The sequence below is a fragment of the Pseudomonas sp. KU26590 genome (genome assembly GCF_026153515.1).
Classification (GTDB): domain Bacteria; phylum Pseudomonadota; class Gammaproteobacteria; order Pseudomonadales; family Pseudomonadaceae; genus Aquipseudomonas.
The window spans coordinates 5,641,069-5,756,411 of sequence record NZ_CP110644.1 but is presented as its reverse complement, the minus strand read 5'-3'; the positions used below and the strand labels follow the sequence as shown (position 1 = coordinate 5,756,411).

Genomic DNA, 115,343 nt, shown 5'->3' with positions numbered 1-115,343 from the left:
GACGTCAACCCTGACGAAGCCGTCGCCATGGGTGCAGCCATCCAGGGTGCGGTACTGGCCGGCGACGTGAAAGACGTTCTGCTGCTGGACGTCAGCCCGCTGACGCTGGGTATCGAAACCATGGGCGGCGTGATGACAGCGCTGATCGAGAAAAACACCACGATTCCTACCAAGAAATCGCAAGTGTTCTCGACTGCCGATGACAACCAGGGCGCAGTGACCATTCACGTGCTGCAGGGCGAGCGTAAGCAAGCCGCTCAGAACAAGTCCCTGGGCAAGTTCGACCTGGCCGAGATTCCACCTGCACCACGCGGCGTGCCTCAGATCGAAGTGACCTTCGACATCGACGCCAACGGCATTCTGCACGTCGGCGCGAAAGACAAGGCGACTGGCAAGACTCAGTCGATCGTGATCAAGGCCAATTCCGGTCTGTCGGATGAAGAAATCCAGCAGATGATTCGCGACGCTGAAGCGAACTCGGACGAAGACCGCAAGTTCGAAGAGCTGGCATCCGCCCGCAATCAGGGCGATGCGCTGGTTCACTCGACTCGCAAAATGATCTCCGACGCTGGCGATAAAGTCAGCGCCGAAGAGAAGACCGCTATCGAGGCCGCACTGGTTGCACTTGAAGCCGCTGTGAAAGGCGACGACAAGGCTGCCATCGACGCGAAAGTTGAAGAGCTGTCGAAGCTGTCGGCTCCTGTTGCTCAGAAAATGTACGCTGAGCAAGCTGAAAAACCTGAGGGTGGCGCTCAGGCAGCTCAGGAAGACAGCAAGCCAAAGGATGACGTCGTCGACGCCGAGTTCGAAGAAGTCAAAGACCACAAGTAAGCGCAGGCTCACTTGATCGCCGGTTGACCGCTTTCTAGCGGTCGCTGGTAGGATGTCGCCGCGCGGGAGCTTGCTCCCGCGTTGGCGTGTCTGGAACACCCAAATTTTTTCAAGCACGCGAAGCTGTATCGCGGGCTTTGTGGCAAAGCCGGATGCTCCTGCACTCCGGCTTGTTCAGCCGCTTTTCACGGTCGATCAAAGGCCGTTGAACCAAGACCAGGATCGTTTAATTGACGTGAGTTGGGTCCGGGCCTGAAAGGGGCTCAACGAGTTCGGCAGGCTCAGGAGGGTCATGCCGGACGTCCTCAAGAGTGCGGAAAATTTATGTCAAAGCGTGATTATTACGAAGTATTGGGAGTGGAGCGTGGCTCCAGCGAAGCTGACCTGAAAAAGGCGTATCGCCGTCTCGCAATGAAATTTCACCCTGACCGCAACCCGGGTGACAAGGCTTCGGAAGACGCCTTCAAAGAAGCCAACGAAGCGTACGAAGTGCTTTCCGATGCCAGCAAGCGCGCAGCGTATGACCAATACGGCCATGCCGGTGTCGATCAAGGCATGGGCGGCGGCGGTTTCGGCGGCGGTGGCGCCAATTTCTCCGACATCTTCGGCGATGTCTTCAGCGACTTCTTCGGCGGCGGTCGGGCGGGTGGTGGCGGTCGTGGTGGTGCCCAGCGTGGCAGCGACCTGCGCTACACCCTCGAATTGAACCTTGAAGAAGCGGTGCGCGGCACGACTGTCAGCATCCGTGTGCCGACGCTGGTCAACTGCAAACCGTGTGACGGCAGCGGCGCCAAGAAGGGCTCGTCCCCGGTGACCTGCCCGACATGCGGTGGTATTGGCCAGGTACGCATGCAGCAGGGCTTCTTCTCTGTTCAGCAGACCTGCCCGCGTTGCCACGGCAACGGCAAGATCATTTCCGATCCTTGCGATTCCTGCCATGGCGAAGGCCGTGTCGAAGAGTCGAAGACGCTGTCGGTCAAGGTGCCGCCAGGCGTGGATACCGGCGACCGCATTCGTCTGTCAGGCGAAGGCGAAGCGGGGACGCAGGGCGGTCCAGCGGGCGACCTGTATGTTGTGATCAATGTGCGTGAACACGCGATCTTCCAGCGCGACGGCAAGCACCTGTACTGCGAAGTGCCGATCAGCTTCACCGACGCTGCGCTGGGTGGTGAACTGGAAGTGCCGACGCTGGACGGTCGCGTCAAGCTGAAGATCCCGGAAGGCACGCAAACCGGTAAGCAGTTCCGTCTGCGCGGGAAGGGTGTTGCCCCTGTTCGTGGTGGCGGCGCGGGCGACCTGATGTGCCGTGTCGCCGTCGAGACCCCGGTCAACCTGGGGCGTCGTCAGCGCGAGTTACTTGAAGAGCTTCGCGCATCCCTTGACGGCGACAGCTCCCATTCGCCCAAGGCCAGCGGCTGGTTCGAAGGCGTGAAGCGCTTCTTCGGCGATCTCTAAGGGGCAGGGCATGCGACGTATTGCTGTGATGGGCGCCGCCGGGCGCATGGGCAAGAACCTCATCGACGCGGTGCAGGATCGTGCGCCGCTCACCGGACTGACTGCGGCAATCGTTCGTCCCGGCAGCACGATGATCGGTGCCGACGCCGGTGAACTCGCGTCGCTGGGGCGTATCGGTGTTCAGTTGACCAGTAGCCTGGAGCAGGTTGCCGACGAGTTCGACGTGCTGATCGACTTTACATTGCCGGACGTCATGCTGAAAAACCTGGCGTTCTGCCGTCAGGCTGGCAAAGCAATGGTCATTGGTACCACCGGCTTGAGCGTCGAGCAAAAACACCTGCTGGTGGAGGCGAGCCGGGATATTCCTGTCGTCTTCGCGTCCAATTTCAGTGTGGGGGTGAACCTGTCGTTCAAGCTGCTGGATCTGGCGGCGCGAGTGATGGGTGAAGATGCGGACATCGAAATCATCGAAGCTCATCACCGCAACAAGGTTGACGCGCCGTCGGGTACGGCGGTCAGCATGGGTGAGGTCGTTGCCAATGCTCTGGGGCGTGATTTGAGCAAAGTCGCCGTCTACGGTCGTGAGGGTTACACGGGCGTTCGTGAGCGCGAGGCCATCGGCTTCGCCACGGTCCGTGGCGGTGACGTCGTAGGGGATCACACTGTGCTTTTCGCCGCCGAGGGTGAGCGTCTGGAGATTACGCACAAGGCGTCGAGTCGCATGACATTCGCCAAGGGTGCAGTGCGTGCCGCGCTGTGGCTCGATGGCAAGGCGCCGGGTCTTTACGACATGCAGGACGTCCTCGATCTGCGCTGAGTCTTGCGGCGCTCGAGACGCGACAGGTAACAATGCGGGCAGGATAAGGGCTTTCCCTGTATCCTGCCGGCAGTTCCAAGCCATTACACACCCGCTACGCGATGTTCCGTCGCACTCCCCAGCCCTCAGGGCAATTTTAGCGGTGGATTAAAAAGACCTCTTTCTGTAAGCTACAGCTTTAGTGTGTCCACTAAAAGCGCGCAGATAATTCTATGAAAAAAGCGGGGTGACGTGTCTATACGTCATTCCGCTTTTTTACAACCTGCGATCGCCCTTTCAGGCTTTATTACGGGAGGTCTTCTTGACTAAGCCAGCCATACTCGCCCTTGCTGATGGCAGCATTTTTCGCGGCGAAGCCATTGGTGCCGACGGTCAAACCGTTGGTGAAGTGGTGTTTAACACCGCAATGACCGGCTATCAGGAAATTCTTACCGATCCTTCCTATGCCCAGCAAATCGTCACCCTGACTTACCCGCACATCGGCAACACCGGCACCACGCCGGAAGATGCCGAATCTGACCGCGTCTGGGCGGCGGGTCTGGTGATTCGCGACCTGCCACTGGTTGCGAGCAACTGGCGTAACAAGATGCCGCTGGACGAGTATCTGAAAGCCAACAAAACCGTTGCGATTGCGGGTATCGACACGCGCCGCCTGACGCGCATCCTTCGCGAGAAGGGCGCACAGAACGGCTGCATCATGGCTGGCGACAACATTTCCGAAGAAGCAGCCATCGCGGCAGCACGAGGTTTCCCGGGCCTGAAAGGCATGGACCTCGCCAAGGACGTCAGCACCAAAGAGACTTACGAGTGGCGCTCCACGGTCTGGAACCTGCAGTCCGACAGCAGCCCCGAAGTCGCCGCAGCCGACTTGAAGTACCACGTGGTCGCCTGGGACTACGGCGTCAAGCTCAATATCCTGCGCATGCTGGTCGAGCGCGGTTGCCGTGTGACGGTCGTACCTGCGCAAACCCCGGCCAGTGAAGTGCTTGCACTCAAGCCGGACGGCATTTTCCTGTCCAACGGCCCTGGCGATCCGGAGCCTTGCGACTACGCCATTCAGGCGATCAAGGATGTGCTGGAGACCGACATTCCGGTGTTCGGTATCTGCCTGGGTCACCAGCTGTTGGCGCTCGCTTCCGGCGCTCGGACCATCAAGATGGACCTGGGCCACCATGGCGCCAACCACCCTGTTCAGGACCTCGACACCGGTGTGGTCATGATTACCAGCCAGAACCACGGTTTTGCGGTGGACGAGGCAACCTTGCCGAGCAACGTTCGCGCGATTCACAAGTCGCTGTTCGATGGCAGTCTTCAAGGCATCGAGCGCACCGACAAGGACGCGTTCAGCTTCCAGGGTCACCCTGAAGCGAGCCCGGGCCCGACCGACGTCGCGCCACTGTTCGATCGCTTCATCACAGCCATGGACAAGCGCCGCTAAGGCTGCCTTGCGACTGTAGCGAGCAGGTGACCGCGGCGGACCGGACCCGATCCGACAGCCCGCCCGGCACCTGAGATGTTCAAGACGGCTTGCCGACTGACACAGGATTCGAGTGACAACCCATGCCAAAACGTACAGACATTAAAAGCATCCTGATTCTTGGTGCTGGCCCGATCGTGATCGGCCAGGCCTGCGAATTCGACTACTCCGGCGCCCAGGCCTGCAAGGCCCTGCGCGAAGAGGGTTACCGCGTCATTCTGGTCAACTCGAACCCGGCCACCATCATGACCGACCCGGACATGGCGGATGCGACCTACATCGAGCCGATCAAATGGGCGACTGTCGCCAAGATCATCGAGAAAGAACGCCCTGACGCGCTGCTGCCAACCATGGGCGGCCAGACCGCGCTGAACTGTGCACTGGATCTGGAGCGCGAAGGCGTTCTGGAGAAGTTCGGCGTTGAAATGATCGGCGCCAATGCCGACACCATCGATAAGGCTGAAGACCGCTCGCGTTTCGACAAGGCCATGAAGTCCATCGGCCTGGCGTGTCCGCGTTCCGGTATCGCCCACAGCATGGAAGAGGCCAATGTGGTCCTCGAAAAGCTGGGCTTCCCGTGCATCATTCGTCCGTCCTTCACCATGGGCGGCACCGGTGGCGGCATCGCGTACAACCGTGAAGAATTCGAAGAAATCTGCGCCCGCGGTCTCGACCTGTCGCCGACCAAAGAACTGCTGATCGACGAATCGCTGATCGGCTGGAAAGAATACGAAATGGAAGTTGTCCGCGACAAAAAGGACAACTGCATCATCGTCTGCTCCATCGAAAACTTCGACCCGATGGGCGTCCACACCGGCGACTCCATCACCGTCGCGCCGGCACAGACGCTCACGGACAAGGAATATCAGATCCTGCGCAACGCCTCGCTGGCGGTCCTGCGTGAGATCGGCGTCGAAACAGGCGGCTCGAACGTTCAGTTCGGTATCTGCCCGGACACCGGCCGTATGGTCGTGATCGAGATGAACCCACGGGTCTCTCGCTCTTCTGCGCTGGCGTCCAAGGCCACCGGCTTCCCGATCGCGCGAGTTGCGGCCAAGCTGGCTGTCGGCTACACGCTGGACGAGTTGCAGAACGAAATCACCGGCGGCAAGACCCCTGCGTCGTTCGAGCCATCGATCGACTACGTCGTCACCAAGCTGCCACGTTTTGCCTTCGAGAAATTCCCCAAGGCCGACGCCCGCCTGACCACTCAGATGAAATCGGTTGGCGAAGTCATGGCCATCGGCCGGACCTTTCAGGAATCCCTGCAGAAAGCCCTGCGCGGCCTTGAAGTGGGTGTCAGCGGTCTCGATCCGAAGCTGGATCTGAGCAATCCGGAAAGCATGAGCATTCTCAAGCGCGAGCTGACGGTTCCAGGTGCCGAGCGCATCTGGTACGTCGCCGACGCTTTCCGTGCCGGCATGACGGTTGAACAGATTTTCGGCATGAACATGATCGACCCCTGGTTCCTTGTGCAGATCGAAGATCTGATCAAGGACGAAGAGAAGGTCAAGACGCTTGGCCTGTCGGCTATTGATCGCGACCTGATGTATCGCCTCAAGCGCAAGGGCTTCTCCGATGCACGCCTGGCCAAGCTGCTGGGTGTGACCGAGAAAAACCTGCGCACGCACCGTCACAAGCTAGACGTGCTGCCTGTCTACAAGCGCGTTGACACGTGCGCCGCCGAGTTCGCCACCGACACTGCGTACATGTACTCCACGTATGAGGAAGAGTGCGAAGCTAACCCGACGAATCGCGACAAGATCATGATCCTGGGCGGCGGTCCGAACCGCATTGGCCAGGGCATCGAGTTTGACTACTGCTGCGTGCACGCTGCACTGGCGCTGCGTGAAGACGGGTACGAGACCATCATGGTCAACTGCAACCCGGAAACCGTATCGACCGACTACGACACGTCCGACCGCCTGTACTTCGAGCCAGTGACCCTGGAGGACGTGCTGGAAATCGTCCGCGTCGAGAAGCCGAAAGGCGTGATCGTCCAGTACGGCGGCCAGACCCCGCTGAAACTGGCGCGCGCACTGGAAGCCGCAGGCGTGCCGATCATCGGCACCAGCCCGGATGCCATTGACCGTGCAGAAGACCGCGAGCGCTTCCAGCAAATGGTCGAGCGACTGAACCTGCGTCAGCCGCCAAACGCTACCGTGCGCAGCGAAGACGAAGCCATTCGGGCTGCTGCGAAGATCGGCTACCCGCTGGTGGTGCGTCCGTCCTATGTACTGGGCGGCCGTGCGATGGAGATCGTCTACGAAGAAGACGAACTCAAGCGCTACCTGCGTGAAGCGGTTCAAGTGTCCAACGACAGCCCGGTGCTGCTTGACCACTTCCTGAACTGCGCCATCGAAATGGACGTTGATGCGGTCTGCGACGGTACCGACGTGGTGATCGGCGCAATCATGCAGCACATCGAACAGGCCGGCGTTCACTCAGGTGACTCGGCATGCTCGCTGCCACCGTATTCGCTGCCTGCGCATATCCAGGACGAAATGCGTGAGCAGGTCAAGAAAATGGCCCTGGAGCTGGGCGTTGTCGGTCTGATGAACGTGCAACTGGCATTGCAGGGTGAAGACATCTACGTCATCGAAGTGAATCCGCGCGCATCGCGTACGGTGCCGTTCGTTTCGAAGTGCATCGGTGTGTCACTGGCGATGATTGCGGCTCGCGTCATGGCCGGCAAAACGCTGAAAGAACTCGGCTTCACCAAAGAAATCATTCCGAACTTCTACAGCGTGAAAGAGGCGGTGTTCCCCTTCGCCAAGTTCCCGGGCGTTGATCCGATCCTCGGCCCAGAGATGAAGTCGACCGGCGAAGTCATGGGTGTCGGTGACACCTTCGGCGAAGCCTTCGCGAAAGCCCAGATGGGCGCCAGTGAAGTGCTGCCGACTGGCGGTACTGCATTCATCAGCGTGCGTGACGACGACAAGCCACTGGTGGCAGGTGTCGCGCGCAGCTTGATTGAACTGGGTTTCGACATCGTCGCAACCGCCGGCACCGCACGCCTGATCGAAGAGGCCGGCCTGAAAGTCCGGCGCGTCAACAAGGTGACCGAGGGCCGTCCACACGTGGTCGACATGATCAAGAATGACGAAGTCACGCTGATCATCAATACCACCGAAGGGCGCCAGTCGATCGCGGATTCCTACTCCATTCGCCGCAATGCCCTGCAGCACAAGATCTACTGCACCACGACCATCGCTGCGGGCGAGGCCATCTGTGAAGCGCTGAAGTTCGGCCCTGAAAAAACCGTACGCCGCTTGCAGGATCTACACGCAGGACTGAAAGCATGATCAAGTACCCAATGACCGTTCAGGGCGCTCGCGCCCTGGAAGAGGAACACGCACACCTGACCAAGGTCGTTCGTCCCAAGCTCAGCCAGGACATCGGGACTGCGCGCGAGCTGGGCGATCTCAAGGAAAACGCCGAGTACCATGCGGCCCGCGAACAGCAGGGCATGGTCGAAGCGCGCATCCGCGATATCGAAGGCCGGATCCAGAATCAGGTGATCATCGACGTCACTACCATTGCCCACACCGGCAAGGTGATCTTCGGCACCACCGTCGAAATCGCTAACGTGGAGACGGACGAGCGCGTCACCTACCATATCGTGGGTGAAGACGAAGCCGACTTCAAACTGGGCAAGATTTCGGTGGGTTCGCCGCTTGCACGCGCGTTGATTGGCAAGGAAGAGGGCGATGTCGTCTCTGTGAAAACACCGAGCGGTGTGATCGAGTACGAAATCGTGGAAGTGCGTCACGTTTGATGATCGACACCCGCATTGCGCGGGTGTTGATTCAGCCAGCGGGTTCGATGGTCAACGACTGACCTTTCGAGCCTGCGGTCCATGTCCGGTCTGACCGGTTCGGCGCTCATCTTTAAAGGTGGACGCCGAAGCGGCAGGTCAGCGCGTGTTCGCCGCTGACCCGACAGAATCAGTTGAAGCGGTGGACGTTGGACAGCTGCTTGTTTACCTTCAAGTTTTTGCGGTAAATCAGCGCCATTTTGCCGATAACCTGCACCAGATCGGCTTTGCCGACTTTGCACAGTTCAGCGATGGCTGCCAGGCGGCTTTCGCGGTCGAGGATGTTGAGTTTGATCTTGATCAACTCGTGATCGCCCAGCGCGCGCTCCAGTTCGGCCAACACACCTTCAGTCAGACCATTGTCCGCCACCATCAACACCGGTTTCAGATGGTGACCAATGGATTTGTATTGTTTCTTCTGCTCTTGAGTGAGCGGCATAATCTGACCTCTGCGTCTGATCTTGTAAAAAGCGGCGGCCAGTTTACCCGAGCGAGTCCGGGACCGCCCGGTTAATCGCGACTCGTCCTAATTTTTTGAGGTGCTCCGTGGCACGTTCCAAAACCAGCCATAACTGGCTTAAAGAACACTTCGACGACAAGTACGTCAAAATGGCGCAGCGGGACGGCTACCGTTCCCGCGCCAGTTACAAGCTTCTCGAGATTCAGGAGAAGGACAAAATCATCCGTCCCGGCATGACGGTGATCGACCTGGGCGCAGCGCCCGGTGGCTGGTCGCAGGTGACCAGTCGTCTGATTGGTGGTCAAGGCCGGTTGATCGCTTCCGACATCCTGGAAATGGACAGCATCCCCGACGTGACCTTCATCCAGGGGGATTTCACCCAGGATGAAGTGCTTGCGCAGATCCTCGAGGCCGTCGGTAATACACAGGTGGACCTTGTGATTTCCGATATGGCCCCCAATATGAGTGGATTGAGCGCTGTGGACATGCCGCGCGCAATGTTCCTTTGTGAGCTGGCGCTTGATCTGGCCGGCCGTGTGCTGCGCCCTGGTGGAGATTTTCTGATTAAAGTCTTCCAGGGTGAGGGCTTTGATGTGTACCACAAGGACATCCGCAAGCTGTTCGACAAGGTGCAGATGCGCAAGCCGTTGTCGTCGCGAGATCGTTCCAGAGAGCAGTATTTGTTGGGTCGCGGGTTCCGCGGCATAGAGGGATCAGCGAGCGATGAGCGCCTTTGATCAAGCGATAGCTTTTTTCAAATGGCTTTATCAAGGGAGCGTAACCAACATCGCGTAGTCAAAGTTTCACAAAGGGTTACAGACGCCGCCTGCCACGCCTGTAGGATCTGTAGTACGTTAGGCCGGTAAATATCATGCGAGGCACGCTCCAGCATGGAGCTTGCTTCAGAGGGTAGCTAATTGAACGATATGGCAAAGAATTTGATCCTGTGGTTGATCATCGCGGCGGTTCTCGTGACCGTGATGAACAACTTCTCCAGTCCTAACGAGCCGCAGACCCTCAACTATTCCGAATTCATCCAACAGGTGAAAGACGGCAAGGTCGAGAAAGTTGCCGTTGACGGTTACGTCATCACCGGAAAGCGCAGCGACGGTGACTCCTTCAAGACTATTCGCCCGGCCATTCAGGACAACGGCCTGATCGGTGATTTGGTCGACAACAAGGTTGTGATCGAGGGCAAGCAGCCAGAGCAGCAAAGCATCTGGACTCAGCTTCTCGTCGCCAGCTTCCCTATCCTCGTCATTATTGCTGTCTTCATGTTCTTCATGCGCCAGATGCAAGGTGGTGCAGGGGGCAAAGGCGGACCGATGAGCTTTGGTAAAAGCAAGGCGCGTCTGCTGTCTGAGGATCAGGTCAAAACAACATTGGCTGACGTGGCCGGTTGTGATGAAGCCAAAGAGGAAGTGGGCGAGCTCGTCGAGTTTCTTCGCGACCCGGGCAAGTTCCAGCGCCTGGGTGGTCGCATCCCTCGTGGCGTCCTGATGGTAGGCCCTCCAGGTACAGGTAAAACCCTGATCGCGAAGGCTATCGCGGGTGAGGCCAAGGTACCGTTCTTCACAATCTCCGGTTCCGACTTCGTCGAAATGTTCGTTGGCGTGGGTGCGAGCCGTGTTCGCGACATGTTTGAACAGGCCAAGAAACACGCGCCTTGCATCATCTTCATCGACGAAATCGATGCCGTAGGCCGCCACCGTGGCGGCGGCATGGGCGGCGGTCATGATGAACGTGAGCAGACGCTCAACCAGTTGCTGGTTGAGATGGACGGCTTTGAAATGAACGACGGCATCATCGTGATCGCGGCTACTAACCGTCCAGACGTCCTCGACCCTGCGCTCCTGCGTCCGGGCCGTTTCGACCGTCAGGTGGTCGTTGGCTTGCCTGACATCCGCGGTCGTGAGCAGATTCTTAAAGTACACATGCGCAAAGTGCCGATGGGTGACGATGTTCAGCCAGGCGTTATCGCTCGCGGTACCCCGGGTTTCTCCGGTGCCGATCTGGCCAACCTGGTGAACGAGGCGTCGCTGTTCGCCGCGCGTACCGGTAAGCGTATCGTCGAGATGAAGGAATTCGAATTGGCGAAAGACAAGATCATGATGGGCGCTGAGCGCAAATCGATGGTCATGTCCGACAAAGAGAAGCGCAATACGGCTTATCACGAGGCGGGTCATGCCATCGTTGGCCGCGTCGTGCCAGAGCATGATCCTGTCTACAAAGTGTCTATCATCCCGCGCGGTCGTGCGTTGGGTGTGACGATGTTCCTTCCCGAGGAAGATCGCTACAGCCTGTCCAAGCGTGCGCTGATCAGCCAGATCTGCTCGCTGTACGGCGGTCGCATCGCAGAAGAAATGACGCTGGGCTTCGATGGCGTGACCACGGGTGCCTCCAATGACATCATGCGGGCCAGCCAGATCGCTCGAAACATGGTCACCAAGTGGGGCCTGTCTGAGAAACTCGGTCCGTTGATGTATTCGGATGAGGAAGAAGGTGGTTATCTGGGTCGCGGCGGTGGCGGTCAGAACGCCAGCCTCTCCGGCGACACGGCGCGTCTTATCGACTCCGAAGTGCGCAGCATCATTGATCAGTGCTACGGCACCGCAAGACAGATCCTCACGGACAACCGTGACAAGCTGGAAGCGATGGCTGATGCGCTCATGAAATACGAGACCATCGACGCCGAGCAGATCGATGACATCATGGCAGGCCGCACACCACGCGAGCCTCGTGATTGGGAAGGTGGCTCCGGAGATTCCGGCACTCCGATCGCACCTGTAGGTCCGCGTCCGGAATCGCCGATTGGCGGCCCTGCTGCTGAACTCTAAGGTCTGACATGACTTCTGCGCTTCACCCGACCCGGTTGCCTTGCGGCAACCGGGTTCTTGATTTATCCCACACGCACGTGATGGGAATCCTTAATATCACTCCTGATTCGTTCTCGGATGGTGGCCGTTTTGCGCAGCGTGACCTGGCGCTGCGTCATGCCGAAGCGATGATGCTGGCGGGCGCGACCCTGATCGATGTGGGGGGTGAGTCAACGCGCCCTGGTGCGCGATCTGTTTCTCCCGTCGAAGAGCTGGAGCGCGTTGCGCCTGTTGTTGAGGCAATCAGCGCCGAACTGGATGTGATCATTTCAGTGGACACTTCCACGCCAGCCGTCATTCGCGAGACGGCGCGCTTGGGAGCAGGACTCATCAACGATGTCCGGTCGCTTCGCCGTGACGGGGCGCTGGATGCCGCGGTGGCGACGGGTTTGCCCGTATGCCTCATGCACATGCGTGGAGAGCCGACGGACATGCAGAATGACCCTCACTACACGGACTTGGTTGGAGAGGTCATCGCGTTCTTGCGCGAGCGCGTGGAGCAGTGCGTCGCGGCAGGCATCCCCGCCCAGAGGATTATCCTTGATCCGGGGTTCGGCTTCGCCAAGACGCTTGAGCATAACCTGAGCCTGTTCAAGCACATGGAAGCACTCCATGCGCTGGGCCGCCCGCTGTTGGTCGGCGTGTCTCGCAAGAGCATGATCGGCAAGGTGCTCGACAAGCCTGTTGATCAGCGTCTGCATGGCGCGCTGGCGCTTGCCGCCATGGCGATGGTCAAAGGCGCAAAAATTCTACGTGTGCACGACGTCCCCGAGACGGTGGACGTGGTGCGTATGATTGCTGCTGTTGAATCAGCAAAATAAGAAATCTGGAGCACCCATGAGCACTAAAAAATACTTCGGTACCGACGGTATCCGCGGACGTGTCGGCCAATTCCCGATCACCCCTGACTTCATGCTGAAGTTGGGATGGGCAGCAGGGATGGCCTTCCGCAAAATGGGCGCATGTCGGATTCTGGTCGGCAAGGACACGCGTATTTCGGGCTACATGTTCGAGTCCGCGCTCGAGGCGGGTCTGTCTGCCGCCGGTGCGGATGTGATGCTGCTGGGGCCCATGCCGACGCCTGCGATCGCCTATCTGACGCGTACGTTTCATGCCGAAGCCGGCATTGTGATCAGTGCGTCGCATAACCCGCATTATGACAACGGCATCAAATTTTTCTCAGGGCAGGGCACGAAGCTGCCTGATGAAATCGAACTGATGATCGAAGAGCTGCTCGATTCACCGATGACCGTTGAGGACTCCGAGAAACTCGGCAAGGTCTCGCGTATCAACGACGCTGCGGGCCGTTACATCGAATTCTGCAAGAGCAGCGTTCCCACCAGCACTGATTTCGAAGGGCTGAAGCTCGTTGTCGATTGCGCCCATGGTGCGACATACAAAGTGGCGCCGAACGTGTTCCGTGAGCTTGGCGCCGATGTCACCGTGCTTTCAGCGGCCCCAAACGGGCTCAACATCAATGACAACTGCGGTTCCACCCACATGGGCGCCCTGCAGGCCGCCGTTGTCGAGCATGGCGCTGATCTGGGCATCGGTTTCGACGGTGACGGCGACCGCGTGCTGATGGTCGACCATACCGGCGCGATCGTCGATGGTGATGAGCTGCTTTACATCATTGCACGGGACCTTCAAGAGCGCGGCCAGTTGCAGGGAGGTGTCGTTGGCACGCTGATGAGCAACCTTGGGCTGGAGCTGGCACTTGCGGATCTCGACATCCCTTTCGTGCGCGCGAACGTCGGCGACCGTTATGTCATCGCCGAGCTGCTTGAGCGCGATTGGCAGGTGGGTGGCGAGAACTCGGGCCATGTCGTGTGCTTCCGGCATACCACCACGGGGGATGCGATCATCGCTGCATTGCAGGTACTGCTGTCGATGAAACGTACCGGGCAGAGCCTCGCCAAATCTCGCGAAGGCCTGAAGAAATGCCCCCAGGTATTGATCAATGTGCGCTTTGAGGGAGGAGGCGTTGATCCGGTCAGGCATCCCGCCGTTATTGAGGCCTGTGACCGCGTGACCGCCGCCATGGGCGGGCGTGGACGTGTGCTTCTGCGCAAGTCCGGGACCGAGCCGCTGGTGCGTGTCATGGTCGAGGGCGAGGACGAAATCCTGGTTCGCGGGTATGCCGATGAACTGGCAAAACTGGTTGCTGAAGTTTGCGCCTGATTTCGGCTTGCCAGTGTTGAAACTGTTGGGTAACATCTGCGCCCACTTTGACCGACGAGGTACAGCATGCGTCGCCCTATGGTAGCTGGTAACTGGAAGATGCACGGTACCCGCGCCAGCGTCGCTGAGCTGATCGAGGACCTTGCAAATCTCGCCCTTCCGGGTGGCGTAGATGTGGCGGTCTTCCCGCCGAGCCTGCACGTGAGTTTTGTGGTTGATTGCCTGGAAGGGCAGTCGATCGCTGTCGGTGCGCAGAATTGCGCCCATCAGGCAGGTCAGGGCGCGTTGACTGGCGAAGTGTCGTCGACTCAGTTGGCGGATGCAGGTTGCAAGTTTGTGCTCGTCGGGCACTCTGAGCGTCGCCAGATAATGGGCGAAAGCAATGAGGTCCTGAATCGCAAGTTCGAGGCTGCCCAGGCAGCGGGTCTGACTCCGATACTTTGCATCGGTGAGACACTCGATGAGCGAGAAGCCGGCAAGACACTTGAAGTTGTCGGGCAGCAGCTGGACAGCATCATTGAAGAGCTTGGCATCGGTGCTTTCGTTAATTCGGTCATTGCGTATGAGCCAGTCTGGGCCATTGGTACCGGATTGACCGCCTCGCCGGAACAGGCGCAGGAAGTGCACGCAGCGATTCGTGCACAGCTGCAAAAAGAGAATTCTGAAGTCGCACAAGGTGTGCGTCTTCTATATGGCGGCAGCGTGAAGGCGGCCAATGCGGCCGAACTGTTCGGCATGCCGGATATCGATGGAGGCCTCATTGGTGGCGCCTCCCTGAATGCAGATGAGTTCGGTGCGATCATTCGCGCCGCGGGAAACTGAAAAAATGCTGGAAACAGTCGTAGTCGTTCTTCATCTGCTGGGTGCTCTGGGCGTAGTTGCCCTGGTTTTGCTGCAGCAGGGTAAAGGTGCCGACGCTGGCGCATCATTTGGAGCAGGCGCATCAAATACTGTGTTCGGTGGACAAGGTTCCTCTACCTTTCTCAGTAAACTTACTGCTATACTTGCCGCCTGTTTCTTCATGACTAGCTTAGGGTTAGGTTACTTTGCTAAAGAGAAAGCTCATCAGCTGACTCAAGTAGGTTTGCCAAATCCAGCGGTATTGGAAGTGAAGCAAAAGCCGGCAGCAGATGATGTTCCGGTTTTGGAAGGGCAACAGAAACCAGTTGCTGCACCTGCTGACGTTCCTGTCACTCCAGAACAAAAGTAACACCGGATTCGCAGCTGTTTTTGGGGCTGCAAAAGAGTTGTAATGCCGAGGTGGTGGAATTGGTAGACACGCAACCTTGAGGTGGTTGTGCCCATAGGGTGTAGGGGTTCGAGTCCCCTTCTCGGTACCAATTAACAAGAAAGCCCGCAATAGCGGGCTTTCTTGTAGGTGGATGTGTCGGATTGACCCAAATTTGGATCGGTCGTATACTTCCGCCCCAGCTTTGTCGCGGGGTGGAGCAGTCTGGTAGCTCGTCGGGCTCATAACCCGAAGGTCGTTGGTTCAAATCCAGCCCCCGCAACCAGTTTTAGCGGAGCCCCTTTTCAGGGGCTTTTTGTTAGCTGGACACTTTATGACGCCGCTTTTCGCAGGCGTTTTTCATGATTGGGCTTTTGCCCATTTTTTATTTGCAGCATGCACAAGGGGGTTCAGGTGTCGAGCAAGCTAGAAGAGTTGCAGGCCTTGTTGGCCCCGGTGGTCGTGGCCCTAGGCTATGAATGCTGGGGTATCGAGTATTCGTCTCAGGGGCGTCACTCGATGTTGCGCGTCTATATCGATAAAGAAGGCGGCGTGTTGGTGGACGATTGCGCGATCGTCAGCCGTCAGATCAGCGGTATTCTGGATGTAGAAGATCCGATCAGCTCCGAATACACGCTCGAAGTTTCCTCTCCAGGCATGGAACGCCCACTGTTTACCATTGAGCAGTTTGCGGAATTTGCCGGGGCACAAGTGAAGATAAAGCTGCGTTCGCCGTTTGAAGGTCGACGCAACTTTCAAGGCCTTCTCCGCGGGGTGGAGGAGCAGGACGTCGTGGTCCAGGTTGAAGATCACGAGTTTCTGTTGCCGATCGATCTGATCGACAAAGCCAACATTATTCCCACGTTTGACTAAGACGTGCCAGATACAGCGGATCCCGCGGATCCAATGGCTTGCGAAAGGCGAGGCGTACGATGAGCAAAGAAGTACTGCTGGTTGTTGAATCGGTATCCAATGAAAAAGGCGTACCGGCCGATGTGATTTTTGAAGCGCTTGAGATAGCTCTGGCTACGGCCACCAAGAAGCGTTTTGAAGACGAAGTAGACCTGCGTGTCGAGATCAATCGTCAAACAGGTGCCTATGAGACTTTCCGTCGCTGGACCGTCGTCGAAGAAGACGATCTCGACGACCCGGCGATCGAAACGTGGCCGAGCAAAGTTGCACTGACTCATCCGGGTGCCAACGTTGGCGACGTAGTAGAAGAAAAGATCGATTCCATCGAGTTCGGCCGCATCGCTGCGCAGACTGCCAAGCAAGTCATTGTGCAGAAAGTTCGCGAAGCCGAGCGAGCTCAAGTCGTGGACGCCTACCGTGAGCGTCTGGGCGAAATCATTTCCGGCACTGTTAAGAAAGTTACACGTGACAATGTCATCGTCGACCTTGGCAACAATGCCGAAGCTCTGCTGGCGCGTGAAGACATCATTTCGCGGGAGACTTTCCGCGTTGGTGTCCGCGTCCGTGCACTGCTCAAAGAGATCCGCACCGAAAACCGCGGCCCTCAGCTGATCCTGTCGCGTACCGCGCCGGAAATGCTGATCGAGCTGTTCCGGATTGAAGTTCCGGAAATTGCTGAAGGACTCATCGAGGTGATGGCTGCCTCTCGTGATCCTGGTTCGCGTGCAAAGATCGCAGTTCGCTCCAAGGATAAACGCATTGACCCGCAAGGCGCGTGCATCGGCATGCGTGGTTCGCGCGTGCAGGCTGTTTCCGGCGAGTTGGGCGGCGAGCGTGTGGATATCGTGCTTTGGGACGATAACCCGGCGCAGTTCGTCATCAACGCCATGTCGCCTGCCGAAGTGGCAGCGATCATCGTTGATGAAGATGCCCACGCCATGGACATCGCTGTAGGCGCAGACAACCTCGCCCAGGCGATTGGCCGCGGTGGCCAGAACGTGCGGTTGGCCAGTCAGTTGACTGGCTGGACCCTTAACGTGATGACCGAATCGGACATCCAGGCCAAGCAGCAAGCGGAAACCGGTGACATCCTGCGCAACTTTATCGACGAGCTGGAAGTCGATGAGGATCTTGCTCAGGTTCTGGTAGACGAAGGCTTCACCAGCCTGGAAGAGATTGCCTACGTACCGTTGGAAGAAATGCTCAACATCGACGGCTTTGACGAAGATACCGTCAACGAGCTTCGCGCTCGTGCCAAGGATCGTTTGTTGACTAAAGCCATCGCTACTGAGGAAAAGCTGGCAGACGCCCATCCGGCCGAAGACCTGCTCTCGCTTGAGGGTATGGACAAGGATTTGGCGATGGAACTGGCGGTGCGCGGCGTAATTACCCGCGAAGACCTGGCCGAGCAGTCTATTGACGATCTGCTCGACATCGACGGCATTGACGATGATCGTGCCGGCAAGTTGATCATGGCCGCCCGAGCCCATTGGTTCGAGTAAGTAGATGCGGCCTGAGGAGAGAAGTGCATGACGCAAGTCACGGTGAAAGAACTGGCCAAGACGGTCGACACACCGGTAGAGCGCCTGTTACAGCAGATGCGTGAGGCAGGTTTGCCGCACGACGCCGCCGAGCAAGTTGTGACCGATATTGAAAAACAAGCCCTGTTGACGCACTTGAAAAGCGGTCACAAGGCCAAGGTGGAAGAGCCGCGCAAGATCACTTTGCAGCGCAAGACCACCAGTACCCTGCGCGTTGCTGGCAGCAAAAGCATCAGCGTTGAAGTACGCAAAAAGAAAGTCTTTGTTCAGCGCAGCCCGGAAGAAATCGAAGCCGAACGCAAGCGCGAGCTGGATGAACGTCGTGCGGTAGAAAATGCCGCTCGTCAAAAGGCTGAAGAAGAATCCCGTCAGCGTGCTGAAGAAGCGCGCAGTCAGCCTTCGTCTGGTGCGCAGGCTACTGACGCCGTTGCGGCGCCGGCACCTGCACCGCAAGCTGCCGAGCCAGCTCGGGAAACTCCGGCTGCGGCACCTGCTGCGCCAGTCGCCGATCGCAAGAAAGACGAACAGCGTCGCCCTGACAAGCCACGCAACGATGACAACAATCGTCGCAGCGGCGGCGGTGGTGACGGCGATCGCAAGAACGCCCCGCATCGTGCATCGGTCAAGGAAAAGGCACCAACGCCACGCGTTGCTCCTCGTACTACCGACGAAGAAAGCGATGGCTTCCGTCGTGGTGGTCGCGGCAAGGCCAAGCTGAAAAAACGCAACGCCCACGGTTTCCAGAGCCCAACCGGTCCTGTCGTGCGTGATGTGCAAATCGGCGAGACCATCTCTGTTGGCGACCTCGCCAATCAGATGTCGGTCAAGGCGGCTGAAATCATCAAGTTCATGTTCAAACTGGGTACTCCAGCGACCATCAACCAGGTGCTTGATCAGGAAACTGCTCAACTGGTAGCCGAAGAACTGGGCCACAAAGTGACCCTGGTCAGCGACACTGCCCTGGAAGATTCCCTGGCCGAGTCCCTGAAGTTTGAAGGTGAGACGTTCTCCCGTGCGCCAGTTGTGACCGTAATGGGCCACGTTGACCATGGTAAGACATCGCTGCTCGACTACATCCGTCGTGCCAAGGTAGCTGCTGGCGAAGCCGGCGGTATCACCCAGCACATCGGTGCTTACCACGTTGAAACCGAACGCGGCATGGTCACCTTCCTCGATACCCCGGGTCATGCTGCGTTTACCGCAATGCGTGCTCGTGGTGCCAAGGCTACCGACATCGTGATTCTGGTTGTCGCTGCAGACGACGGCGTCATGCCGCAGACCATCGAAGCCGTGCAACACGCCAAGGCTGCCGGTGTTCCGCTGGTTGTTGCCGTTAACAAGATCGACAAGCCGGGCGCTGATCTGGACCGTATCCGCAGTGAACTGTCCGTTCACGGCGTGACGTCCGAAGAGTGGGGCGGTGAAACGCCTTTCGTCTCGGTCTCCGCGAAGATGGGTACTGGTGTTGACGAGCTGCTCGAAGCCGTTCTGCTGCAGGCCGAAGTTCTGGAATTGATGGCAACGCCGTCGGCTCCGGGTCGTGGTGTTGTTGTTGAATCGCGTCTGGACAAGGGCCGTGGCCCGGTTGCTACTGTTCTGGTTCAGGACGGTACGCTGCGTCAGGGCGACATGGTTCTGGTTGGCTCTAACTACGGTCGCGTTCGGGCAATGCTCGACGAGAACGGCAAGCCAATCAAGGAAGCCGGTCCTTCGATCCCTGTCGAGATTCTCGGCCTGGACGGTACGCCGGATGCCGGCGATGAGATGAGCGTGGTTGCCGACGAGAAGAAAGCCCGTGAAGTGGCTCTGTTCCGTCAAGGTAAGTTCCGCGAAGTCAAACTGGCTCGTGCTCACGCCGGCAAGCTGGAAAACATCTTCGAGAACATGGGCCAGGCAGAGAAGAAGACGCTCAACATCGTCCTCAAATCTGACGTCCGTGGTTCTCTCGAAGCGTTGAACGGCGCCTTGAACGGCCTGGGTAACGACGAAGTGCAAGTGCGCGTAGTGGGCGGCGGTGTCGGTGGTATCACCGAAAGCGACGCCAACCTGGCACTGGCCTCCAACGCTGTACTGTTCGGCTTCAACGTGCGTGCCGATGCTGGCGCGCGCAAGATCGTCGAGCAGGAAGGTCTGGATATGCGTTACTACAACGTCATCTACGACATCATCGAAGACGTCAAGAAGGCCCTCACCGGCATGCTTGGCAGCGACGTTCGGGAGAACATCCTGGGTATCGCTGAAGTCCGCGACGTGTTCCGCTCGCCGAAATTCGGCGCGATCGCAGGTTGCATGGTCATCGAAGGCGTTGTCTTCCGTAACCGTCCAATCCGTGTACTGCGTGAAGACATCGTTATCTTCGAAGGCGAGCTGGAATCTCTGCGTCGCTTCAAGGATGACGCTTCCGAAGTACGTGCTGGCATGGAATGCGGTATCGGCGTCAAGAGCTACAACGACGTCAAGGTCGGTGACAAGATCGAAGTCTTCGAGAAGGTCCAAGTGGCTCGCAGCCTCTAAATCGCGAGCTTCAGGAGTCATGGCTTTCGCCGCATGAAAATGCCAGGCGTCGGTCATGGACTCTAAACGCAACGCCCGGTCCGGCTCTCGCCAGGCCGGGCGTTTGCCGCTTTCAGACCGCATGGCTTTTGCCGTGGGTCAGCAGTGACAGGTAACAAGACATGGCAAAAGAATACAGCCGTACCCAACGTATCGGCGATCAGATGCAGCGTGAGCTGGCACAGCTGATCCGTCGTGAAATCAAAGATCCCCGCGTGGGGCTGGTCACCATCACCGCCGTCGATGTCAGCCGTGACGTCGGCCACGCGAAAATCTTCATGACCGTGATGGGTCAGGACAGCGCCGAAGAAATCGCGCAGTCGATCAAGGTGCTCAATGCTGCTGCAGGCTTCCTGCGCATGCAGCTGGCGCGTGAGATGAAGCTGCGCAGCGTTCCGCAACTGCATTTCCATTACGATGAAAGCGTTGCCCGTGGCGCGCATTTGTCGGCATTGATTGAGCGTGCAGTGGCTGAAGATGGTCAGCACCAAACCGCACCCAAGCAAGACGGTCCGGAGGAATAAGGCGTGGCTCAGGTCAAGCGTATTCGCCGTAATGTCAGCGGGATCATCCTGCTCGACAAGCCGCTGGGCTTCACGTCCAACGCCGCGCTGCAAAAAGTGCGCTGGTTGCTCAACGCAGAAAAAGCCGGCCATACGGGCAGTCTCGATCCGCTGGCAACCGGCGTGCTGCCGTTGTGCTTCGGTGAGGCGACAAAGTTTTCCCAGTACCTGCTCGATTCCGACAAGGGTTATGAAACCCTGATGCAGCTCGGCAAGACCACCACCACGGCCGACGCCGAGGGTGATGTTCTGCAGACGCGGCCTGTGACCGTTGGTCGCTCTGATATCGAAGCGGTGCTTCCGGCATTTCGCGGGAATATCAGTCAGATACCGCCAATGTACTCCGCCCTCAAGCGGGACGGTCAGCCGTTGTACAAGCTGGCCCGGGCTGGGGAAGTGGTGGAGCGCGAACCGCGTTCTGTTACTATTGCGCGCCTGGAATTATTGGCGTGTGAAGGTGAGACCGCTCGTTTGGCTGTCGACTGTACCAAAGGCACCTATATTCGTACCCTCGTGGAAGATATCGGTGAAAAGCTGGGCTGCGGTGCTTACGTTGCTCAGCTGCGTCGCACCCAGGCGGGCCCTTTCACTCTGGCCCAGACGGTAACGCTGGAAGAACTGGAAGCGGTGCATGCCGAAGGCGGGAACGAAGCGGTTGATCGCTTCCTGATGCCATCGGACAGTGGGCTGCTGGATTGGCCGCTGCTGCAGTTCTCCGAGCACAGTTCGTTTTACTGGCTGCATGGCCAGCCAGTGAGAGCCCCCGATGCGCCGAAGTTTGGCATGGTGCGGGTGCAGGATCATGAAGGACGCTTCATCGGGATCGGTGAAGTGAGTGAAGACGGGCGCATTGCGCCGCGTCGACTGATTCGGTCAGAGTGACCGGACCCGTCGCGGCAGGGTTTCCTGGCACGGCGGTACGAGGGTGGCTGTTAACAGGCATGGTCACTCCTCACATTTAAATACGAGAGTCAGCTCTCGGCCTGTTGAAGCCGTCTCCCCGGAGCGGTTTCTTGATAAAAGGAATGCCCACATGGCACTCAGCGTTGAAGATAAAGCTCAGATCGTAACCGACTACCAGCAAGCTGTTGGTGATACTGGTTCGCCAGAAGTGCAAGTTGCACTGCTGACCGCCAACATCAACAAACTGCAAGGCCACTTCAAGGCCAACGGTAAGGATCACCACTCCCGTCGTGGTCTGATCCGTATGGTAAACCAGCGTCGCAAGCTGCTGGATTACCTGAAAGGTAAGGACGTTAGCCGTTACAGCGCCCTGATCGGTCGTCTGGGTCTGCGTCGCTAATAACGACTCGGATAGAGGTTGGTTGGTCGTCATGTTCCGCTGGTTTTACCAGTGGGCTGGCGGGCTCCCAGCCTCTAGTTGTATCTGGACTGCCGAAGGGTCCGATTCCCCTCGCTGCCCAAGAATTCGCAAGAAACCAGTTCCCCAAGAGCCACAAAGAAGGTAGGAAACCGTGAACCCGGTAATCAAGAAATTTCAATTCGGTCAATCGACCGTAACCCTCGAGACTGGCCGTATCGCCCGTCAAGCCTCTGGTGCTGTATTGGTCACCGTTGACGACGACGTCACCGTTCTCGTGACTGTGGTCGGCGCCAAGCATGCAGACGCAAGCAAAGGCTTTTTCCCTCTTTCCGTTCACTACCAGGAAAAGACCTACGCCGCAGGCAAGATCCCTGGTGGTTTCTTCAAGCGTGAAGGCCGTCCTTCCGAAAAAGAAACACTGACCTCGCGTTTGATCGACCGTCCGATCCGCCCACTGTTTCCAGAAGGCTTCATGAACGAAGTGCAGGTTGTCTGCACTGTCGTCTCCACCAGCAAGAAAACCGATCCGGACGTCGCTGCGATGATCGGTACTTCGGCTGCCCTGGCCATCTCCGGCATTCCATTCGACGGCCCGATCGGTGCCGCGCGCGTTGCGTTCCACGAGAGCACCGGCTACCTGCTGAACCCGACTTACGAGCAACTGAAAGCATCGAGCCTGGACATGGTCGTTGCCGGTACCGAAGAAGCGGTACTGATGGTTGAATCGGAAGCCAAAGAACTGACTGAAGACCAGATGCTGGGCGCCGTGCTGTTCGCCCATGACGAATTCCAGTCGGTCATCAAGGCCGTCAAAGAGCTGGCGGCCGAAGCTGCCAAGCCAACCTGGAACTGGGCGCCGAAAGCTGAAGCCGCTGAACTGCTGGGCGCTATCCGCTCCGAGTTCGGCGCAGCGATCTCCGAGGCCTATACCATCACCGTCAAGGCCGATCGCTACGCTCGCCTGGGTGAACTGAAGGATCAGGTTGTTGCCAAGCTGGCTGCTGAAGACGGCAGCCCGTCCGCCAGCGAAGTCAAAGCGGCATTCGGCGAAATCGAATACCGCACCGTTCGCGAAAACATCGTCAACGGCAAGCCGCGTATCGACGGTCGCGACACCAAGACTGTTCGTCCGCTAAACATCGAAGTCGGCGTTCTGCCGAAGACTCACGGTTCGGCGCTGTTCACCCGTGGCGAAACTCAGGCGCTGGTCGTGGCCACTCTGGGTACCGCGCGTGACGCTCAGCTGCTCGACACCCTCGAAGGCGAGAAAAAAGACCCGTTCATGCTGCACTACAACTTCCCTCCGTTCTCGGTGGGCGAGTGTGGTCGCATGGGTGGCGCAGGTCGTCGTGAAATCGGTCATGGTCGTCTGGCCCGCCGTTCGGTTCAGGCCATGCTGCCTGCTGCCGACGTGTTCCCGTACACCATCCGCGTCGTATCGGAAATCACCGAATCCAACGGCTCCAGCTCCATGGCTTCGGTCTGTGGTGCTTCGCTGGCCCTGATGGACGCTGGTGTTCCAATGAAGGCGCCGGTTGCCGGTATCGCCATGGGTCTGGTTAAAGAAGGCGAGAAGTTCGCCATCCTGACCGACATCCTGGGTGACGAAGACCACTTGGGCGACATGGACTTCAAAGTGGCCGGTACCGCCAAAGGTGTGACCGCGCTGCAGATGGACATCAAGATCAAGGGCATCACCGAAGAGATCATGGAGATCGCTTTGGGTCAGGCGCTGGAAGCGCGTCTGAACATCCTGGGTCAGATGAACACCATCATTGGTCAGTCGCGCACCGAGCTGTCGGAAAACGCACCGACCATGATCGCGATGAAGATCGACACCGACAAGATCCGCGACGTGATCGGCAAAGGCGGCGCGACCATCCGTGCCATCTGCGAAGAGACCAAGGCGTCGATCGACATCGAAGACGACGGCTCGATCAAGATCTTTGGCGAAACCAAGGAAGCGGCTGAAGCTGCACGTCAGCGCGTTCTGGGTATCACCGCTGAAGCCGAGATCGGCAAGATCTACATCGGCAAGGTTGAGCGCATCGTCGACTTCGGCGCGTTCGTCAACATCCTGCCGGGCAAAGACGGTCTGGTGCACATCTCCATGCTGAGCGACGCTCGCGTTGAGAAAGTCACCGACATATTGAAAGAAGGTCAGGAAGTCGAAGTGCTGGTATTGGACGTGGATAACCGCGGCCGCATCAAGCTGTCGATCAAAGACGTCGCAGCTGCCAAGGCATCCGAGGCTTAATCCTCGTCTTAGCCGCTGTTAAAAGAGCCCCTCGGGGCTCTTTTTTTTGAATGCAATTAATGGCTTAGGACTGACAATCGTTGTTCGGCGGCTCGTCAGAACATGCATCTTGCAAGCGGAACTTTCCCAAAGCGGGCAATCTGCACGACACCCGTGGATCCACTAAAATATAACTCATTGATTTGTAAGGATTATATATCTGCGGGCGGGTTGGCACAGCGCTTGCGACATATAGGTAACCCTGCAGCCAATCAGATTGGCGCAGATTCTGAGAAAAACAGGAGTTACCCGTATGAAGAAGTTCGCTATCGCTGCTGCTACCGCCACTGCTCTGACTCTGACTATGGCCAACGTAGCCATGGCTCAGACCTCTGCTCAAGCTCCAATGACTGTAGCTGCAAACGAAGTCGCCAAAACCAAAGAAGCTGGTTCCGACACCTGGATCACCACCAAGGTCAAATCTGACCTGCTGACCGAGAAAGGCATCCCAGGCTCCGACATCAAGGTTGAGACCAACAAAGGTGTGGTTTCCCTGTCGTCGACTGTCGCTATCACTGATGCACAGAAAACTACCGCTGTAGCGATCACCAAGAAAATCAAAGGCGTGAAAGCTGTTTCGGCTGACGGCCTGAAAGCTGAGTAATTTCACTCGGTAGAACCTACTGGATGACCGGCTGGCAGCGTGAATGTCGTCAGCCGACTTATTCAGGGTTCATGTGAAAAGCCACAGTAATGTGGCCATCAAAAAGCCCCGGCGTTCGCGTCGGGGTTTTTTTATGCCCTGATTTATGCACATCTTCCAGCCTGTCTCACCCAGGAGAGCTGCATTTGACATATTCTCGCCACACGCACTGCGTTACCCTGCTGCCCGCGTTACCATCCAAATGGAAGGATAAAACCCACTCGTTCAGGATGAACCGGATGAGCTGTGTACAGTAATTGCATATCAGCAGCCCATTGTTGAATGGGTGGATAATCTACCCACAGGCTTAACGCTTTAATGATCTTCATCAGCTACAGTCTTGCGTGAGTCTTTGCTCACCCATTGTTACGCTGCTTTACACCGGGCCAGGCCTGAAACTCTTTTGCTGTGAGAAGTAGATGCCCACGATTCCCTTACTGATTTGTGACGACTCCAACATGGCGCGCAAGCAGCTGATCAAGGCCCTGCCGCCCGAGTGGGATGTGTCAGTGACCACGGCGACCAATGGCCGTGAAGGAATCGAGGCGATTCGTCAGGGGCTGGGCCGCGTGGTGTTGCTGGACCTGACCATGCCGGAGATGGACGGCTACCAGACGCTGGCCGCCATCCGCTCGGAAAGCCTGCAGACCAGCGTCATTGTCGTCTCTGGCGACGTTCAGGAAGAGGCGGTGCGCCGTACCCTCGAACTGGGCGCTCTGGCTTTTCTGAAAAAGCCGGCTGATCCAGACCAGCTGCAGCAGACTCTTGAGCGGCTAGGCCTGTTGGGGAAGAGTCCCCATCATTCGCTTGCCCCGGCATCGAGCGTCGACCAGACCACCGTCAGTTTTAATGACGCATTCCGCGAGACCGTGAACGTCGCAATGGGCAGCGCGGCCGCTTTGCTGGCGCGGGTGTTGGGCGTATTCGTGCAATTGCCGGTGCCCAACGTCAATATGCTGGAGGTGGGCGAGTTGCACATGGCATTGGCTGATGCACAGGCCAATGACCGACTCACGGCGGTGTGTCAGGGCTATATCGGTGGCGGCATCGCCGGCGAAGCGCTGCTGTTGTTTCATGATTCGGAAATCGCCGACATGGCGCAGCTGATGAAGGTCGATGATGCAGACTATTCCGACATGGAGATGTTGCTGGACTTGTCTTCCATCCTGATCGGTGCCTGCCTGGGCGGCATTGCGGAGCAGCTCGACATCGCCTTTTCCCAGAGCCACCCCCAAGTGCTGGGTTTGCACAGCGGCATTGAAGAGCTGATCCGTCTCAACGAGCGGCACTGGAAGACTACCCTGGCTGTAGAGATCAGTTACAGCCTGGAAGGCCATAACATCCATTTCGATCTGTTGATGTTGTTCACCGAAGACTCGGTCGAGCTGCTGTCGCGGAAACTCGCCCACTTGATGAGCTGATTCATGAACGATCGTATCGATTTCAAGGAATTGCACTGGCTGCTCACCGTGACGCAGAACATCGACGTCGGCGTGGTGGTGCTGGATCAGGAATACCAGGTGCAGGTCTGGAACACCTTCATGGAGAACCGTTCCGGGATACTGTCGTACGAGGCGGCGACCCGTTCGTTCTTTTCGTTGTTCCCGGAGATCAACGAACGCTGGCTGAAAAACAAGATCGACAGCGTGATTACCCTTGGCACGCCAGCGTTCACGATCTGGGAGCAGCGCCCTTTTCTGGTTCGTTTCAAGAGCTATCAGCCCATCACCGGGCAAGAAGAATTCATGTACCAGAACACCACAATGTATCCGCTGCGGTCGACGACCGGGGTGGTGACCCATGTGTGCCTGGTGATCTACGACGTCACTGATGTGGCGACGAACCGGCTGCAGTTGCAGGCGGCCAACCGCGAGCTGCAGAAGCTATCGAGCACAGACCGCCTGACCAGCCTGTACAACCGCGGCCACTGGGAAGAAGCGTTGCGCCTGGAGCATGCGCGGCATGTGCGTTACGGCACCACGGCGTCACTGGTGATGTTCGACATCGATCACTTCAAACGCGTTAACGACACCTACGGGCATCAATGCGGCGACCGGGTGATCCAGCGGGTGGCGGACGTCGTGCGTGAGCACATCCGCGACGCTGATATCGCCGGTCGTTACGGCGGCGAAGAGTTCGCGGTGCTCCTGCCCGACACCGACAAGCAAGGCGGCGCCATGTTTGCCGAGCGTCTACGCGCCGCCGTCGAGGGGCTGGACGTCATGCAGGAAGGCGAAGCCATTCATTGCACGATCAGCCTGGGCGTTGCTGACATGGCCTCGCCCATGGACGACTACAAGATGCTCATCGAACGCGCGGATCAGGCGCTGTACGAGTCCAAAAAGAACGGTCGCAACCTCGTGTCGGTGGATGCCTCGGATTGAAGGCCTCCATGAAGTCTGACCATCAAAACTTTGCGCGCAAACGTCGGCGGAAAGTTTGGTGCCGCTCACCCCGGCACCGATTCTCCCCGCGAAGGCGTTCTGTCAGTGACATCGCTGCCAAATGACACACCGCAATCGCGGGAAAGCGCGCTCCTACAGATGAATCTGTGTCAGACGACGAAGCATGATCTCCTCACATCTGCGGCGCGTCTTCTTGCAGCCCCTGGTCTTTCCAGGCGCCCAGTGATCGACGCAACCGGCTGGCCAGCGAGCTGCTGCCGTGGACGTTGTGGTAGTGAAACACCGCCGTCGCGCGCAGGGCGTCTTCGGCCACGGGCATGTTGGTGTGCAGTGAGCGATAACCCCAGAACAGGTACAGATACCCGGGTTGCATGGCGATGCGGGTAAAGGGGCTGTCATCCTTCGTGACTTTGCTCCTGAGGCGGCGCTGCACCCAGCGGTTGTCCACTCGCACCTTGTCGAGGAGGTTGGCGAAGTAGGAGCGGCGTATCGGCCGACGGTTCGGCACCATCAGCAGGTCGCCGCGTTCTCCGCTGGTGGGCATGCAGACCGGCAGGATGGTGGTCAGCACGAACGAGTCGTAGTGGAAAATCAGGGATTCGCGGCGCCCGCCGCTGCCGGTCAGGCAGCGCAACGTCTGGGTGATGCCAGTGTCGCTTGAGCGCTCACCAGTGACGCCTTCCACGATGCGTCGGCATAAATCGATGAAGTCCGGCGACGTGCCCCATTCATGCAGCGGCGTTCCTTGCACGGCCTGTTGACCCGAGAGGGCCACGTAATCGTTGCCGCAATCGGCCACCGTCCGGGCGACCAGTGCTTGCAGTGATTGGAGTTGGGATGGGCTGGCCCAGTTTGGCAGGACAGCATATCCGCGACTGTCGATGGCCTGGATCAAGTCCTGGACCTGAGCTTGCGTAAAAGTCGTGTAAGGCATGTGTCGGTAACCTCATAGCGTAGACCGAGGAACGAAGGAGCCCATCGGACCTACTGCTTGAGATGTGCCGTTTCAGCCGGGCGAGGCCAGAGCCTAGCACCTAGCACAACGTTATCCATGCGCAAGGAAGGAATATTTCCAGATGTTTATCGTCATGCAAAAAAGTGCTGTTTTCTGTCCGTTTATGAAACAGATAGACGCAGAACCCTCGAAATAGAGGGGTCACCAGGCGTAACGAGTTTGTGTCACTGAATATGTCTCAGCCTGTTTCGGGGGTGAGACAGTAAAGGGCGCACAAGGGGGACAAAATGCAAAACGCCCTCGGAAAGAGGGCGTTTTTTCAGCGCTTTCAGCTCACGTGATTTACAGCACCACGCTTGGCAGCCACAGCGAGATCGCAGGGATGTACGTCACTGCCATCAGCACCAGGAGCAGCGCGACATAAAACGGCAGCAGCGCTTTCACCGTTGCCTCGATCGTGACCTTGCCCACTGCGGCGCCGACGAAGAGCACGGCTCCCACCGGCGGAGTGATCAAGCCGATGCCCAGGTTGACCAGCATGATCATGCCGAAGTGCACCGGATCGACGCCGATGCCGACGATCACCGGCAGCAGGATCGGGGTGAGGATGAGGATCAGCGGCGCCATGTCCATTACCGTGCCCAGCAGCAACAGCATGACGTTGATGCACATCAGGATCACGTAGCGGTTGTCCGACAGCGTCAGAAACGCTGTGGTGATCTTCATCGGGATTTCCATCAGCGTCAGGATGTAGCCGAAGCTGGCGGCGAAACCGATCAGGATCATTACGATGGAAACCGTGCGCACGGCCCGATGCATCAGCTTGGGCAGGTCGCGCCATTTGTAATCGCGGTAGATGAACATGGTCACGAAGAACGCCCACAGCACAGCGATCGCTGCGGACTCGGTTGCGGTGAACACGCCCGACAGGATACCGCCGAGGATGATCACCATCGCCATCATCCCCCACAGGGCTTCACCGGCAATTTTCAGTGCCTTGCGCAGCGGGATCACTTCGCCCTTCGGGTAATTACGCTTACGGGCGAAGATCATGCACAGCACCATCATCACGGCGCTGAGCAACAGGCCCGGCATGATTCCGGCCATGAACAGCGAGGCAATCGACACCGTGCCACCTGCGGCCAACGAATACAGCACCGAGTTGTGGCTGGGGGGCGTCAGCAACGCTTGCACCGAACCACTCACCGTCACTGCCGTGGAGAAGTCCCGGGGATAGCCGTTGCGCTCCATCTCCGGAATCAGCACCGAACCCACCGACGCGGTGTCGGCCACCGACGAGCCGGAAATGGCGCCGAAGAAGGTCGAGGCGACGATGTTCACCAACGACAGGCCGCCGCGTACGAAACCCACCAGCACGCCGGCAAACGCCACGAGCCGACGGGACATGCCGCCCTCGGCCATGATCGCGCCGGCCAGCACGAAGAACGGGATCGCCAGCAGCGAGAACTTGTTCACGCCACCCGCGACCTGAATCATCAGTGCGTCGAAAGGGATCTCGATCCACCACGCACCGATCAGCGCAGACAGGCCAAGGGCGTACGCCACCGGCATGCCGATCAGGATCAGTGCGATGAAGCTGCCCAACAGAATAAATGCGTCCATCATGCTGCCTCTTCGCTGGATTCGACCACGTCGTAACTCACCACCCGACGGTGACGCTGGTCACCCAGGAACAGCTTCTCCAGAACGAAGATCAGCGTCAGCACGCCACCGATGGGAATCGGCAGATAGGAGATGCCAACGCGCAGCCCCGGCATCTCGCCGAGAAACTGGTTCCAGGTGTTCACGCACAGCTTCATGCCCTTGACCGCCATGAACACGCAGACCACGGCCATTAGGATTTGCACCAGCACAGCGGCGGCGTTACGTGCGTTTTCCGGCAGGCGGTCAGTGGCCATATTCACAGCCATGTGCGCGCCGGCCCGATAACTTGCGGCGGCGCCAAAGAAGGTGAACACCACCATCAGCAGAATGGCGGTCGGTTCCGGCCAGCTAGAGCCTGTGCCCAGGACGTAGCGGGCGAAGATGCCCCACGGGATGATCAGCGCCATCGTCAGCATCGACAGGCCCGCGACCCCGATGCAGAGGCGATACAGTGCGTCATTGAAGCGCAGAATCGTGTTTTTCATAGGCTCACCACAACGACGGTGAGCGGCCAGGGCCGCCACCGCAGTGCTATCGGGCTGAAGGGCTTATTGAACCGCTTCGATGCGCTTGATCAGGTCAGCGTAGGGCGCGCCGTATTGGGCTCGCACGCTCGCTGTTGCGTCGTAGAAGGCTTTCTTCTGGTCAGGCGTCAGCGTGATGAACTCGACGCCCGCCGCCTTCAGCTTGGTTTCGCTTTCGGCAGACTTCTTGTCCCACAGAACGCGCTCTTCAGCCTGGGCCTCGACGGCCAGTTTCTTCACCAGCGCCTGCTGTTCCGGGTTCAGTTTTTCCCAGGCGGCTTTGGACATCACCACGGGCTCCGGCAGGATCAAATGCTCGGTGAGGGTGTAGAACTTGGCGTTCTGATAGTGGTTGTGCTCGAGCAGGGTAGGCATGTTGTTTTCAGCACCGTCGATGACGCCGGTCTGCAGCGCGCTGAAAATCTCACCCGTCGCCATGGCAATGCCGTTGCCGCCCATCGCATTGATGGTGTCGATGAACACCGGGTTGCCCTGCACGCGAATCTTCATGCCCTTGAGGTCGGCTACGTCGCGTACCGGTTTCTTGGTGTAGAGGTTGCGGGTGCCGCCGTCCATCCAGGCCAGCGCGACCAGTTTGGCTTCGGAGTTAGTGATTTTGTCGAGGATCTCCTGGCCGATCGGGCCATCGATCACGTGACGCATGTGGGCGTGATCACGGAACACGAACGGCAGGTTGAACACGTTTACGTCCGGCACCACCGGCCCGACGATGCCGAGGCTGATGCGGGTCATCTGGACGGCGTTGGCCTGGACCTGCTCGACCACTTCCTTCTCGGAACCGAGCACGCCGCCGGCAAACATCTTGAAGCTGATCTCGCCTTTGCTTTGCTCCTCCAGTTTCTTGCCCATGTTCTGTTCAGCGACAACGGGTGGGTAACCTGCGGGGTGTACTTCAGCGAACTTGATTTTGATTTCCGCCAGCGCTGTGTTTGAAAGGCACAGCGCGAGAGGAAGTGCGGCGAGGAGCAACGTGCGTTTGAAGTCCATGGATGTTCTCCGGTGTTGTTATTGTTTTTTCAGATAGGACGAGGAAGCGGTACTGCGGTGCAGCGCTGGCCGAGAGTGCGGCTCAGCCGTTGAACAGGGGTTCTTCGATGCCCTTGACTCCGGGGTTTAAGGCGAACACGCCGCCGGCCAGCGGCTGGTCGCTGATGTCGCCGCCGGGGCGTATCGAGGTGACGTAAAGGGTGTCCAGATTCGAGCCGCCGAAGGCGCACATGGCGGGTTTTTTAACCGGCACCGTGAGCGAGCGATCCAGCTTGCCGGCGGGGGTGAAGCGATGGATCACGCTCTCGTCATTGCCGCAGATCCAGTAGCAGCCATCGGCGTCGACCGCGGCGCCGTCGGGGCGACCGGCGTGGTGATTCATGTCCACGAACAGTCGGCGATTGTGCGGCGTGCCGGTGTCGGTGTCGTAATCGAAGGCCCAGATCTTCTGCACGGAGGGGTGGGAATCGGAGAGGTACATGATGCGGCCGTCCGGGCTGAACCCCAGGCCGTTGGGCACGATCATGTCGGTGAGCTGCGCAGTCAGCGGCTCGGCCTGGCCTGCGCTGTAGCGATACACCGAACCCACGGCCAACGCCTTCGCCATGTCCATGAACATGGTGCCGGCCCAGAAGCGGCCCTGGCGATCGCAGCGACCGTCGTTGAAACGCATGTTGTCGGTGGCGTGCTCGACGTTGCTGAGCAGTTGCGTCGTGACAGTGCCATCGTCTTGGGGATGAAGGTGGAAAAGGCCGCTTTCCATGCCGGCCAGCCAGCTGCCGTCGCTGTAGCGTGCGATGCAAGCGAGCATTTCCGGCGCTTCCCAGCGTGTGGTGAGACCGTCTTGGGAACTCCAGCGATGGAGGTGACGGGCCGGAATGTCGACCCAGTAGAGGGCTTGTTCCTGAGCGTTCCAGACCGGCGATTCACCGGTGGCGTTGCGTGCATCGAGAATCAGCTCTGCGTCCATGACGATCATTCCCTGATTATTATGGTGAGAGGCCGACATCGCAGTCGGCTTCGTCGTCGTTGAGTCTTACTCGTCGCCGAACGGCCCGTTCGCTACGAACGCCCCGCCCTGATAAACCATGGCGGGGTCATCGGACGCCGGCATCGGCTGCGCTTCGACCTTGGCGCGGAACTGCTCGGAGCTGTCTTTTGGCTGATAGCCCAAGTGATTGGCCAGGCGGTTGTCCCACCAGACCTTGCTGTTGTCGGACGCGCCGTAAACGATGGTGTGGCCGACGTTCGGGGTGAACAGGCCGCGTTCGATCAATTGGGTCAGGTCGTCGTAGCTCAGCCAGCTGGCGAGCATGCGGCGGTTCTGTGCTTCAGGGAATGAGGAGCCGATGCGGATGCTCACGGTCTCGATGCCGTAGCGATCGAAGTAGAAGCTGGCCATGTCTTCGCCGTAGGATTTCGACAGGCCGTAATAGCTGTCCGGACGACGCATGGCGCTGGCGTCGATGACTTCATCCTGACGGTGGAACCCGATGACGTGGTTGGAGCTGGCGAAGATCACCCGCTTCACGCCATGCCGGCGCGCCGCTTCGTAGATGTGAAAGATGCCGCAGATGTTCGGGCCGAGGATCTCTTCGAAGGACCGCTCCACCGAGACGCCGCCAAAGTGAACGATGGCGTCGACGCCCTCGACCAACTGATGAACTGCGTTTTTGTCGGCCAGGTCGCAGAGCTGGATTTCTTCGTGGGGGCCGGCCGCCGGTGCCATGTCGGCAATATCGGAAAGACGCAGGATGTTGGCAAACGGACGCAGGCTTTCGCGCAGGACTTTACCGAGGCCGCCAGCGGCGCCCGTCAGCAAAATGCGGTTGAGCGGGGCCTGGGCATTGAATTCAGTCATCGTGGGAAACCCTGATTCTGATGTTGTTTTTATGGTGTCATCGGTTGTCGTATGACGTGTGCGGGATTATCAACAGGGCTCGCAAATTTTGTCAACGCGACGAAGGTGTAAGCCCTTTGACGCCTGTCTGAAATTGCCTCGCAGATGCCGGGAGAATGCCGTGCCTTCACTTTGCAGTGCAGCTCCCGACCCTTTCCCGGCTAAAGCCGGTCCCACTGACTGCACGCGATTGCTTGGTAGGACCGGCTTCAGCCGGGAAGAGGCCAGTTTGATCAGCATCACTTTTGCGGTGTGACACCCGACGCCTTCCCGGCTAAAGCCGGTCCTACTAGGGTATGCATTCCTATAGTGGGACCGGCTTCAGCCGGGAAGAGGCCAGTTTGAGCAGCATCACTTTTGCAGTGTGACGCCCGACGCTTTCCCGGCTAAAGCCGGTCCCACTGACTGCACGCGATTGCTTGGTAGGACCGGCTTCAGCCGGGAAAAGGCCAGTTTGATCAGCATCACTTTTGCAGTGTGACACCCGACGCCTTCCCGGCTAAAGCCGGTCCCACTGACTGCACGCGATTGCTTGGTAGGACCGGCTTCAGCCGGGAAAAGGCCAGTTTGAGCAGCATCACTTTTGCGGTGTGACGCCTGACCCTTTCCCGGCTAAAGCCGGTCCCACTGACTGTATGCGACGGCGTTTGCCCCTTACATCAGCGTGATCGGGTAGCTGATAAACACCCGGTTTTCGTCGAACTCGTTAGTGCTGTAATCCCGCCGCATCGAGGAGTTGCGCCACCGGACATTGAGGCTTTTGAACGTGCCGCTCTGCACCGTATACGCCAGCTCGGATTCGCGTCCCCACTCCTTGCCATCGGTCACGGTGCCGGTGTGCACGTTATCGCCGCTGATGTAGCGGTTCATCATCGTCAGGCCGGGGACGCCGAATATCGCGAAGTCCAGGTCGTGGCGCAGTTGCCAGGAACGCTCCTTGGCGTTGTCGTAGCTGGAGTTGTAACTGTCGTTGGCCAGCGTGCCGCCGCTGGTGCCGTTGACGCGCATCCACTGGTCATCGCCATAGACCTTCTGCAGGCCGAGGTAGACGGTGTTGCCTTTGTAGTTGGCGGACAGCATCGCGTAGGCCGTCTTGTTATCCAGCTCGCCGGCCAGCTTGTTGCCGTCCTCTTTGCCGAGGAAGTAGCCCAGGTTGGCGCCCAGGGTCCAGTCGCCGATGGGTTGCTTGTGGATAACGTTGAGGAACTCTTGCTGGTAGATGTCTTCCAGCTGCGCGTACCAGAGACCGACCTGGGTGCGCTTCTCATTGAAAGTGTATTCGCCGCCGCCAAAGTTGAAGCGGTCCGACTTGAACGCAGCGGATTTACCGTTCATGAACATGTCTTCCATGCTCGCGTCGTTACGTGGGCTGTTGCCGCGGAACTGGCCGCCGTAGAGCGTGAGCCCGGCGATTTCCTTGGAGGTGATCTGCCCGCCGCGGAAGGTTTGCGGCAGCGACCGGCCGTCATCGGAACGCAGAATCGGCAGCACCGGCATCCATTCGCCGATCTTCAATTCCGTGTTGGAAAGCCGTGCCTTCGCCGCCACGCCCAGGCGGCCGAAGTTGTCGGCGGGGCGCCCGTCGTCATGGATCGGTAACAGCTGAGTGCCGCCCGTGCCCTTGCCGCCATCTAGCTTTTGCGAGTACAGACCCAGCACGTCGAGGCCGAAGCCGACCGTGCCCGGGGTGAAGCCCGATTTCACATCGAGAATGAAGTTTTGCGTCCACTCTTCGGCGTAGTTCTGAGGGTTCGCCGCGTTGGTGAAGTTGCGGTTGAAGTAGGCATTGCGCAGGTTGAGCGTGGCTTTGGTGTCATCGACAAAGCCTTCAGCGAGGCTCATCAACGGCATGCTCAACGCGACACTGCCAGCGCCAAGCAACAGCCACGAACGGTTGGTCTGGATCTTCATTTCTTATTGTTCTCCCTTTCTGCTGACAAAACGGTCCCGCACCGAAGTCGCCGCACAGGCGCCGAAGGAGTGGACATGGGTGCTCAAGTCACCGGTTTTGAATGAGGCTCACTGCCTGATCGAAACGGTCGTCGTCGATCAATCGCTCGCGGGCGCGTTCGCAGACACAGGCGCATGCACGGGCACAGGCGACGCGGGGGAAGCAGAAACAGAAGGGGAGATGGGGCGGATTTCTTGGGGCAACAGGCGCCGATTGACTGTCATCGTCATGAAAGCATTCCTTTTTATTTTTGTTATCAGTTATGCGTTGTCGTACAACGCAGTCTGGAGTATCGGCAGAGATCTTCAGGCTGTCAACGCGCGTGCCCGGGAAACTCGCCAACGGTCGTCATGCCGGGCTTACCAACGGTCGCCGGCGGATATTGCGGACCCCCTGTTTCTCTGCTAATTTCGAAAATGTTAACGATGACATTTCCGCTTTAAAAATAAAAACAACGGGATCTTTCGCTATGACAACTCGCCTCAAGAAGGGCTTTTCCGCCGCTCTCTGTTCCCTCGCCGTGGCTGTCGCCTGTGGCAGCGCCATCAATGTCCAGGCCGCCGACGCCGCCAAGACCGGCCCGCTGAAAATCGGTGCCTCGTTCCAAGAGATCAACAACCCCTACTTCGTGACCATGAAGGACGCCCTTCAGGACGCCACTGCCAGCATCGGTGCGACGCTGCTGGTCACTGACGCGCGCCACGATGTGTCCAAGCAGATCAGCGACATCGAAGACATGCTGCAGAAAGGCATCGACATCCTGATCATCAACCCGACCGATTCGGTTGGCGTTCAGTCCGCCGTCAAACAGGCCCACGACAAAGGCGTGGTGGTGGTTGCAGTGGACGCTCAGGCCAATGGCCCGCTGGACTCGTTCGTCGGCTCGAAGAACTTCGACGCGGGCGTGCAGGCTTGCGACTACCTGGCCAAGAACATCGGCGAAAAGGGCGACGTCGGGATTCTCGACGGCATCGCCGTGGTGCCGATTCTCGAGCGCGTGCGCGGCTGCAAGGAAGCCCTGGGCAAGTACAAAGACATCAAGATTGTCAGCATTCAGAACGGCAAACAGGAGCGTGATCAAGCGCTGACCGTGACTGAAAACATGCTCCAGGCGCAGCCCAATCTCAAAGGCCTGTTCAGCGTCAACGACAACGGTTCGCTTGGCGCCCTGGCCGCCATCGAGTCCAGCGGCATGGACGTCAAGCTGACCAGCGTCGACGGCGCGCCCGAAGCCATCAAGGAAATCCAGAAGCCCAACAGCAAGTTCATCGCCACTTCCGCTCAATACCCACGCGATCAGGTCCGTCTGGCCCTGGGGTTGGCCCTCGCCAAAAAGTGGGGCTCACAAGTCCCGGCGACCATCCCGGTCGACATCCTGCTGGTGGATCAGGCCAAGGCCAAGACCTTCAGCTGGTAACGGGCGTGGCGCCGCTCGCCTGAGGTTTTTTGGCCCAGGCCGGCGCCACGGATTGATGTGAGTTGCGCAGCGATATTCTGCTGCGACGAGGTGCCCATGAGCTGCCTTCTGCAATTGGAAAACATCTGTAAAAGCTACCCCGGCGTGCAGGCGCTCAAGTCGATCAACCTGCAGGTCGAGCGCGGCGAAATTCACGCCCTGCTCGGTGAAAACGGTGCGGGCAAGTCGACCCTGATGAAGATCCTCGCCGGCGTCGAGCATCAGGACAAAGGCAGCATTCTCATTGACGGCGCGGAGCAGCATTTCGCGACCTACAACGAGGCCATTGCCGCCGGCATCGGCATTGTCTTTCAGGAATTCAGCCTGATCCCCTATCTCAATGCCGTGGAGAACATTTTCCTCGGTCACGAGATCGTCAACGGCTTCGGCTTGCTGCGTAAGGGCGAGATGCGCGAGAAAGCCATCGCGCTGTTCGACCGGCTGGGCGTGAAGATCAATCTGGATTGCTCGGTGCAACACTTGAGCGTGGCCGAGCAGCAATTTGTCGAGATCGCCAAGGCACTGGCCCTTGAAGCGCGTTTGCTGATTCTCGACGAACCCACCGCCACCCTGACACCGTCCGAGGCCGAGCTGCTGTTCGACATCATGCGTGAGCTGAAAAGCCAGGGCGTGGCGGTGATCTTCATCTCCCACCATCTGGAGGAGATTTTTCAGGTCTGCGACCGCATCAGCGTGCTGCGCGATGGCGCCAACGTTGGCGCTCTGACCGTCGCCAACAGCGACATCGACACGCTGGTGGAGATGATGGTGGGGCGTCGTCTGGAAGCAAGCTTTCCGCCCAAGCAGTCCCGCGCTCAGGGCGAAGTGGTGCTGCAAGTGCGTGATATCCAGCTGACCCGCAACGGTCCGCACAACAGCTTCAATCTGCACAAGGGCGAGATTCTCGGCTTTGCCGGGCTGGTCGGGTCCGGGCGAACGGAATTGGCGCTGGGCGTGATCGGCGCGTTGCCTGTGGTCAGCAAGGATGTGCTGCTGCGCGGTCAGCCGGCGCACCTCAATGACCCGGCGCAAGCGCTGGCCAGTGGCATCGGCCTGTTGCCGGAAAGCCGCAAGAGCGAAGGGCTGATCGTGGATTTCAGCATTCGCGAGAATATCTCCCTGAACAATCTGGGCAAGTACGAAGGCGCGGCGCACCTGCTCGACCGGCACAAGGAAGACACCACCACCGCCGAGCTGATGAAGCAGCTTTCGATCAAGGCGCCGAGCGGTGAAAGCCGGGTCGTCAACCTGAGCGGCGGCAATCAGCAGAAGGTGGTGATCGCGCGCTGGATCAATCACCACTGCGACATCCTGATCTTCGACGAGCCGACCCGAGGCATCGACGTCGGCGCGAAAGCGGAGATCTACACCCTGATGCGCACACTCACCGAACAAGGCTTCGCGATCATCATGATCTCTTCGGAACTGCCGGAAATCATCGGTATGTGCGACCGCGTGGCCGTCTTCAACAAAGGCGCCATCGTCAACGTGCTGGAGGCTTCGGCCATCAATCCGCAGGAAGTGATGCGCCACGCCACCGGGAGCCTGAACAGTGAACACCTCCATTAAATCCATGGCCGCGCAGCCCAACCGGATGAAGCTCAACTTCGCTCGATTGATACGCTCGCCCGCCTTCTATCCCTTCGTGGGGCTGGTGGTGGTGACGGTCTTCATGATTTTCGCCAGCGACAAGTTTCTCACCGGCGCGAACCTGGAAAACATCGCCCGCCAAGTGTCGATCAACGCCATCATCGCGGTCGGCATGACCTGCGTGATCCTCACCGGCGGTATCGATTTGTCGGTGGGTCCAGTGATGGCATTGTCCGGCACGCTGACCACCGGGCTGATGGTGGCAGGCGTGCCGGCGCCGATTGCGATCCTCATCGGTTTGCTGATTGGCGTGGGCTTCGGTGTGGGCAACGGCATCTTCGTGGCGTACCTGAAAATGCCGCCGATCATCGTCACCCTGGCGACCATGGGCATCGCGCGCGGGCTGGGCCTGATGTACACAGACGGCTACCCGATTGCGGGCATGCCGGACTGGTTCGCCTGGTTCGGACGCGGCACGCTGTTCGGCATTCAGGTGCCGATCCTGATCATGCTGGCGACGTACTTTTTCGCCTGGGTGCTGCTGCAACACACGCGCGTCGGTCGCTACGTTTATGCCATCGGTGGCAACGAAGAAGCCGTGCGTCTGTCCGGCGTGCGCGCCTCGCGGTTCAAGCTGCTGGTGTACTCGATCAGCGGGCTGACGGCGGCGATCGCCGGGCTGGTGTTGTCGTCGCGGCTGATGAGCGGGCAACCGAACGCGGGCGTCGGTTTCGAACTGGACGCTATTGCGGCCGTGGTACTGGGCGGCGCGTCGATTGCCGGCGGGCGAGGCGTGATCATCGGCACGCTGGTGGGCGCGATGCTGTTGGGCGTGCTGAACAACGGCCTGAACATGCTGGGCGTGTCGCCTTACGTGCAGAGCGTAATCAAGGGCGGAATCATTTTGCTGGCGATTTTTATCAGTCGGCAGCGGCATAAATAAACCGACATCGAACCCTCACCTGTAGGAGCGCGCTTGCCCGCGATGGCGTCGTGTCAGACGACGATAATGCAACGGGTCCGCCGCCATCGCGGGCAAGCGCGCTCCTACAGGTCATCAAACAAACCCAAACAGGTGAACCGACATGGAACAAAACACAACAAACACCATGCAAGCCGTCGTCTGCCATGCCCCGAAAGACTACCGTCTGGAGCAGATCAGCAAGCCCGTGGCGCGTGCCAATGAACTGGTGATCCGCATCGGTGCCTGCGGCATCTGCGCCAGTGACTGCAAATGCCATTCGGGCGCGGCGATGTTCTGGGGCGGCGAGAGCCCGTGGGTCAAGGCGCCTGTTGTGCCGGGCCACGAGTTCTTCGGCTACGTCGATTCGGTGGGCGAGGGCGCGGAAGAACACTTCGGCGTGAAGGTCGGTGACAAGGTCATCGCCGAGCAAATCGTCCCGTGCGAGAAGTGCAAGTTCTGCAAATCCGGCAAGTACTGGATGTGCGAAGTGCACAACATCTTCGGCTTCCAGAAGGACGTCGCCGAGGGCGGCATGGCGCAGTACATGCGCATCCCGAAGACCGCCATCGTGCATCACATTCCCGAGTCGGTTTCGCTGGAAGACTCGGCGCTGATCGAGCCGATGGCCTGTTCGATTCACACGGTGAACCGCGGTGATGTTCAGCTCGACGACGTGCTGGTGATTGCCGGCGCCGGCACGCTTGGCCTTTGCATGGTGCAGGTCGCCGCGCTGAAGACGCCGAAGAAGCTAGTGGTCATCGACATGGTCGACGAGCGTCTGGAACTGGCGAAAAAATTCGGCGCCGACGTGGTGATCAACCCGAGCCGCGACAACGCGAAAGAGATCATCAACGGCCTCACCGACGGCTACGGCTGCGACGTTTACATCGAGACCACAGGCGTGCCGATCGGCGTCACTCAGGGCCTTGATCTGATCCGCAAATTGGGCCGCTTTGTGGAGTTCAGCGTGTTCGGCGCCGAGACCAGCGCTGACTGGTCAATCATTGGCGATCGTAAAGAACTCGACGTGCGCGGGGCTCACCTGGGGCCGTATTGCTACCCGATTGCCATCGACCTGTTCGAGCGCGGGCTAGTGACATCGGAAGGCATCGTCACCCACGACTTCGGTCTGGACGACTACGCCGAAGCGTTTGCACTGGCGGACTCGACCAAGTCGATCAAGGTGCTGCTCAAGCCTGTGAATCAGTGACCACCTGTAGGAGCGACCGGGGTGGCGCTCCACCTTGCCCGCGATGGCGGTGTATCAGAATCGTCATTACCGTCTGACACAACGCTTTCGCGGGCAAGGTGGAGCGCCACCCCGGTCGCTCCTACAGGTCTTGCGTACCAACCCAATAACAACAAGAGCGCACCCGGATGGATTACGTCATCGGTGTCGACATCGGCACCCAAAGCACCAAAGCATTGCTGGTCGATAGCCAAGGCCGAATCATCGCGCAGCACAGCCACAGTTATAAGGTCGACACGCCCAAACCGCGCTGGGCCGAGCAATGGCCGCAGGTCTGGCTCGACGCCGTGGAAATCTGTGTCGCCGCTTGCATGCGCAAAAGCGCCGTGCCCAAAGACAGCGTCAAAGCCCTGTGTGTCAGCAGCCTGTATGGGGGCTCGGGCATTGCGGTTGATGCGCAGATCAAACCCTTGTACCCGTGCCTGATCTGGATGGACCGCCGCGCGGAAGAACAGGTTGAGTGGGTCAATCAGCATGTCGATCTCGAGCGGCTTTACACGATCACCGGCAACTCGGTGGACAGCTATTACGGCTTCACCAAAATGCTCTGGCTCAAGGACAAACAGCCGCTGATCTGGGCTGACACGCGCTACCTGTTGCCGCCCAACAGCTACATCAACTATTGCCTGACCGGTGAGGTCGCTGTGGATCACAGTTCTGCCGGCAACATCGGCGGCGTCTACGACGTCGAGGCGCGGGGCTGGTCGGCTGAGATGCTTGACGCGCTGGGCATTCCGGCGTCGATGATGCCCGAGCGGCTGGTTCACTCCGGTGATGTGGTCGGCGGCCTCTTACCCGAATGGGCCGATCGCCTTGGGCTTACCCCTGACATTCCGCTGCTCGGTGGCGGTGTCGATGCCGCCATGGCGACCTTCGCCGCGGGCGTGACCCAAGCCGGCAACCATGTGGCGATGATCGGCACCAGCATGTGCTGGGGCTACCTCAACCAGCAGGTCGATGCCCGGCACGGTCTGGTCAGTTTTCCCCACGTCTTCAATGGCGCGAAGGACCTGTACATCTTCGGCGGCGCGATCACCGCCGGCGCCTCGGTCAGCTGGTTTCGCGAGCAGTTCTGCCAAGCCGAAGAGCAGCAGGGCCGCGAGAGCGGCGAAGACAGCCACGTGATACTCGAACGCGCGGCGATGAAGATCCCGGCCGGCAGCGACGGCGTGCTGTTTCAGCCGTATTTGATGGGCGAGCGCAGCCCGGTGTGGGACGCCAAAGCCAGCGGCAGTTTTGTCGGGCTGAGCCTCTATCACAGCCGGATTCACCTCTACCGCGCAGTGCTCGAAGGGGTCACTTTCGCGCTGCGGCACAACATCGAAGCGGGCACCAAAGGGGCGCAGTCTCTGGACCCGCGGCTGATCGTCGTCGGCGGTGCCAGCCACTCGGACCTGTGGATGCAGATCATCGCCGACGTCACTAACTTCCCGGTCTACACCATCGTCCAGGAAGTCGAAGCGGCGCTCGGTGCCGCGCTGCTCGCTGCTCATGCGGTCGGTCTGGTGGATGAGGCGCAGGTTCACAAAGGCTGGGTTCAACTGCAGCTTCGGGCCGAGCCTCAAGCGGAGAACGTCGCGCTGTATTCCCGACTGTTCGCCGATTACGTGGCGCTGTACCCGGCGCTGAAACCGATCATGCATCGCTTGCAGGGAGCGGGACTGTGAACACGGCTCAATTTGATTTCAGCGGCCAGCGCATTCTGGTCACCGGCGCCAGCAGCGGCATTGGCTGGGAGGTCACGCAGCAACTGCTGAACAGTGGCGCTGAGGTGTATGCCATGGGCCGCGATGCAGTCGCTCTGGAGAAACTGGCCGTGCAGGGCTGCCAGCCGCTGCGCGTGGACGTGGCCGATCAACAGTCATTGGCCGCAGTGCTGGCGGACCTGCCGGTGATGCACGGCCTGGTCAATTGCGCCGGGATTTCCATACTGGAGTCCGCGACCGAGGTCAGCGCGGCGGCATTCGATCAGGTCATGGCGGTCAACGTGCGTGCAGCGGCGATGATCGCGGGTGCGGTGGCGAAGAAGATGATCGCTGAAGGCGTGGCGGGGAGCATCGTTAATGTGTCGAGCCAGGCCTCGTTGGTGGCGCTGGACGACCACTTGAGCTATTGCGCGTCAAAGGGCGCGATGGATGCCATGACCCGTGTGCAGTGTGGCGAATGGGGCCGGCACGGGATTCGCGTCAACAGCGTCAACCCCACCGTGACACTGACGCCCATGGCGCAGATGGCCTGGGGCGAGCCAAGCAAACGCGACCCCGCGCTGGCGGCAATTCCCCTCGGCCGCTTCGCCGAAACCGCAGAAGTCGCTGCGCCGATCCTGTTCCTGCTGAGCAGCGCGGCGTCGATGATCAGTGGTGTGTCGCTGCCGATTGATGGGGGGTATACGAGCCGTTAAAGGGGCGGTTTTGCCACAGACGTGGCTGACAAACGCAAATCCCCCGACAACGCGAATTTGCGGACTAACGCGAATTTGCCGACGAACGCAAAACATTGTAGGAGCGCGCTTGCCCGCGATTGCGGTGTGTCAGTGAAAACTTTTTATCTGACACACCGCGTTCGCGGGCAAGCGCGCTCCTACAGGAGACGGCGTAAGCTCGGAGGCGGCTTAGGTTTCACGGCTAAGGTCGCGGCTGAGTCGCCGATGAAAAATCACCCGCCAACGCCATTCTCCAGCTCCCCGACAATCACCACCTGCGCCTTCGGCAAATGCCGGTCTTCGATCCGCTCCATCAGCATTTTCACCGCGCTGCTTCCGGCCAGCGAGGCGTCGTGGGCGATGCAGGCGATGGGGATGCCGAAGATGTCGGCGAAGGGCAGCCGGTCGATGCCGCAGATGGCCACGGTGTTGTGGGCGATATCGCGGTCGCGCAGAGCCTTCATGGCGCCCAGGGTAATGAGCTGGTTGAAGCCGAAAATCGCGTCCGGCAGCGGGTGGTCGCGCAGGTAATCCAGCGTGCTCTGGTGCGACGGTTCCAGCGTGTAATCCCCGGCAAACACATCCAGCTGCACCGGTTTGCCACTCTCGGCAATCGCAGCCTTCACGCCCTTCAGGCGTTCCTCGGAAATCCGCGAATGCGCGGGGCCGGTCAGCACCAGCATGCGTCGCATCGCCGGGCTTTGCGCCAGCAGGTAACGCGCGCCTTTCAGGCCGCTGTGATAGTTGTCGAGCACCACATGACTGAACGGGCTGGCAGGCAGCGCGCGGTCCAGTTGCACCACGGGAATGTCGCCGTTGCTCAGCCGGCTCAGGTAGACCGGCTGGTACGCTGGCTCGTCGGACACCGGCGACAGCACGATGCCGGCCACGCGATAACTGAGGAGGGTGTCGACTGCCTTGGCTTCGAGTTCTTCGGAGCCGTCGGTGTCCACCAGCATGATGGTGTAACCGCGGGCTTTCGCCTCGCGGGAGATCGCCTTGATCATCTCACTGTAGAAGGGGTTGTCCACCGACGCGGTAATGACGCCGATGATCATGCTCTCGCTGCGCTTGAGGCTGCGGGCGAATGCATTGGGGACGTAATCGAGTTCTTGCGCCACTTCCAGAATGCGCGCCAGGGTGGCGGGCTTGACCAGATCGGGTTTGTTCAGCGCCCGGGAAACAGTGACAGGGGTCATGTTCACGCGGCGGGCGATGTCGGAAATGGTGACGGGGGTTTTCTTGCTCATGGGCGATTGGCTGCCTGAAATCCGGGACAACCTGCGGGGCAGTCGCATCCCTCCAAAGAGTGCCAAGGCTAGCACGATGGAGGGCGCGAAAGGGATGCCGATGTCGGGCTGGACAGGCAAACAGACGCTTTATTGTCGGGCGCTGGCTGAGTGTCTGATGACGCTTGGCCTATATGAAGGCGCCGGGTTTAGACGCTGGTTTCCAATGCCTCGGCGACAGCGCGACGTCTGGCTTTGACGGGCACGGAAATCTGCAGTTGGGTGAGTTCGTCAAAGCGCGAAAGATCGCGGCGCAGCTCCAGAAAGTAGTCCAGCGCGCCGCCCAGGCAAATGCTGTAAGCCAGCAGTTCGACGCCTTCTTCAACGGTGGTTTTCGCCAGACGCGCGTAGCCGCCCTGGAGGATGCCATGCCACAGCGAGCCCATGCCGAAGAGTCGCGAAAAGATCAGCACCAACAGCCCCGCCATGATGAAACCGAACGCCGGGCGAATGGAAAAACGGGCGAGCCCCGAGACCACGTCGCGCCACGCTTTTTTATAACCCAACGCCTTGTAGAGGCAGGTGCCAGCAGTGAGCAGGGCGGGCCATAGCCAGAAGCTGTGACTGATCGGGTCGAACAGCCCGTCCAGCTCACGAATCAGCATGCAGGCGAAAAAGCCGCCAATCAGGATGCCGACGCCACGTTGCCCCGGCTGGCGCGCCGAGAGCCAAAACAAACCGGCGATGATCGCCAGCATGACTTCCTGGCTGACCTCGGTGAACGAGGTTTCGAGGATGTCCGTTTTGGCGATAAAGATGTCGATGAACACCATGCCGATGCTGAAGAGCGTAAGCGCCAGCATGACGCCGAATCGCGTCAGTGCTGATTTAACAAGTTGTAGATCGTTATTCACACGTTTTTCACTGCTGAGCGGGTATCAAGGGCGCGGACTCTAAAGAACTTTCCCGGGTTAGCCAAACAGCGGATGAGTTCACTCTTTTAGTTCTTCTTCCCTTCAGTAAAAGTCTTTTGTGATATCCGGTGTTGCGATTTTTTAAGTCTGCGATTTTTGTCGGATAATCGCGTCAATCATGTTGTGTTCAGCCTTTGACCCGCGCTGTCGGGCATGAAGCACGCAAAGTCAAAGTGTTTAACCTGATGATGAATATGTTCACGCATACTTCAAAATCGCCTGCTCATGCATCCTCGATAACCTCGCAGGTCTACCTTGCTCGGTCTGTATCAGCGACACTGCGTACCTTGTTTATACCGGTGCCCGGAGCGCTCATGTCCTTGCCTGCCTCTACCTCAACGCGCGACTTCATCTTCGCCGCCTGCGCGTTACTTATCGCCATGGTCGGCACCACGCTACCCACGCCGCTGTATGCGCTCTATCAACAGCGGCTCGGCTTCGACGCAAGCTGGCTGACAATCATTTTCTCGATCTATGCGGCGGGCGTCATCGCAGCGCTGCTGGCGGTCGGCAGTTGGTCCGATCAACTGGGGCGCAAGCCGTTGTTGCAGGCAGGGCTGGCGATGGGGGCGATCAGCGCGGTCATCTTTCTGTTCAGCGACTCCATTGGCGGCCTGCTGATCGGGCGGCTGTTTTCCGGGTTCAGCGCGGGCATCATGACCGGCACGGCAACCGTCGCCGTCATCGAACTGGCCCCCAAGACCTGGAAGAACGCCACGCTGGTGGCCACGGCCGCCAATATGTTCGGCCTCGGCATCGGGCCTTTGCTCGCCGGATTTACTTCGCAGTTTCTGCCGGCCCCGTTGCACCTGGTGTTCTACGTGCACGTGGCGATGCTCGTGCTGGCGACCCTCGGAATCGCGCTGATTCGTGAGACCGTGCAGCGTCCGGCGACCCTGAAACTGGGTATTCAGAAGCCTTCGGTTCCGGCCTCGGTGCGCAGCGTGTTCATCTCTGCGTCCATTGCCGGGCTGGCCGGTTTCAGCGTCGCGGGCCTGTTCACCAGCATGGTGCCGTCGGTGATGATCCACGTCATGCACGAACAAGGCGGACTGTTGATCGGCGCGGTGATTGGCTTGTTTTTCGTCGCCTCGATCATCGGCCAGGCGTTGCTGCAGGTGCTGCCGAAGGACCGGCACATGACGCTTGGCTGCATCGGGCTGATCATCGGCATGATCTGTCTGGGGCTGAGCATTGCCACGTCGCAGCTGGGGCTGTTGATCGCGGCGGGTCTGGTGGCAGGCATCGGTCAGGGCATGATCCTGCGCGCCGGCATGGGCGCGGTTACCGCCAGCAGCCCGGCGGATCAGAAGGCTGCTGTGACGTCCGCCTTCTTCGTGGTGCTTTACGTGTCGATCTCGGTGCCGGTGGTGGCGGTGGGTTTCAGCGTGCGGGTGTTCGGTCTGGAGCATGTGGGCGAGTTCTTCACCGCGCTGGTGGCGGTAGTGGCCTTGCTGGCGATGATCAGCATGAAGCGTGTGCAGTCAAAACAGGCCGCCCTGTCGGCGTCCGGGAGCTGAACAGTGAGCGTAAAAGTCGGCTTGATCTCGGACACCCACGGCCTGCTGCGCCCTCAGGCACTGGAAGCGTTGCAGGGCTGCGATTACCTGATTCACGGCGGCGACATCGGCAAGCCGGAAATCCTCGACGCGTTGAAGGCCATCGCGCCACTCACGGTGGTACGTGGCAACAACGACACCGACGATGGCTGGGCTTGCGACGTGCCCTATGAAGCGGTTTTGCGGATCGGTGATGTGGCGATTTACACCACCCACATACTGGCCGAGGTGCCGCAATCGCTGCCGGACGGGGTGCGCGTCGTGGTCACCGGCCACTCCCACCGGCCCTTGCAGCAGATGCGCGACGGCGTGCTGTTCATCAACCCGGGCAGCGCCGGACCGCGTCGCTTCAAATTACCGATCACGGTCGGCCTGCTGCACATCGAGGGTGATGACGTGCGCGGTGAGTTGATCGAACTGGCGCTTAAGTAAGCTCGGCGTGCCTTGGCTCCGCTTCTGCCGAAAGGCGGAGGAGCGCGCTTGCCCGCGAACGCGATCTGTCAGTCACGAATCGATTGCCTGACACGCCGCCTTCGCGAGCAAGCGCGCTCCTACAATTGACTGCGGTCGCCGGCTGACCCAATCAGTTACTTCGCGATCGGGTCCAGGCCGCTGGCTTTGATGGCCGGGGCGGCTGCCGTTGAGCTCAAGAATTCCAGAAACTGTTTGGCCTGTTCCGGGTGTTTGCTCTGGGTTACGACGCCTGCGGAGTAGAGGGTCATCTGCTGCGCCTGGTCGGGGATCAGGCCGATGATGTCGATGCCGTCCACCGGCTTGAGCTCGCTCAGCTGCTGAAAGCCAATTTCGGCGTCTCCTCGTGCAACGACTTCGCCGACGGGCTCGGCGGGGATCATGCGGCTTTTGCTCTGAATGCGGTCAGCGATGTGCATCTGGCTGAACAGCACGCGGGACAGGTACACGCCGCTGGCGCTGTCCGAATAGGCGATGCTTTTGGCGTCCAGCAGGGTCTGCTTGAAGGCTTCCATGGTGCTGATGTCAGGGTGCGGCGAGCCGTGACGCACGGCCATGGCGATGTAGGATTTGCCTAGATCGACGCGGGTTTTCGGATCGACCTTGCCGTCCTTGATCAACTTGTCCAGCGCCGAACCGACCATCAACACCACGTCGGCCGGCTCATGGCGGGCGAGTCGGTTGGGAATGGCCTGGGGCGTCGCGCCCATTGAAGGCGCCACTTCGCCCTGCAGCTTCACGCCGGCGCGCTGTTCGTAATCGGGGGCTACAGCCTTGAACGCGCCCATGATCCCGCCCGAACTCAGGACGATCAGTTGGACAGGTGCAGGGGCCGTGGCGGCGTGGGAAAAAGCGACTGGAACGAGGTAGAGGGCGGCACTGAGGAGATAAGGCAAAATTCTTGTCATGGAGATAAACCCGGCGTTGGAGATGAATATGACGAAATAAAACTGCGCGGGCAGTATGTGGCAATTGTGGGATCAGTAAATCCCTTTCTTGCCAGTGCACCCGCACTGTTCGTCTTCAAACCCTTACACCGCCTGCGCCGAGCGGCTTTTCGCCCGACGCAGATAAAGCCGGTTTATACCTTGAAGTGGCTGACCAGCATTTGCAGCTGATTGCCCAATCGAGCGAGTTCGACGCTGGAGGCGGCGGTTTCGTCGCTGGCAGCGGCCGTCTGTTCGGACACGTCGCGCACGTTGACGATGCTGCGGCTGATTTCTTCAGCCACCGAGCTTTGCTGCTCGGCAGCGGCGGCGATCTGCTGGTTCATGGCCTGAATGTTCGACACCGTCTGGGTAATGCTTTCCAGCGACGTACCGGCCTTGCGGGTCAGGGCAACGGAGCTGTCAGTCAGGTTGCGGCTGCTGAGCATGATCTCCGAGACCTGGCGCGTGCCGTTCTGCAGCGCCGCGACGAGGCCTTCGATCTCTTCGGTGGATTGCTGAGTGCGTTGCGCCAGGCCACGGACCTCATCGGCGACCACGGCAAAACCGCGACCGGCTTCACCGGCACGCGCGGCCTCAATGGCAGCGTTGAGGGCCAGCAGGTTGGTCTGCTCGGCGACGGCCTTGATCACGTCCATGACCTTGCCGATCTTGTTGCTTTCCTGTTCCAGCACGGACATCGCGTCGGTGGAACGGACCACTTCGCTGGCCAGTTTCTCAATCTGCACGATGGCTTCACCGACCACTTTGTCGCCCTCGCGTGCCTGCTTGTCAGCGGCAGAAGCGGCGACCGATGCCTGCTCGGCGTTGCGCGCCACTTCGTGAACAGTGGCCGACATTTCATGCATCGCGGTGGCGACCTGGTCGGTTTCCACTTTCTGGCTGTTGACCCCGGCGCTGGTCTGTTCGGTCACGGCCGACAGCTCTTCGGCGGCGCTGGCAATCTGCGTGACGCTGTCACGGATGCCGCCAATCAACTCGCGCAGCGTAGTGCCCATGCGCTGGATGCCCATTTGCAGAACGCCCAGTTCATCTTTGCGGGTCACGACCATGTTGTGGGACAAATCGCCAGAAGCGATGCGATCGACCACTGCCAGTGTTTGTTGAAGCGGACGGGTGATCTGACGGGTAATGATGATCGCCGCCAGCGTGCCGAGAATCAGCGCCAGGAGCGTGCCGGCCAATTGCAGCGTGCGAGCTTGCTGGCTGTCGGCCTGGCCCAAGGTGTTCTGCAGATCAGTGAGCTGTTGCGCCAGCTTGACGATGACACTCTGTTCCTCGGTCATCTCCGTGCGCGCAGCATTGATATTGCCGGTAGCGAGCTTGAAACCCTGCACCGAGTTGCGATAGCCGATCAGCGCTGCCTCCAGTTGCTTCAGGCGTTCGGCCTGAGTGCCGCCGAACATGGCGTTGAGCGGGGCGAGGCCGTCAATGGCGGTGGTCAGCTGACCCATCGCCGTGTCTTCGGTCTTGGCCGAGACGTTGGCGGTGTAGCCGCGCACTTCGTAGCGCACCAGCATCACGTCTTCGCGGGCTTTAATGGCGGCCTGATACTGCTCGAAACGGCGTTCGTCAGTTGGGTCGAGCTTCATCACATCATCGTTGATCGCGGCAATCAGGTCGGCTGCTTTTACCGCGTCGACGCCCATGCTATCGCGCACTCCGGCGCTGGCCTGGTAGGCCTCGCGCATTTTTTTCAACGAGGCCTCATAAGCGCTGATCTGCTCGCCCATCGTTTTGATGAGCGGAACATTCTGTGGGTTAGTGAAGGTTTTTTGCAGAAATTGCTGCTGCGCCTTGAAGGCGTCGAGCGCGGTCTGAACGCTTTGCGCGGCCACTTCGTCGCCGTTGCTGAGCATGTATTGCAGGCGCGTCACCCGAAGGTCGGTGAGCTTTTGGCTGAGCTTGGTGATATCACCCACCCATTTGCTGCGTGCGCTCATCTGGCCCAGGCTGTTCCAGCCTACCAGGGCCAGCAGTGCTGTTAATACAAGTACAACGCCGAAGCCGAGGGCCAGCTTCATGTTGACGCTGATGTTCGCAAACCAGCTGTTCATGGCATTTCTCCAGAATCCGTAAATATTTGAAATCGTCAGCTGGAGGGTTTTTGTTATGGAGCCAGCAAAACATTCATGTGTACGAATGCATCGGCAGGCTCGGGAGAATCTGAAACGAATGTCAGAATCGTCCGACGGTCGTGCAGCCAGGCGGTAACTTGAATGGAGACAAAACATTGGCGGACGGCGCCATTGATGCAGCCCTGGGATCTTCAACGTGGCGATTGGTCAGCCTCGTTAAACCCTGGCGTCAATCTTTGCGCCGTCGTTTTTATCGGAGATGAAATCTTTCAACTGTTGATAAGTCGGCCAACCCCCTACCGTGTAAAAGCCGCGAGCCTTCGCTGCCGCCAGGGGCGTTTTCTCGATCAGGACAGGACGTTGGGCCATGGGATCAGTTCAGCGATTTACCACGCTAGACAGCTTCAGGGGCGTCTTCGCACTGTTGGTGGTGTTCCATCACCTGCATGTCGTCGGTGCTTTCATTGAGCTGCCGTTTTTTCGCAGAGCAGAAATTTTACTCAACTTCTTCTTCGTGCTCAGCGGCTTTGTCCTGGCCCACTCTTATGGCCTGAAGTCGCAGTTCGGCTTCAAGCGTTTCGTCATCTCGCGCCTGTTCCGCCTGTACCCGCTGCACATCGTGATGCTGCTGGTGTTTATCCTTTTCGAAGGGGTGCGTTGGGCGGCCTACGAGAAAGGCTTCACTCTGAACAACGTGCCGTTCACCGGGCTGTTCGACCCCTCAGAGATCCTGCCCAATCTGCTGCTGGTGCAAGCCTGGACACCGCTCACTGAAACCATGTCGTTCAACTACCCGTCGTGGAGCATCAGCATCGAGTTCTACATCTACATGCTGTTCGGCGCGCTGTGCCTGCTTTCGTTGAGAAGCCGCTTTCTGATGTTTGCCTGCGTGACCGTCGTCGCATTCACGATGATCTTCAGCGAAAACGAACCGCTGGTCTGGCGGGCGATGCTGGGTTTGTCCTGCTTCTTTGCCGGCAATATCACGTACCTGGCTTACCTGCTGATTCGCGACCGATTCGTGCCGGTGCGCTGGCTAATGACGGTGCTCGAAGTGGCGCTGACGGGCACAACGTACTGGATGGTGATGAACGACTACAGCCATCGCTCGCCCATTGCCAGTCTGATGTTCTGCGTACTGGTGCTGGTGTTTGCGTTCGAGGCCGGGCTGGTATCGACGTTCCTGAAAACCGGCGTGTTCAGGCTGCTGGGCAGGTTGTCGTATTCCATCTACATGACCCACGCCGCGCTGCTGTTTTGCCTGTCGACGGTGTTCATCGTGGCGCAGAAGCTCACGGGCCGCGACCTGGCGCCCATGATCAACGGCCAGCGTTTCATGGACACCGGTTCAGGACTGGGCAACACCGCGCTGGTGGTTGCCGTGACCCTCGTGGCGATTGGCCTCGCTGCCCTGGCTCACACGTACATCGAGGTGAAGGGCGTCGAGTTGGGCAAGCGGACGGCCGGGCGATCCCAGGGCAAGGCGCTGGACAATCAGGGCATTGGCGGAGGCTTGGAGCCGCAGGTTGATCGCGCAGCGTGAATCCCCAATCGTTGCGCCTAGCCTTAGTTGCGGCGCAACCAGTCAACCATCCCCAGCCCTGCCGCGCGGCCGCTGGCGAAACAGGCAGTGAGCAAATAGCCGCCGGTGGGCGCTTCCCAGTCGAGCATCTCGCCAGCGCAGAACACGCCGGACATCGACGGAATCATCAGTTGCTCGTTCAGCGCTTCGAACCTCACCCCGCCCGCCGTGCTGATGGCTTCATCCAGCGGGCGCGGCGTGATCAGTGTCAGCGGCAGGGCCTTGATCGAGAGGGCGAGCTGGGCTGGCTCATTAAAGGTCGCAGCGGGCGTGAGCTCACGCAACAGCGCTGCCTTCACGCCATCGAGGCCCAATTGGCTATGCAGGTGCTTGGACATCGAGCGTGAACCGCGCGGCTTGCTCAGGGCCTTGTGCACCTCGGCGGCGGTTTTGCCAGGCAGCAAATCGATCTCGACGGTGGCCGAGCCCAAATGATTGATCGCTTCACGGATCTGCGCAGACAGGGCGTAAACGAGGCTGCCCTCCACGCCGGTCTGGGTGATCACGCATTCGCCCAGTCGCAGGGTTTGCCCTTGCAGGCCCATCGCGATGTTCTTCAGTGGCGCGCCGGCGAACTTGCTGCGCAACAGTTCGCTCCAGGCCGACACTTCGAACCCGCAATTGGCGGCCTGTAGCGGCGCGATCTTGACGCCGTGTTGTTCCAGCAGCGGCACCCACGCACCGTCCGAACCCAGCCGCGACCAGCTCGCTCCGCCCAACGCCAACAGCGTGGCGGCAGGGTTCAGCGCCAGTTCGCCATCGGGACCGGCGATCCTTAACGTGTTGTCGGCATTCCAGCCCAGCCACCGATGGCGGGTGTGGATAACGACGCCGGACTCACGCAGGCGCTTGAGCCAGGCGCGCAGCAGTGGCGCGGCTTTCATGTCGGTGGGGAACACGCGGCCCGAGCTGCCGACGAAGGTCTGGATACCCAAGCCGTGAATCCATTCACACAGCGCCTGGGCGCCGAAGCTGCGCAGCATTGGTGCGATCACCGGGGCGCGTTCGGCGTAGCGGGAAACGAACGCAGGCGACGGTTCGGAGTGGGTGATGTTCATGCCGCCCACCCCTGCCAGCAAAAACTTGCGCCCCACCGAAGGCATGGCGTCGTAGAGATCCACCTTGAACCCCGCCTGGCTCAGCACTTCAGCGGCCATAAGGCCGGTAGGCCCTCCGCCAATGATGGCGACTGTCTGGGTGCTTGAGGGGGGTTGTGATGTCATGGCTAAGCGGACACAGGTTGGATGAGGGGCGCGCATTCTACGCGAGCTTCGTGAAACGCGGCCAGCCTGTGGAAAACTTTTTGGTCAAAAAACGTACAGTGCGCGCCAAGCCCAGTGTAATCAGGGGTTCGTGCCCTTGCACTCAGGTTATCCACAGGCCGTTCCACAGGGGATGTGGGTAAGTCTGCGGGAGCGAGCCTGCTCGCGAATGAGTATCAGTGGCCACTCATAGCCCGCGCTCCACCCACACCCGTTGCGCGCTGTGGTGAAGAATCCCGTGCCGCCGGGCAAGCGCCTCTCGATCCTTGCTATAGCCACCGCCAATCACGCCCATCACCGGAATGTCCCGGCCCAGGCAATGACGCATCACTGCTTCGTCGCGGCGGGCAACCCCCGCATCGGTCAGCTGCAAATACCCCAGCGCATCGTCCTTGTGTACATCCACGCCAGCGTCGTACAGCACCAGATCGGGTTGATACAGCGGCAGCAGGTAATTGAGCGTGTCGTCGACCACCTTCAGATAATCGTCATCGCCCATGCCCATCGGCAGCGGAATGTCCCAGTCACTTTGGGCCTTGCGCGCGGGGAAGTTCTTTTCACAGTGCAGCGAGACGGTGATTGCGTCTTCGGTGTGTTCGAGAATCCGCGCGGTGCCGTCGCCCTGATGCACGTCGCAATCGAAAATCAGCACCCGGTCGACCCGGCCGCTTTGCAGCAGGTACTGACTGATGATCGCCAGGTCATTGAAGATGCAGAACCCGGCCGGGTAATCGTAATGCGCATGGTGGGTGCCGCCGGCGAGGTGACAGGCCAGGCCGTGTTGCAGCGCGAGTTCCGCTGTCAGCAAAGAGCCACCTACTGCGCGTACCGTACGTCGGGCCAGATCCTCGGTCCAGGGCAGGCCAAGGCGCCGCTGATCTTCCCGCGACAGCGCGCCGTCCATATAGCGGCTGATGTAACCAGGGTCATGGGCCAGCGCGAGGATGTCCGTTGGGCAGACCTGCGGGCGAAACAATTGAGCATCTGTTGTCAGGCCGCTGTCGATAAGGTGGTCGCGCAGAAGCCGGAACTTGTCCATCGGGAAGCGATGGTCGGGCGGAAAGTCCGGGCTGTAGTCTTCGTGGTAAATGAGGGGCAGGGGCATGGTGGGCACGCGTCTGGTTCGAAGGGGAATCTTGCCAGTTCTGGCGTTCACCGCACAGCGATTTGCCTGAGCGGGAAGGTCGCCAGTCGGCGGGCAATTTGAAAGGCGAGGCAAAAGGGAGACGATCGATGGAGCCGATTCTTGAGCTCAACAGCGCACGCTTGTTGATGCGTCAATGGCGAGATGATGATTTGCCGGCCTTCGCGCAGATGTGCGCCGATCCACAAGTGATGCGCTACTTCCCGCAGCCGTTGAGCCGCATGGAAAGCGCCAAGCTGATCGGCCGCGTGCGCGGACATTTTGCCGAGTACGGCTTTGGATTCTGGGCCCTCGAACGCAAGGACACCGGCGAATTCATCGGCTTTACCGGCTTGAGCGTGGTGGGCTTCGAGGCAGGATTTACGCCTGCGGTGGAGATCGGCTGGCGCCTGGCCCGCGAGCACTGGGGCCTTGGTTACGCCAGCGAAGCCGCCTGGACGGTGCTCGGCTGCGGCTTCGAGCACCTGGATCTGGATGAAATTGTGGCATTCGCGGCGGTCAACAATCTGCCCTCGCAAAAGGTCATGCAGGCCATCGGCATGCGCAACGACCCGGGGGACAACTTCGATCATCTGAAATTGCCCGACGGCCACCCGCTCAGGCCCCACGTGTTGTACCGCATCAACCGGGCGGGCTGGCTGGCGACCCTGTAAACAGCTGCGGGAATCGGGCTACAAACCTCTGTATCATTTCGCCTAACTTCCATGGGCGCCGACCTTCGGCGCCCATGGCCTGACTGATGTGATGACGGTGTGCAAGAAGACCGTGTAAGGAACCCTGAATGAGTCACGTGCTGGATGATCTGGTGTCGCTGTTGAGCCTGGAGCCGATCGAAGAAAATCTCTTTCGCGGACGCAGCCAGGACCTTGGCTTTCGCCAGCTGTTTGGCGGTCAGGTGCTGGGGCAGTCGCTGTCGGCGGCGAGCAAGACAGTCGAAGACGCGCGCCATGTGCATTCGCTGCATGGCTATTTCCTGCGCCCCGGCGACGCGCACTTGCCCGTGGTGTATCAGGTCGACCGGGTCCGCGACGGCGGCAGCTTCAGCACGCGCCGGGTGACGGCCATTCAGAAGGGGCAGCCGATCTTCACCTGCAGCGCGTCGTTCCAATACGACGAAGAAGGCTTCGAGCACCAGACGCAGATGCCACAAGTAGTCGGTCCTGAAAGCCTGCCGTCCGAGCTCGAATTGATGCGTCAACGCGAGCACCTGATTCCCGAGCACATGAAGGACAAACTGCTGTGCCCCAAGCCTATCGAGTTCCGGCCGGTCACTGAGTCTGATCCCTACAACCCCAAGCCTGCGGACCCGGTCAAATACATCTGGTTTCGCGCCGACGGCACGCTGCCTGACATCCCTGCCTTGCACCGCTACATGCTCGCTTATGCCTCGGATTTCAATCTGCTGACCACGTCCCTGCTGCCCCATGGCAAAACGGTCTGGCAGAAGGACATGCAGATCGCCAGCCTCGATCACTCGCTGTGGTTCCACGGGGAACTGCGCGCCGATGACTGGCTGCTCTATGCCATGGACAGCCCATGGGCCGGCAACTCCCGCGGGTTTTCCCGTGGCAGCGTCTTCAACCGCGCGGGCAAACTCGTGGCTTCGGTCAGTCAGGAAGGTTTGATTCGCCACCGCAAGGATTGGTCATGAGCCTCACACAGGTACGCCACTGGGTATTCGACATGGACGGCACGCTGACCGTCGCCGCCCATGATTTTCCGGCCATCAAGCGCGCGCTGGATATCCCCCAGGAGGATGACATCCTCGGGCATCTCGCCGCGCTGCCTGCCGATGTTGCGGCGGCGAAACATGCCTGGCTGCTGGAGCACGAGCGCGCGGTGGCGATAGAGTCCAAACCCGCGACGGGCGCGGTCGAGTTGGTGAGGGAGCTGGCGGCGCGGGGTTATCGTCTCGGCATTCTGACCCGCAACGCCCGGGAGCTCGCGCACATTACGCTGGACGCCATCGGCATCGCAGACTGCTTTGCCACAGATGATGTGCTCGGTCGGGACGAAGCCGCACCCAAACCTGATCCGGGTGGTTTGCTGAAACTCGCGCACGCGTGGAATGTGCAGCCTGCGGACATGGTGATGGTCGGCGATTACCAGTTTGACCTGGCCTGCGGTCGGGCGGCAGGCACTCAGACCGTGTTGGTCAACCTGCCGGAAAACCCGTGGCCGGAATTGACTGACTGGCATGCAGCGGATTGCGTGGGGTTAATGAAGATGATTGGAGTGAAATAGGCCGCGCGTTTGAATAGTAGGACCGGCTTCAGCCGGGAAGGCGTCCGTCAATTCACCACAAATTGATGCTGTTCCCACTGGCCTCTTCCCGGCTAAAGCCGGTCCTACTGACGGATTGCGTTTAAATCGTGGGACCGGCTTTAGCCGGGAAGGCGTATGGCGTTACACCGCAAAATTGGTGGTGTTCACACCGGCCTCTTCCCCGCTGAAGCGAGCCCTACGTCGTGCCGCGTCTAGACCGTGGGACCGGCTTCAGCCGGGAATGAGCCGGGACCCACCGCAGCTGTTAACCGATATCAATTTGCCTTGAACAACGCCGTCTGCCCTTCAGGTGACGTGAAGATCGCGTCGCCGTTGTGCCCGACGTTTTTCACTTCCACCAGGCGTTGATTCAAGCCTTCCGGATGACGCTTGGTCAGGTAATCGAAATAGTTGTGACCACGGGCCAGACGATGCGGCCCCTGCGCTTCGGCGCCGCAATCCTTGTCCAGCGCCGGATGCTCGGGATCGGTGTCCAGTTCGCCCAGCAGATAAGTAATGTCCCGCTTCACGTACGCAGCCTCAAGCTCGGCCGGTGTTTCCTTGCCGGCATACGCGGGCAGCTTGTTCATGCCGTATTTCCAGGTGTCGAAGGTCGGGCAGCTCGCCGCATCAACCGGCATCGGCCGAGTCGCGTCGAAATACGCATACGAAGACGGATTGGCGATCACGTACCGCAACTTGATGCCTTCCTTCTTCAACAACGCGTCTTCCTTGCCGCCGATCATCGCGTAACGCTGCACAACCTGAGCACCGCCCGAGTGGCCTGCGATCACGATCTCCTTGAGGTTGGGAAACAGCTTGCTGTCGCTCAGACGCTTGAGGATGTGATCGATGACCACGAACGAGCTGACCGGCTTTGGCCCCAGCGACTTGTCGCCCGCCATCCAGTCATTGGCGTGCCAGCGCAGCACCGACTCGGGCAGGCGGTGCTCTGCGATGTCTTTTTCATCGAGAAACTGCGGCGCGATCAGCAGCGTTTTCGAGCGCTGCCGTGACTGGTTGGCTGCGCGCTCGACACTGCGCAGGTAGGTTTGCGCGTTGCGCAGACGACCGTGAAAAACGATGACCACCCGCTGGACCTGCGGGCTGGGACGTACCCAGCTCTGGCTCAGGCCAAGCGTGGCCTGGGTCGTCCCGTTGATCTGTAGCCGGTCGGGGCTGATGGATTTAACCGCCTGATCCGCCGCATGAGCATTGAGGCTCATCAGGGTGCCCAACAACAGGATCGAAAGCGGTTTCATCATGTGATCAGAGGCTCTTGGCGGCGAACGTATCGCATTGGTTGATTTGTCCCTGGGCAAAACCTGTCTTGAACCAGCGGACCCGCTGGGCAGATGTGCCGTGGGTAAACGAGTCTGGCACGACCCGGCCCTGACCCTGTTGCTGCAAGCGGTCGTCGCCAATGGCGTTGGCGGCGTTCAGCGCTTCTTCAATATCACCCGGCTCCAGCCAGTTCAAACGCTTTTGTGCGTTGTTGGCCCAAACACCTGCCAGGCAGTCAGCTTGCAGCTCCTGACGCACCAGCAAACCGTTGTCACCTTCCATTTTCATGCCGCGTTGGCGGGCGGCGTCAACTTTAGCCGAAACCCCCAGCAAGGTCTGCACATGATGGCCAACTTCGTGAGCAATCACGTACGCCTGAGCGAAATCTCCCGCCGCCTTGAAGCGCTGACTCATCTCACGGAAAAACTCCATGTCCAGATACACGCGCTGGTCAGCCGGGCAATAGAACGGGCCGCTCGCCGAAGAAGCCGAGCCACAGGCCGATTGCACCCGGCCGCTGAACAGAATCAGGGTCGGCGCCTTGTACTGGCTCCCCATTTGCTGGAAGACCTGCTGCCACGTGTCCTCAGTGTCGCCCAGGATCGCGCGCACAAAATCGGCCTGTTCGTCATTGGCTGGCGGCGCCTGGCGCGTTTGCGGGTTGACCGCTGCGGTCTGCTCCGAACCCATCTGCCCGGTGATCTCGCCCAGAATCCGCATCGGATCCTGTCCGGTCAGCAGGCCAATCGCGACGATGATCACGATCCCGCCAATCCCCAGCCCCTTGCCGCCGATGCGCATCCCGCCACCACCGCCACCCCCGGAATCGCCACGTGCGTCCACGACGTTGTCACTGCGACGTCCTTTTTTCCATAGCATGGGGGAATCCTCTTTTGGTCGTGTGGGAAGTGTAGACGGCGGGCGTGCGCCGTCTGGTCTGCTGGACTAAGAGAGGAGAGGAGGGGGAATAGTTCGCGAATCGGTTCTTCAGAGGTATCGCTGACCTGCAAAGCTTGATGATGGAGGTTGGCAGCTCAGTACCTTAATTTTCGTTTTTCAATCTGCGGAGAAGTAGACCCATGCCAAGGTAGCGCCCTTTGAGTGCACTAATGAGGCGCACGAAAATAATAGAGCAGTCCGCTACTCACACTGATGAGAATCATCGACCCATAAATTATCCGCACTCCCCACAGCAGTCGGGGAGGTAATTTGAGCAGTTTTTGCCTGGGAATGCGCTCCTGCCGCCAGAAGATCTCTGGGGCGACGGCAATCAGCATTACGAAGGTTTCCCTCATCCTGCGTCCGAAACAACTGTCTCCGCAGACCGCTCTGTTCAATGAAAAAATCTCGATATCACATAGGTAGTCTTCGATCTTTTCCAGGTATATGTAGAAGAATATATGGGAGCCCACAATGTGGGCGGCGATCATCGGTAGCATGATGAATGAGAGCAGCCCGGTTGAGATGTTGTCACTCATGGCGTCCATTTTCCCCATGGCTAACTTATTTAGCTGGAAATAAATCATCATGATGAGATTGAGGGATATGCTTCCAAATACCGCCATCACCCACCAGACTTTCTCGGGCATAATTATTTTATTAGCCAGGCCAATATAGCCAAGCAGGTACAGTTAACGAAAAGCCAGCTGTAAATTCCCCAGATCCTCAATTTAAGCTGGAGAGGCACAGAGTGGTGAGCATTTTTTGTGATGCGGCCTCGCCGATACATCGCTTTGGGCAGCGTAATGACTGTAACTACCATGTTCAACCGCATTTGCCTGCCTATTAATCCTCCTTGCCAAAGGGCTTTGGTGTCACTGATGCACTTGCAGTTAGATAGTCGGTTTTCAAGATGGTTAATGTTTCGATAGGTGAACCATGCCATGACGAGGATATTGATCCACATTGATATTATTAAAGTCAGCCCGAGCAGGCCAGTAGTCGTAGGGTAAGTCATGTGTTTAACCTTAAGGGAAGTTACGACCGCTCAGAAATTTTTATTAAGCACGCCAGCGCCATTGAGACGATGAAGTTGGTAAGAAGCGCAATGTGGATTCCCCACATCCATCGTCTCAAAGGGCGGGGGATACTCCGGTGGGCATCTTTCTCGGCATGACCCCTGACGTACATGAGTCTTGGCATGGACATAACGATAAATACCATGCCGAGTCGCATAAGCCTGCCAATCATCCCTCCTGTCCATAAATTTCTCGTCTCGGTGATGCATTTACTCCCTGACAAGCGATGCTCGAGAAGGTCCAGGTGCTTGTACGCAAACCACAGCAAAAGCAGAAGGTTGGTCCATATCGAAATGGTTAGGATTAATCCTAGTAGCCCGTAAGATAATGCAGGCATCAGGGTTTCCACTCGTAAATTGCCTCACCCATCTGCTCACCAAGCATTTCACCTCCAATGCCTCCCGCGTAGCCAACAGCCACACCTCCAACTATGGCGCATCCGAGAGCAGCGACCCCGCCTGTGGGGATGCCAAAGACGACGATGCACAGTGGGACCGCTCCAACCCCTCCAACGTAGCCACCTGCCAATCCCAAGGCGACGCCTGTGACAAGTTTCCCGCTTTCTACATATTTTGCTTTCGTACACATTTCCGTTCGGCCTACCGAACAAGCCTCTCTTATCTCCAAGTAAGAGGATAATGTGTTCAGCCCAATCCCCACAGGCGTTCCCAATTTCAGCAACTTCGCCACTCTAGCGATCCTCCCAACCCGCTCCGCATACCCCTGTATTTCCCCTGTGTGCAGATAACTCTTGGTCGACAACCCCAGCATCTTCTTAAGCGGGCCCTTTTTCCGTAGCCCGGTACCCCAGCGGGCAATGCCTTCCAATTGCTTATCAAGTACGGCAAACAGCGCTCGCCGCTGGTTGATGAATTCCTGCCGGGCGATGGGTGTTCCGCGCGCCAGCGACAGTTTGTAAAGCCGCTCGATCTCTTCGAGAGTTTTCTTCACACCCTCCAGGTGCTTTCCCCAGCTCCCGGTAGCCGCGCCAATACCCAGCGATCCATAACTGAGCATGTTCTGCAGCAGGTCATAGTTCTCGATGAGCTGGCTGCCCGCGCCTTTCACTTGACGATGGACGTTTCGCGCCAGGTTCATCAGCTCGGTTTCTTCGGCTGTGAGAGTGCCGTTTGAACCGTCGCTTACAATCACCAGTTGGCCTGGCATCACCACAACGTTTCGGATATGCGCGTTAAGCACATCGAACTTCGCACCGCCCCCCACCCGGTTCTTGAGTGTGAAGTAGGTTTGTATGCGGTCATTGATAAACGCGTAGGGCTTGGACATGGACGATCCTCAGCTAAAGCGCTTGTTGGCGATGCGGTCCCAGCCGCCAACTACATTGCCGGCCGCCGCGCCGTCGCTGCGTTTTTGCTGGGTGTACAGAATGCGGACGCGGCCGAAGTTGATTTGCACGTGTTCCAGCGGCTCGCCGCTTTCACCGCTTTGGCTGAAGTCAGAAATGATGACTTCTTCGAGGCGCACTTCGTAGTACTTGAGTTTGTCTCCACCGGCGCGGTAGAGGCACAAGGTCAGGTCCTTGATGTGCGTGCCCGCGCAACTGGCTTCAAACAGTGCAGCGCTGGATTTGTCCAGACGTTTGCTGAAGCTGAAGTCGCTGAGGCTGGCCCGTCCCGAACCTGCGCCGCCGTTCGAGCTGGCGGTTGCCGATGTGCTTTGGCTGACGCCGAAGTCGTAGGCGACGATTTCGATCCAGCCCTTGTTTCGCTCGTCCAGCGACTCGCCGTCGATCCCGTTCACCTTGATGAATCCGTCAAATGCCATGCTGCGTGTCCTTGCTGAGTTCAGATCCAGCAAGGATAGGGAGGGGGCATTGGGCTTTGAAGCGCGGCGAGGGGGGCAGAAAGTGATTTTCAGAACGGTCCTACGCTGGCCCCATGGCCCGTCTTACGGAAGATTCCGTAACGGGTAATGTTCGACGCAGTAGGCGTTCAAACGTGATGGGGAAGTGTCCGCATTCGCGTGGCGCGCAGAGAGTGCGTGCCAACAGCGAATCCAATCTTGGGTTATACCCAGGCATTCTGTTTCTTTTGGTTTCGACCAGCGAGGCGTCTTCGTCAATGAATTTACCGATTAGGCCACCACTGATCCCAACCGATTTCAGCTCCGTGTTAGTCAAGTCGGTCCTTCCCGTGACGCCTTTATCAGATAAGCCAACAGGGCGAGGCAGAAACCATTGAGATAGAGCCAGATGTAAATGCCCCAGATCCACCGCTTGAGACGGAAAGGAATGCGATGGTGAGCATCTTTAGTGGTATCGCCTCGTCTGTACATTACGTTCGGAAATGTGACCACCATCATCACCATATTAAAGCGCATGTGTCTGCCTATTATCCCTCCTTGCCAGATCGCTCTAAAGTGATTGATGCAGCTGCAGTCAGATAGCATGTCTTCAAGGTGTTCGATATTTCTGTAGGTGAAACACATTAAGATAATTAGGTTGCACCACATTGAAAACGTCAAAATCAGGCTCGATATCCCTAAAGCTAAAGAATGCATTAAGGACGCCACTCATAGATTAACTCGCCCATTGACTCTCCGACATTCTCACCGATGAGCCCACCGCCGTATCCCCCCACCGCCGCAGTAACGATGGCGCATCCGAGCGCGGCGGGTCCTCCGGAAACGGCCCCAAGTACCGCTACACATATCGGAGCAAGTGCAGATGCGCCGAGAGTGCCGCCTATCATCCCAGCGCCCACCCCGCTGACAAGTTTTCCGCTTTGTACATATTTTGCTCGTGTACACGTTTCCTCCCGGCCTAAGGAGCACGCCTCTCTTATCTCTAGGTAAGAGGAGAACGTATTTAGCCCAATCCCCACAGGCGTTCCCAATTTCAGCAACTTCGCCACTCTAGCGATCCGCCCAACCCGCTCCGCATATCCCTGAATCTCCCCAGTCCGCAAATAACTCTTGGTCGATAACCCCAGCATCTTCTTCAGCGGCCCCTTTTTCCGTAGCCCGGTGCCCCAGCGGGCAATTCCCTCCAGTTGCTTATCAAGCGTGGCAAACAGCACTCGCCGCTGGTTGATGAATTCCTGTCGGGCGATGGGCGTTCCGCGCGCAAGCGACAGTTCGTAAAGCCGCTCAATGTCTTCGAGGGTTTTCTGCACGCTGTTGAGGTGCTTGTTCCAACTGCCGGTGGCAGCGCCAATACCCAGCGATCCGTAACTGAGCATGTTCTGAAGCAGGTCATAGTTCTCGATGAGCTGGCTGCCCGCGCCTTTCACTTGACGATGGACGTTACGCGCCAGGTTCATCAGCTCGGTTTCTTCCGCCGTCAGAGTGCCGGGTGAACCGTCGCTGACAATCACCAGTTGGCCCGGCATCACCACAACGTTTCTGATATGCGCGTTAAGCACGTCGAACTTCGCACCTCCGGCGTTTTTCAAGGTAGTTGTCGCGTCACCGTCTAACTATGCTGCTCTTTTCTCGACCTGTTGCTCTCGATCCGGATTCAGCAGCACGGTGCCGATCGGTTCCCAGTTACGCGTCCGGCCTGACCACCGTTCCGGTCTTTTTTCCTTGGCTCGTTCGTACAGCTCATGTCGCTGGGCCAAGACTTTATGATCCAGTCCTCGATGCCGCTCAGCCGGTGTGACGAACCGGATACGGCTATGTCGGTGCTCGTTGTTGTACCACCGTATGAAGTCCCTCACCCAGCTGCGTGCGGCGTCCAAACTGGCAAAACCATCCTGCGGCCATTGCGGGCAGTATTTCAGTGTTCTAAACAACGACTCCGAGTACGGATTGTCGTTGCTGACACGCGGTCGGCCACGTGACGGGGTGATACCCAGGTCGTACATTTTGCTCAGCAGTGTCACCGATTTCATCGGCGCGCCGTTATCCGAGTGCAGCACCAGCGGGTCTTGTAAACACTGCTCACCGATCACGCTGCGTTGCAGCAGCGCAGCGGCTTTCTCGCCACTTTCCGCCTCATAGACTTCCCAGCCCACGGCCTTGCGGCTGTAAATATCCTCGATCAGATAGAGGTAATAAAACTGGCCGCGTATCGGCGACGGCAGGTACGTGATGTCCCACGACCACACTTGGTTCGGCGCTTTGGCCGCATGCGTCGTTGGTGCGGCGTACCGTCTGGGGCGCTGACTACGGCCTCGATGTTGCTGTTGCCCCGTCGCTCGCAAGACACGATAGATCGTCGCCTCCGACGCCAGATAGCGCCCTTGATCGGCCAGGCGCGGCACGATCTGGCTTGGCGGCAAGTGGGCATACTGCGGGCTGTTACACAGCGTCACAATGGCCTGTCGCTCTGCCTCGGTCAGCGCATTTCGTGGCGTTGGCCGTGTGACCGTCGTACGGGCGTCGGTCTGGATAGCGTCTGTTTGAGTCCACCGTTGCAAGGTGCGCAGCGACAGACCAACTTCCCGACAGGCCCTGATTTTTCTGGCTCCCGCCGCGACCGCTTCGCCCAGCCAGGCCACGAGTAACTGCCGCTCTGGCAGAGACGTTAGTTGGCCTCGTCGTCGGTCGTTCCCCAGTAGTCGTTGAGCTTTTTTCGCAGCACCAATAACGCGGCTGTTTCAGCGAGCGCCTTGTCTTTGCGGCGCAGTTCGCGCTCAAGTTCCTGGATGCGTTTCTTGTCTTTGCGCGCCTGGTCTCGTTCTTCTTTTTGCAGGGCCTTTTCCGATTTCTGGCCGGTGATGAAGGCTTGTCGCCAGGCCGTGATTTGCTCGGGGTAAAGGCCTTTGCGGCGGCAGTATTCACCCAGGTCGATCTCGGACAAACCGGCGGCTTCAAGCACGACAGCAAACTTGGTTTCGGCTGACCAGTTCTCGGTCAGCGGCTTGTTTTCGGACACTGCACTTCCTTCAGAACTGAGCTGTTTGCGCCAGTTGGACAAAGACATTTCGCTGACCCCTTCGCGCCGGGAAACCTCGGCCATCGACAGGTTCAGCGGGGGAAGCAGCATTTTGAGTAATGCGGCTCTGCGTTCAGGTGAATAGTACGGCACGACCAGTCTCTTTCCGCCCCCGATATACTTTTTTAGGAAAAACCGGAGAGGCGACAACTATCCTGACACCGGGGGCCTCCGCCCACCCGAGCCTTGAGTGTGAAATACGTTTGTATGCGGTCATTGATAAACACATAGGGCTTGGACATTTGCAGTCCTCAGCTAAAGCGCTTGTTGGCGATGCGGTCCCAGCCGCCAACTACATTGCCGGCCGCCACGCCATCGCTGCGTTTTTGCTGGGTGTACAGAATGCGGACGCGGCCGAAGTTGATTTGCACGTGTTCCAGCGGCTCGCCGCTTTCCCCGCTTTGGCTGAAGTCAGAAATGATGACTTCTTCGAGGCGCACTTCGTAGTATTTGAGCTTCTCGCCGCCAGCCCGGTACAGGCACAACGTGAGGTCCTTAATGTGCGTGCCGGCGCAACTGGCCTCAAACAACGCAGCGCTGGATTTGTCCAGGCGCTTGCTGAAGCTGAAGTCGCTGAGGCTGGCCCGACCCGAGCCTGCGCCGCCGTTCGAGCTGGCGGTGGCCGATGTGCTTTGGCTGACGCCGAAGTCGTAGGCGACGATTTCCATCCAGCCCTTGTGTCGCTCGTCCAGCGACTCGCCTTCGATCCCGTTCACCTTGATGAATCCGTCAAACGCCATGTGTTTCGTCCTTGCTGAGTTCAGGTCCAGCAAGGATAGGGAGAGGGCATTGGGCTTTGAAGCGCGGCGAGGGGGGCTGAAAGTGATTTTCAGAACGGTCCTACACTGGTCCCGTGGCACGTCTTACGGAAGATTCCGTAACGGGTAATGTTCGCCGCAGTAGTCGTTCAAAAGTGATGGGGAAGTGGCCGCATTCCCGTGGCGCGCAGAGGGTACGCGCCAACAGCACATACCCATGAGGGCTTACATCAAACCCGCGCCGTCTGCTTCTCGGTGGTCTCGGCCGGCGAGGCGTCGGCGAAGTGGTTGACTTGGCGCAAGGCCTTGAAACCGACCATCCAGGCGCCCACGACACTCAGTGTGCAGAGGCCGCCGATGATCGCTGCCGGCACGGCGCCCCAGAGCGCTGCGCTGCTGCCGGCGCGAAATTCGCCCAGCTCGTTGGACGAACCGATGAATAGCATATTCACGGCGTTGACCCGCCCGCGCATGTCGTCCGGCGTCGAGAATTGCACCAGCGTGGAGCGAATGTAGACGCTGACCATGTCTGCTGCACCGGCGATCATCAAGGCCAGCAGCGACAGCCAGAACAGCGTCGACAGGGCGAACACCAGATTGGCGACACCGAACACCGCGACGGCGATGAACATGACCAGACCGACGTGTCGATCAAAAGGCCGGAAGCTCAGGTAGAGACCGGTGCTGACCTCGCCCAGGCTCATCGCACTGCGCAGCGCGCCCAGCCCTTGGGGCCCCAGGTGCAGCACTTCGTGAGCATAAATTGGCAGCAGCGCTACCACGCCGCCGAGCAGCACGGCGAACAGGTCCAGGGAAATGGTGCCCAGGATGATGGGCCGCGAGCGGATGAACGCGATGCCTGCGGTGAAGCGCTTCCAGGCCGTGGACTCGAGAATTTGCTTCTTGCCGGCGTACAGCACCGGCACGCGGATCAGCAACAGCACGCCGGCGATAAAGCTGGCCATGCACACGGAATAAGTCAGCCCGCCGCCGCCCGCGGCGTACAGACCGCCGCCGACCAGAGGCCCGGCGATGGTGGCGATGCGCATGATCATGCTGTTGGTGGCGATGGCCGAGGCGAGTTTTTCGCGCGGGACGACTTGCGGCAGCAGGCTCTGCAGCGCCGGCCCGGTGAACGCCCGTGCGCAACCGAATAACGCCAAGGTGGCGTAGATCAGTCGCGTGTCTTGATGGTGCGTGACCGAGAACAGCATCAGCATCAGGCTGCACACCGCTTGCACCGACCAACTGATGCTCAGGATCAACTTGCGGTCGTAGCGGTCGATCAGGTCGCCGGCCGGCATCAACAGCAGCAGCATGGGAATGAACTGCGCCAGGCCCACATAGGCCAGCGAAATCGGGCTGCGGGTCATGTCGTAGACCTGCCAGGCAACCACGACCGCCTGAATCTGCATGGCGAAAACAGCGGCAAGGCGCGCGGTCAGGAAGGCGAAAAAGCCGGGCAGCCGCAGGGCGCTTTTAGCGGAGGATTCAGAGGACGGGGCGGGCGATTCGGGGCTCAAGGCTAGGCATCCATCGAAGCGAAAGACGGCCGAGAGTTATACACCGGTCTGGTGCCGTTCGCCGCTAGCTGTCAGGAATTTAATGATGGATGGTGCGGGATATGCTGCGTGCGCATGCAGGTCATGGGGGGCAGTTTTATGAAGTGACTGACGGCTCTTCCCGGCTAAAGCCGGTCCTACTGGCACACCAATTTCCGGATGAAACCGGTCTTGCTGACACACCAATTTCCGAATGAAACCGGTCCTGCTGACACACCGCTCTGTAGGAGCCGGCTTGCTGGCGAACGCGGAGTGTCAGACACATTCATGTCGATAGACGCCCTTTGTTCGCCAGCGAGCGGGCCCCTACGCAGCGGGTTTACGCGAAGGGTTGGCCCCAATCGCGCTGTCAGCGGCGAACCAGCAAAACCCCCGACTCCATGTGATGGGTATACGGGAACTGATCAAACAGCGCGCACCGCTCGACCCGGTGGGTGTCGTGCAGCTGTGCGATGTTGGCGGCCAGGGTTTCCGGGTTGCACGAGATGTACAGGATGCGCTCGAAACGTCGCGTCAGTTCACAGGTGTCCGGGTCCATGCCGGCGCGGGGCGGGTCGACGAACACGCTGCCGAAGTCGTAGCTTTTCAGATCGATACCGGCCAGACGACGGAACGGGCGCACCTCATTCAGGGCTTCGGTCAGCTCTTCAGCCGACAGGCGCACCAGCGACACGTTATCCACACCGTTGTCCGCCAGGTTACTCAGCGCCGCATTGACCGACGTCTTGCTGATCTCGGTCGCCAGCACCTTGCGCACGCGGGTCGCCAACGGCAGCGTGAAGTTGCCGTTGCCGCAATACAGCTCCAGCAAATCGTCGTCGCGGTCGCCCAGCGCGTCATACGCCCAGCTCAGCATTTTCTGGTTCACCGTGCCATTGGGCTGGGTGAACGCGCCCTCCGGCTGGCGATAGCTAAAGGTGCGACCGGCGACTTCCAGCTCCTCGGTCACGTAATCGCGACCGATCACCAGACGCTGACCTTTCGAACGGCCGATCACGCTGACCTTCAGATCAGCCGCCAATTGCTCGGCCTCGACCTGCCAGGCGTCATCCAGCGGGCGGTGATAGCACAGGGTGATCATGCCCTCGCCGGCCAGCGTGGTCAGAAAGTCCACCTGAAACAGCTTGTGATTGAGCGTCTTGCTCGCCTCCCAACGATCCCGCAGCACCGGCATCAGCGCGTTGATCTGCTGGCTGGCGATGGGGAAGTCATTGATCAGGATCGGCGTGTGCTTGTCGCCCGGCGTGAACATGGCGTAGTGACGCTTGCCGTCGTCGCGCCACAGGCGGAACTCGGCGCGCAGGCGGTAATGCTCGCGCGGCGAATCGAAGACCTGAGGTTCCGGCGCCTCGAAAGGCGCCAGCAACTCGCGCAGGCGCGCGGCCTTCGCATCGAGCTGAGCGGTATAGCTTGCAGGGTCGAACGTAGAACTCATGGATAAAAGCCCAGCTTGATCACGAACAGGATCGACAGCACGACCAGCGCCGAATTCAGCTCGCGGGCCCGGCCTGACAACAGCTTGATCACGGTCCAGGAAATGAAGCCAAAAGCGATGCCGTTGGCGATCGAATAGGTGAATGGCATGGCCAGCGCGGTGATCACCACCGGTGCCGCTTCAGTGATGTCGTCCCAGTTGATTTCGGCCAGGCCCGAGGTCATCAACACGGCCACGAACAGCAGGGCAGGGGCAGTGGCGAATGCCGGAACGCTGCCGGCCAGTGGTGCGAAAAACAACGCCAGCAAGAACAACACCGCCACCACGATGGCCGTCAGACCGGTTCGCCCACCGGCGCTCACGCCCGCCGCCGATTCGATGTAACTGGTGGTGGTCGAGGTGCCCAGCAGAGAGCCGGCCATTGCCGCGGTGCTGTCGGCGATCAGCGCACGGCCCATCTTCGGCATGTGGCCGTCCTTGCCCATCAGGCCCGCGCGCTTGGCGACGCCGATCAGGGTGCCGGAGTTATCGAATAGGTCGACAAACAGGAAAGAGAAAATCACGCTGACCAGACCGATGTTCAGTGCGCCGGGAATGTCCAGTTGCAGGAAGGTCGGTGCCAGCGAAGGCGGCATCGATACCACGCCGCCAAACGGCGAGAAGCCCATCACAATAGAGATGATGGTGACGGCCAGAATGCCGATCAGCACGGCGCCGCGCACTTTCAGGGCTTCCAGGGCGACGATCAGCGCGAACCCCAGGGCCGCAAGAATCGGTGCCGGTTTGGCCAGATCGCCCAGGCCGACCATCGTTGCCGGGTTAGTGACCACGATGCCGGCGTTGTGCAGGGCAATCAGCGCCAGGAACAGGCCGATACCGGCAGCGATGGCCGAGCGCAGCGGCAGCGGGATGCTGTTGATGATCCATTCGCGGATGCGGAAGATCGACAGCAGGAAAAACATCACCGCCGAAATGAACACCGCGCCCAGCGCCACTTGCCAGGTGTGGCCCATGTGCAGCACGACGGTGTAGGTGAAGAAGGCGTTCAGGCCCATGCCCGGCGCGAGGGCAATCGGGTAGTTGGCGATCAGGCCCATCACGGTCGAACCAATGGCCGCGGCCAGACAGGTGGCGACAAAGATCGCGCCCTTGTCCATGCCGGTTTCGCCAAGGATGCTCGGGTTCACGAACAGGATGTAGGCCATGGCCAGAAAGGTCGTGACCCCGGCCAGAATTTCGGTGCGCACATTGGTGTTATGTGCATTGAGTTGAAACAACCGCTCCAGCATTTAAGGCTCCCCGGTGACGCTCCGCGTCATTTATTTAGTCGACTGAAACAGCAAAGCACAGCTCACCTAAACGGCTTGCACAAATTCTGCCAGTTGCAAAAAGCCGCGCATCATACCAGCAGCTCCGGGCGATGGGGCCTGGCGCTTGTCGCCGGATTGCAATTGTCCGGATTGACCTCGCCCCGCCGTTTGCTTCACGGCTTCAAAACGCCCGTCATAAACCCTGAACGTTTCCGAAAGCCCGCAAGTCGTACCCCTTAAGACGCAGATCACTGCGCTGATCGAGTACCTACCGTGAGGCTTCCCCATGAGTGCAAACAACGAACAGGCGTTCGCAGGGCATTCCATCGCTCTGACGTTGAACGGCCAGACCCGACAAGTGGACGTACAGCCCTGGACCACGCTGCTGGATATGCTGCGCGAGCAGCTCGATCTGGTCGGCACCAAAAAGGGCTGTGACCACGGCCAATGCGGTGCATGCACCGTGCTGCGCGACGGCAAACGCATCAATGCATGCCTGACCCTGGCGATCATGTGTGACGGCGCCGAGCTGACCACGATCGAAGGGCTTGCCGATGGCGATACGCTGCACCCGATGCAGCAAGCATTCATCAAACACGACGCTTTCCAGTGCGGCTACTGCACGCCCGGGCAGATCTGCTCGGCGGTAGGCCTGGCCAACGAAGGCCGCGCCAGCACCGATGACGAAGTGAAAGAGCTGATGAGCGGCAATCTGTGCCGTTGCGGCGCCTACAGCAACATCCGCGCGGCGGTGGTGGAAGTCTTGCCATCCATGAATGCCGCGGCGGATCAGGGAGGGCGCGGCCAATGAATCCCTTCAGCTACAGCAAGCCGTCCGACATCGCTCAGGCGGTCAATCTCGCCGGTCCTGCCAGCCGTTTCATCGCTGGCGGTACGAACCTGCTGGATTTGATGAAAGAAAACATCGCGCGCCCCGAGCACCTGATCGACATCACCGGCCTTCCGCTCAAAGACGTGCGTGCAACCGACAGCGGCGGCCTGATGATCGGCGCGTTGGTGAGCAACGCCGACCTGGCGTGGCACCCGCTGATCGAGCGCGACTATCCGCTGTTGTCCCAAGCCATCCTGGCCGGCGCATCGCCGCAGCTGCGCAACATGGCGAGCACCGGTGGCAACCTGTTGCAGCGCACCCGCTGCTACTACTTTTACGATTCGACCGTGCCGTGCAACAAGCGCGAGCCCGGCACCGGCTGCCCGGCAAAAGAAGGCCTGAACCGCATTCACGCGATTCTCGGTGCCAGCGATGCCTGCGTCGCGACGCACCCGTCGGACATGTGTGTGGCCCTGGCTGCCCTAGAAGCCCGCGTTCACGTTCAGGGTCGCGCCGGTGCCCGGGTTATCGAGTTTGCTGACTTCCACCGCTTGCCGGGGGATGCGCCGCAGCGCGATAACCAGCTCGCCGACGATGAACTGATCACCGCCGTCGAATTGCCCGCGCCACGTTTTCAGCAGCACAGCCACTATTTGAAGATCCGTGACCGCGCGTCTTATGCCTTTGCGCTGATCTCGGTGGCGGCGGCTGTTGAACTGGATGGCGACGTGATTCGTGATGTGCGCATCGCCCTCGGCGGCGTGGCCCACAAACCATGGCGTGACACGGCCGTCGAGCAGTCGCTCAAGGGGCAGCCGGTCTCGCGGGAAAACTTTGTTGCCGCTGCCGACGCGATGCTGCGCGACGCTCAGCCGCTGGCGCACAACGCTTTCAAGATCAAGCTGGCCCGCCGCGCGATCGTTCGCGCCCTGAGCGACGCCACCTTGGGAGGGACTGTTTAATGAACGCCAACACACCAATCCCGGGAAGCTCCCCGCTGGGCCAACCGATGGACCGCGTCGACGGTCGCCTGAAAGTTACCGGTCAGGCCCGCTACGCCGGCGAGTACCCGGAGGCCGGCTTGCTGCATGCCAGCGTGGTCTCCAGCACCATCGCCTCGGGCCGCGTCGTGCGCATTGATACCTCGCAAGCGCTGGCAGTTCCCGGCGTGGTGGCGGTCATCGACCACACCAACCGCCCGCACATCGCCAGTTATGACGAGGACTATCAGGACGCCGATTCGGCTGAAGGTTCGCCGTTCCGTCCCTTCTATAACGACCACGTGCTTTACAGCGGCCAGCCGCTGGCGCTGGTGGTGGCGGACACTCTTGAACTGGCGCGGCATGCCGGCTCCCTGGTGCGCATCGAGTACGAAACCAAGCCGCACCAGACCGACCTCAGCGTCGGCCAGAGTGATGCCCACACCGCACCGGCGGAAACGCCGAAGCCGCGGGGAGATTTTCCGGGGGCATTCGCTCAATCTGCGGTGACGGTCGACACCCACTACAGCACGCCGAACGAACACCACAACCCGATGGAGCCGCATGCTTCCACGGTGTTCTACAAGGCTGACGGCAGCCTGGAAATTCACGATAAAACCCAGGGCACGCAGAACTGTCAGGACTACCTGCACAGCGTGTTCGGTCTGGAGAAAGAGAAGATTCGCGTCCTTGCTGCCTTCGTCGGTGGCGCATTCGGGTCCGGGCTGCGCCCGCAGTACCAGCTGCCGCTGGCCGTCATGGCGGCGCTGAAACTCCAGCGCTCGGTCCGCCTGACGCTGACCCGCCAGCAGATGTTCACCTTCGGCTACCGTCCACAAACCCTGCAGCACATGCGCCTCGGCGCTTCCAAAGACGGCAAGCTGATGGCGATCGCCCATGACGTCATCGGCCAGACCTCGCGTTTCGAAGACTTCACCGAGCACGTCGTTGAATGGAGCGGCATGCTCTATCAGTGCGACAACGTGCAGTTAAATTACGAGCTGGCGCCGCTGGACGTTTACACGCCGCTGGACATGCGCGCACCAGGCGCCGCGTCCGGCATGGTCGCGCTGGAATGTGCGATGGACGAGCTGGCCATTGCGGCGGGCATCGACCCGGTGCAGTTGCGGATTGCCAACTTTGCCGAGAGTAACGGCAACGAAGGCAAGCCGTATTCCAGCAAAGAACTCCTGGCCTGTTACGAACAAGGCGCCGAGCGCTTTGGCTGGAGCAGGCGCAACCCCGAGCCGCGCAGCATGCGTCAGGGCCGGCAGCTGGTGGGTTGGGGCATGGCCGGCGGTGTATGGGAGGCCATGCAAATGCCGGCCAGCGCCAAGGCCAGTATCGACAGCAGCGGCAAGATCACCGTGAGCAGCGCCACCACTGACATCGGCACCGGCACCTACACGGTCATGACTCAGATCGCTGCCGAGGCTGCCGGTGTGAGTCCGCAAGATGTCACGTTCGTGCTGGGTGATTCTTCGCTGCCAACGTCGCCGTTGCAGGGTGGCTCGTTCACCGTATCGTCCGTGGGCACGGCGGTGCAGCAGGCCTGCCGTGCGTTGCGCGCCAAGTTGCTCGACGCTGTGCGCATGGCGCATCCGCAATACGCGGTGGTCGACATGGCCGATGTCGGTTACGGCGACGGTTATCTGCTCATCGATGATCAGCGTTTTGCGTATGCCGACATCGTGCGCGAGTCGTCCCACGAGACGCTGGAAGTGCAGATAGACGCCAAACCTGACGACAAACGCGAGGGTTATTCGACGGCGACGCACTCGGCGGTGTTTGTCGAAGTGTTGGTGGACGAAGACCTGGGCACCATCCGCGTTAACCGTGTGGTGGACGCTGTTGCGGCGGGCCGCGTGGTGAACTCGAAAACCGCGCGCAGCCAGATTCTCGGTGGCGTGGTCTGGGGCATTGGTCAGGCGTTGCAGGAAGAGAGCCAGACCGACCACACCCTCGGGCGCTTCATGAACCACAGCCTGGCCGAGTACCACATTCCGGTGAACGCGGACATCGGCGAGATCGACGTGTTGTTCGTGGAAGAGAACGACAGCATCGTCAATGACCTGGGCTCCAAGGGTGTGGGCGAGATCGGCATCGTCGGCGTGGCATCGGCCATCGCCAATGCCATCTATCACGCCACGGGCAAGCGGGTTCGGGAATTCCCGATTACGCTGGATAAAGTGCTGTAACCCACGCCCTACCTCGTACCTTGATCGTTCCCACGCTCTGCGTGGGAACGATCAGACGCTGTACCTTGTAGGAGCGCGCTTGCCCGCGATGGCGGTGTGTCAGAGAACGATTACGTCACTGACACACCGCGTTCGCGGGCAAGCGCGCTCCTACAGTCCTTCTGCTGTGCCTTCCACCCCCCCTCATTCAATGTCGCCCCAGTGCAAGCACAGGTCGCGCTGGTGCGCTTGTTGCTCAGGCCTGCTGCGTACTTTGCATCAACGTGGCAGCCACCGAATTGCCGTGGGTCTTCAAGCATTGAAAAACTGCCGAAAAGAGCTGAATAAAATAACGAGCCGACCCGAGGAGCACCCATGAAGTCATTTATTCGTCCTATCAGTTGCGCTGTGTTGATTTTGAGCAGCACCGCGCTGCTGGCGGCGGAGCCCGCCAAATGCCAGAACGTGCGCATGGGTGTGGTCAACTGGACAGACGTCGTCGCCACCAGCGCTGTCGCTGAAGTGCTGTTGCAGAACATGGGGTACGAGGTCAAACAGACCAGCGCCGCCCAGCAAATCGTCTTCGGCGGTTTGCGTGACGACCGGCTCGATGTGTTCATGGGCTACTGGAAGCCGGCGATGGACAAGAACATCGCGCCCTTTGTAGCGGCCAATCAGGTCAAGGTGCTCGACGTGCCGAGCATGAGTGATGCCCAGGCAACCCTCGCTGTACCGGATTACGTGGCGTCAGGCGGGCTGAAAACCTTCGGCGACATCGCTAAATTCAAGGACAAGCTGGGTGGCAAGATCTACGGCATCGAGCCCGGCACCGGTGCCAATGCCAACATCAAAGGCATGATCGAGAAAAACCAGTTCGGGCTCGGTGGCTTCCAATTGGTCGAGTCCGGCGAGGCTGGCATGCTTGCGGCGGTGCAGCGTGCGATCAAGCGTAATGAATGGGTGGTATTCGTTGGCTGGACCCCGCACCCGATGAACATCAACATGAAGATCGCTTACCTGACCGGCAGCGAAGACGTGTTCGGTCCGGGCGAAGGCGCGGCGACCGTTTCCGTGGTCACCGCGCCGGATTACGCGGCTCGCTGCCCGAACGTCAGCAAGCTGATGAGCAACCTGAAGTTCACCGCCGCGCAGGAAAGCCAGATGATGGTGCCGATCATGGACCGCAAGGCGCCGACCGACGTTGCTCGCCAGTGGCTCAAGGATCATCCTGAAGACATGAAGCGCTGGCTGGATGGCGTGACGACCTTTGATGGCAAAGACGCAGCGTCCGCCGTGCAAGTGGCGGTGAACAAGTAACCAAGCAGGCCTGGCCAAGGGCTCGGGCTGGAGCCGCCAATGTCCACGTCTTACCCGCTGTCCCCCGAAATGTCGGCGTTCGTGACCAAAACGCTGAGCTTCAGCAGCGCGTCCGAGGACATTGCCGAGCAGCGCCGCGCGTATTCGCGGATGAGTGAAGCGTTCACGCCCACCCGTCCGGCCCACCTTGATGTCATGGATTTCAGCCTCGGCGGCGTGGCGGTGCGCAGTTACCGGCCTCAGCGGCTTTCCCTCGAACATCCGGCGCCGTGCGTGATGTACATCCACGGCGGCGGCTGGGTGGTGGGCGATCTCGATTCCCATGATTTTCTGACCGCCGCCCTGGCGGCCGACCTCAACGCCGTCGTCGTCGCCGTGGATTACCGGCTGGCGCCCGAACACCCTTTTCCCGCGGGTTTCGGCGACTGTCTGGCGGTCTGGCATGGCTTGCAGATTCAGGCGCAGCGGCTGGACATCGACCCGCGCCGCATCGCCATCGCCGGGGACAGCGCCGGTGGCAATCTCGCCGCTGCGGTGTGTCTGGCATTGCGTGATTCCGGTGATCGTCAGCCGGCCGGGCAAGCGTTGATTTACCCGGAGCTGGGGGGCGCCGTTGATCTGCCCTCGCGCCGTGAATGCGCGGACGCACCGCTTCTTTCCACCGATGAACTGGCTTATTACCGGCAGCTGTACATGACCGCGGACGAACAATCGGCCTACGCCCGGCCACTCAACGCGGTGGACTTCCACGATCTGGCGCCTGCATTCATCGCCGTCGCGCAGTTCGATCCTTTGCGTGATGACGGCATCGCCTACGAGCGTGCGTTGCGTGAAGCGGGCGTACGCACCCAGTTCGATCCCGGGCTCGGGCTGCTGCATGGCAGCCTCAGGGCCAAAGGCCGTGTGCTGGAAGTCGACGCGCTTTATCAGCGCCTGGTCTCTGCGCTGTTGGGCTTTATTCGCGATCCGTTGTAGGGCCTTCCGCTTAGGCGTTGTAAGTGCTGCGCTGCAAATTCGCCCACTCTGTTCTGCTTCCCGCCAACTGCACCTTCCTGACAGGTGAGTCAACTCGCCACGCGACAAAAGACCACGCAGAGCAAGTGCCGAAATGGGACTACTCTTTGAATGTCAGCTGACCTGGATCAATACCTTGGCGTGTATTGGTCGAACTGGCCGCCTGACGCATCTCCCCGGTCGCCGACCTGAGCACGAATCCAGAGAACAAACGCCACACCTCGTACTCAATACACCGTGGGGGCAGTCGCTGCAGGCCCCGAGTCTGAAGCCAGTTCCACCTGATAGAGGAAGACCTATGTTCGGCTTAGAGGCGCTCGATCTCGCCCGAATCCAGTTTGCGTTTACCGTTTCATTTCACATTCTTTTCCCTGCCATCACCATTGGTCTGGCGAGCTTCCTTGCGGTGCTCGAAGGCTTGTGGCTGAAAACCCATGACAACACCTACCGCGACCTTTATCACTTCTGGTCGAAGATCTTTGCCGTCAACTTCGGCATGGGTGTGGTCTCGGGGTTGGTCATGGCCTACGAGTTCGGCACCAACTGGAGTCGCTTCTCCGACTTCGCCGGCGCTGTCACCGGTCCCTTGCTGACCTACGAGGTGCTCACGGCGTTCTTCCTCGAAGCGGGCTTCCTCGGCGTCATGCTGTTCGGCTGGAACCGCGTCGGCCGCGGCCTGCACTTCTTCGCCACCTCCATGGTGGCCGTCGGCACACTGATTTCGACCTTCTGGATTCTGGCCTCCAACAGCTGGATGCAGACGCCGCAGGGCTTCGAGATCGTCGATGGCCGCGTCATCCCGGTGGACTGGTTCGCGGTGATCTTCAACCCGTCCTTCCCTTATCGTCTGATGCACATGGCGATTGCCGCCTTCGTCGCCACGGCGTTTTTCGTCGGCGCATCGGCGGCCTGGCATCTGCTGCGTGGTCGCGACAACCCGGCGATCCGCAGAATGCTGTCCATGGCCATGTGGATGGCGCTGATCGTTGCGCCGATTCAGGCGATGGTGGGCGATGCTCACGGCTTGAACACCCTTGAGCACCAACCGGCCAAGATCGCAGCCATCGAAGGTCACTGGGAAAACGTCGGAGACGAGCCGACCCCGCTGATTCTGTTCGGCATCCCGGACATGAAAGAAGAGCGCACCAAGTACGCGGTCGAGATTCCGTACCTGGGCAGCCTGATTCTGACCCACAGCCTGGACAAGCAGATCCCGGCGCTTAAATCCTTCCCACCGGAAGATCGCCCGAATTCGCTGATCGTGTTCTGGTCGTTCCGCGTCATGGTGCTGCTGGGCATGCTGATGATCGCGGTCGGTCTGTGGAGCGCCTGGCTGCGCTGGCGCGGCGGGCTGTACACCAATCGCTGGTTCCTGCGTCTGGTGATGTGCATGGGGCCGGCCGGTCTCATCGCGATGCTGGCGGGCTGGTTCACCACCGAAATCGGGCGTCAGCCGTGGGTGGTTTACGGGCTGATGCGTACGACGAATGCAGTGTCCCGGCATAGCGTTGAACAGTTGAGCATTACCCTGGTGCTATTCGTCGTGGTGTATTTCATGCTGTTCGGCACGGGCTTCGGCTACATGATGCGTCTGGTACGCAAAGGGCCCAAAACCCATGAAGGTGACACTCCGGCAAACGGCGGACCAGGGCAGAAACGCACCCCGGCGCGTCCTCTCTCTGCTGCTGATGAAAGCAGCACGGACCACCGCAAAGACAGTCTGACTGAGGGGAACTGAGCCATGGATATCGATCTTCCACTGATCTGGGCCGTGATCATCATCTTCGGCGTCATGATGTACGTCATCATGGACGGCTTCGATCTGGGCATCGGGATACTGTTCCCGTTCATGAAGGACAAGACCGACCGCGACGTGATGATGAACACCGTCGCGCCGGTCTGGGATGGCAACGAGACCTGGCTGGTGCTGGGCGGGGCCGGCTTGTTCGGCGCCTTCCCGCTGGCCTACTCGGTTGTGCTTGAAGCGCTGTACCTGCCGTTGATCTTCATGCTGTTCGGGCTGATCTTTCGCGGCGTGGCCTTCGAGTTTCGCTTCAAGGCCACTGATCTCAAGCGCCACCTGTGGGACAAGGCGTTCATCGGCGGTTCGCTGGTGGCGACGTTCTTCCAGGGCGTGGCACTGGGCGCGTACATCGACGGCATTCCCGTGGTCGACCGTGCCTATGCCGGCGGTGGGCTGGACTGGCTGACGCCGTTCTCGGTCTTCTGCGGTCTGGCGCTGATCGTGGCGTACGCCTTGCTCGGTTGCACCTGGCTGATCATGAAGACCGAAGGGCCGTTGCAGAAAGCCATGCATGATCTGGCACGCCCCTTGGCGCTCGCGACATTGGTCGTCATGGCAATCGTCAGTCTGTGGACGCCACTGGCCCATCAGGCCATCGCCGATCGTTGGTTCAGCCTGCCAAACCTGCTGTGGTTCATGCCGGTGCCGGCACTGGTCATGCTGACGATGTACGGTCTGTTCAAAGCGGTGGCGCGCAACGCCAACTACGCGCCGTTCCTGTTGACGCTGGTGCTGATCTTCCTCGGCTACAGCGGTCTGGGCATCAGCCTGTGGCCGAACATCATCCCGCCAACAGTGTCCATCTGGGCCGCTGCCTCGCCGCCACAGAGTCAGGGTTTCATGCTGATCGGTACGCTGTTCATCATTCCGCTGATCCTGGGTTACACGTTCTGGAGCTACTACGTATTCCGCGGAAAAGTCACCCACGAACACGGCTATCACTAGCAGAAAGAGGCCCCGATTTATCGTCGGGGCCTGACTGCGCGATAAGAGGGTTTAGCGATGTCGGTTAAAGAATCTGTTCGGTACGAGGCTCCTCCCAAGCCACAGCGAGAGGTGGATCCCGCTCAAGGCAAGCCCCTTTGGCAGCGCATCGGCTGGCTGTTGATCATCTGGACCGGCAGCGTGCTGGCGTTGTTTGTGGTCGCCATGCTGCTGCGCATGTTCATGACTGCGGCAGGTATGAAGTCGCACTGAGTGTTTTTGACTCGATAAAAAACCCGCTTCGGCGGGTTTTTTTGAGCCTCACCTATGGAGGCCGCACGGAGAGCGCGACGAGCGCTATTTGCGGGCTTTAAGGACCACGAACTTCGGCGTCGCCGCCACTTGTTCCACGCCCCGGAACAACCGCGCCAGCTTGCTGTGATAGCCCAGATGCCGGTTGCCGACGATGTACATCGCGCCGCCGGTTACCAGCGCCGAGCGCGCCTGCTGGAACATCCGCCAGGCGAGGAAATCGCCGACCACTTGTTGCTGGTGAAACGGCGGATTGCAAAGGACGACGTCCAGCGAATCGGGTTCCTGCGCCGCCAGCCCGTCCCCGGCGTGTATCAGTGCCGGGCGCTCGCCGAGGGCCAGTCTCCAGTTCTCCTGCGCCGACTGCACCGCCATGAACGACTCGTCCACCAGCGTGTAATGCGCGTCGGGGTTGTCCAGCGCGCTGGCGATGGCGAGCACACCATTGCCGCAACCCAGATCGGCGACCCGCGCCGAGCCCAGGCCCTTGGGCAGATACGGCAGGAAAGCCCGCGTGCCGATGTCCAGACCGTCACGGCAGAACACGTTGGCGTGGTTGATCAACTCGACTTTCGGCTCGTCCAGGGTGTAACGGGTGGGGTAGGGCGAGGGCTGGACGGTTTTGGCTTCAGGGGTGCACAGCAGCAGTCGGGCCTTCTTCACCGCAAGCGATGCCTGCACCGGGCCGATGTACTCTTCCATCAGCTCGCCAGCCGAGCGCGGCAGGTGCTTGATCATGCCGGCAGCGACGACTTTGGCGTTCGGTGCCAGTTGGCCCTGCAAACGAATCAGTTGTTCTTCCAGCAAGGCGAGGGTCTTCGGCACGCGAATCAGCACCCAGTCAAAGGGGCCGTTCAACGGTGCACTGGCGGGGATCACCGGCACGGCGTCATAGGTCAGGCCGTTGCGCACCAGGTTCTTTTCCAGCGCCTGAGCGCCGAGATACGAATCTGTGCTGCTGACCACCGTGGCGTGGGGCGCGAGACTCGCCGCCAGTGCGCCGAAACTGTCATTGAGCACCAGCACCCGCGTTTGTAGCGTCACGCCCTGCTCAGCGACGTGGTGAAGCAGGTATTCGTCGGCGGCATCGAAGGCCTGCAAGGGCTCATCCGATTGTTCCGGCTGGCGGATCAGGTCGAGCTGGGCAAACGGGGTGGTAAGCAGGGGCATGGGCAGAGCAGTTCCAGTCGTTGATGGCGCGATCGGCGTGTTGGCGCAAGTTGCACCAGCGCCGGCATGTCCAGGTTCGCGAAGCCGGAGATTTTACGTGTTTTCTGCCCGCCCGCACCGGGCTTTTCGTCTTGGCTTCGCCCCAGCTTCGTCTTGCGCCTAAATCACACCGTCTTTCGTCGCCTGGACCACCGCCGACATCTTGTTGCAGGCGCCGATCTTCTGGATGGCCTTGCCGACGTGGAAATTAACGGTGCGCGCAGTGACATCAAGGATCAACGCGACTTCTGCCGCTGTCTTGCCCGTAGCAGACCACTTCAATACCTCCACCTCTCTCATCGTCAGGCCCTTGTAGGTCAGGTTCTCCTCGCTCGTTGTGCACTTGTCTCCCAGCCTCCGGATTTTCACAGCGTGCCTCCTTGCCTAGTTTTGATCGTCCTGATCGAAGTCTAGGAAACAATCACGGCCTCAAAGGGAGTGTGGATCGGGGGCGCGCCCGAGCAACACCTGATGAGCCGCCGTCATGATTCCTAAAGGTTATTAAAATCAATTGGTTAGAGAGAAATCATGTCTCGAGGCCAACCAGTTCGCGATAACGCCGATAGCGAAATACTCTAAAAATCGCGCGGTCCGTCGCGGATATCACTACAAACCGACGGTGTTTATCGCGCCGGGTTTGCGGGACACTGTTCACCCTTTTTCACGAGACAGGAGCCAGGAGCGCCCCATGACTGCCAGTGCAGAAAAATTCACCCGGCAAACGCTGCTGGACGTTACCCCGCTGACTCCCAGTCTCTTTACCTTTCGCACCACCCGCGATCCCGGTTTCCGCTTCACGGCGGGACAATTTGCACGTCTGGGCGTGACCAAACCCGACGGCACGACGGTGTGGCGGGCGTACTCGGTGGTGTCCTCGCCCTTCGATGAATTTCTCGAATTTTTCTCCATCGTGGTGCCCGACGGCGAATTTACCAGCGAGCTGAGCCGGCTTCGTCAGGGCGACACGCTGATGGTGGAAAAACAGGCGGTGGGTTACCTGACCCTTGATCGCTTCACTGATGGTCGCGACCTCTGGATGTTTTCCACAGGCACCGGCGTAGCGCCGTTCCTGTCGATCTTGCAGGACTTCGAGGTCTGGGAAAAATTCGAGCGCATCATCCTGGTGTACAGCGTCCGCGAGTCCCGGGAACTGGCGTACCAGCAGCTCATTGCCGAGCTGACCCAGCGCGAGTACCTGGCCGAGTACGCGCACAAGTTCACGTTCATCGCCACGGTGACGCGGGAACCGCATCCCGGTGCACTCAACGGAAGAATTACTACGCTGATCGAGAACGGTGAGCTGGAGAAGGCGGCCGGCGTTGCGCTGACGCCCGAGCACTCAAGGGTGATGATCTGCGGCAACCCGCAGATGATCGAAGACACCCGTGCAGTGCTGAAGACCCGCGACATGCGCCTGGCGCTGACGCGCAAGCCGGGTCAGATTGCGGTGGAGAATTACTGGTAGGTCGGTCCCGCTGAAGACACCGCAAAATCACTGTAGGAGCGCGCTTGCCCGCGAATGCGATCTGTCAGTGATTTCTGCCTCGTCTGACACACTTTGTTCGCGGTCAAGCTCGCTCCTACCCATGTCTCTGGCGGCAAAGTTGTGGCCGCTGCTACCGTCAGTGTCCTTAAACGAACCGGTCAGGCGTCACCGGCAGTGGCGCAGCTGGCTTGTTGTTCTGCTCTTTCAGCAGATCGCGGATTTCGCCCAGCAGCAGCTCTTCCTTGGTCGGCGTTGGCGGCAGGGTCGGTGCCTTGGCCTCTTCGCGTTTCAGGCGGTTGATCGCCTTGACGCCCATGAAGATGGCGAATGCCACGATGATGAAGTCGATTACCGTTTGAATGAATTTGCCGTAGGCCAGCAACACTGCAGGGGCGGTTCCTTCTGCGGGGCGCAGCGTTACTGCCAGATCACTGAAGTCCACGCCGCCGATCAGCAACCCCAGGGGCGGCATGACTACATCGCCGACGAACGACGAAACGATCTTGCCGAATGCCGCGCCGATGATGATACCGACGGCCATGTCGACGACGTTTCCTTTTACGGCAAAGGCTTTGAACTCGCTTAGTACGCTCATGGGTGTATTCCTTTGTTACAGATGACAGTGGTAAGTGCAGTGTAAGTCAGCTAGCTGCATCTCGGTTAATCCATGCAATCGACCGGGTACGTCCCGGTAAGTTTTATTTAATCCTCCAAAAGCATGCATGCCCGCTAGCGTTGCGCCCGACAGTTTGACGCATCGGGTATGATTGCCCCCTTTTTACATCGGGGGTGTCATGGCCAAGGCCAAACGCATGTACGGCTGCACCGAGTGCGGCTCGACGTTTCCCAAATGGGCCGGCCAGTGCAGCGAATGCGGCGCCTGGAACACCCTCGTTGAAACCGTGATCGACAACAGCACGGCGGCGGCGCCCAGCGGTCGTTCCGGCTGGACCGGCCAACAGGCACAGATCAAAACCCTGGCCGAAGTCAGTGTCGAAGAAATCCCGCGTTTCTCCACCAACTCCACTGAACTTGACCGCGTCCTCGGCGGCGGCCTTGTGGATGGCTCGGTGGTGTTGATCGGCGGCGACCCCGGCATCGGTAAGTCGACCATTCTGTTGCAGACCCTCTGCGCCATCGCCGAGCGCATGCCGGCGCTGTACGTCACCGGCGAAGAGTCGCAGCAGCAGGTTGCGATGCGTGCCCGTCGGCTCGGCTTGCCCCAGGACAAACTGCGGGTCATGACCGAGACCTGCATCGAAACCATCATTGCCACGGCGCGCATCGAGCAACCGAAGGTCATGGTGATCGACTCGATCCAGACCATCTTTACCGAACAGCTGCAGTCAGCGCCCGGCGGCGTCTCCCAAGTCCGAGAGAGTGCTGCGTTGCTGGTGCGCTACGCCAAGCAGAGCGGCACCGCGATCTTTCTGGTAGGCCACGTCACCAAAGAAGGCGCGCTGGCCGGGCCTCGCGTGCTGGAGCACATGGTCGACACCGTGTTGTATTTCGAGGGCGAGTCCGACGGCCGCCTGCGTTTGCTGCGCGCAGTGAAAAACCGCTTCGGTGCCGTCAACGAGCTGGGCGTCTTCGGCATGACCGACAAGGGCCTGAAAGAAGTCTCGAACCCTTCGGCGATTTTTCTCACACGAGCGCAGGAAGAAGTCGCGGGTAGCGTGGTCATGGCTACATGGGAGGGCACCCGGCCGATGCTGGTCGAGGTGCAGGCATTGGTCGATGACAGCCATCTGTCCAACCCGCGTCGCGTCACCTTGGGGCTGGATCAGAATCGGTTGGCCATGCTGCTGGCCGTGCTGCATCGCCACGGCGGCATCCCCACCCATGACCAAGACGTGTTTCTCAACGTCGTCGGCGGGGTGAAAGTGCTGGAAACCGCTTCCGACCTGGCCCTGATGGCCGCCGTCATGTCCAGCCTGCGCAACCGTGCGCTGCCAGGCGACTTGCTGGTATTCGGCGAAGTGGGCTTGTCGGGCGAAGTACGGCCCGTGCCCAGTGGTCAGGAGCGACTCAAGGAAGCGGCCAAGCACGGCTTCAAACGCGCCATCGTGCCCAAAGGCAACGCCCCGAAAGAGTCGCCGCCGGGCTTGACGGTGATTGGCGTGACGCGCCTCGATCAAGCGCTGGACGCGTTGTTCGAATAACGCGGCACGGCCTATAGATGTATCAGTGCCCCGAGCTCGCGCTCCAGTTCATCGTGATCGGCAAGATTGAGTTCGATCAGTCGACGCAGGTGCGTCACTGAATCGAGCTCGATGTGCTTGCACACAAATCCCAGGTGATTGTGATCATCGTGGGTCAGCTGCACTTCCATCACCACGTCAATACCGTCCTGCAACTCGATGTCGACCATGAAGCGCTTGTTGGGATCGCCCTCCCAAGGCGAGGGTTTCTCGATCAGCAGCCCCTTGAGCGACAGGTCGATCAGCTGAACCGTCCAGGTCTGGCCGCTCTGGCTGAGTTTGGTTTTCGCGTCGAATGCAACGCGTTTGAAACGACGACGTTCGTTGTGGTTATCGGTCATTACGCAGCTACTCCTTCAGCGCCTGAAGCGCCCACTGCGTTGACTATAGGACAAATATCGCGCTAGACCATCGTGGGGGTAGCCTTTCGCTCCGGCGGCGCTAAACTCCGCTTGCCGAACAAAAATAAGTCCACTCAGTTGGAAACAAAAAAATGAAGAATAATAATGGTCTGCTGCGCCACGTGCCCTGGCTGATGGTTGCGATCCTTGGGGCCTGGGCGCTGGGAGTGGTTGCATTGCGTCGCGGGGAGGCGATCAACGCACTCTGGATTGTGGTCGCCGCAGTGGCCATTTATCTGGTCGCTTATCGCTATTACAGCCTGTTCATCGCAACCAAAGTCATGCAACTCGACCCGACCCGGGCCACCCCCGCGGTGCTCAAGAACGATGGGCTCGATTACGTTCCTACCAACAAACACATTCTCTTCGGTCACCACTTCGCTGCCATTGCCGGTGCTGGCCCGCTGGTCGGTCCGGTGCTCGCCGCGCAGATGGGCTATCTGCCCGGTACGCTGTGGCTGATCGCCGGTGTCGTGCTGGCGGGTGCGGTTCAGGACTTCATGATCCTGTTCCTGTCCACGCGCCGTAACGGTCGCTCTCTGGGCGACATGGTCCGCGAAGAAATGGGCCGCATTCCCGGCACCATCGCGTTGTTCGGCTGTTTCCTGATCATGATCATTATCCTCGCGGTGCTGGCGCTGATCGTCGTCAAGGCACTGGCCGAGAGCCCATGGGGCATGTTCACGGTCATGGCGACGATTCCGATCGCGATGTTCATGGGTATCTACATGCGCTTCATCCGCCCGGGCCGTATTGGCGAGATCTCGGTGGTGGGCGTGGTGCTGCTGCTGCTGTCAATCTGGGTCGGTGGTCTTGTGGCAGCGAGTCCTGAGTGGGCGCCGATGTTCACGTTCACTGGCATACAGATCACCTGGATGCTGGTCGGCTACGGGTTTGTCGCGGCCATGCTGCCGGTCTGGCTGGTGTTGGCGCCTCGCGATTACCTGTCCACGTTCCTGAAGATCGGCACCATCATCGCGCTGGCGATCGGCATTCTGATTCTTGCGCCTGAGCTGAAAATGCCTGCGCTGACCCAGTTCACCGACGGCACCGGTCCGGTCTGGAAAGGCACCCTGTTCCCGTTCCTGTTCATCACCATTGCCTGTGGCGCGGTGTCCGGTTTCCACGCGCTGATTGCTTCGGGCACTACGCCGAAGCTGCTGGATAACGAAGTCAACGCCCGTTACATCGGTTACGGCGGCATGCTGATGGAGTCGTTCGTGGCGATCATGGCCATGGTCGCGGCTTCGGTCATCGAGCCAGGCGTGTACTTCGCGATGAACAGCCCTGCGGCCATCGTCGGCTCGGACGTCGCTTCGGTCGCGCAAATGGTCAGCAGCTGGGGCTTCCTCATCACGCCGGATCAATTGACCGCTGTGGCGAAGGACATCGGCGAAAATACCGTGCTGGCCCGTGCCGGCGGCGCACCGACGCTGGCAGTGGGTATCGCGCAGATCCTGCACCAAGCGTTCCCGGGTCAGAACACCATGGCATTCTGGTACCACTTCGCGATTCTGTTTGAAGCGCTGTTCATCCTGACGGCAGTCGATGCCGGTACCCGTGCCGGCCGTTTCATGCTGCAGGACCTGCTGGGCAGTTTCGTGCCTGCGCTGAAACGCACCGAGTCCTGGACCGCCAACGCCATCGGCACCGGTGGTTGCGTCGCGCTGTGGGGGTATCTGCTGTATCAGGGCGTGATCGATCCGCTGGGCGGGATCAACACCTTGTGGCCGCTGTTCGGTATCTCCAACCAAATGCTCGCGGGTATCGCGCTGATGCTGGCGACGGTTGTGCTGATCAAAATGAAGCGTCAGCAGTACGTCTGGGTGACCATTCTGCCGGCTTCGTGGCTGCTGATCTGCACCGTGACGGCGGGCTTCATCAAGCTGTTCGACCCGAGCCCTGCGATTGGCTTCCTGGCGCTGGCTAAGAAATACAGCGCGGCGGCAGACGCCGGTCAGGTGCTGGCCCCGGCCAAGACCATGGACCAGATGCAGCACGTGATCTTTAACGCTTACACCAACGCTACCCTGACCACGCTGTTCCTGTTCGTTGTCTTGAGCATTCTGTTCTATGCGCTGAAGGTCGGTCGTCAAGCGTGGGTCAAGAAAGAGCGTACCGACAAGGAATCGCCCTTCCAGGCCTTCCCGGAAACCCATTGAGTGCGCTGTAACGCGAGGAGCTGTCTATGTTCAACGATCTGAGTCGTTTGGGTAAGTATCTCGGTCAGGCTGCTCGCCTCATGGTGGGCATGCCCGATTACGACAACTACGTTGAGCATATGCAGAAGACTCACCCGGACAAGCCGGTGATGTCCTACGAGGCGTTCTTCCGGGAGCGTCAGGACGCACGTTACGGCGGGAAGGGCGGGCCCAAGTGCTGTTAATGGATTGATTCCTGCAACGCCGTTTCAACAACGCGCCACGCCAGTCGTGGCGCGTTCGCCTCTGCCACTTCCACCGGCAGCCGTTCCACCGTGTAGGAGCGCGCTTGCCCGCGAAGGCATTTCAACTGTTTCCGAAGAGGGTGCAGACAGATCGCATTCGCGGGCAAGCGCGCTCCCACAGTCTGAGCAGTGACATGTCAGGAGAACCCATGACCGCTTCGTACCCAATCCCCGTCACAATCCTCAGCGGCTTTCTCGGCGCCGGCAAAACCACCTTGCTGCGCCATCTGCTCAAGGAAGAGCACGGTCTGAAGATTGCCGTGATCGAAAACGAATTCAGTGACGCCGGCGTCGACACCCAACTGCTGGGCGATGAGCCCGTACAGGTCATGACCCTGTCCAACGGCTGCGTCTGCTGCACCATCCACACCGACCTGACCAAAGCGCTGTATCTGCTGCTGGAACGCCTCGACAGTGGCGAGATCGCGTTTGATCGGCTGGTGATCGAATGCACCGGCCTGGCAGACCCTGCACCGGTGGCGCAGACCTTCTTCATCGACGAGGAACTGCGCGAGCGCTACATCCTTGACGGCATCATCACCCTGGTCGACGCCGCCCATGCCGACACGCACCTGGAGCAGACCATCGCCCAGGCGCAGATCGGCTTCGCGGACCGTCTGCTGGTGAGCAAGACCGATCTGGTGGATGAGGCGACCTTCAACGCATTGAGCGAGCGCTTGACCCGCATCAACCGTCGCGCACCGATCCGCGTGGTCGAGCACGGCAAGATCGATCTGGCCGAGTTGCTGGATGTGCGCGGCTTCAACCTCAATGCAGACATCGGCGGGATGACCCTGCGCCCGGCAGCGCCGGCAGGCCGCTCCATCGACCGGATCAGCAGCCTCGTCATGCGCAGTGAACAGCCGCTGGATATCGACAAGCTCAGCACGTTCATGAACGAGTTGCTGGAAGAGCACGGCAAACAACTGCTGCGCTACAAAGGCGTGCTAAGCATCGCCGGCGAGGATCGCAAGCTGGTATTCCAAGGCGTGTTGAAGTTGTACGGCTTTGATTTCGACGTAGAGTGGACGCAAGGCGAAAAGCGCGAAAGCGTGATCGTGTTCATTGCCGATGAACTGCCGGAGGAGAAGATCCGGGCGGGGTTTTCGAAGGTGGCGGCGGGTTGAGTCCGCGCCACGCTGCCGATCAACTGTAGGAGCGCGCTTGCCCGCGAACGCGTCATATCAGATATGTCTATGGTGACTGACACGCCGCCTTCGCGGGCAAGCGCGCTCCTACAATGAAACGCGGCGCATGAAAAAGCCCGGCTCAAGAGCCGGGCTTTTTCATGCAACTGCTACTGCGTCAGATCAAGCGCCGTAAACCGGCAGCTTGGCGCAGATGGCCTGGACCTTCTCACGAACGGCGTTGATCACCGCTTCGTTGTTCAGGTCGTCCAGGATGTCGCAGATCCAGCCAGCCAGTTCCTTGCACTCTGCTTCTTTGAAGCCGCGGGTGGTCACGGCCGGGGTGCCGAAGCGCAGGCCGGAGGTGACGAACGGGGAGCGTGGATCGTTTGGCACCGAGTTCTTGTTCACGGTGATGAACGCTTTGCCCAGTGCGGCGTCGGCGTCTTTACCGGAGATGTCCTGCTTGATCAGCGACAGCAGGAACAGGTGGTTTTCAGTACCGCCGGACACCACGTCGAAACCGCGCTCGATGAACACGCCGGCCATGGCCTTGGCGTTTTTCACCACTTGTTCCTGGTAGGTCTTGAACTCAGGCTGCAGCGCTTCCTTGAAGCAGATCGCCTTGGCCGCAATAACGTGTTCCAGAGGACCGCCCTGGCCGCCCGGGAAGACAGCGGAGTTCAGCTTTTTCTCGATCTCGGCGTTGGCGCGGGCCAGGATCAGGCCGCCGCGTGGGCCGCGCAGGGTTTTGTGGGTGGTGGTGGTGACGACGTCAGCGAACGGCACCGGGTTCGGGTACACGCCTGCAGCGACCAGACCGGCCACGTGAGCCATGTCGACGAACAGATAAGCGCCGACCTTGTCAGCGATGGCGCGGAAACGCGGGAAGTCGAGGATCTGCGAGTAGGCCGAGAAACCGGCAATGATCATCTTCGGTTTGTGCTCGACCGCCAGACGCTCGACTTCGTCGTAGTCGATCAGGCCGTTGCCGTCGATGCCGTACTGAACGGCGTTGTACAGCTTGCCCGAGGAAGAAACGCTGGCGCCGTGGGTCAGGTGACCGCCGTGGGCCAGGCTCATGCCCAGGATGGTGTCGCCCGCATTGAGCAGCGCGAGGTACACCGCGCTGTTGGCCTGGGAGCCTGCGTGTGGCTGGACGTTGGCGTAATCGGCGCCGAACAGTTGCTTGGCGCGGTCGATGGCCAGTTGCTCGACGATGTCGACGTATTCGCAGCCGCCGTAGTAACGCTTGCCTGGGTAGCCTTCAGCGTATTTGTTGGTAAGGACCGAGCCTTGGGCTTCCATGACGGCCGGGCTGGTGTAGTTCTCCGAGGCGATCAGCTCAATGTGATCTTCCTGACGCTTGGCTTCCTGTTCCATAGCGGCGTACAGGTCGGAGTCGTACTTGGCGATGGTCAAATTACGGCTGAACATGGCGGTCCTCGGGGGGCGGGCAGTAGAAAAGGGGGGCATTCTAACCTATCGGGTTTTATCTGGCATATGAAAGCGGGTCATGTGCGGGACGAGCGGTTTTCATGCGAGGGAATGACTGGCGAATGACCTTGTAGGAGCGCGCTTGCCCGCGATGCGATTTTGGGTCAGACACATTTGTATTGGATGTACGAATGATTCGCGGGCAAGCACGCTTCTACAGGGGCGCTTTGCTCTTTCAATCCAGCATAAACAGCGCGTCGTTGCTGAACTGCGCCTCGAATCGCGTCGCGGGCATGGGGCGGCCGAATAGATAGCCCTGCACTTCATCGCAGCCGTGTTCGCGCAGAAACTCCAACTGCTCGTGGGTCTCGACGCCCTCGGCGATCACCGACAGATTGAGGCTGTGAGCCATGGCGATGATCGCCCGGGCGATTTGCGCGTCTTGCTCGCCGGACGGCAGGCCATCGACGAACGTGCGGTCGATCTTCAGCACATCAATGGGGAATTGCTTCAGGTAATTCAGCGACGAGTAGCCAGTGCCGAAGTCATCAACCGCGATGCTCAGCCCCAGTCGCTTGAGCCCGGCCAGAATCTGCATGGCTTCGCTCACCTCACGCATCAGAATGCTCTCGGTCAGTTCCAGTTCGAGGCAGGCAGGCGGCAGGCCGACTTCCTGGAGGATGCCGGCGATGCGCGTGCCCAGCTGACCGTCCGAAAACTGCCGTGCGGAAATGTTCACCGACACCTTCGGCACGCGAACCCGCGCCAGATGCCACTCGCGCAGCTGGCGGCAAGCTTCCCTGAGCACCCATTCGCCGACTTCGACCACCAGCCCGAGCTCTTCGAGCACCGGGATGAACTCCACGGGCGGCACAAGGCCCCGACGCGGATGACGCCAGCGCAGCAAAGCTTCGGCACCGGTCAGGCGCTTGCCGTCGCCACTGAACTGCGGCTGGTAATACAGCGTGAACTCGCCCTGCTCCAGGGCATGGCGCAGGTCGCTTTCCAGCTCCAGACGCTCAAGGGCGCTGGCGTTCATGTCGGCTTGATAGAACTGGAAGTTGTTCTTGCCGCGTTCCTTGGCGTGATACATCGCCGTATCGGCGTTCTTCATCAACTGGCTCAGTTCGTTGCCGTCCTGAGGGCTGAGCGCGATGCCGATACTGGCCGTGACGAAAAACTCGCGGCCTTCCAGCACAAACGGTTTCACCAGGCTGGCAAGAATCTGTTCGGCCACATGAATCGCCCGGTTCAAGGCCGCTTGTTGGGTGGGACGGGGTTGCAGCAGCAGCGTGAATTCATCGCCGCCCATGCGCGCAACGGTATCGTCCTCGTCAACGCATCCGAGCAGGCGCAAGGCCATTTCCTTGAGCATGCGATCGCCGGCGGCATGACCCAAAGAGTCGTTGATCGGCTTGAAGCGGTCGAGGTCGAGGAACATCAACACCACCCACGTTTGCTGACGCTCGGCGTGTTGCAGCGCGCTGTGCAGACGGTCCTGGAACAGCGTGCGGTTGGGCAGATGGGTCAGTGCGTCGTAATAAGCCAGCCGATGAATGCGCTGCTCGCTGGCCTTGCGCTCACTGATGTCGCTGAAGAAACACACGTAGCTGGCCAAGTCGCCTTCATCGTCGAGCACTGCGGTAATCCCGACCCAGGCCGGGTAGTGCTCGCCGTCGCGACGCTTGAGCCACAACTCACCTTCCCAGCTTCCGCGCTGGCTCAGCTGCTTGAGGATGTAACCCAGGTGCGCTCCCTGCTGATTCTCGACAGTCAGCATCATCGGCAACTGATCCAGCACCTGCGACACGGCGTAGCCACTGACCCGGGTAAAGGCGTCGTTGGCCTGCACAATGTAGCCCGCAGGGTCGGTGATCAGAATGGCCGAAGTCGAGTGCTCGAATACCGTGGCTGCCATGCGCAGGTCTTTTTCGGCGCGACGCTGCTGACTGACATCACGTCCCACACCGAGAACACCTTCAAACGCCCCGGATTCATCCCACACCAGAACCAGACGCAGCTCCACGGGAATCTTGCGACCATCGGCGCGCAGGCAATCAAACAGGAACAATTGTGTGGTGATCTCGCTGCGCAGTTCCGCCAGCGCTTCGGGCTTGTTCAACGCTTTACTGATCCGCTGCAGCAGCGCGTTGAAGCCGCTGAGTTGCTGAGGGTTGGCGATGGTTGCTTTCCAGCCGTTCTGCAGAATCCACTCGGCGCTGTAGCCCAGCACGGAGTTGACGGAAGGGCTGATGTAGTTGGCCTGCAAAAGACGATCGGTGGAGAAAATCACATCGCTGATGCTTTCCGCCAGCATCCGGTAACGCTGTTCGCTTTCACGCAGGGACTGGCTGGCTTCCACTTGATCGGTGATGTCCTTGGCGACGCCCACAATGCGCCTGACCTGGCCGTCGTTGTCCGCCGCCAGCGCCTGTTCGCGGATGTCGAACAAGCGCCAGCTGTGATGCCGGTCACGAAAGCGCAGCTGACGATGAATCGTCTCGCTGCTGCCAGACTCGCCATGGGCGCGGCGTAATTGTTCATAGGCGCCGAGATCGTCCGGGTGCAGCAACAGCTCCCAGAAGTATTCGCCCATTTCGTCCAGTTCGGCCCGGCTATAACCCAGCGTCTCGCCCAAGTGGTGGTTGCTGTAAATCATTCGCCGCGTGACCACATCCTGTACATACAGATGGTCGGGAACCGTGCGCACCACATCCGACCAGAACCGTTCCCGCTCCTGCAGCGACAGCTCGGCCTGCTTGCGGTTGGTGAAATCACTGATGCTGAGGATGACGGCGTTGAAGTCTTCGGATTGGTCGGGCAGACGCATGACCAGCCAGAGATGCTGGTCACTGCCTTGGGCGCCGGGCAGCAGGATTTCGAGTTCCAGCTGACGTTTCCCGTCGAGGACGGCCTGGAGTATCTGCACTCCGATGCCGTTTCTGGCGCGGGGGCAGCCTTCAATCAGCTGCTGCCAGACATGCTGTGCCGATTCTGCCCGCAACAGTTGACCGGCGACCTGATTGACCTCGGTGATGCGCAACTGCTGAAGCAGGTCTCTTATTTGCTCAGGCTGGCTGATAAGGCGCGCGTTCAGTTCTTCGCCGGTGTTCACTTGCAGGTGCTTGAGATACGCCGGCAGACCGGAAAGGTCCAGTACGCACAGCGCGACGCCGGTGCCTTCGAAGATGTCTTTGTAGCGGCGACGGCTTTGATGCAGCTGCAGTTGGCGGCGGCGCAGGCTGCGCAACGCAAACAACGGAAGGATGGAACAGAGCAAGGCGAGCAGGCATTTGCCGATCAGCGGGAAGAGCAGCGTCTGGCGGGCCTTCTGCTGGTCGAACAAGCCGCGCAATTGCCAGTCGCTGTGGGTCAGCGGTTGCAGAAGGACGGTCTGCAACTCGCTGTCAGCGGACTGATCGGCGTCTTGCAGGTTTTTGTAAAGGGGGCGGTGACTGCTGAGATCTTCCAGCAGCCAGACGGGTTGGTAATCAAGATCGCTCTGGCGGGTCAGGGATTTCAGCATGTCGGGCTTGAGTCGCAGTGCCCAGTAGCGATCATTGCCGGAGCCGGAGCCGGAGCCGGAGCCGGAGCCGGGCTGACGGATGAACAGATAGAACGTCGAGGCGCTTGGGTCGTTGGCATAAAAGTACGGGTGACCCTGGATGACCGAATGCATCTGGGTCAAAAAGCCGACGTCTCGGGTCTCGCCGTCGCTGTCGGCGCTGACATTCCCGTCGCTGTCGAGCCAGACCAGGCTTTTCAGCGCCGGCATGGACTGACGCAGACTCGCCAATAAGGCCACCGATTGGTCTGCGGATGGCGCAGCGTCGTGTACCTGGTCGAGCACATTCAGCGCCACCTGCGCGTTCAGGGCCATGCCCAGGCTCAACCGGTCTGCGAGCTGCACGCTGTAGTCGATACTGCGCTTGTGCTGACGTTCCTGAGACTGCTGGAACTGCCCGATCATCTGCCACAACAACAGCATCAACATCATCAGAACCAGGACCACGAGCGCACCTCTGAGCACGCCTCTCAAAGGCACAGTCGTTGCGCTATCAGATGGGCGCAGGGGTGAGATGGGGGTCGGTTTGAACAAACTGTGATCCTGACTACTGGACTGAATCAGCATGTGCGATACGCACTATAAGCCCGGTGCGCAAAAGGCGGCTAGCATGCCACCGAGCTGTGGCTAAGTGCCAGCGCTATTGGCCCGGACGGTTTGCCCTGTTGCGTGCATTCGGGTAGCTTTGCGCCACGCGCGACGCGCCGGTTTCTGCACGGCGTGCCTGCATGTTTCAAAAGGCCTGCAAGCATTGCTCCAGCTTTAATACCGGTCCTCGGAAGTTTGTCCCGGCGGCGCCGATTCGGCTTTGATCAATTCAAGGCCCGGAATCGCGCTCCGGCAAGTTGCGGCGCGAAGATAAGCGCATTTTTTGCGACGCAGCACTAAGCTCGCGCCTTTATTCACAGTCTCATTCCAGGTTTTCATTCCATGGCTCAATACGTTTTTACCATGCACCGGCTGAGCAAAGTTGTTCCGCCGAAGCGGGAAATCCTGAAAAACATCTCCCTCTCGTTTTTCCCCGGCGCCAAGATCGGCGTCCTTGGGCTCAACGGTTCGGGTAAATCCACGTTGCTTAAAATCATGGCCGGCGTCGACACCGAGTTTGACGGTGAAGCGCGCCCGATGCCTGAGCTGAACATCGGCTACCTGCCGCAAGAGCCGCAGCTCGACCCGACCAAGACCGTGCGTGAAGTGGTCGAAGAAGCGGTCAGCGTGATCAAAAACGCTCAAGCGCGCCTGGACGAAGTCTATGCCGCTTACGCGGAGCCGGACGCCGATTTCGACAAGCTGGCGGCCGAACAGGCCAAGCTTGAGTCGATCCTGCAAGCCAGCGATGGCCACAACCTGGAGCGCCAGCTGGAAGTCGCCGCCGATGCGCTGCGTCTACCGGCCTGGGATGCCAAGGTCGAACACCTGTCCGGTGGTGAGAAGCGCCGTGTGGCCCTGTGCCGCCTGTTGCTGTCCGCCCCCGACATGCTGCTGCTCGACGAACCGACCAACCACCTGGACGCCGACTCCGTCGCCTGGCTCGAGCATTTCCTGCACGATTTCCCGGGCACCGTGGTTGCGATCACGCACGACCGGTACTTCCTCGACAACGTTGCCGGCTGGATTCTGGAACTCGACCGCGGCGCGGGCATTCCGTACGAGGGCAACTATTCCGGCTGGCTTGAAGCCAAGTCCGACCGTCTGGCAGCTGAATCCAAGCAGCAGTCGGCCCATGAAAAGGCCATGAAAGAAGAACTCGAGTGGGTCCGTAAAGGTGCCAAGGCGCGTCAGTCGAAATCCAAGGCCCGTCTGCAACGCTTCGAAGAGCTTCAGTCTCAGGAATTCCAGAAACGCAGCGAAACCAACGAGATCTACATCCCGGCCGGTCCGCGTCTGGGCGACAAGGTCATCGAATTCAAGAACGTCAGCAAGGGCTACGGCGATCGCGTGCTGATCGACAACCTGTCGTTCTCCATGCCTAAAGGCGCCATCGTTGGCGTGATCGGCGGTAACGGTGCCGGTAAGTCGACACTGTTCCGCATGCTGATGGGCAAGGAGCAACCGGATTCCGGCTCCATCGAAGTCGGCGAAACCGTGCAACTGGCGTGCGTCGATCAGAGCCGCGACGACCTGGACGGCAGCAAGACCGTGTTCGCGCAGATTTCCGACGGCTCCGACCAGATCAAGATCGGCAACTACGAAATCCCTTCGCGCACCTATGTCGGCCGTTTCAACTTCAAGGGCGGCGATCAGCAGAAGTTCGTAAAGGACTTGTCTGGCGGTGAGCGCGGTCGTCTGCACCTGGCGCTGACGTTGAAGGAGGGTGGCAACGTCCTGCTGCTCGACGAACCGTCAAACGACCTCGACGTTGAAACCCTGCGTTCCCTCGAAGAAGCCCTGCTGGACTTCCCGGGCGCTGCCATTGTGATCTCTCACGATCGGTGGTTCCTTGACCGCGTTGCGACTCACATCCTCGCGTACGAAGACGATTCGCAGGCCGTGTTCTTCGAAGGCAACTACACCGAGTACGAAGCGGATCGCAAGAAACGCCTCGGCGACGCAGCCGCTCAGCCGCACCGCGTGCGTCACAAGAAACTCGCCTGATCCGGGTGGGCGTCATGAAAAACGGAGCCTTCGGGCTCCGTTTTTTGTGTCTGGCTGATTGTCGTTCGATGAGTCAATCGTCGGGTTCGATTCGTAGCACCTCGATCACTGCGTCGCCGACCGGCCGACTCCAAGTGACTTCGTCCCCGACTTTGGCGCCGAGCAAGGCCTTGCCCAGCGGTGACGCCCAATTGATCAGCTGGCTGGCAGCATCGGCCTGATCCTCTCCGACCAATTGCATGCGCTGCTCGACACTGTCCTCGTCGGCAAAGGTCACCCAACTGCCAATCTGAACCTTGTCATCTGAGTTGCTGCTGACCACTTGAGCGCTCTGCAGGCGCTGGTTGAAATAACGCAGGTCACGTTCGATTTCGGCCATCTGCTGTTTGTCAGCTTCATCACCTTGGGCGTTCTGTTCGCTGTATTGCGCTTGCAGTTGCTCAACCTGATCGTGCAATTGATCAAGGCCGCGCTGGGTGACGTAATTGGTCTGGGCGCTGATCTGCCGTTCAACCGGCGGGTCGATTTGCGCGGCGGCGTTGTCTTCGTTGACGAAGGCGCGACTCATGGCGGGGCTCCTGTTCATGGCTTAGTCATATTGGGCCATGGTGGGTCCCGGATAGTTTCATCCGTTATCCGGCGCCGGCAGTCAGTTCAATGGGAGCGGTAGGCTTTGGCGGCGTCCTGGGTTTTCTGGTGGTCCCAGTCGCGGTCGCGGTCATTCCATATGCTGTCGCGGCCCTGATCCTGAACATTGCTGTTGGCCAGTTGCGCCTGGCACTGACGAAATCCGTCCGACCACCCTTGCGCGTACAACGTGTCACGCAAATAGCGCGGCACGTCCTTTTTGAATTGCCCTTTGATGACATCGATGGATTGCCGCCCACTCCCGCATCCATCCTGAAAACCGTCAGCGAATGCCGGTGGGTAACCTTCGGCCAATAGCTGGTCGTGGGTAGACTGACATCCGGCGACAACTACAACGCACCACAGCACTGCCCATCGCGCATTCATTTTGATTTCCTCACTGCTTGGGGAAAGTTTAGAAGCGCTTCTGTGAGTTATTAGTAAAAACGCTGTAGGAAATCCATTAACCGATGCTCGGTCGCGCGGGATAAGTTCCACCTTTTTTGCCCAGCAACGGCGTCTTGAAAAAACTTCCGGTAATTTTCCTGTGAGCGGGCCGCGCAGATTCAAGGTTGTTAAACTGTCGCGCTGCGCAAAACCGTTTAGGAAGATTGATGAACCTCAGAACGATTCTGATCCTCGGCGCACTCAGCGCCTTTGGCCCGTTGGCCATCGACTTTTACCTGCCAGGTTTCCCGGCCATCGCTTTAGCGTTCGGCACTGACGAGAAACACGTTCAGCTGACCCTGGCCTCTTATTTCCTTGGCCTGAGCATTGGCCAACTCGCCTACGGCCCGATCGCCGATCGCTTCGGCCGCCGCATTCCGCTGTTGTTTGGCGTCGGATTGTTCACCCTCGCATCGCTGGCGTGCGCCTTGGCGCCGTCGCTTGAGTGGTTGATCGCCGCCCGCTTCGTTCAGGCATTGGGCGGTTGTGCTGGCATGGTCCTTTCACGGGCGATCGTCAGCGACAAATGCTCGCCGGTTGACTCGGCCAAGGTGTTCTCGCAATTGATGCTGGTCATGGGCCTGGCGCCGATCCTTGCCCCGATGCTGGGCGGGTTGTTGGTCAACGTTGTCGGTTGGCAGGCCATCTTCCTGACCTTGACGGTGTTCAGCGCACTGACCGCGGTGGCGGTATTCAGGGGCTTGCCGGAGAGTATGCCGGCCGGCCATCCGCGACTGCCGCTCTCGGGCGCGTTAGGGTCGTACTGGAATCTGTTGGGCGACCGGATCTTCCTGGGCCACGCGCTCACTGGCGGTATCGCGATGGCCGGGATGTTTTCCTACATTGCTGGCTCGCCTTTTGTTTTCATCAAGCTTTACGGCGTCCCGGCGGAGCACTACGGCTGGCTATTTGGTATCAACGCTGCAGGCTTCATCCTCATCGCTCAGGTGAACGCTCGACTCGTTGGCCGCTATGGTCCGGCGTGGTTGCTGTCGCGGGCTGTCTGGGTCTATCTCGCTGCTGCCCTCGTGCTGTTGACCATCGCCTCCCTCCACACCGAAAAGCTGTGGCCGCTGCTGATTCCGCTGTTCGTCTATATCGCCAGCCTGGGCTGCATCATTCCCAACGCTTCGGCGTGCGCAATGAGCGGACAGGGCAAACGTGCGGGCAGCGCGTCAGCCTTATTAGGGTGTTTGCAATTCAGTGTTGCTGCGGGCGCGGCGGCACTGGTTGGCGTACTGCATGACGGCACGGCCGTGCCGATGGCGACCGTCATTACGTTGTGCGGTGTACTGGCTGTGACGCTTGCAGTGATCACTCGCCGGGCGCAGCAGAAGCGAGACGCGCAGATTCCTCACGCGGATGTACGTATCTAGCCAGCGTCGGCAACGTTAACGCGTTGCCGGTTTTCGCCAGGTTTAACGCGTGCCTGTACAAGCATGTTCAGGCTGTTGAAAAAAAGTGAGTTATATACGGTTGTTTACTACTTCAGAATTGGAAACTTCTTACAGAGAATAAAAACGCTTAACTGAGTTTCGTGCTTGATCGAGCGAAGTTCACTTCTGACACGCCCATGCGCAGATTATTTTCTTGCAGGGCTCAGGAGTTTCCGGTGTAGGCAATCGCCCTGACGGCAAATTCGTGAACGGCCATTGCCCGCGCAAATGCCCGTCCTTCAAGGGGTGTCGGCTATCTGGCTGAATCTGCGCAGCAAACGGGTTGCCGGATTGTGCTGAACATTTGCCAATACGGCCCACAAACAAAGGACGAGGCAATGGACAAGTTGGTCCGCCGATCGGCTGCAGGTCTTATACTAAGCGCCGTCAAGGATCCGATTTAATTCTCGCTGTTCTAACTGTGTCGCTCAGGCGCAGCTATCTGTATTGCTCGCAAGTTCCAGCCATGAGAGTTCGTATGACGTGATTTAAATCAAGGTCCGTTTTCGCCTTAAACACCGATGATGGTTCACCACAAAAACGGCCCGGCGCTTTCGACTGATCAAGCCCGTGATTGCGCGCCAATGGCACGCCTCGACCTGCACACCGGCGCCGGTCCGCTTAGATAATGTTCAACAGGGAGTGAAGACATGGAATATGTACCTTGCATCAGCCAGATTGCTGCGTTGCTCGCCGACCCTAAACGCAGCGCGATTGTCTGGGCATTGATGGACGGAACATCGCGGGCGGCCAATGAAGTCGCTTCGCTGGTGGGTCTGTCCACTTCTTCTGCCGGTGCGCACCTGGCGCGCCTTGCTGCCGGCGGATTGCTGCGCCACGAAGTCCGCGCCCGCAAGCGTTACTTCAGGCTCGCTGCGCCGGAAGTCCGGACCGCCGTCCAGGCGCTGGTCAGTGCATCAATGGTCAGCGCGGACCTGATCAGCCGCAGCATGGCGCAACCATTGCCGCCCCTGCCGTTATGCCGCGCCAGTGTCTGCGCGGACCATCTGGGCGGCGAAATGGGTGCCGAGCTGTATTTGCGAATGTTGGGTGCGGGCTGGATCGAACAATCCGAACACCGGCTGGAAGTCACCAGTGTCGGTATCTCCCGCTTTGCCGAACGGGGCATCTTCATTCCCGCGCTGGCCCACAGACGACGCGAAGCCGTGTGTGCCTGTGTCGACTGTCATGAAAGCAGACCGCACCTGGGTGGCGCGTTGGGAGCGGGGCTCCTGCAGTTGTTCATGCAGTTGGGTTGGCTGCGGACGACGGAAGAGGCCTGTACGTTGCAGGTCTCTTCCAATGGTCAGCGAGAAATCAGCAAGATCGCCTCGGCGGCGTGACATCCCGAGAGGGAAGCGCGGCGTGTGGAGCAGAACGTCCACACGCTTTTCCTGCTCAGGGGGCGTGGCTGATCAGGGCTTGATCAGACGAGCGTCGAGGCTGTTCTGCGCCAGGCGCTTGGCCTGATCCTGGGTCATGCCGAGGTGCGTGTGCAGCGCGTGGAAGTTCTCGGTCACGTAGCCGCCGAAGTACGCCGGGTCATCGGAGTTGACCGTCACTTTCACGCCGCGCTCGAGCATGTCGAGAATGTTGTGCTGACCCATGTGGTCGAAAACACAGAGCTTGGTGTTGGACAGCGGGCAGACCGTCAGCGGAATCTGCTCATCGATGATTCGCTGCATCAGGCGCTCGTCCTCGATGGCGCGCACGCCGTGATCGATACGCTGGATTTTCAGCAAATCCAGCGCTTCCCAGATGTACTCCGGCGGACCTTCCTCACCTGCGTGGGCAACGGTCAGAAAGCCTTCGCCGCGAGCACGATCAAAAACCCGCTTGAACTTGCTCGGCGGATGGCCCATTTCCGAGCTGTCCAGGCCGACGGCCACGAAGGTGTCGCGATAGGGCAGGGCCATGTCGAGGGTCTTCTGCGCTTCGTCTTCGCTCAAATGGCGCAGGAAGCTGAGGATCAGGCCGCTGCCGATGCCGAGCTTTTCCTTGCCGTCTTTCAACGCGCCGGCGATGCCGTTAAGCACGACTTCAAAGGGAACGCCGCGGTCAGTGTGGGTCTGAGGATCGAAGAACGGTTCGGTGTGGATGACGTTCTGCGCCTTGCAGCGCTCCAGGTAAGCCCAGGTCAGGTCGTAGAAATCCTGCTCGGTGCGCAGTACGTCGGCGCCGCGGTAATACAGGTCTAGAAACTCCTGCAGATTGTTGAAGGCATAGGCCTTGCGCAGGGTTTCGACGTCCGCCCAGGGCAGGGCGATCTTGTTGCGCTCAGCCAGAGCGAACAACAGTTCCGGCTCCAGCGAGCCCTCCAGATGCAGGTGCAGTTCTGCCTTGGGCAGGGCGTTCAACCAGTCGTACATGGGCGTTGTCTCGTAAAGTGCAATGGTGGGCATTCTACAGAGTCAGGAGCACGGGCTGAATAAAACCTGACCGGACGGTTCACACACTGCTTTGACTCGTATCAGCACAGGTCTGGGCAACGACAGGCCGCCGTTGCAGCTTTTTTCTCTGCCCCTTGATGTCCTCCGGACGGTCTGGGTGAGGGCGATTTGACGCGGCGGCGCGACGATCTGTCGCGACCCGCTGCTAGGCTGTCTTGAAACCTTTGTTTACATCAACACTCTCAAGCGCTTCAGTAAACTTCACTTCATGGATGTGCGGCCAGGGTCGCAAGGGGCTAAAAGGCAGCGATGGGCACGATTCTCAAGCAGGAAAAGTTTCTTCTACTGGCGGTCATTGCGACCTTTTTCGCGTACTTCTACGAACACCAATTGCTCAGCAACGGAAATACCGTCGCGCTGATCGCGGGCATCGCTCTGGTGGGCTTCATCATCTGCGCCTCGCTGCGCGTGGCTCACCACGCCGAGTTGCTGGCGGAAAAAGTCGGTGATCCCTACGGCACGATGATCCTGACGTTGTCGGCGGTGCTGGTTGAAGTCGTGATTCTGGCGATCATGATGAACAATGAGCCTTCACCCACGCTGGTGAGGGACACCATCTACTCGGCCGTGATGCTCGACATCAACGCAATCCTGGGTCTTGCCGCGTTGATGGGCGGGCTCAAGCACGGTGAACAGTCTTACAACGATGACTCCGCGCGGTCTTACAGCGTGATGATTCTGACTGCCATGGCGGTGTCGATGGTCGTGCCGGAATTCATTCCGGAAGGGAAGTGGAAGCTGTATTCGGCCTTCACCATTGGCGCGATGATCCTGCTTTATGCGCTGTTCCTGCGCATGCAGGTCGGGCCGCACAGTTACTTCTTCAGCTACAGCTACCCGGACAAGAAGCGCCGCAAGGGTGAGGCGGAGGAAACCCACGAGCCAGTCAACCTGACGCGCTCGATCGCGACGCTGGTCTTCGGCGTAGTGGTGATTGGCGCGTTGGCCGAGGTCATGTCGAAAACCGTTGATCTGGGCCTTGAAGGCAGCGGCGCGCCGCCGGTAATGACGGCGATTCTGGTGGCGGCGATTTCGGCAGCACCGGAGATTCTGACTGCGTTACGAGCCGCACTGGCCAACCGCATGCAATCGGTGGTCAACATCGCCCTCGGCGCTTCGCTGTCGACGGTGATCCTGACCGTGCCGGTCATGGAAGGCATGGCGCTTTACAGCGGTCAGGCGTTCCAGATGGCAATGACGCCGGTGCAGACCGTGATGATCTTCGTCACCTTGCTGGTCTGCGCCATTAACCTCAATGACGGCGAAACCAACGCCATCGAAGGCATGACCCATTTCGTGCTGTTTGCCACCTTCATCATGCTGTCTTTGATGGGGCTATAGACCAGATTGGGCTTGAATCGAGCCGTGGGGGAGTCAGCAGCTTCACTTCCCCACGGCTGTAACAGCGCATTAACCTCTGATCAATTCCGCAGCAGCCTGCAGATGTTCTGTAATCAACCCCTTCAGATCCAGCCCTTCTACCTGACCATCGATCACCCGCCATTTGCCGCCGATCATCACCCGGTCTGCGCGATCAGCGCCGCACAGCAACAGCGCCGAGAGCGGCTCGTGACTGCCGGAGAAGCGCAACTCGTCCAGCTTGAACAGCGCCAGATCAGCCTGCTTGCCCGCGGCCAACTCGCCGATGTCATGTCGGCCCAGCAATTGCGCCGAGCCCTTGGTCGCCCAGCCTAATGCCAGTTCCGGTGTGATCTTTTCCGCCCCGTAACGCAGGCGCTGCAGGTAAAGCGCCTGCTTGGCCTCAAGCATCATGTTCGAGGCGTCATTTGACGCAGAGCCGTCGACACCCAGACCGATCGGCGCGCCCGCGGCAAGCAGGTCGAGCGTGGGGCAGATGCCTGACGCAAGGCGCATATTCGAACTCGGGCAATGACAGACCCCGGTGCCCGCCTGACCGAGGCGAGTGATCTCCTCGCTGTTGAAATGAATGCCGTGGGCCAGCCATGTGCGAGGCCCGAGCCAGCCGACGCTGTCCAGATAATCCACCGTGCGCAGGCCGAAGCGCTGCAGGCAGAAGTCCTCTTCGTCCAGCGTTTCAGCCAGGTGGGTGTGCAGACGCACGTCGTGTTTTTCGGCGAGGGCCGCGCTTTCGGCCATGATCTCGGTCGTCACCGAAAACGGCGAGCACGGCGCCAATGCAATCTGGATCTGCGCGCCGTCACCCCGCTCGTGGTAGGTCTCGATCAACCGCACGCTGTCATCGAGAATCACCTGGCCCTGCTGGACGGTTTGCTGGGGTGGCAAGCCGCCGTCTACTTCGCCCAAGGTCATTGAACCCCGCGTCAGCATCGCGCGCATGCCCAGTTCGCGGACGCTTTCTACCTGGACATCAATGGCGTTTTCCAGACCCTGCGGGAACAGATAATGATGGTCGGCGGCGGTGGTACAGCCTGACAGCAGCAATTCGGTCAGGGCGACTTTGCTGGCCAGCGCGAGTTTTTCAGGGGTCAGCCGCGCCCACACTGGATACAGGGTTTTCAGCCAGGGGAATAACGGCTGATTGACCACCGGGCCCCAGGCGCGGGTAAGGGTTTGATAAAAGTGGTGATGCGTATTGATCAGTCCGGGCAGCAAGACATGCTCGCGCGCATCAAACACGTGATCGCAGGGCTGCGCAGGCCGTTGCCCCCGCGCGAGCATCTCAACGATGACCCCGCCTTCGACCACCAGGCCGCCACAGGCATCGAGGTCATTGGCCGTGAAAACGGCAAGGGGATTTTTCAACCAGGTACGGATCGCGGGCATTGGCCGGCTCCTCTGAAAGTGGGTTCAGGTCGCCAGCTCAGTGTTGCCCTGTCTGCTGATCCAGGGTCGCCGCAGCATCGAACGCGCTGCGAGGCAAGGGCAGATTCTAGGGTGTTGTAGCGCAGGTCGGCAAGTCACGACAGCTCATGCTGCCGCGACGTGCATCGCAATCACCAGGGAATCGTCTCACCCTTGTAGTTCACGAAGTGATGACCGCCTTTCCCTGCAAACCGCTCAAGCTGCTCGACAATCCCGCGCACGCTGGTTTCGACGTCGATGTCGGCGCCTTCACCGCCCATCGCCGTACGGACCCAGCCGGGGTGCATCGACAGCACGGTGGGTTTGTTCTCGCCCAATTGCGTCACGAAGGTGTTGGTCATTGAGTTCAGCGCGGCTTTGCTGGCTTTGTACAACGCCATCTCTGGCGCGTCCGGCATGGTGACACTGCCGAGCACCGAACTCATGAACGCAATCACACCGGTGTCGGGACGGATCTGGTCAACGAAGCGCTTGGCCAGGCGGATCGGCGCGACCGCATTGGTGAGAAACAGCTGACCCAGTTCGCCGGCCGTGGCGTCTGTGGGGTTGGGATGCATCGGGCCCATCACGCCGGCGTTGACGAACAGCAGATCATAGGTCTGGCCCTTGAGGTTATGGGTGAGGACTTCCAGAGAAGATTGCTCATCCATGTCCAGTGTCTGCAACTGGACATTCGGCAGTGCTTTCAGTTCGTCGACCTTTTGGGCATCGCGGACAGTGGCGGTGACTTCCCAGCCCAGTTCCGTTAGACGTTTCACCAATCCAAGGCCAAGGCCGCGTGAAGCGCCGATAATAAGGGCTGTTTTAGGGGTAGACATTGAAATGACTCCTGTACAGACAAACGAAAAATTTCACTCATTCGATGGACATCGCGACTCGGCGGGAATTTTGTTTTCTAGAGCACTGTGTTGCCGCGAGGCGCATAAGTTAGCGGCAGAGGATGACAGAGGCTCACGACATATGTGAGTGGGCGTTTCCGATTTGAATGTCAGGCGACCAGGATGGCGCACGCTCCAGCCTGCCAGCGATAGGGTTGTATAAAAAACATCCAGTTCCGCCAATGCGCGTTGTACCCGGCAGTCCGCAAAGGCTTGCACGGGTTATCCACAGATTGCTCCACAGCTAATGTGGGTAGATGTGGATCGGCGGTATGAGCGGCTCGAAACGAGCGCCGCATCGGCATAAATGACGCTAACGTCCTGTTTTGCGGCTGCTTTTACTCACAGCGCTCCGATTTGGCTAAAAAATAATCAAGCTGCGCAAAGCCTTATGGGGCGTGGCCTACGGCGACATGTGCTCAGCTTGTCCACAGGCGGATGCACAGTAGATGTGGGCAAATGCCACTGGCGATTACAGTCGTCGCGTTTCCTTGTAGGACCGGCTTTAGCCGGGAAAGCGTCGATACGTCTGCGGATCGATTACTGCGGCGGCTGCAAGACAATTCGTCCGCGACTGATATCGGACAGTTGGCGTTGAAGGGTTTCAATCTGCTCGGGGCCCAGAGCGATTGAGAGCGTGACGCCGTTTGCGTTGAAGCGCTCATCCTCCACAAGCCCATTGAGTTCGGCCACTCGCAGCTTTATCAGCACCAGCTCGCTAAAGCTGCAATCGAATTGCAACGACACTCGGTTGATCAACGGCACTCGATCAGCCTGCTGCAGGCATTTGTTGGCGCCCCCGCCATAGGCCCTCGCGAGCCCGCCGGTGCCCAGTTGAATTCCGCCGTACCAGCGGATGACCAGCACGACGACCCGATCAAAATCCTGAGCATCAATGGCCGCGAGTATCGGCCGCCCAGCGGTGCCGCCCGGTTCGCCATCGTCGTTGCTGCGGTACTGCGCGCCCAGCTTCCATGCCCAGCAATTGTGGGTGGCGTCGAGATCACTGTGCTGCTCGATAAACACCTGAGCATCGGCAGGCGTATCGATGGGGGCAGCGAGGGTAATGAAGCGGCTCTTGCGAATCTCTTCGCGAAACTCGCAGGGGCCGGTGAGCGTAAAAGGCATTGAAATTCCAGACTGCGCTTGGGGTTTGAGGAGTTATAAAGCAGGCGTGAGTCCGCAGCCTTTGAGAATGATGCGGATCAAGTTATCCCCAGCGGCCTCCATGTCTTGCCTGGTCAGTTTCGAACGGCCGGTGACCTGGCAAATCTGGGTGGCGAAGTCAGCGTAATGCTGAGTGCTGCCCCACAGCAGGAAAATCAGATGCACCGGATCGACCGGGTCCATCTTCCCGGCGTCGATCCACGCCTGGAAAACGGCGGCACGGCCCTGAAACCATTCGCGGTAGTCCTGGCTGAAATACTGATTCAGGCATTCGCCGCCACTGATGATCTCCATCGCGAAGATGCGCGAAGCTTGTGGCTGGCGACGTGAGAACTCCATCTTTGCGCGTATGTAGTGCGTCAGCGCCTGCGCCGGGTCATCGTTTGCGCTCAGGTTGTTAAAGGTGCTGTCCCACAACTCGATGATGTTGCTCAGCACCGCGATATACAGCCCCAGCTTGTTGGTGAAGTAATAGTGCAAGTTGGCTTTGGGCAACCCGGCATTCTGCGCGATGGTGTTCATGCTGGTGCCCTTGAAGCCATGCCGAGCGAATTCGTCCTCGGCCGCCTTGAGGATCGCTTCTTCATTCTTCTGGCGAATGCGGCTGGCCGGTTTGGTGGCGCTGGGGCTGTGAGCGGGGACTTCGAGGGTCATGGGCGGTTCCAGACGGATCATGGGGTGCGACGCGGTGAACAGATAGCGCACCCGCGAGGATCCGACAAGCGTTGCCCTCGTAAATCAATGCTCAAGAGATTCCCCTGTCGTTTTTTTTGCTTCGCTCGATTGCTTGGCTTCCGGGAGCACCAGGCACATCACGATGGCCGTCAGCCCGCCGCTGGTAATCGCCGAGTCGAACAGGCTCTGCACCCACTGTGGCAAATGATGCAGCAGCGTCGGTTGCGCCGCGATGCCCAGTCCTACACCGAAAGAGGTGGCGATGATCAACATGCTGCGGCGATCCAGCGGCGCTTGCGCGAGTATCCGTACGCCTGCCGCTGCGACGCTGCCGAACATCACCAATGTCGCGCCGCCAAGCACCGGTTTCGGAATCTGCTGAAGAATCGCACCTATCATCGGGAACAGTCCTAGCAGAAACAGGATCGCTCCGATGTACAGGCCCACATACCGGCTGGCGACGCCGGTGAGCTGAATCACACCGTTGTTCTGCGCGAAAGTGGTATTGGGGAATGCGCTGAAAGTCGCCGCGATCATGCAACTGACCCCGTCGCCCAATACACCGCCCTTCAACCGAGCGATGTAGCTTGGGCCCTTGATGGGTTCCCGGGAGAGCATGCAGTTGGCGGTGAGGTCACCGACGGTTTCGATACTGCTGATCAGATAAATCAGCGCGACCGGCAGGAACGCGGCCCAGTCGAAGCTGAATCCGAAGCGAAAGGGCACAGGAATGCTGACCAGCGCAAGGTCGGCAATGGAGTGAGGCACGAGCTTGCCGCTGAACCAGGCTGCAATGCTGCCGACTGCGAGCCCGATAATAATGGCCGACAGGCGCAACCAGGGCGCGCTCGAACGGTTGAGCGCGATGATCACTGCCAGCACGAAAACGCCGAGGGCCAGATTGACCGGCTCGCCGAAGTCCGGGGCGTTGAAGCCGCCTCCCAGATCAGTCACGCCGACCTTGATCAAGCTGACGCCGATCAGCGTGATGACGATGCCGGTGACCAGCGGCGTGATCACCCGACGCAACTGGCCGATGAAACGGCTCAGCACAATCTGCACGACGGCGCCGAAGAAACACACACCGAACACCATCGCCATGATGTCCTCCGGGCTGCCACCGCGCTGCTTGACCATAAAACCTGCCGACAGTACCGCGCCGAGAAACGCGAAACTGGTGCCTTGCAGGCAAATCATGCCGGCGCCGATACCGAACGGCCGGCGCGCCTGAATGAACGTGCCCACCCCAGAGACCATCAGCGCCATGCTGATCAGATAAGGCATGTAAGCACCGAGGCCTAGCGCCGATCCGATAATCAGTGGCGGCGTGATAATGCCCACGAAGGCAGCGAGCACATGCTGGATTGCCGCCAGGATCGCTGGCGCGGGGCGCGGCCGGTCGTTGAGGCCATAGATGAGGTCGTTATTGTCTGGCGCTTCAGGCTGCATGCTGGCTCTCAATGTTGTGTGGGGCTTCGACATCCAGCCTTACTGCAAAAACCTGTCCAACTGATCAGATACGTACCTGGCGCTGTGGCTTATATGTCTGCCTATCAATGAGATAGGTGGTTACCGAGCCGGATTCGGTGGGCGTAGTAAATGCTACGACACACCAAGCGGGCTTCATCGTGTAGCAGCCAGACTCTCCAGAAAACTTTCCAGCACCAAATGGGGGCGGCGGCCTTTGCGCGTGACGGTCACAAGGCTCACATCATAGAACCGCGCCGTGGGCTTCAGCGCGCGCAGCCGGCCCTGTTGCACCCAAAGGCTGGCGTAATGATCGGGTAGGTAGCCAATGTAACGCCCCGTCAGAATCAGAAACGCCATGCCTTCCCGGTCCGACGCACTCGCGGTGCATTTCAGCGCCTGATAGTGCGCCTGGATTTCACTCGGCAGACGAAACGTCGGAGCGATCGTCTCCTGCGCGGACAGCCGATCGTCATCCAGTTGCGCATCTTCTACGTAAAACAACGGGTGTCCGACGGCGCAATACAGCAGCGAACGCTCGCTATAAAGCGGCTGATATTCCAGTCCCGACAGGGCGCTGGCCTGGGGTACGACGCCAACGTGCAAGCTGCCATCGAGCACACCCTGCTCGACTTCGTTTGGCGCGATCATGCGGATATTGATGTGCACGTCCGGGCCACGTTCTTTCAGATGGGACAGCGCGTGGGTGATCCGCATATGGGGGAGTGTGACGAGATTGTCCGTCAGTCCGATGTTCAGTTCGCCGCGCAGGTGTCGGTGAAGACCATTCACCTCCGTACGAAAACTCTCGAGGGCGCTCAGTAACTGCAGTGATGACTGATAGACCTCACGGCCTTCCTCCGTAAGGGAAAACCCCGCACGACCTCGTTGGCAAAGACGCAGTCCCAAGCGTTGCTCCAGATCACTCATCTGCTGACTGATGGCGGAGCGACCGATACCCAGCGCGCTTTCCGCTGCCGAAAAGCCGCCGGCCTCCACCACGCTACGAAAGATGCGCAACAGACGAATATCAAAATCGCTGACTTGCGCCAGAGGGTCGTTACGGCGGGTGCTCATAGTTTAGTGGCCAGTCAACTGAAGATCGTAAAAGTAGGATTTTCCAGACTTTATGCTCGTGTCACTTTAGCTGCAACCGGCCCTGCGCCTGCCCGCGCTTCAATCAGAAAATCAGGCCACCCACGCCCAGTGAGGTTAATTCCGATGAATATGCCCGAATCGTCCGACATGTCTCTGGCGAGCCAGCTCAAACTTGACGCCCACTGGATGCCCTACACGGCGAACCGAAACTTCCACCGTGATCCACGGCTGATCGTCGCCGCCGAAGGCAGCTATCTCACGGACGACAAGGGCCGCAAAATCTATGACGGTCTGTCGGGGCTTTGGACCTGTGGGGCAGGGCATACGCGCAAGGAGATCCAGGAAGCGGTATCCCGCCAGCTGGGTACGCTGGACTACTCGCCAGGATTCCAGTTCGGACACCCGCTGTCGTTCCAGCTGGCTGAAAAGATCACCGATCTGACACCCGGCAAGCTGAATCACGTCTTTTATACCGACTCTGGATCGGAGTGCGCTGACACTGCGGTCAAGATGGTCCGCGCTTACTGGCGTCTAAAGGGCCAGGCGACCAAAACCAAGATGATCGGCCGCGCCCGTGGCTATCATGGCGTGAACATCGCCGGCACCAGCCTGGGTGGCGTCAACGGCAACCGCAAGATGTTCGGGCAATTGATGGACGTCGATCATCTGCCGCATACGCTGCTCGCCAGCAACGCCTACTCACGGGGCATGCCGGAGCAGGGCGGCATTGCGCTGGCCGATGAAATGCTCAAGCTGATCGAACTGCACGACGCATCGAACATCGCAGCGGTGATTGTTGAGCCCATGGCGGGTTCTGCGGGCGTGATAGTCCCGCCGCAGGGTTATCTCAAGCGTCTGCGTGAAATCTGCGATCTGCACAACATCCTGCTGATTTTCGATGAGGTCATTACCGGCTTCGGCCGAACCGGTTCGATGTTCGGCGCCGACAGCTTCGGCGTGACGCCGGACCTGATGTGCATTGCCAAGCAGATCACCAACGGTGCGATCCCGATGGGGGCAGTCATTGCCAGCACCGAGATCTACCAGACGTTCATGAGTCAGCCGACGCCTGAATACGCCGTGGAGTTTCCCCATGGCTACACCTATTCAGCGCACCCCGTTGCTTGCGCCGCCGGCCTTGCCGCGCTGGAGATCATTCAGCGAGAGAATCTGGTGCAGCAAGTGGCTGAAACTGCGCCCCATTTCGAAAGCTATTTGCATGCTTTGAGGGGCAGCAAGAATGTCGTCGATATTCGTAATTACGGGCTCGCGGGCGCCATTCAGATTGCGCCGCGGGACGGTGACGTCATTGTGCGGCCCTTTGAAACGGCCATGAAGCTATGGAAGGCGGGTTTCTATGTGCGCTTCGGCGGCGACACCCTGCAGTTCGGCCCGACCTTCAACAGCAAGCCGGAAGACCTCGACCGCATGTTTGACGCGGTGGGCCAGGCCCTGAATCAAATCGACTGATTGATGGGTGCCGCCTATGGTTCGTGTGGTGAGCGCTGCATGGCGATTTCGGTTGCAGTGTGCGTGCGTGACCAGGTCGCCGATGCCCTGGTCGCCAAGCTGGTGCCCCAGATCAACGGATTGAAGATCGGCGCCGGCACTTCAAGCGGTCTTGATATGGGCCCTCTGGTGACAAGGCAGCATCGCGATAAAGTGTGCAGCTATATAGAAGATGGCGTAGCAGCAGGAGCGAAGCTGGTAGTCGACGGTCGTGGCTTAACGGTATCCGGACATGAGGAGGGCTTCTTTCTGGGAGGCTGTCTTTTCGACCATGTCACGGCCGACATGCGCATCTATAAAGAAGAGATATTCGGTCCTGTGCTGTGCGTCGTGCGCGTGGACAGTCTCGAACAGGCCATGGAGTTGATCAACGACCATGAATACGGCAATGGCACCTGCATCTTCACCCGCGATGGTGAGGCAGCCCGCCTGTTCTGCGACGGGATCGAGGTGGGAATGGTTGGGGTGAACGTTTCGCTGCCCGTACCTGTGGCTTATCACAGCTTTGGCGGATGGAAGCGGTCCCTGTTTGGTGACCTGCATGCTTATGGCCCGGATGGCGTTCGCTTCTATACCCGTCGTAAAGCCATTACACAGCGGTGGCCGCAGCGCGCCCGTCACGAGGCCTCGCAGTTTGCGTTCCCCAGTCTTTAAAGCTTTAGGGTGGGCGAGTCCCCAAACTTGCCTACTCCTAGCTATTTTTGACCGATATGACAGTTTCATTAAATAAGTGCTTGACGCTCCTCTGGATCTGTCTATAATTCGCCCCACTTCCGGCGCAGACGAAACGGAAAACTCCTTGGTAATCAAAGAGTTGGACGAAGTAAGTAGCGAGGAATGCTTCGGTTCAGATGCTTGAATCGACAGCGGTGAAAAAGGCAGTTGACAGCAGGTTGTAACGCTGTAGAATTCGCCTCCCGCTGATGTGAGACGTTAAGTCGAACGAAGCGCAAGTGGTTGAAGTTGATAAGGAAACTTTGAAAGCTTCTTAAAATAACCGCTTGACAGATAAAAGAGACGCTGTAGAATGCGCGCCTCGGTTGAGACGAAAGATCTTAACCACCCGCTCTTTAACAACTGAATCAAGCAATTCGTGTGGGTGCTTGTGCTGTAAGACTGAAGTCGCAAGATTATCAGCATCGCAAGTTACTCCACGAGAAATCATGGTTTAACCAACGATTGCTGAGCCAAGTTTATAAGGTTTTCTCAAAACCTAATTGCAGTATTGAACTGAAGAGTTTGATCATGGCTCAGATTGAACGCTGGCGGCAGGCCTAACACATGCAAGTCGAGCGGATGAAGAGAGCTTGCTCTCTGATTCAGCGGCGGACGGGTGAGTAATGCCTAGGAATCTGCCTGGTAGTGGGGGACAACGTCTCGAAAGGGACGCTAATACCGCATACGTCCTACGGGAGAAAGCAGGGGACCTTCGGGCCTTGCGCTATCAGATGAGCCTAGGTCGGATTAGCTAGTTGGTGAGGTAATGGCTCACCAAGGCGACGATCCGTAACTGGTCTGAGAGGATGATCAGTCACACTGGAACTGAGACACGGTCCAGACTCCTACGGGAGGCAGCAGTGGGGAATATTGGACAATGGGCGAAAGCCTGATCCAGCCATGCCGCGTGTGTGAAGAAGGTCTTCGGATTGTAAAGCACTTTAAGTTGGGAGGAAGGGCAGTAAGCGAATACCTTGCTGTTTTGACGTTACCGACAGAATAAGCACCGGCTAACTCTGTGCCAGCAGCCGCGGTAATACAGAGGGTGCAAGCGTTAATCGGAATTACTGGGCGTAAAGCGCGCGTAGGTGGTTTGTTAAGTTGAATGTGAAATCCCCGGGCTCAACCTGGGAACTGCATCCAAAACTGGCAAGCTAGAGTAGGGCAGAGGGTGGTGGAATTTCCTGTGTAGCGGTGAAATGCGTAGATATAGGAAGGAACACCAGTGGCGAAGGCGACCACCTGGGCTCATACTGACACTGAGGTGCGAAAGCGTGGGGAGCAAACAGGATTAGATACCCTGGTAGTCCACGCCGTAAACGATGTCAACTAGCCGTTGGAAGCCTTGAGCTTTTAGTGGCGCAGCTAACGCATTAAGTTGACCGCCTGGGGAGTACGGCCGCAAGGTTAAAACTCAAATGAATTGACGGGGGCCCGCACAAGCGGTGGAGCATGTGGTTTAATTCGAAGCAACGCGAAGAACCTTACCAGGCCTTGACATCCAATGAACTTTCCAGAGATGGATTGGTGCCTTCGGGAACATTGAGACAGGTGCTGCATGGCTGTCGTCAGCTCGTGTCGTGAGATGTTGGGTTAAGTCCCGTAACGAGCGCAACCCTTGTCCTTAGTTACCAGCACGTAATGGTGGGCACTCTAAGGAGACTGCCGGTGACAAACCGGAGGAAGGTGGGGATGACGTCAAGTCATCATGGCCCTTACGGCCTGGGCTACACACGTGCTACAATGGTCGGTACAGAGGGTCGCCAAGCCGCGAGGTGGAGCTAATCCCAGAAAACCGATCGTAGTCCGGATCGCAGTCTGCAACTCGACTGCGTGAAGTCGGAATCGCTAGTAATCGCGAATCAGAATGTCGCGGTGAATACGTTCCCGGGCCTTGTACACACCGCCCGTCACACCATGGGAGTGGGTTGCACCAGAAGTAGCTAGTCTAACCCTCGGGAGGACGGTTACCACGGTGTGATTCATGACTGGGGTGAAGTCGTAACAAGGTAGCCGTAGGGGAACCTGCGGCTGGATCACCTCCTTAATCGAAGACTCAGCTTCTTCGCAAGTTCCCACACGAATTGCTTGATTCATTGAAGAAGACGATAGAAACAGCCCGAAATTGGGTCTGTAGCTCAGTTGGTTAGAGCGCACCCCTGATAAGGGTGAGGTCGGCAGTTCGAATCTGCCCAGACCCACCAATTTTTGTGTGGGAAACGCCTGTAGAACACCTACGGGGCCATAGCTCAGCTGGGAGAGCGCCTGCCTTGCACGCAGGAGGTCAACGGTTCGATCCCGTTTGGCTCCACCACTTACCGCTGTTTCGTTGTTAGAGTTTAGAAATGAGCATTCCGTGCTGGCACGGTGAATGTTGATTTCTAGTCTTTGATTAGATCGTTCTTTAAAAATTTGAGTATGTGATTGAAATATAGACTGGGCACCTCTTTCACTGGTGTGTGTCCAGGCTAAGGTAAAGTTTGTGAAATGCAAACTTTCGGCGAATGTCGTCTTCACAGTATAACCAGATTGCTTGGGGTTATATGGTCAAGTGAAGAAGCGCATACGGTGGATGCCTTGGCAGTCAGAGGCGATGAAAGACGTGGTAGCCTGCGAAAAGCTTCGGGGAGTCGGCAAACAGACTGTGATCCGGAGATATCTGAATGGGGGAACCCAGCGGTCATAAGACCGTTACCTTACACTGAATACATAGGTGTATGGAGCGAACCAGGGGAACTGAAACATCTAAGTACCCTGAGGAAAAGAAATCAACCGAGATTCCCTTAGTAGTGGCGAGCGAACGGGGACCAGCCCTTAAGTTGATTTGAGATTAGCGGAACGCTCTGGAAAGTGCGGCCATAGTGGGTGATAGCCCTGTACGCGAAAATCTCTTGTCAATGAAATCGAGTAGGACGGGGCACGAGAAACCTTGTCTGAACATGGGGGGACCATCCTCCAAGGCTAAATACTACTGACTGACCGATAGTGAACCAGTACCGTGAGGGAAAGGCGAAAAGAACCGCGGAGAGCGGAGTGAAATAGATCCTGAAACCGTATGCGTACAAGCAGTGGGAGCCCACTTTGTTGGGTGACTGCGTACCTTTTGTATAATGGGTCAGCGACTTATTTTCAGTGGCGAGCTTAACCGAATAGGGGAGGCGTAGCGAAAGCGAGTCTTAATAGGGCGTCTAGTCGCTGGGAATAGACCCGAAACCGGGCGATCTATCCATGGGCAGGTTGAAGGTTGGGTAACACTAACTGGAGGACCGAACCGACTACCGTTGAAAAGTTAGCGGATGACCTGTGGATCGGAGTGAAAGGCTAATCAAGCTCGGAGATAGCTGGTTCTCCTCGAAAGCTATTTAGGTAGCGCCTCATGTATCACTGTAGGGGGTAGAGCACTGTTTCGGCTAGGGGGTCATCCCGACTTACCAAACCGATGCAAACTCCGAATACCTACAAGTGCCGAGCATGGGAGACACACGGCGGGTGCTAACGTCCGTCGTGAAAAGGGAAACAACCCAGACCGTCAGCTAAGGTCCCAAAGTCATGGTTAAGTGGGAAACGATGTGGGAAGGCTTAGACAGCTAGGAGGTTGGCTTAGAAGCAGCCACCCTTTAAAGAAAGCGTAATAGCTCACTAGTCGAGTCGGCCTGCGCGGAAGATGTAACGGGGCTCAAACCATGCACCGAAGCTACGGGTATCACGCAAGTGATGCGGTAGAGGAGCGTTCTGTAAGCCTGTGAAGGTGAGTTGAGAAGCTTGCTGGAGGTATCAGAAGTGCGAATGCTGACATGAGTAACGACAATGGGTGTGAAAAACACCCACGCCGAAAGACCAAGGTTTCCTGCGCAACGTTAATCGACGCAGGGTTAGTCGGTCCCTAAGGCGAGGCTGAAAAGCGTAGTCGATGGAAAACAGGTTAATATTCCTGTACTTCTGGTTATTGCGATGGAGGGACGGAGAAGGCTAGGCCAGCCTGGCGTTGGTTGTCCAGGTTTAAGGTGGTAGGCTGGAATCTTAGGTAAATCCGGGATTCTAAGGCCGAGAGCTGATGACGAGTGTTCTTTTAGAACACGAAGTGGTTGATGCCATGCTTCCAAGAAAAGCTTCTAAGCTTCAGGTAACCAGGAACCGTACCCCAAACCGACACAGGTGGTTGGGTAGAGAATACCAAGGCGCTTGAGAGAACTCGGGTGAAGGAACTAGGCAAAATGGCACCGTAACTTCGGGAGAAGGTGCGCCGGTGAGGGTGAAGGACTTGCTCCGTAAGCTCATGCCGGTCGAAGATACCAGGCCGCTGCGACTGTTTATTAAAAACACAGCACTCTGCAAACACGAAAGTGGACGTATAGGGTGTGACGCCTGCCCGGTGCCGGAAGGTTAATTGATGGGGTTA

94 protein-coding genes, 4 tRNA genes, 2 rRNA genes and 2 pseudogenes (2 of these 102 only partly in view) are annotated in these 115,343 nt (G+C 59.2%); 60 read left to right on the top strand and 42 right to left on the bottom strand.

Annotation, left to right across the window (positions count from 1 at the left end; all coding sequences use genetic code 11):
- The 6 genes from dnaK to greA all read left to right on the top strand — a co-directional run.
- Positions 1-831 carry the final stretch of a molecular chaperone DnaK gene (gene dnaK / locus OKW98_RS25535; RefSeq protein WP_265387190.1) on the top strand. Its footprint begins 1,089 nt before the window's first position, so 831 of the gene's 1,920 nt are visible here — the last part of the coding sequence; the start codon falls outside the window, past its left edge; its stop codon occupies positions 829-831.
- Positions 832-1,155: 324 nt separating this feature from the next.
- The gene (gene dnaJ / locus OKW98_RS25530) at positions 1,156-2,286 is read left to right on the top strand and encodes a molecular chaperone DnaJ (protein ID WP_074888462.1); all 1,131 of its coding nucleotides are present in this window, start codon (positions 1,156-1,158) and stop codon (positions 2,284-2,286) included.
- A 10-nt stretch (positions 2,287-2,296) separates the two neighbouring features.
- Positions 2,297-3,103 (top strand): 4-hydroxy-tetrahydrodipicolinate reductase, encoded by an 807-nt coding sequence (gene dapB, locus OKW98_RS25525; RefSeq protein WP_265387189.1) that lies wholly within the window; start codon positions 2,297-2,299, stop codon positions 3,101-3,103.
- A 301-nt stretch (positions 3,104-3,404) separates the two neighbouring features.
- Positions 3,405-4,541: a glutamine-hydrolyzing carbamoyl-phosphate synthase small subunit gene (gene carA / locus OKW98_RS25520; RefSeq protein WP_265387188.1), complete on the top strand. Its 1,137-nt coding sequence runs from the start codon at positions 3,405-3,407 to the stop codon at positions 4,539-4,541.
- 122 nt (positions 4,542-4,663) lie between these two features.
- Positions 4,664-7,885, top strand: a complete 3,222-nt coding sequence (gene carB / locus OKW98_RS25515; protein WP_265387187.1) for a carbamoyl-phosphate synthase large subunit — start codon at positions 4,664-4,666, stop codon at positions 7,883-7,885.
- Positions 7,882-8,358, top strand: coding sequence for a transcription elongation factor GreA (gene greA, locus OKW98_RS25510; protein ID WP_265387186.1), 477 nt, complete (start codon positions 7,882-7,884; stop codon positions 8,356-8,358). The genes carB and greA overlap by 4 nt, the downstream gene beginning before the upstream one ends.
- 169 nt (positions 8,359-8,527) lie before the next feature.
- Here the strand turns inward: greA and OKW98_RS25505 are convergent, their stop codons facing one another.
- On the bottom strand, positions 8,528-8,836 hold the full coding sequence (locus OKW98_RS25505) for a YhbY family RNA-binding protein (protein ID WP_265387185.1): 309 nt from the start codon (positions 8,834-8,836) through the stop codon (positions 8,528-8,530).
- Positions 8,837-8,943: 107 nt separating this feature from the next.
- Between OKW98_RS25505 and rlmE the strand changes: the two genes are divergently transcribed.
- The 18 genes from rlmE to OKW98_RS25415 all read left to right on the top strand — a co-directional run bounded on the left by rlmE (position 8,944) and on the right by OKW98_RS25415 (position 27,358).
- The gene (gene rlmE / locus OKW98_RS25500; RefSeq protein WP_065987607.1) at positions 8,944-9,594 is read left to right on the top strand and encodes a 23S rRNA (uridine(2552)-2'-O)-methyltransferase RlmE; all 651 of its coding nucleotides are present in this window, start codon (positions 8,944-8,946) and stop codon (positions 9,592-9,594) included.
- A 189-nt stretch (positions 9,595-9,783) separates the two neighbouring features.
- Complete coding sequence (gene ftsH, locus OKW98_RS25495) at positions 9,784-11,694, top strand: ATP-dependent zinc metalloprotease FtsH (RefSeq protein ID WP_265387184.1); 1,911 nt, start codon at positions 9,784-9,786, stop codon at positions 11,692-11,694.
- 8 nt (positions 11,695-11,702) lie between these two features.
- The gene (folP, locus tag OKW98_RS25490; RefSeq protein WP_265387183.1) at positions 11,703-12,554 is read left to right on the top strand and encodes a dihydropteroate synthase; all 852 of its coding nucleotides are present in this window, start codon (positions 11,703-11,705) and stop codon (positions 12,552-12,554) included.
- A gap of 16 nt (positions 12,555-12,570) precedes the next feature.
- The gene (gene glmM / locus OKW98_RS25485; protein ID WP_265389837.1) at positions 12,571-13,914 is read left to right on the top strand and encodes a phosphoglucosamine mutase; all 1,344 of its coding nucleotides are present in this window, start codon (positions 12,571-12,573) and stop codon (positions 13,912-13,914) included.
- A gap of 66 nt (positions 13,915-13,980) precedes the next feature.
- Positions 13,981-14,736: a triose-phosphate isomerase gene (tpiA, locus tag OKW98_RS25480; RefSeq protein ID WP_265387182.1), complete on the top strand. Its 756-nt coding sequence runs from the start codon at positions 13,981-13,983 to the stop codon at positions 14,734-14,736.
- Between the two features lie 4 nt (positions 14,737-14,740).
- Positions 14,741-15,124: a preprotein translocase subunit SecG gene (gene secG / locus OKW98_RS25475; protein ID WP_265387181.1), complete on the top strand. Its 384-nt coding sequence runs from the start codon at positions 14,741-14,743 to the stop codon at positions 15,122-15,124.
- Between the two features lie 44 nt (positions 15,125-15,168).
- Positions 15,169-15,254: transfer RNA gene (locus OKW98_RS25470), tRNA-Leu, on the top strand.
- A gap of 97 nt (positions 15,255-15,351) precedes the next feature.
- Positions 15,352-15,428 (top strand) — tRNA-Met (locus OKW98_RS25465).
- A gap of 128 nt (positions 15,429-15,556) precedes the next feature.
- Positions 15,557-16,015, top strand: a complete 459-nt coding sequence (rimP, locus tag OKW98_RS25460) for a ribosome maturation factor RimP (RefSeq protein WP_163022007.1) — start codon at positions 15,557-15,559, stop codon at positions 16,013-16,015.
- Positions 16,016-16,074: 59 nt separating this feature from the next.
- A complete protein-coding gene (gene nusA, locus OKW98_RS25455) occupies positions 16,075-17,556 on the top strand; it encodes a transcription termination factor NusA (protein ID WP_065987602.1) in 1,482 nt (493 codons plus the stop codon).
- A 27-nt stretch (positions 17,557-17,583) separates the two neighbouring features.
- Positions 17,584-20,109: a translation initiation factor IF-2 gene (infB, locus tag OKW98_RS25450; RefSeq protein ID WP_265387180.1), complete on the top strand. Its 2,526-nt coding sequence runs from the start codon at positions 17,584-17,586 to the stop codon at positions 20,107-20,109.
- 161 nt (positions 20,110-20,270) lie between these two features.
- Positions 20,271-20,672: a 30S ribosome-binding factor RbfA gene (rbfA, locus tag OKW98_RS25445; protein WP_065987600.1), complete on the top strand. Its 402-nt coding sequence runs from the start codon at positions 20,271-20,273 to the stop codon at positions 20,670-20,672.
- 3 nt (positions 20,673-20,675) lie between these two features.
- Positions 20,676-21,593, top strand: coding sequence for a tRNA pseudouridine(55) synthase TruB (truB, locus tag OKW98_RS25440; protein WP_265387179.1), 918 nt, complete (start codon positions 20,676-20,678; stop codon positions 21,591-21,593).
- A 151-nt stretch (positions 21,594-21,744) separates the two neighbouring features.
- Entirely contained in the window at positions 21,745-22,014 is a 270-nt protein-coding gene (gene rpsO / locus OKW98_RS25435) for a 30S ribosomal protein S15 (protein WP_037015114.1), read from the top strand.
- 172 nt (positions 22,015-22,186) lie between these two features.
- A complete protein-coding gene (pnp, locus tag OKW98_RS25430) occupies positions 22,187-24,292 on the top strand; it encodes a polyribonucleotide nucleotidyltransferase (protein ID WP_265387178.1) in 2,106 nt (701 codons plus the stop codon).
- 292 nt (positions 24,293-24,584) lie between these two features.
- Positions 24,585-24,935: a BON domain-containing protein gene (locus OKW98_RS25425; RefSeq protein ID WP_237252932.1), complete on the top strand. Its 351-nt coding sequence runs from the start codon at positions 24,585-24,587 to the stop codon at positions 24,933-24,935.
- Positions 24,936-25,393: 458 nt separating this feature from the next.
- Positions 25,394-26,395: a response regulator gene (locus OKW98_RS25420; RefSeq protein ID WP_265387177.1), complete on the top strand. Its 1,002-nt coding sequence runs from the start codon at positions 25,394-25,396 to the stop codon at positions 26,393-26,395.
- Positions 26,396-26,398: 3 nt separating this feature from the next.
- The gene (locus OKW98_RS25415) at positions 26,399-27,358 is read left to right on the top strand and encodes a GGDEF domain-containing protein (RefSeq protein WP_265387176.1); all 960 of its coding nucleotides are present in this window, start codon (positions 26,399-26,401) and stop codon (positions 27,356-27,358) included.
- A gap of 193 nt (positions 27,359-27,551) precedes the next feature.
- Here the strand turns inward: OKW98_RS25415 and OKW98_RS25410 are convergent, their stop codons facing one another.
- The 7 genes from OKW98_RS25410 to OKW98_RS25380 all read right to left on the bottom strand — a co-directional run bounded on the left by OKW98_RS25410 (position 27,552) and on the right by OKW98_RS25380 (position 35,342).
- The gene (locus OKW98_RS25410; RefSeq protein ID WP_265387175.1) at positions 27,552-28,313 is read right to left on the bottom strand and encodes a hypothetical protein; all 762 of its coding nucleotides are present in this window, start codon (positions 28,311-28,313) and stop codon (positions 27,552-27,554) included.
- 363 nt (positions 28,314-28,676) lie between these two features.
- Complete coding sequence (locus OKW98_RS25405) at positions 28,677-29,957, bottom strand: TRAP transporter large permease (RefSeq protein ID WP_265389836.1); 1,281 nt, start codon at positions 29,955-29,957, stop codon at positions 28,677-28,679.
- Positions 29,957-30,484 (bottom strand): TRAP transporter small permease, encoded by a 528-nt coding sequence (locus OKW98_RS25400; RefSeq protein WP_265387174.1) that lies wholly within the window; start codon positions 30,482-30,484, stop codon positions 29,957-29,959. The genes OKW98_RS25405 and OKW98_RS25400 overlap by 1 nt, the downstream gene beginning before the upstream one ends.
- Before the next feature lie 63 nt (positions 30,485-30,547).
- Positions 30,548-31,531 (bottom strand): TRAP transporter substrate-binding protein, encoded by a 984-nt coding sequence (locus tag OKW98_RS25395; RefSeq protein WP_265387173.1) that lies wholly within the window; start codon positions 31,529-31,531, stop codon positions 30,548-30,550.
- Positions 31,532-31,613: 82 nt separating this feature from the next.
- Positions 31,614-32,501, bottom strand: coding sequence for a glucurono-1,5-lactonase (locus OKW98_RS25390; RefSeq protein WP_265387172.1), 888 nt, complete (start codon positions 32,499-32,501; stop codon positions 31,614-31,616).
- A gap of 66 nt (positions 32,502-32,567) precedes the next feature.
- Complete coding sequence (locus OKW98_RS25385) at positions 32,568-33,392, bottom strand: NAD-dependent epimerase/dehydratase family protein (RefSeq protein WP_265387171.1); 825 nt, start codon at positions 33,390-33,392, stop codon at positions 32,568-32,570.
- A 693-nt stretch (positions 33,393-34,085) separates the two neighbouring features.
- Positions 34,086-35,342: an OprD family porin gene (locus OKW98_RS25380; protein WP_265387170.1), complete on the bottom strand. Its 1,257-nt coding sequence runs from the start codon at positions 35,340-35,342 to the stop codon at positions 34,086-34,088.
- Positions 35,343-35,421: 79 nt separating this feature from the next.
- Here OKW98_RS25380 and OKW98_RS25375 point away from each other — a divergent pair, with 79 nt between their 5' ends.
- From OKW98_RS25375 to OKW98_RS25345, 7 genes are all read left to right on the top strand, one after another.
- Positions 35,422-35,790 (top strand): hypothetical protein, encoded by a 369-nt coding sequence (locus OKW98_RS25375; protein WP_265387169.1) that lies wholly within the window; start codon positions 35,422-35,424, stop codon positions 35,788-35,790.
- A 61-nt stretch (positions 35,791-35,851) separates the two neighbouring features.
- A complete protein-coding gene (locus tag OKW98_RS25370; RefSeq protein ID WP_265387168.1) occupies positions 35,852-36,799 on the top strand; it encodes a substrate-binding domain-containing protein in 948 nt (315 codons plus the stop codon).
- Positions 36,800-36,895: 96 nt separating this feature from the next.
- Positions 36,896-38,407: a sugar ABC transporter ATP-binding protein gene (locus tag OKW98_RS25365; protein WP_265387167.1), complete on the top strand. Its 1,512-nt coding sequence runs from the start codon at positions 36,896-36,898 to the stop codon at positions 38,405-38,407.
- Positions 38,408-38,411: 4 nt separating this feature from the next.
- The gene (locus OKW98_RS25360) at positions 38,412-39,371 is read left to right on the top strand and encodes an ABC transporter permease (protein WP_265389835.1); all 960 of its coding nucleotides are present in this window, start codon (positions 38,412-38,414) and stop codon (positions 39,369-39,371) included.
- A 142-nt stretch (positions 39,372-39,513) separates the two neighbouring features.
- On the top strand, positions 39,514-40,602 hold the full coding sequence (locus tag OKW98_RS25355; protein ID WP_265387166.1) for an alcohol dehydrogenase catalytic domain-containing protein: 1,089 nt from the start codon (positions 39,514-39,516) through the stop codon (positions 40,600-40,602).
- 167 nt (positions 40,603-40,769) lie between these two features.
- Entirely contained in the window at positions 40,770-42,308 is a 1,539-nt protein-coding gene (locus OKW98_RS25350) for an FGGY-family carbohydrate kinase (protein WP_265387165.1), read from the top strand.
- The gene (locus tag OKW98_RS25345; protein ID WP_265387164.1) at positions 42,305-43,042 is read left to right on the top strand and encodes an SDR family oxidoreductase; all 738 of its coding nucleotides are present in this window, start codon (positions 42,305-42,307) and stop codon (positions 43,040-43,042) included. The genes OKW98_RS25350 and OKW98_RS25345 overlap by 4 nt, the downstream gene beginning before the upstream one ends.
- Before the next feature lie 254 nt (positions 43,043-43,296).
- Here OKW98_RS25345 and OKW98_RS25340 read toward each other — a convergent pair whose 3' ends face one another.
- Together OKW98_RS25340 and OKW98_RS25335 are read right to left on the bottom strand one after the other, a co-directional pair.
- Positions 43,297-44,313, bottom strand: coding sequence for a LacI family DNA-binding transcriptional regulator (locus OKW98_RS25340; RefSeq protein ID WP_265387163.1), 1,017 nt, complete (start codon positions 44,311-44,313; stop codon positions 43,297-43,299).
- A gap of 188 nt (positions 44,314-44,501) precedes the next feature.
- Positions 44,502-45,155, bottom strand: coding sequence for a hypothetical protein (locus OKW98_RS25335; RefSeq protein ID WP_265387162.1), 654 nt, complete (start codon positions 45,153-45,155; stop codon positions 44,502-44,504).
- Between the two features lie 425 nt (positions 45,156-45,580).
- Here OKW98_RS25335 and OKW98_RS25330 point away from each other — a divergent pair, with 425 nt between their 5' ends.
- Positions 45,581-46,786, top strand: a complete 1,206-nt coding sequence (locus tag OKW98_RS25330; protein ID WP_265387161.1) for an MFS transporter — start codon at positions 45,581-45,583, stop codon at positions 46,784-46,786.
- Positions 46,787-46,789: 3 nt separating this feature from the next.
- The gene (locus OKW98_RS25325) at positions 46,790-47,257 is read left to right on the top strand and encodes a metallophosphoesterase family protein (protein WP_265387160.1); all 468 of its coding nucleotides are present in this window, start codon (positions 46,790-46,792) and stop codon (positions 47,255-47,257) included.
- A 155-nt stretch (positions 47,258-47,412) separates the two neighbouring features.
- Here the strand turns inward: OKW98_RS25325 and OKW98_RS25320 are convergent, their stop codons facing one another.
- The 4 genes and pseudogenes from OKW98_RS25320 to OKW98_RS25310 form a co-directional block, all read right to left on the bottom strand.
- The gene (locus OKW98_RS25320; RefSeq protein ID WP_265387159.1) at positions 47,413-48,204 is read right to left on the bottom strand and encodes a substrate-binding domain-containing protein; all 792 of its coding nucleotides are present in this window, start codon (positions 48,202-48,204) and stop codon (positions 47,413-47,415) included.
- 173 nt (positions 48,205-48,377) lie between these two features.
- The gene (locus OKW98_RS27725) at positions 48,378-49,082 is read right to left on the bottom strand and encodes a methyl-accepting chemotaxis protein (protein ID WP_416148545.1); all 705 of its coding nucleotides are present in this window, start codon (positions 49,080-49,082) and stop codon (positions 48,378-48,380) included.
- A 198-nt stretch (positions 49,083-49,280) separates the two neighbouring features.
- A pseudogene (locus tag OKW98_RS27720) lies at positions 49,281-50,186 on the bottom strand (methyl-accepting chemotaxis protein); the annotation flags it as partial.
- Between the two features lie 351 nt (positions 50,187-50,537).
- Positions 50,538-50,690 (bottom strand): hypothetical protein, encoded by a 153-nt coding sequence (locus tag OKW98_RS25310; RefSeq protein WP_265387157.1) that lies wholly within the window; start codon positions 50,688-50,690, stop codon positions 50,538-50,540.
- Between OKW98_RS25310 and OKW98_RS25305 the strand changes: the two genes are divergently transcribed.
- Entirely contained in the window at positions 50,689-51,864 is a 1,176-nt protein-coding gene (locus OKW98_RS25305) for an acyltransferase family protein (protein ID WP_265387156.1), read from the top strand. The two genes, OKW98_RS25310 and OKW98_RS25305, sit on opposite strands and share 2 nt — an antisense overlap.
- Positions 51,865-51,887: 23 nt before the next feature.
- Here the strand turns inward: OKW98_RS25305 and OKW98_RS25300 are convergent, their stop codons facing one another.
- Both OKW98_RS25300 and OKW98_RS25295 read right to left on the bottom strand, forming a co-directional pair.
- Positions 51,888-53,126, bottom strand: a complete 1,239-nt coding sequence (locus tag OKW98_RS25300; RefSeq protein WP_265387155.1) for a TIGR03862 family flavoprotein — start codon at positions 53,124-53,126, stop codon at positions 51,888-51,890.
- A gap of 226 nt (positions 53,127-53,352) precedes the next feature.
- Positions 53,353-54,270 carry a histone deacetylase gene (locus OKW98_RS25295; protein ID WP_265387154.1) on the bottom strand — a complete coding sequence of 306 codons (918 nt, stop codon included), beginning with the start codon at positions 54,268-54,270 and terminating at the stop codon, positions 53,353-53,355.
- A gap of 128 nt (positions 54,271-54,398) precedes the next feature.
- On the opposite strand from OKW98_RS25295, the gene OKW98_RS25290 reads away from it, so the two are divergent.
- From OKW98_RS25290 to OKW98_RS25280, 3 genes are all read left to right on the top strand, one after another.
- Positions 54,399-54,962 carry a GNAT family N-acetyltransferase gene (locus OKW98_RS25290; protein ID WP_265387153.1) on the top strand — a complete coding sequence of 188 codons (564 nt, stop codon included), beginning with the start codon at positions 54,399-54,401 and terminating at the stop codon, positions 54,960-54,962.
- 128 nt (positions 54,963-55,090) lie between these two features.
- A complete protein-coding gene (gene tesB, locus OKW98_RS25285; protein WP_237252961.1) occupies positions 55,091-55,960 on the top strand; it encodes an acyl-CoA thioesterase II in 870 nt (289 codons plus the stop codon).
- Positions 55,957-56,553 (top strand): HAD family hydrolase, encoded by a 597-nt coding sequence (locus tag OKW98_RS25280; protein WP_265387152.1) that lies wholly within the window; start codon positions 55,957-55,959, stop codon positions 56,551-56,553. Before tesB ends, OKW98_RS25280 begins: the two co-directional genes overlap by 4 nt.
- A gap of 296 nt (positions 56,554-56,849) precedes the next feature.
- On the opposite strand, the gene OKW98_RS25275 is transcribed toward OKW98_RS25280, so the two are convergent.
- From OKW98_RS25275 to OKW98_RS25225, 11 genes are all read right to left on the bottom strand, one after another.
- A complete protein-coding gene (locus OKW98_RS25275; RefSeq protein ID WP_265387151.1) occupies positions 56,850-57,839 on the bottom strand; it encodes an alpha/beta hydrolase in 990 nt (329 codons plus the stop codon).
- A gap of 4 nt (positions 57,840-57,843) precedes the next feature.
- On the bottom strand, positions 57,844-58,737 hold the full coding sequence (locus tag OKW98_RS25270; protein WP_133776855.1) for a neutral zinc metallopeptidase: 894 nt from the start codon (positions 58,735-58,737) through the stop codon (positions 57,844-57,846).
- 227 nt (positions 58,738-58,964) lie between these two features.
- The gene (locus OKW98_RS25265) at positions 58,965-59,447 is read right to left on the bottom strand and encodes a hypothetical protein (RefSeq protein ID WP_265387150.1); all 483 of its coding nucleotides are present in this window, start codon (positions 59,445-59,447) and stop codon (positions 58,965-58,967) included.
- A gap of 765 nt (positions 59,448-60,212) precedes the next feature.
- Complete coding sequence (locus OKW98_RS25260; RefSeq protein WP_265387149.1) at positions 60,213-61,163, bottom strand: hypothetical protein; 951 nt, start codon at positions 61,161-61,163, stop codon at positions 60,213-60,215.
- 9 nt (positions 61,164-61,172) lie between these two features.
- On the bottom strand, positions 61,173-61,661 hold the full coding sequence (locus tag OKW98_RS25255; RefSeq protein WP_265387148.1) for an Hcp family type VI secretion system effector: 489 nt from the start codon (positions 61,659-61,661) through the stop codon (positions 61,173-61,175).
- Positions 61,662-62,395: 734 nt separating this feature from the next.
- Positions 62,396-63,289: a hypothetical protein gene (locus OKW98_RS25250; RefSeq protein WP_265387147.1), complete on the bottom strand. Its 894-nt coding sequence runs from the start codon at positions 63,287-63,289 to the stop codon at positions 62,396-62,398.
- A gap of 24 nt (positions 63,290-63,313) precedes the next feature.
- Positions 63,314-64,869 (bottom strand): IS3 family transposase gene (locus tag OKW98_RS25245; RefSeq protein WP_265387146.1). Its coding sequence is split into 2 segments (ribosomal slippage): positions 63,314-64,407 and positions 64,407-64,869, totalling 1,557 coding nucleotides; the frame shifts between segments, so codons are not numbered across the junction.
- Between the two features lie 158 nt (positions 64,870-65,027).
- A complete protein-coding gene (locus tag OKW98_RS25240; RefSeq protein WP_265387145.1) occupies positions 65,028-65,516 on the bottom strand; it encodes an Hcp family type VI secretion system effector in 489 nt (162 codons plus the stop codon).
- Positions 65,517-65,764: 248 nt separating this feature from the next.
- Positions 65,765-67,057 carry an MFS transporter gene (locus tag OKW98_RS25235; protein WP_265387144.1) on the bottom strand — a complete coding sequence of 431 codons (1,293 nt, stop codon included), beginning with the start codon at positions 67,055-67,057 and terminating at the stop codon, positions 65,765-65,767.
- Positions 67,058-67,445: 388 nt separating this feature from the next.
- Complete coding sequence (gene trmA, locus OKW98_RS25230) at positions 67,446-68,531, bottom strand: tRNA (uridine(54)-C5)-methyltransferase TrmA (RefSeq protein WP_265387143.1); 1,086 nt, start codon at positions 68,529-68,531, stop codon at positions 67,446-67,448.
- Entirely contained in the window at positions 68,528-69,820 is a 1,293-nt protein-coding gene (locus OKW98_RS25225; RefSeq protein WP_265387142.1) for an NCS2 family permease, read from the bottom strand. The genes trmA and OKW98_RS25225 overlap by 4 nt, the downstream gene beginning before the upstream one ends.
- Before the next feature lie 307 nt (positions 69,821-70,127).
- Here OKW98_RS25225 and OKW98_RS25220 point away from each other — a divergent pair, with 307 nt between their 5' ends.
- The 8 genes from OKW98_RS25220 (at position 70,128) to OKW98_RS25185 (ending at position 79,162) form a co-directional block, all read left to right on the top strand.
- The gene (locus OKW98_RS25220; protein ID WP_265387141.1) at positions 70,128-70,652 is read left to right on the top strand and encodes a (2Fe-2S)-binding protein; all 525 of its coding nucleotides are present in this window, start codon (positions 70,128-70,130) and stop codon (positions 70,650-70,652) included.
- Positions 70,649-71,635 (top strand): FAD binding domain-containing protein, encoded by a 987-nt coding sequence (locus OKW98_RS25215; protein ID WP_065987554.1) that lies wholly within the window; start codon positions 70,649-70,651, stop codon positions 71,633-71,635. The genes OKW98_RS25220 and OKW98_RS25215 overlap by 4 nt, the downstream gene beginning before the upstream one ends.
- Positions 71,635-73,851: a xanthine dehydrogenase family protein molybdopterin-binding subunit gene (locus tag OKW98_RS25210; protein WP_265387140.1), complete on the top strand. Its 2,217-nt coding sequence runs from the start codon at positions 71,635-71,637 to the stop codon at positions 73,849-73,851. The genes OKW98_RS25215 and OKW98_RS25210 overlap by 1 nt, the downstream gene beginning before the upstream one ends.
- 354 nt (positions 73,852-74,205) lie before the next feature.
- The gene (gene choX / locus OKW98_RS25205) at positions 74,206-75,147 is read left to right on the top strand and encodes a choline ABC transporter substrate-binding protein (protein ID WP_265387139.1); all 942 of its coding nucleotides are present in this window, start codon (positions 74,206-74,208) and stop codon (positions 75,145-75,147) included.
- Positions 75,148-75,186: 39 nt separating this feature from the next.
- Positions 75,187-76,122, top strand: coding sequence for an alpha/beta hydrolase (locus tag OKW98_RS25200; protein WP_265387138.1), 936 nt, complete (start codon positions 75,187-75,189; stop codon positions 76,120-76,122).
- A gap of 337 nt (positions 76,123-76,459) precedes the next feature.
- Complete coding sequence (locus OKW98_RS25195; protein WP_265387137.1) at positions 76,460-77,899, top strand: cytochrome ubiquinol oxidase subunit I; 1,440 nt, start codon at positions 76,460-76,462, stop codon at positions 77,897-77,899.
- A 3-nt stretch (positions 77,900-77,902) separates the two neighbouring features.
- Positions 77,903-78,910, top strand: coding sequence for a cytochrome d ubiquinol oxidase subunit II (gene cydB / locus OKW98_RS25190; protein WP_265387136.1), 1,008 nt, complete (start codon positions 77,903-77,905; stop codon positions 78,908-78,910).
- A gap of 57 nt (positions 78,911-78,967) precedes the next feature.
- Positions 78,968-79,162 (top strand): DUF2474 domain-containing protein, encoded by a 195-nt coding sequence (locus OKW98_RS25185; RefSeq protein WP_265387135.1) that lies wholly within the window; start codon positions 78,968-78,970, stop codon positions 79,160-79,162.
- 84 nt (positions 79,163-79,246) lie between these two features.
- Here the strand turns inward: OKW98_RS25185 and OKW98_RS25180 are convergent, their stop codons facing one another.
- Both OKW98_RS25180 and OKW98_RS25175 read right to left on the bottom strand, forming a co-directional pair.
- Positions 79,247-80,371, bottom strand: coding sequence for a methyltransferase (locus OKW98_RS25180; RefSeq protein WP_265387134.1), 1,125 nt, complete (start codon positions 80,369-80,371; stop codon positions 79,247-79,249).
- A 159-nt stretch (positions 80,372-80,530) separates the two neighbouring features.
- Positions 80,531-80,710: a LuxR C-terminal-related transcriptional regulator gene (locus OKW98_RS25175; protein ID WP_265389834.1), complete on the bottom strand. Its 180-nt coding sequence runs from the start codon at positions 80,708-80,710 to the stop codon at positions 80,531-80,533.
- Positions 80,711-81,098: 388 nt separating this feature from the next.
- On the opposite strand from OKW98_RS25175, the gene OKW98_RS25170 reads away from it, so the two are divergent.
- On the top strand, positions 81,099-81,875 hold the full coding sequence (locus OKW98_RS25170; protein WP_265387133.1) for a ferredoxin--NADP reductase: 777 nt from the start codon (positions 81,099-81,101) through the stop codon (positions 81,873-81,875).
- A gap of 166 nt (positions 81,876-82,041) precedes the next feature.
- Here OKW98_RS25170 and mscL read toward each other — a convergent pair whose 3' ends face one another.
- The gene (gene mscL, locus OKW98_RS25165) at positions 82,042-82,491 is read right to left on the bottom strand and encodes a large-conductance mechanosensitive channel protein MscL (RefSeq protein WP_265387132.1); all 450 of its coding nucleotides are present in this window, start codon (positions 82,489-82,491) and stop codon (positions 82,042-82,044) included.
- 199 nt (positions 82,492-82,690) lie between these two features.
- Here mscL and radA point away from each other — a divergent pair, with 199 nt between their 5' ends.
- Positions 82,691-84,058 (top strand): DNA repair protein RadA, encoded by a 1,368-nt coding sequence (radA, locus tag OKW98_RS25160; RefSeq protein WP_074888638.1) that lies wholly within the window; start codon positions 82,691-82,693, stop codon positions 84,056-84,058.
- 11 nt (positions 84,059-84,069) lie between these two features.
- On the opposite strand, the gene OKW98_RS25155 is transcribed toward radA, so the two are convergent.
- Positions 84,070-84,438: a PilZ domain-containing protein gene (locus OKW98_RS25155; RefSeq protein ID WP_265387131.1), complete on the bottom strand. Its 369-nt coding sequence runs from the start codon at positions 84,436-84,438 to the stop codon at positions 84,070-84,072.
- Between the two features lie 152 nt (positions 84,439-84,590).
- Between OKW98_RS25155 and OKW98_RS25150 the strand changes: the two genes are divergently transcribed.
- From OKW98_RS25150 to yjiA, 3 genes are all read left to right on the top strand, one after another.
- Positions 84,591-86,660, top strand: a complete 2,070-nt coding sequence (locus tag OKW98_RS25150; RefSeq protein WP_265387130.1) for a carbon starvation CstA family protein — start codon at positions 84,591-84,593, stop codon at positions 86,658-86,660.
- A gap of 26 nt (positions 86,661-86,686) precedes the next feature.
- A complete protein-coding gene (locus OKW98_RS25145) occupies positions 86,687-86,884 on the top strand; it encodes a YbdD/YjiX family protein (RefSeq protein ID WP_065987541.1) in 198 nt (65 codons plus the stop codon).
- 209 nt (positions 86,885-87,093) lie between these two features.
- On the top strand, positions 87,094-88,071 hold the full coding sequence (gene yjiA / locus OKW98_RS25140) for a GTPase (RefSeq protein WP_265387129.1): 978 nt from the start codon (positions 87,094-87,096) through the stop codon (positions 88,069-88,071).
- Between the two features lie 183 nt (positions 88,072-88,254).
- On the opposite strand, the gene glyA is transcribed toward yjiA, so the two are convergent.
- Both glyA and OKW98_RS25130 read right to left on the bottom strand, forming a co-directional pair.
- Complete coding sequence (gene glyA / locus OKW98_RS25135; protein WP_265387128.1) at positions 88,255-89,508, bottom strand: serine hydroxymethyltransferase; 1,254 nt, start codon at positions 89,506-89,508, stop codon at positions 88,255-88,257.
- A gap of 235 nt (positions 89,509-89,743) precedes the next feature.
- The gene (locus tag OKW98_RS25130; RefSeq protein ID WP_416148543.1) at positions 89,744-93,589 is read right to left on the bottom strand and encodes an EAL and GGDEF domain-containing protein; all 3,846 of its coding nucleotides are present in this window, start codon (positions 93,587-93,589) and stop codon (positions 89,744-89,746) included.
- 414 nt (positions 93,590-94,003) lie between these two features.
- On the opposite strand from OKW98_RS25130, the gene ettA reads away from it, so the two are divergent.
- On the top strand, positions 94,004-95,668 hold the full coding sequence (ettA, locus tag OKW98_RS25125; RefSeq protein WP_265387127.1) for an energy-dependent translational throttle protein EttA: 1,665 nt from the start codon (positions 94,004-94,006) through the stop codon (positions 95,666-95,668).
- Between the two features lie 73 nt (positions 95,669-95,741).
- Here the strand turns inward: ettA and OKW98_RS25120 are convergent, their stop codons facing one another.
- Together OKW98_RS25120 and OKW98_RS25115 are read right to left on the bottom strand one after the other, a co-directional pair.
- Positions 95,742-96,236, bottom strand: a complete 495-nt coding sequence (locus tag OKW98_RS25120; RefSeq protein ID WP_265387126.1) for a GreA/GreB family elongation factor — start codon at positions 96,234-96,236, stop codon at positions 95,742-95,744.
- A gap of 86 nt (positions 96,237-96,322) precedes the next feature.
- The gene (locus OKW98_RS25115) at positions 96,323-96,682 is read right to left on the bottom strand and encodes a hypothetical protein (RefSeq protein ID WP_265387125.1); all 360 of its coding nucleotides are present in this window, start codon (positions 96,680-96,682) and stop codon (positions 96,323-96,325) included.
- 227 nt (positions 96,683-96,909) lie between these two features.
- Here OKW98_RS25115 and OKW98_RS25110 point away from each other — a divergent pair, with 227 nt between their 5' ends.
- Together OKW98_RS25110 and OKW98_RS25105 are read left to right on the top strand one after the other, a co-directional pair.
- Positions 96,910-98,118, top strand: coding sequence for a Bcr/CflA family multidrug efflux MFS transporter (locus OKW98_RS25110; protein ID WP_265387124.1), 1,209 nt, complete (start codon positions 96,910-96,912; stop codon positions 98,116-98,118).
- Positions 98,119-98,828: 710 nt separating this feature from the next.
- Complete coding sequence (locus OKW98_RS25105; RefSeq protein WP_265387123.1) at positions 98,829-99,521, top strand: ArsR/SmtB family transcription factor; 693 nt, start codon at positions 98,829-98,831, stop codon at positions 99,519-99,521.
- 72 nt (positions 99,522-99,593) lie between these two features.
- Here the strand turns inward: OKW98_RS25105 and OKW98_RS25100 are convergent, their stop codons facing one another.
- Positions 99,594-100,547 carry an adenosine deaminase gene (locus tag OKW98_RS25100; protein WP_265387122.1) on the bottom strand — a complete coding sequence of 318 codons (954 nt, stop codon included), beginning with the start codon at positions 100,545-100,547 and terminating at the stop codon, positions 99,594-99,596.
- Between the two features lie 330 nt (positions 100,548-100,877).
- On the opposite strand from OKW98_RS25100, the gene OKW98_RS25095 reads away from it, so the two are divergent.
- Positions 100,878-101,969: a calcium:proton antiporter gene (locus tag OKW98_RS25095; protein ID WP_265387121.1), complete on the top strand. Its 1,092-nt coding sequence runs from the start codon at positions 100,878-100,880 to the stop codon at positions 101,967-101,969.
- 69 nt (positions 101,970-102,038) lie between these two features.
- Here the strand turns inward: OKW98_RS25095 and OKW98_RS25090 are convergent, their stop codons facing one another.
- From OKW98_RS25090 to OKW98_RS25065, 6 genes are all read right to left on the bottom strand, one after another.
- Positions 102,039-103,394, bottom strand: a complete 1,356-nt coding sequence (locus OKW98_RS25090) for an 8-oxoguanine deaminase (RefSeq protein ID WP_265387120.1) — start codon at positions 103,392-103,394, stop codon at positions 102,039-102,041.
- 170 nt (positions 103,395-103,564) lie between these two features.
- Entirely contained in the window at positions 103,565-104,251 is a 687-nt protein-coding gene (locus tag OKW98_RS25085) for an SDR family oxidoreductase (protein WP_265387119.1), read from the bottom strand.
- 600 nt (positions 104,252-104,851) lie between these two features.
- A complete protein-coding gene (locus tag OKW98_RS25080) occupies positions 104,852-105,439 on the bottom strand; it encodes an IMPACT family protein (protein WP_265387118.1) in 588 nt (195 codons plus the stop codon).
- 33 nt (positions 105,440-105,472) lie between these two features.
- Complete coding sequence (locus OKW98_RS25075) at positions 105,473-106,132, bottom strand: TetR/AcrR family transcriptional regulator (RefSeq protein ID WP_265387117.1); 660 nt, start codon at positions 106,130-106,132, stop codon at positions 105,473-105,475.
- Between the two features lie 84 nt (positions 106,133-106,216).
- Positions 106,217-107,602, bottom strand: a complete 1,386-nt coding sequence (locus OKW98_RS25070) for a uracil-xanthine permease family protein (protein ID WP_265387116.1) — start codon at positions 107,600-107,602, stop codon at positions 106,217-106,219.
- A gap of 174 nt (positions 107,603-107,776) precedes the next feature.
- Positions 107,777-108,697, bottom strand: coding sequence for a LysR family transcriptional regulator (locus tag OKW98_RS25065; RefSeq protein ID WP_265387115.1), 921 nt, complete (start codon positions 108,695-108,697; stop codon positions 107,777-107,779).
- Between the two features lie 144 nt (positions 108,698-108,841).
- Between OKW98_RS25065 and OKW98_RS25060 the strand changes: the two genes are divergently transcribed.
- The 6 genes and pseudogenes from OKW98_RS25060 to OKW98_RS25035 all read left to right on the top strand — a co-directional run.
- Positions 108,842-110,188, top strand: a complete 1,347-nt coding sequence (locus tag OKW98_RS25060; RefSeq protein WP_265387113.1) for an aspartate aminotransferase family protein — start codon at positions 108,842-108,844, stop codon at positions 110,186-110,188.
- Positions 110,189-110,881 (top strand): annotated as a pseudogene (locus tag OKW98_RS25055) (aldehyde dehydrogenase family protein); the annotation flags it as partial.
- Positions 110,882-111,454: 573 nt separating this feature from the next.
- Positions 111,455-112,991 (top strand): 16S ribosomal RNA (locus tag OKW98_RS25050).
- Positions 112,992-113,071: 80 nt separating this feature from the next.
- Positions 113,072-113,148: transfer RNA gene (locus OKW98_RS25045), tRNA-Ile, on the top strand.
- 34 nt (positions 113,149-113,182) lie between these two features.
- Positions 113,183-113,258: transfer RNA gene (locus OKW98_RS25040), tRNA-Ala, on the top strand.
- A 231-nt stretch (positions 113,259-113,489) separates the two neighbouring features.
- Positions 113,490-115,343: ribosomal RNA gene (locus OKW98_RS25035) — 23S ribosomal RNA — on the top strand; it runs 1,038 nt beyond the window's last position.
- The 16S and 23S rRNA genes sit together here with 2 tRNA genes alongside, the layout of an rRNA operon.

Coding starts and splice junctions, on each gene's coding strand:
- dnaJ (WP_074888462.1), top strand. CDS start 1,156: ATGTCAAAGCGTGATTATTACGAAGTATTGGGAGTGGAGCGTGGCTCC.
- dapB (WP_265387189.1), top strand. CDS start 2,297: ATGCGACGTATTGCTGTGATGGGCGCCGCCGGGCGCATGGGCAAGAAC.
- carB (WP_265387187.1), top strand. CDS start 4,664: ATGCCAAAACGTACAGACATTAAAAGCATCCTGATTCTTGGTGCTGGC.
- greA (WP_265387186.1), top strand. CDS start 7,882: ATGATCAAGTACCCAATGACCGTTCAGGGCGCTCGCGCCCTGGAAGAG.
- OKW98_RS25505 (WP_265387185.1), bottom strand. CDS start 8,836: ATGCCGCTCACTCAAGAGCAGAAGAAACAATACAAATCCATTGGTCAC.
- ftsH (WP_265387184.1), top strand. CDS start 9,784: ATGGCAAAGAATTTGATCCTGTGGTTGATCATCGCGGCGGTTCTCGTG.
- folP (WP_265387183.1), top strand. CDS start 11,703: ATGACTTCTGCGCTTCACCCGACCCGGTTGCCTTGCGGCAACCGGGTT.
- glmM (WP_265389837.1), top strand. CDS start 12,571: ATGAGCACTAAAAAATACTTCGGTACCGACGGTATCCGCGGACGTGTC.
- tpiA (WP_265387182.1), top strand. CDS start 13,981: ATGCGTCGCCCTATGGTAGCTGGTAACTGGAAGATGCACGGTACCCGC.
- secG (WP_265387181.1), top strand. CDS start 14,741: ATGCTGGAAACAGTCGTAGTCGTTCTTCATCTGCTGGGTGCTCTGGGC.
- nusA (WP_065987602.1), top strand. CDS start 16,075: ATGAGCAAAGAAGTACTGCTGGTTGTTGAATCGGTATCCAATGAAAAA.
- infB (WP_265387180.1), top strand. CDS start 17,584: ATGACGCAAGTCACGGTGAAAGAACTGGCCAAGACGGTCGACACACCG.
- rbfA (WP_065987600.1), top strand. CDS start 20,271: ATGGCAAAAGAATACAGCCGTACCCAACGTATCGGCGATCAGATGCAG.
- rpsO (WP_037015114.1), top strand. CDS start 21,745: ATGGCACTCAGCGTTGAAGATAAAGCTCAGATCGTAACCGACTACCAG.
- OKW98_RS25425 (WP_237252932.1), top strand. CDS start 24,585: ATGAAGAAGTTCGCTATCGCTGCTGCTACCGCCACTGCTCTGACTCTG.
- OKW98_RS25420 (WP_265387177.1), top strand. CDS start 25,394: ATGCCCACGATTCCCTTACTGATTTGTGACGACTCCAACATGGCGCGC.
- OKW98_RS25415 (WP_265387176.1), top strand. CDS start 26,399: ATGAACGATCGTATCGATTTCAAGGAATTGCACTGGCTGCTCACCGTG.
- OKW98_RS25410 (WP_265387175.1), bottom strand. CDS start 28,313: ATGCCTTACACGACTTTTACGCAAGCTCAGGTCCAGGACTTGATCCAG.
- OKW98_RS25405 (WP_265389836.1), bottom strand. CDS start 29,957: ATGGACGCATTTATTCTGTTGGGCAGCTTCATCGCACTGATCCTGATC.
- OKW98_RS25400 (WP_265387174.1), bottom strand. CDS start 30,484: ATGAAAAACACGATTCTGCGCTTCAATGACGCACTGTATCGCCTCTGC.
- OKW98_RS25395 (WP_265387173.1), bottom strand. CDS start 31,531: ATGGACTTCAAACGCACGTTGCTCCTCGCCGCACTTCCTCTCGCGCTG.
- OKW98_RS25390 (WP_265387172.1), bottom strand. CDS start 32,501: ATGGACGCAGAGCTGATTCTCGATGCACGCAACGCCACCGGTGAATCG.
- OKW98_RS25385 (WP_265387171.1), bottom strand. CDS start 33,392: ATGACTGAATTCAATGCCCAGGCCCCGCTCAACCGCATTTTGCTGACG.
- OKW98_RS25380 (WP_265387170.1), bottom strand. CDS start 35,342: ATGAAGATCCAGACCAACCGTTCGTGGCTGTTGCTTGGCGCTGGCAGT.
- OKW98_RS25370 (WP_265387168.1), top strand. CDS start 35,852: ATGACAACTCGCCTCAAGAAGGGCTTTTCCGCCGCTCTCTGTTCCCTC.
- OKW98_RS25365 (WP_265387167.1), top strand. CDS start 36,896: ATGAGCTGCCTTCTGCAATTGGAAAACATCTGTAAAAGCTACCCCGGC.
- OKW98_RS25360 (WP_265389835.1), top strand. CDS start 38,412: ATGGCCGCGCAGCCCAACCGGATGAAGCTCAACTTCGCTCGATTGATA.
- OKW98_RS25355 (WP_265387166.1), top strand. CDS start 39,514: ATGGAACAAAACACAACAAACACCATGCAAGCCGTCGTCTGCCATGCC.
- OKW98_RS25350 (WP_265387165.1), top strand. CDS start 40,770: ATGGATTACGTCATCGGTGTCGACATCGGCACCCAAAGCACCAAAGCA.
- OKW98_RS25340 (WP_265387163.1), bottom strand. CDS start 44,313: ATGAGCAAGAAAACCCCCGTCACCATTTCCGACATCGCCCGCCGCGTG.
- OKW98_RS25335 (WP_265387162.1), bottom strand. CDS start 45,155: ATGCTGGCGCTTACGCTCTTCAGCATCGGCATGGTGTTCATCGACATC.
- OKW98_RS25330 (WP_265387161.1), top strand. CDS start 45,581: ATGTCCTTGCCTGCCTCTACCTCAACGCGCGACTTCATCTTCGCCGCC.
- OKW98_RS25320 (WP_265387159.1), bottom strand. CDS start 48,204: ATGACAAGAATTTTGCCTTATCTCCTCAGTGCCGCCCTCTACCTCGTT.
- OKW98_RS27725 (WP_416148545.1), bottom strand. CDS start 49,082: ATGTCGGCCACTGTTCACGAAGTGGCGCGCAACGCCGAGCAGGCATCG.
- OKW98_RS25305 (WP_265387156.1), top strand. CDS start 50,689: ATGGGATCAGTTCAGCGATTTACCACGCTAGACAGCTTCAGGGGCGTC.
- OKW98_RS25310 (WP_265387157.1), bottom strand. CDS start 50,690: ATGGCCCAACGTCCTGTCCTGATCGAGAAAACGCCCCTGGCGGCAGCG.
- OKW98_RS25300 (WP_265387155.1), bottom strand. CDS start 53,126: ATGACATCACAACCCCCCTCAAGCACCCAGACAGTCGCCATCATTGGC.
- OKW98_RS25295 (WP_265387154.1), bottom strand. CDS start 54,270: ATGCCCCTGCCCCTCATTTACCACGAAGACTACAGCCCGGACTTTCCG.
- OKW98_RS25290 (WP_265387153.1), top strand. CDS start 54,399: ATGGAGCCGATTCTTGAGCTCAACAGCGCACGCTTGTTGATGCGTCAA.
- tesB (WP_237252961.1), top strand. CDS start 55,091: ATGAGTCACGTGCTGGATGATCTGGTGTCGCTGTTGAGCCTGGAGCCG.
- OKW98_RS25280 (WP_265387152.1), top strand. CDS start 55,957: ATGAGCCTCACACAGGTACGCCACTGGGTATTCGACATGGACGGCACG.
- OKW98_RS25275 (WP_265387151.1), bottom strand. CDS start 57,839: ATGATGAAACCGCTTTCGATCCTGTTGTTGGGCACCCTGATGAGCCTC.
- OKW98_RS25270 (WP_133776855.1), bottom strand. CDS start 58,737: ATGCTATGGAAAAAAGGACGTCGCAGTGACAACGTCGTGGACGCACGT.
- OKW98_RS25265 (WP_265387150.1), bottom strand. CDS start 59,447: ATGCCCGAGAAAGTCTGGTGGGTGATGGCGGTATTTGGAAGCATATCC.
- OKW98_RS25260 (WP_265387149.1), bottom strand. CDS start 61,163: ATGTCCAAGCCCTACGCGTTTATCAATGACCGCATACAAACCTACTTC.
- OKW98_RS25255 (WP_265387148.1), bottom strand. CDS start 61,661: ATGGCATTTGACGGATTCATCAAGGTGAACGGGATCGACGGCGAGTCG.
- OKW98_RS25240 (WP_265387145.1), bottom strand. CDS start 65,516: ATGGCGTTTGACGGATTCATCAAGGTGAACGGGATCGAAGGCGAGTCG.
- trmA (WP_265387143.1), bottom strand. CDS start 68,531: ATGAGTTCTACGTTCGACCCTGCAAGCTATACCGCTCAGCTCGATGCG.
- OKW98_RS25225 (WP_265387142.1), bottom strand. CDS start 69,820: ATGCTGGAGCGGTTGTTTCAACTCAATGCACATAACACCAATGTGCGC.
- OKW98_RS25220 (WP_265387141.1), top strand. CDS start 70,128: ATGAGTGCAAACAACGAACAGGCGTTCGCAGGGCATTCCATCGCTCTG.
- OKW98_RS25215 (WP_065987554.1), top strand. CDS start 70,649: ATGAATCCCTTCAGCTACAGCAAGCCGTCCGACATCGCTCAGGCGGTC.
- OKW98_RS25210 (WP_265387140.1), top strand. CDS start 71,635: ATGAACGCCAACACACCAATCCCGGGAAGCTCCCCGCTGGGCCAACCG.
- choX (WP_265387139.1), top strand. CDS start 74,206: ATGAAGTCATTTATTCGTCCTATCAGTTGCGCTGTGTTGATTTTGAGC.
- OKW98_RS25200 (WP_265387138.1), top strand. CDS start 75,187: ATGTCCACGTCTTACCCGCTGTCCCCCGAAATGTCGGCGTTCGTGACC.
- OKW98_RS25195 (WP_265387137.1), top strand. CDS start 76,460: ATGTTCGGCTTAGAGGCGCTCGATCTCGCCCGAATCCAGTTTGCGTTT.
- cydB (WP_265387136.1), top strand. CDS start 77,903: ATGGATATCGATCTTCCACTGATCTGGGCCGTGATCATCATCTTCGGC.
- OKW98_RS25185 (WP_265387135.1), top strand. CDS start 78,968: ATGTCGGTTAAAGAATCTGTTCGGTACGAGGCTCCTCCCAAGCCACAG.
- OKW98_RS25180 (WP_265387134.1), bottom strand. CDS start 80,371: ATGCCCCTGCTTACCACCCCGTTTGCCCAGCTCGACCTGATCCGCCAG.
- OKW98_RS25175 (WP_265389834.1), bottom strand. CDS start 80,710: ATGAGAGAGGTGGAGGTATTGAAGTGGTCTGCTACGGGCAAGACAGCG.
- OKW98_RS25170 (WP_265387133.1), top strand. CDS start 81,099: ATGACTGCCAGTGCAGAAAAATTCACCCGGCAAACGCTGCTGGACGTT.
- mscL (WP_265387132.1), bottom strand. CDS start 82,491: ATGAGCGTACTAAGCGAGTTCAAAGCCTTTGCCGTAAAAGGAAACGTC.
- radA (WP_074888638.1), top strand. CDS start 82,691: ATGGCCAAGGCCAAACGCATGTACGGCTGCACCGAGTGCGGCTCGACG.
- OKW98_RS25155 (WP_265387131.1), bottom strand. CDS start 84,438: ATGACCGATAACCACAACGAACGTCGTCGTTTCAAACGCGTTGCATTC.
- OKW98_RS25150 (WP_265387130.1), top strand. CDS start 84,591: ATGAAGAATAATAATGGTCTGCTGCGCCACGTGCCCTGGCTGATGGTT.
- OKW98_RS25145 (WP_065987541.1), top strand. CDS start 86,687: ATGTTCAACGATCTGAGTCGTTTGGGTAAGTATCTCGGTCAGGCTGCT.
- yjiA (WP_265387129.1), top strand. CDS start 87,094: ATGACCGCTTCGTACCCAATCCCCGTCACAATCCTCAGCGGCTTTCTC.
- glyA (WP_265387128.1), bottom strand. CDS start 89,508: ATGTTCAGCCGTAATTTGACCATCGCCAAGTACGACTCCGACCTGTAC.
- ettA (WP_265387127.1), top strand. CDS start 94,004: ATGGCTCAATACGTTTTTACCATGCACCGGCTGAGCAAAGTTGTTCCG.
- OKW98_RS25120 (WP_265387126.1), bottom strand. CDS start 96,236: ATGAGTCGCGCCTTCGTCAACGAAGACAACGCCGCCGCGCAAATCGAC.
- OKW98_RS25115 (WP_265387125.1), bottom strand. CDS start 96,682: ATGAATGCGCGATGGGCAGTGCTGTGGTGCGTTGTAGTTGTCGCCGGA.
- OKW98_RS25110 (WP_265387124.1), top strand. CDS start 96,910: ATGAACCTCAGAACGATTCTGATCCTCGGCGCACTCAGCGCCTTTGGC.
- OKW98_RS25105 (WP_265387123.1), top strand. CDS start 98,829: ATGGAATATGTACCTTGCATCAGCCAGATTGCTGCGTTGCTCGCCGAC.
- OKW98_RS25100 (WP_265387122.1), bottom strand. CDS start 100,547: ATGTACGACTGGTTGAACGCCCTGCCCAAGGCAGAACTGCACCTGCAT.
- OKW98_RS25095 (WP_265387121.1), top strand. CDS start 100,878: ATGGGCACGATTCTCAAGCAGGAAAAGTTTCTTCTACTGGCGGTCATT.
- OKW98_RS25090 (WP_265387120.1), bottom strand. CDS start 103,394: ATGCCCGCGATCCGTACCTGGTTGAAAAATCCCCTTGCCGTTTTCACG.
- OKW98_RS25085 (WP_265387119.1), bottom strand. CDS start 104,251: ATGTCTACCCCTAAAACAGCCCTTATTATCGGCGCTTCACGCGGCCTT.
- OKW98_RS25080 (WP_265387118.1), bottom strand. CDS start 105,439: ATGCCTTTTACGCTCACCGGCCCCTGCGAGTTTCGCGAAGAGATTCGC.
- OKW98_RS25075 (WP_265387117.1), bottom strand. CDS start 106,132: ATGACCCTCGAAGTCCCCGCTCACAGCCCCAGCGCCACCAAACCGGCC.
- OKW98_RS25070 (WP_265387116.1), bottom strand. CDS start 107,602: ATGCAGCCTGAAGCGCCAGACAATAACGACCTCATCTATGGCCTCAAC.
- OKW98_RS25065 (WP_265387115.1), bottom strand. CDS start 108,697: ATGAGCACCCGCCGTAACGACCCTCTGGCGCAAGTCAGCGATTTTGAT.
- OKW98_RS25060 (WP_265387113.1), top strand. CDS start 108,842: ATGAATATGCCCGAATCGTCCGACATGTCTCTGGCGAGCCAGCTCAAA.